Annotated in this window: 77 protein-coding genes and 1 pseudogene (2 of these 78 cut by a window edge); 44 read left to right on the forward strand and 34 right to left on the reverse strand. The window is 68.4% G+C overall.

Annotated features, from left to right (window positions below; translation table 11 throughout):
• The 4 genes from ABIC25_RS18570 to ABIC25_RS18585 all read left to right on the forward strand — a co-directional run.
• Positions 1-8,027 carry the final stretch of a non-ribosomal peptide synthase/polyketide synthase gene (locus tag ABIC25_RS18570; protein WP_354562626.1) on the forward strand. It extends 32,140 nt beyond the left edge of the window, so only the last 8,027 of its 40,167 coding nucleotides appear in the window; its start codon lies beyond the left edge, outside the window; its stop codon occupies positions 8,025-8,027.
• Between the two features lie 75 nt (positions 8,028-8,102).
• Entirely contained in the window at positions 8,103-21,995 is a 13,893-nt protein-coding gene (locus tag ABIC25_RS18575; RefSeq protein ID WP_354562627.1) for a non-ribosomal peptide synthetase, read from the forward strand.
• Between the two features lie 130 nt (positions 21,996-22,125).
• Positions 22,126-22,353 carry an MbtH family protein gene (locus ABIC25_RS18580; protein WP_004020535.1) on the forward strand — a complete coding sequence of 76 codons (228 nt, stop codon included), beginning with the start codon at positions 22,126-22,128 and terminating at the stop codon, positions 22,351-22,353.
• Positions 22,354-22,658: 305 nt separating this feature from the next.
• A complete protein-coding gene (locus ABIC25_RS18585; RefSeq protein ID WP_004020534.1) occupies positions 22,659-22,976 on the forward strand; it encodes a hypothetical protein in 318 nt (105 codons plus the stop codon).
• 108 nt (positions 22,977-23,084) lie between these two features.
• On the opposite strand, the gene ABIC25_RS18590 is transcribed toward ABIC25_RS18585, so the two are convergent.
• Positions 23,085-23,720 (reverse strand): MFS transporter, encoded by a 636-nt coding sequence (locus ABIC25_RS18590; protein WP_354562628.1) that lies wholly within the window; start codon positions 23,718-23,720, stop codon positions 23,085-23,087.
• An 80-nt stretch (positions 23,721-23,800) separates the two neighbouring features.
• On the reverse strand, positions 23,801-24,334 hold the full coding sequence (locus ABIC25_RS18595) for an MTB12 C-terminal domain-containing protein (protein WP_101821601.1): 534 nt from the start codon (positions 24,332-24,334) through the stop codon (positions 23,801-23,803).
• A 120-nt stretch (positions 24,335-24,454) separates the two neighbouring features.
• Here ABIC25_RS18595 and ABIC25_RS18600 point away from each other — a divergent pair, with 120 nt between their 5' ends.
• The gene (locus tag ABIC25_RS18600; protein WP_064569435.1) at positions 24,455-25,585 is read left to right on the forward strand and encodes an LLM class flavin-dependent oxidoreductase; all 1,131 of its coding nucleotides are present in this window, start codon (positions 24,455-24,457) and stop codon (positions 25,583-25,585) included.
• Positions 25,582-26,256 (forward strand): CE1759 family FMN reductase, encoded by a 675-nt coding sequence (locus tag ABIC25_RS18605; protein WP_354562629.1) that lies wholly within the window; start codon positions 25,582-25,584, stop codon positions 26,254-26,256. Before ABIC25_RS18600 ends, ABIC25_RS18605 begins: the two co-directional genes overlap by 4 nt.
• A gap of 20 nt (positions 26,257-26,276) precedes the next feature.
• Here the strand turns inward: ABIC25_RS18605 and ABIC25_RS18610 are convergent, their stop codons facing one another.
• Both ABIC25_RS18610 and ABIC25_RS18615 read right to left on the reverse strand, forming a co-directional pair.
• On the reverse strand, positions 26,277-27,290 hold the full coding sequence (locus tag ABIC25_RS18610; RefSeq protein WP_354562630.1) for a pirin family protein: 1,014 nt from the start codon (positions 27,288-27,290) through the stop codon (positions 26,277-26,279).
• Positions 27,291-27,358: 68 nt separating this feature from the next.
• The gene (locus ABIC25_RS18615) at positions 27,359-28,114 is read right to left on the reverse strand and encodes an acetoacetate decarboxylase family protein (protein WP_101821593.1); all 756 of its coding nucleotides are present in this window, start codon (positions 28,112-28,114) and stop codon (positions 27,359-27,361) included.
• A gap of 326 nt (positions 28,115-28,440) precedes the next feature.
• Here ABIC25_RS18615 and ABIC25_RS18620 point away from each other — a divergent pair, with 326 nt between their 5' ends.
• Together ABIC25_RS18620 and ABIC25_RS18625 are read left to right on the forward strand one after the other, a co-directional pair.
• Entirely contained in the window at positions 28,441-29,157 is a 717-nt protein-coding gene (locus ABIC25_RS18620) for a helix-turn-helix transcriptional regulator (RefSeq protein ID WP_033204103.1), read from the forward strand.
• Between the two features lie 336 nt (positions 29,158-29,493).
• A complete protein-coding gene (locus tag ABIC25_RS18625) occupies positions 29,494-29,859 on the forward strand; it encodes a response regulator transcription factor (RefSeq protein ID WP_101821591.1) in 366 nt (121 codons plus the stop codon).
• 61 nt (positions 29,860-29,920) lie between these two features.
• Here ABIC25_RS18625 and ABIC25_RS18630 read toward each other — a convergent pair whose 3' ends face one another.
• From ABIC25_RS18630 to ABIC25_RS18660, 7 genes are all read right to left on the reverse strand, one after another.
• A complete protein-coding gene (locus ABIC25_RS18630) occupies positions 29,921-30,973 on the reverse strand; it encodes an alpha/beta hydrolase (RefSeq protein WP_435529103.1) in 1,053 nt (350 codons plus the stop codon).
• A gap of 140 nt (positions 30,974-31,113) precedes the next feature.
• Positions 31,114-32,058: an anti-sigma factor gene (locus ABIC25_RS18635; protein WP_354562632.1), complete on the reverse strand. Its 945-nt coding sequence runs from the start codon at positions 32,056-32,058 to the stop codon at positions 31,114-31,116.
• A gap of 7 nt (positions 32,059-32,065) precedes the next feature.
• The gene (sigK, locus tag ABIC25_RS18640; protein ID WP_004020523.1) at positions 32,066-32,674 is read right to left on the reverse strand and encodes an ECF RNA polymerase sigma factor SigK; all 609 of its coding nucleotides are present in this window, start codon (positions 32,672-32,674) and stop codon (positions 32,066-32,068) included.
• Between the two features lie 91 nt (positions 32,675-32,765).
• Complete coding sequence (locus tag ABIC25_RS18645; RefSeq protein WP_004020522.1) at positions 32,766-33,548, reverse strand: ABC transporter permease; 783 nt, start codon at positions 33,546-33,548, stop codon at positions 32,766-32,768.
• Complete coding sequence (locus tag ABIC25_RS18650; RefSeq protein ID WP_064569430.1) at positions 33,538-34,782, reverse strand: ABC transporter ATP-binding protein; 1,245 nt, start codon at positions 34,780-34,782, stop codon at positions 33,538-33,540. The genes ABIC25_RS18645 and ABIC25_RS18650 overlap by 11 nt, the downstream gene beginning before the upstream one ends.
• Positions 34,760-35,017 carry an MbtH family protein gene (locus tag ABIC25_RS18655; protein WP_004020520.1) on the reverse strand — a complete coding sequence of 86 codons (258 nt, stop codon included), beginning with the start codon at positions 35,015-35,017 and terminating at the stop codon, positions 34,760-34,762. The genes ABIC25_RS18650 and ABIC25_RS18655 overlap by 23 nt, the downstream gene beginning before the upstream one ends.
• The gene (locus ABIC25_RS18660; RefSeq protein WP_354562633.1) at positions 35,014-48,915 is read right to left on the reverse strand and encodes a non-ribosomal peptide synthetase; all 13,902 of its coding nucleotides are present in this window, start codon (positions 48,913-48,915) and stop codon (positions 35,014-35,016) included. Before ABIC25_RS18660 ends, ABIC25_RS18655 begins: the two co-directional genes overlap by 4 nt.
• 602 nt (positions 48,916-49,517) lie before the next feature.
• Between ABIC25_RS18660 and rplN the strand changes: the two genes are divergently transcribed.
• From rplN to ABIC25_RS18680, 4 genes are read left to right on the forward strand one after another with little or no spacing between them, the layout of a single operon-like run.
• Positions 49,518-49,886, forward strand: a complete 369-nt coding sequence (gene rplN, locus ABIC25_RS18665) for a 50S ribosomal protein L14 (RefSeq protein ID WP_004019493.1) — start codon at positions 49,518-49,520, stop codon at positions 49,884-49,886.
• Position 49,887: 1 nt separating this feature from the next.
• On the forward strand, positions 49,888-50,205 hold the full coding sequence (gene rplX / locus ABIC25_RS18670) for a 50S ribosomal protein L24 (protein ID WP_004019492.1): 318 nt from the start codon (positions 49,888-49,890) through the stop codon (positions 50,203-50,205).
• A 1-nt stretch (position 50,206) separates the two neighbouring features.
• Positions 50,207-50,788, forward strand: a complete 582-nt coding sequence (gene rplE, locus ABIC25_RS18675) for a 50S ribosomal protein L5 (RefSeq protein WP_055475154.1) — start codon at positions 50,207-50,209, stop codon at positions 50,786-50,788.
• 1 nt (position 50,789) lies between these two features.
• Positions 50,790-50,975 (forward strand): type Z 30S ribosomal protein S14, encoded by a 186-nt coding sequence (locus ABIC25_RS18680; protein WP_004019490.1) that lies wholly within the window; start codon positions 50,790-50,792, stop codon positions 50,973-50,975.
• Between the two features lie 106 nt (positions 50,976-51,081).
• Here ABIC25_RS18680 and ABIC25_RS18685 read toward each other — a convergent pair whose 3' ends face one another.
• From ABIC25_RS18685 to ABIC25_RS18735, 11 genes are all read right to left on the reverse strand, one after another.
• Positions 51,082-51,537 carry an SRPBCC family protein gene (locus ABIC25_RS18685; protein WP_354562635.1) on the reverse strand — a complete coding sequence of 152 codons (456 nt, stop codon included), beginning with the start codon at positions 51,535-51,537 and terminating at the stop codon, positions 51,082-51,084.
• Positions 51,538-51,807: 270 nt separating this feature from the next.
• A complete protein-coding gene (locus tag ABIC25_RS18690; protein ID WP_354562728.1) occupies positions 51,808-52,260 on the reverse strand; it encodes an SRPBCC family protein in 453 nt (150 codons plus the stop codon).
• A gap of 443 nt (positions 52,261-52,703) precedes the next feature.
• Entirely contained in the window at positions 52,704-54,017 is a 1,314-nt protein-coding gene (locus tag ABIC25_RS18700) for an HNH endonuclease (RefSeq protein ID WP_354562636.1), read from the reverse strand.
• A gap of 260 nt (positions 54,018-54,277) precedes the next feature.
• The gene (locus ABIC25_RS24965; protein WP_308219758.1) at positions 54,278-54,388 is read right to left on the reverse strand and encodes a hypothetical protein; all 111 of its coding nucleotides are present in this window, start codon (positions 54,386-54,388) and stop codon (positions 54,278-54,280) included.
• Positions 54,378-54,710: a DUF4262 domain-containing protein gene (locus ABIC25_RS18705; RefSeq protein ID WP_354562637.1), complete on the reverse strand. Its 333-nt coding sequence runs from the start codon at positions 54,708-54,710 to the stop codon at positions 54,378-54,380. The genes ABIC25_RS24965 and ABIC25_RS18705 overlap by 11 nt, the downstream gene beginning before the upstream one ends.
• 182 nt (positions 54,711-54,892) lie before the next feature.
• A complete protein-coding gene (locus tag ABIC25_RS18710) occupies positions 54,893-56,314 on the reverse strand; it encodes an AIM24 family protein (RefSeq protein ID WP_354562638.1) in 1,422 nt (473 codons plus the stop codon).
• Between the two features lie 46 nt (positions 56,315-56,360).
• A complete protein-coding gene (locus ABIC25_RS18715; protein WP_354562639.1) occupies positions 56,361-59,771 on the reverse strand; it encodes a helicase HerA domain-containing protein in 3,411 nt (1,136 codons plus the stop codon).
• 4 nt (positions 59,772-59,775) lie between these two features.
• A complete protein-coding gene (locus tag ABIC25_RS18720) occupies positions 59,776-60,453 on the reverse strand; it encodes a MarR family transcriptional regulator (protein WP_354562641.1) in 678 nt (225 codons plus the stop codon).
• Entirely contained in the window at positions 60,435-61,547 is a 1,113-nt protein-coding gene (locus tag ABIC25_RS18725; RefSeq protein ID WP_354562642.1) for a DUF559 domain-containing protein, read from the reverse strand. Before ABIC25_RS18725 ends, ABIC25_RS18720 begins: the two co-directional genes overlap by 19 nt.
• Before the next feature lie 133 nt (positions 61,548-61,680).
• Positions 61,681-62,505, reverse strand: coding sequence for a mycofactocin-coupled SDR family oxidoreductase (locus ABIC25_RS18730; protein ID WP_239399543.1), 825 nt, complete (start codon positions 62,503-62,505; stop codon positions 61,681-61,683).
• Positions 62,506-62,709: 204 nt separating this feature from the next.
• The gene (locus ABIC25_RS18735; RefSeq protein ID WP_004019483.1) at positions 62,710-63,306 is read right to left on the reverse strand and encodes a TetR/AcrR family transcriptional regulator; all 597 of its coding nucleotides are present in this window, start codon (positions 63,304-63,306) and stop codon (positions 62,710-62,712) included.
• 85 nt (positions 63,307-63,391) lie between these two features.
• Between ABIC25_RS18735 and ABIC25_RS18740 the strand changes: the two genes are divergently transcribed.
• The 12 genes from ABIC25_RS18740 (at position 63,392) to ABIC25_RS18795 (ending at position 81,031) form a co-directional block, all read left to right on the forward strand.
• On the forward strand, positions 63,392-64,582 hold the full coding sequence (locus tag ABIC25_RS18740) for an aromatic ring-hydroxylating oxygenase subunit alpha (protein ID WP_354562644.1): 1,191 nt from the start codon (positions 63,392-63,394) through the stop codon (positions 64,580-64,582).
• Positions 64,583-64,586: 4 nt separating this feature from the next.
• Positions 64,587-65,366, forward strand: a complete 780-nt coding sequence (locus ABIC25_RS18745; protein ID WP_354562645.1) for an enoyl-CoA hydratase/isomerase family protein — start codon at positions 64,587-64,589, stop codon at positions 65,364-65,366.
• 13 nt (positions 65,367-65,379) lie between these two features.
• Entirely contained in the window at positions 65,380-66,036 is a 657-nt protein-coding gene (locus ABIC25_RS18750) for a PaaI family thioesterase (protein ID WP_354562647.1), read from the forward strand.
• A gap of 10 nt (positions 66,037-66,046) precedes the next feature.
• Entirely contained in the window at positions 66,047-67,300 is a 1,254-nt protein-coding gene (locus tag ABIC25_RS18755; RefSeq protein ID WP_354562648.1) for a CaiB/BaiF CoA transferase family protein, read from the forward strand.
• Between the two features lie 201 nt (positions 67,301-67,501).
• Positions 67,502-69,043, forward strand: a complete 1,542-nt coding sequence (locus ABIC25_RS18760) for a class I adenylate-forming enzyme family protein (RefSeq protein ID WP_004019478.1) — start codon at positions 67,502-67,504, stop codon at positions 69,041-69,043.
• Positions 69,044-69,077: 34 nt separating this feature from the next.
• On the forward strand, positions 69,078-70,481 hold the full coding sequence (locus ABIC25_RS18765) for an MFS transporter (protein ID WP_239399533.1): 1,404 nt from the start codon (positions 69,078-69,080) through the stop codon (positions 70,479-70,481).
• A 2-nt stretch (positions 70,482-70,483) separates the two neighbouring features.
• The gene (locus ABIC25_RS18770; RefSeq protein ID WP_354562729.1) at positions 70,484-72,610 is read left to right on the forward strand and encodes a molybdopterin-containing oxidoreductase family protein; all 2,127 of its coding nucleotides are present in this window, start codon (positions 70,484-70,486) and stop codon (positions 72,608-72,610) included.
• Positions 72,607-74,850, forward strand: coding sequence for a molybdopterin-dependent oxidoreductase (locus ABIC25_RS18775; protein WP_239399531.1), 2,244 nt, complete (start codon positions 72,607-72,609; stop codon positions 74,848-74,850). Before ABIC25_RS18770 ends, ABIC25_RS18775 begins: the two co-directional genes overlap by 4 nt.
• Positions 74,850-76,493, forward strand: a complete 1,644-nt coding sequence (locus ABIC25_RS18780) for an FAD-dependent oxidoreductase (protein ID WP_354562650.1) — start codon at positions 74,850-74,852, stop codon at positions 76,491-76,493. The genes ABIC25_RS18775 and ABIC25_RS18780 overlap by 1 nt, the downstream gene beginning before the upstream one ends.
• A complete protein-coding gene (locus ABIC25_RS18785) occupies positions 76,490-78,619 on the forward strand; it encodes a molybdopterin-containing oxidoreductase family protein (protein WP_354562652.1) in 2,130 nt (709 codons plus the stop codon). Before ABIC25_RS18780 ends, ABIC25_RS18785 begins: the two co-directional genes overlap by 4 nt.
• Before the next feature lie 140 nt (positions 78,620-78,759).
• The gene (locus tag ABIC25_RS18790) at positions 78,760-80,283 is read left to right on the forward strand and encodes a class I adenylate-forming enzyme family protein (protein WP_354562653.1); all 1,524 of its coding nucleotides are present in this window, start codon (positions 78,760-78,762) and stop codon (positions 80,281-80,283) included.
• Positions 80,252-81,031, forward strand: a complete 780-nt coding sequence (locus ABIC25_RS18795; protein WP_502916474.1) for an SDR family oxidoreductase — start codon at positions 80,252-80,254, stop codon at positions 81,029-81,031. The genes ABIC25_RS18790 and ABIC25_RS18795 overlap by 32 nt, the downstream gene beginning before the upstream one ends.
• 10 nt (positions 81,032-81,041) lie before the next feature.
• Here ABIC25_RS18795 and ABIC25_RS18800 read toward each other — a convergent pair whose 3' ends face one another.
• On the reverse strand, positions 81,042-81,875 hold the full coding sequence (locus ABIC25_RS18800; RefSeq protein ID WP_354562657.1) for a glucose 1-dehydrogenase: 834 nt from the start codon (positions 81,873-81,875) through the stop codon (positions 81,042-81,044).
• A gap of 126 nt (positions 81,876-82,001) precedes the next feature.
• Here ABIC25_RS18800 and ABIC25_RS18805 point away from each other — a divergent pair, with 126 nt between their 5' ends.
• The 3 genes from ABIC25_RS18805 to ABIC25_RS18815 all read left to right on the forward strand — a co-directional run bounded on the left by ABIC25_RS18805 (position 82,002) and on the right by ABIC25_RS18815 (position 85,751).
• Complete coding sequence (locus tag ABIC25_RS18805; RefSeq protein ID WP_064569420.1) at positions 82,002-82,811, forward strand: enoyl-CoA hydratase-related protein; 810 nt, start codon at positions 82,002-82,004, stop codon at positions 82,809-82,811.
• Between the two features lie 70 nt (positions 82,812-82,881).
• Complete coding sequence (locus ABIC25_RS18810) at positions 82,882-83,922, forward strand: LLM class F420-dependent oxidoreductase (protein ID WP_004019468.1); 1,041 nt, start codon at positions 82,882-82,884, stop codon at positions 83,920-83,922.
• 461 nt (positions 83,923-84,383) lie between these two features.
• Positions 84,384-85,751 carry an MFS transporter gene (locus ABIC25_RS18815; protein WP_354562659.1) on the forward strand — a complete coding sequence of 456 codons (1,368 nt, stop codon included), beginning with the start codon at positions 84,384-84,386 and terminating at the stop codon, positions 85,749-85,751.
• Here ABIC25_RS18815 and ABIC25_RS18820 read toward each other — a convergent pair.
• Complete coding sequence (locus ABIC25_RS18820) at positions 85,717-86,580, reverse strand: alpha/beta fold hydrolase (protein WP_239399517.1); 864 nt, start codon at positions 86,578-86,580, stop codon at positions 85,717-85,719. The genes ABIC25_RS18815 and ABIC25_RS18820 overlap by 35 nt on opposite strands.
• A gap of 83 nt (positions 86,581-86,663) precedes the next feature.
• Between ABIC25_RS18820 and ABIC25_RS18825 the strand changes: the two genes are divergently transcribed.
• The 8 genes from ABIC25_RS18825 to ABIC25_RS18860 all read left to right on the forward strand — a co-directional run bounded on the left by ABIC25_RS18825 (position 86,664) and on the right by ABIC25_RS18860 (position 96,206).
• Complete coding sequence (locus ABIC25_RS18825; RefSeq protein ID WP_354562661.1) at positions 86,664-88,115, forward strand: MFS transporter; 1,452 nt, start codon at positions 86,664-86,666, stop codon at positions 88,113-88,115.
• 107 nt (positions 88,116-88,222) lie between these two features.
• A complete protein-coding gene (locus ABIC25_RS18830; protein WP_239399513.1) occupies positions 88,223-89,719 on the forward strand; it encodes an aldehyde dehydrogenase in 1,497 nt (498 codons plus the stop codon).
• Between the two features lie 321 nt (positions 89,720-90,040).
• Complete coding sequence (locus ABIC25_RS18835) at positions 90,041-90,910, forward strand: SDR family NAD(P)-dependent oxidoreductase (RefSeq protein WP_033204111.1); 870 nt, start codon at positions 90,041-90,043, stop codon at positions 90,908-90,910.
• 2 nt (positions 90,911-90,912) lie between these two features.
• Complete coding sequence (locus ABIC25_RS18840; protein ID WP_004019462.1) at positions 90,913-91,143, forward strand: ferredoxin; 231 nt, start codon at positions 90,913-90,915, stop codon at positions 91,141-91,143.
• Between the two features lie 2 nt (positions 91,144-91,145).
• A complete protein-coding gene (locus ABIC25_RS18845; RefSeq protein ID WP_354562663.1) occupies positions 91,146-92,375 on the forward strand; it encodes a cytochrome P450 in 1,230 nt (409 codons plus the stop codon).
• Between the two features lie 195 nt (positions 92,376-92,570).
• Positions 92,571-93,755, forward strand: a complete 1,185-nt coding sequence (locus ABIC25_RS18850; protein WP_064570004.1) for an aromatic ring-hydroxylating oxygenase subunit alpha — start codon at positions 92,571-92,573, stop codon at positions 93,753-93,755.
• A gap of 128 nt (positions 93,756-93,883) precedes the next feature.
• The gene (locus ABIC25_RS18855) at positions 93,884-95,404 is read left to right on the forward strand and encodes a class I adenylate-forming enzyme family protein (protein ID WP_239399511.1); all 1,521 of its coding nucleotides are present in this window, start codon (positions 93,884-93,886) and stop codon (positions 95,402-95,404) included.
• A gap of 163 nt (positions 95,405-95,567) precedes the next feature.
• A complete protein-coding gene (locus tag ABIC25_RS18860) occupies positions 95,568-96,206 on the forward strand; it encodes a TetR/AcrR family transcriptional regulator (protein ID WP_004019458.1) in 639 nt (212 codons plus the stop codon).
• Between the two features lie 52 nt (positions 96,207-96,258).
• Here ABIC25_RS18860 and ABIC25_RS18865 read toward each other — a convergent pair whose 3' ends face one another.
• On the reverse strand, positions 96,259-97,410 hold the full coding sequence (locus ABIC25_RS18865) for an acyl-CoA dehydrogenase family protein (RefSeq protein WP_004019457.1): 1,152 nt from the start codon (positions 97,408-97,410) through the stop codon (positions 96,259-96,261).
• A gap of 72 nt (positions 97,411-97,482) precedes the next feature.
• A complete protein-coding gene (locus ABIC25_RS18870) occupies positions 97,483-98,274 on the reverse strand; it encodes an SDR family NAD(P)-dependent oxidoreductase (protein WP_239399507.1) in 792 nt (263 codons plus the stop codon).
• 151 nt (positions 98,275-98,425) lie between these two features.
• On the opposite strand from ABIC25_RS18870, the gene ABIC25_RS18875 reads away from it, so the two are divergent.
• The 5 genes from ABIC25_RS18875 (at position 98,426) to ABIC25_RS18895 (ending at position 102,954) form a co-directional block, all read left to right on the forward strand.
• Entirely contained in the window at positions 98,426-99,232 is an 807-nt protein-coding gene (locus ABIC25_RS18875; RefSeq protein WP_354562665.1) for a crotonase/enoyl-CoA hydratase family protein, read from the forward strand.
• Positions 99,229-100,062: an enoyl-CoA hydratase-related protein gene (locus ABIC25_RS18880; RefSeq protein WP_354562667.1), complete on the forward strand. Its 834-nt coding sequence runs from the start codon at positions 99,229-99,231 to the stop codon at positions 100,060-100,062. The genes ABIC25_RS18875 and ABIC25_RS18880 overlap by 4 nt, the downstream gene beginning before the upstream one ends.
• A 64-nt stretch (positions 100,063-100,126) precedes the next feature.
• Positions 100,127-101,194 (forward strand): oxidoreductase family protein, encoded by a 1,068-nt coding sequence (locus ABIC25_RS18885; protein ID WP_354562669.1) that lies wholly within the window; start codon positions 100,127-100,129, stop codon positions 101,192-101,194.
• Between the two features lie 6 nt (positions 101,195-101,200).
• Positions 101,201-101,839 (forward strand): PaaI family thioesterase, encoded by a 639-nt coding sequence (locus ABIC25_RS18890; protein ID WP_354562671.1) that lies wholly within the window; start codon positions 101,201-101,203, stop codon positions 101,837-101,839.
• A 350-nt stretch (positions 101,840-102,189) separates the two neighbouring features.
• The gene (locus ABIC25_RS18895) at positions 102,190-102,954 is read left to right on the forward strand and encodes an SDR family NAD(P)-dependent oxidoreductase (protein WP_354562673.1); all 765 of its coding nucleotides are present in this window, start codon (positions 102,190-102,192) and stop codon (positions 102,952-102,954) included.
• A 37-nt stretch (positions 102,955-102,991) separates the two neighbouring features.
• Here ABIC25_RS18895 and ABIC25_RS18900 read toward each other — a convergent pair whose 3' ends face one another.
• The 3 genes from ABIC25_RS18900 to ABIC25_RS18910 all read right to left on the reverse strand — a co-directional run bounded on the left by ABIC25_RS18900 (position 102,992) and on the right by ABIC25_RS18910 (position 106,099).
• Positions 102,992-103,942, reverse strand: coding sequence for an NADP-dependent oxidoreductase (locus ABIC25_RS18900; protein WP_004019450.1), 951 nt, complete (start codon positions 103,940-103,942; stop codon positions 102,992-102,994).
• Positions 103,943-103,960: 18 nt separating this feature from the next.
• Positions 103,961-105,190, reverse strand: coding sequence for a TetR/AcrR family transcriptional regulator (locus ABIC25_RS18905; protein ID WP_239399495.1), 1,230 nt, complete (start codon positions 105,188-105,190; stop codon positions 103,961-103,963).
• Positions 105,191-105,289: 99 nt separating this feature from the next.
• Positions 105,290-106,099: an SDR family oxidoreductase gene (locus ABIC25_RS18910; RefSeq protein WP_354562675.1), complete on the reverse strand. Its 810-nt coding sequence runs from the start codon at positions 106,097-106,099 to the stop codon at positions 105,290-105,292.
• Positions 106,100-106,260: 161 nt separating this feature from the next.
• On the opposite strand from ABIC25_RS18910, the gene ABIC25_RS18915 reads away from it, so the two are divergent.
• Together ABIC25_RS18915 and ABIC25_RS18920 are read left to right on the forward strand one after the other, a co-directional pair.
• Positions 106,261-107,580 carry an oxygenase MpaB family protein gene (locus tag ABIC25_RS18915; RefSeq protein WP_354562677.1) on the forward strand — a complete coding sequence of 440 codons (1,320 nt, stop codon included), beginning with the start codon at positions 106,261-106,263 and terminating at the stop codon, positions 107,578-107,580.
• 67 nt (positions 107,581-107,647) lie between these two features.
• Positions 107,648-107,842 carry a ferredoxin gene (locus ABIC25_RS18920; RefSeq protein ID WP_004019446.1) on the forward strand — a complete coding sequence of 65 codons (195 nt, stop codon included), beginning with the start codon at positions 107,648-107,650 and terminating at the stop codon, positions 107,840-107,842.
• Positions 107,843-107,869: 27 nt separating this feature from the next.
• Here the strand turns inward: ABIC25_RS18920 and ABIC25_RS18925 are convergent.
• From ABIC25_RS18925 to ABIC25_RS18940, 4 genes and pseudogenes are all read right to left on the reverse strand, one after another.
• A pseudogene (locus ABIC25_RS18925) lies at positions 107,870-108,244 on the reverse strand (molybdopterin dinucleotide binding domain-containing protein); the annotation flags it as partial.
• 304 nt (positions 108,245-108,548) lie between these two features.
• Complete coding sequence (locus ABIC25_RS18930) at positions 108,549-108,878, reverse strand: hypothetical protein (RefSeq protein ID WP_239399489.1); 330 nt, start codon at positions 108,876-108,878, stop codon at positions 108,549-108,551.
• A 28-nt stretch (positions 108,879-108,906) separates the two neighbouring features.
• Positions 108,907-110,751 carry an AMP-dependent synthetase/ligase gene (locus tag ABIC25_RS18935; RefSeq protein ID WP_354562678.1) on the reverse strand — a complete coding sequence of 615 codons (1,845 nt, stop codon included), beginning with the start codon at positions 110,749-110,751 and terminating at the stop codon, positions 108,907-108,909.
• A gap of 47 nt (positions 110,752-110,798) precedes the next feature.
• Positions 110,799-112,823 (reverse strand): flavin-containing monooxygenase, encoded by a 2,025-nt coding sequence (locus ABIC25_RS18940; RefSeq protein ID WP_354562680.1) that lies wholly within the window; start codon positions 112,821-112,823, stop codon positions 110,799-110,801.
• 105 nt (positions 112,824-112,928) lie between these two features.
• On the opposite strand from ABIC25_RS18940, the gene ABIC25_RS18945 reads away from it, so the two are divergent.
• Both ABIC25_RS18945 and ABIC25_RS18950 read left to right on the forward strand, forming a co-directional pair.
• Entirely contained in the window at positions 112,929-114,104 is a 1,176-nt protein-coding gene (locus ABIC25_RS18945) for an acyl-CoA dehydrogenase family protein (RefSeq protein WP_004019438.1), read from the forward strand.
• A gap of 23 nt (positions 114,105-114,127) precedes the next feature.
• Entirely contained in the window at positions 114,128-115,267 is a 1,140-nt protein-coding gene (locus ABIC25_RS18950; protein WP_239399485.1) for an acyl-CoA dehydrogenase family protein, read from the forward strand.
• 74 nt (positions 115,268-115,341) lie between these two features.
• Here ABIC25_RS18950 and ABIC25_RS18955 read toward each other — a convergent pair whose 3' ends face one another.
• A protein-coding gene (locus ABIC25_RS18955; protein WP_064570013.1) for a CaiB/BaiF CoA transferase family protein crosses the window boundary here: on the reverse strand, positions 115,342-115,343 show a 2-nt sliver of it. The gene runs 1,159 nt beyond the window's last position; a 2-nt sliver of its 1,161-nt coding sequence is all that appears in the window; its start codon lies beyond the right edge, outside the window — the gene reads right to left on this strand; only part of the stop codon is in view: it crosses the right edge, with 2 bases visible at positions 115,342-115,343.

The raw sequence follows: 115,343 nt of genomic DNA on the forward strand, positions 1-115,343 counted from the left end.
GCGAATTCGGCGCTCGCGTCGCCGATCTCGCCCGGGAACTCCTCGGGCTGGGGGTGGGACCCGATGTCGCGGTGGCGATCTGCATCGATCGCGGTGTGGAGATGGTCGTCGCGGTCCACGCGGTGACCGCGGCGGGTGGCCGATACGTGCCCATCGACACCGCGGCCCCCGGCGACCGCGTGCGCTACATGGTCGAGACCGCGGGTGCGCGGGTCCTCCTGGTCGGGCCGCAGCCCGTGGCGGCTGACCTGTCCGGTCTCGACGACGGGATCCGGCGTGTCACCGTCGATTCGACCCGCGACATCGATCCGGCGACACCGCCGGTCACCGACGCCGAGCGTGTGCGGCCGATCCGCGGTGACGACGCGCTGTACACGCTCTTCACCTCCGGCTCGACCGGACGGCCCAAGGGTGTGACCGTCTCCCACGCCGCGGTGGCCAACCGGTTGTGGTGGGGACTCGACGAGTACGCCTGGACCGTGGGTGACCGGGTCATCCAGAAGACGCCCTACACCTTCGACGTCTCGGTGCCGGAGCTGTTCGCGCCGTTGCTGACCGGTGCGACGATGGTGATCGCCGAACCGGGCGGTCACGCCGATCCGCTCTACATCGCCGACCTGATCGCGTCCAGCGGTGCCACCTCGGTGCATTTCGTCCCGTCGATGCTGTCGGTGTTCCTCGATGTCGTACCGGCCGAGACGATTTCGCGCCTGGGTACGCTCCGGTGGCTGTTCGCCTCCGGTGAGGCGCTGCCGCCCGCGGTGGTGGCCCGTGCCCACGAGCTGCTGCCACATGTCCAGATCGTGAACCTGTTCGGTCCCACCGAGGCGGCGGTCGAGGTGGCCTACGCCGACGTGACCCGGGCACCGTCGGTCGTGCCGATCGGCGTGCCGGTCTGGAACACGACGACCCATGTGCTCGACGCGCGGCTGAACCCGGTCCCGACGGGGGTCCCGGGCGAGCTCTATCTGGGTGGAAATCAGGTGGCCCGCGGGTATGCCGCGCAACCGGGACTGTCCGCCGAACGCTTCGTGGCCGACCCGTTCGGCCGGCCCGGCTCGAGGCTGTACCGCACCGGTGATCTCGTGCGGTGGAACGCCTACGGGGAGATCGAATACCTCGGCCGTACCGACTTCCAGGTGAAGCTGCGCGGCCAGCGCATCGAACTCGGCGAGATCGAGTCCGTCGTGGCTGCGGCACCCGGCGTCGTGCACGCCGCGGTGTCGGTGGCCGACGCGCCGGGCGGCGGACAGCATCTGGTCGCCTATGTCGCGCCGTCGACCGTGGACCTCGAGGTCCTACGGGACGCGGTGACCCGGGCACTTCCGGAGTACATGCGTCCGACGCTGTGGATGCCGATCGACGAGGTGGTGCTGAACAGCGCGGGCAAGCTCGACCGCCGCGCCCTGCCCGCTCCCGACTTCGCGGGGCTCGACGCCGATTACGTCGCGCCCGCCAACGCGACCGAGGAGACCCTGGCGAGCATCGTGGCGGGTCTGCTCGGACTGGAGCGGGTCTCGGTCACCCAGTCGTTCTTCGCGCTCGGCGGCGATTCGATCATATCGATCCAGCTCGCCTCGGCGGTTCGCGCCGCCGGGTTCACGCTGACACCGCGAGACATCTTCGAGCAACGCACCATCCGGGCGATGGCCCGCGTGGTCGCCGGTGAAGCGCATCGCCTGCCGGCGCTCGACGAACCGACCGGCGGAGCGCATGGCGAACTGCCGCTGCTGCCGGTGATGTCGTGGATGATCGAACATTCGCCGGAGCCCGGCGATTTAGCGGACTTCTCGCAGTACCGGGTACTCCACGCGCCGTCGGGGCTCACCGTGGACGCGTTGTCGGAGTTGCTGTCCGAGCTCATCGCGGTACACCCGATGCTGTCCGCGCGTCTCACCCGCAATGGTGACCGCTGGCAACTCGTCGCCGGATCGGGCGAGAGCCCAGATGGTTCGCACACCGATGGTCAGAGTGCAGCCCCGCACGTGTTCGCGCGGTCATCGGCCTCCTCGGTGGGTACCCCCGGCCACGACCATGACGTACGCGCCGCGCATGCCGAGGCGCTGGCACACCTCGATCCGTCGACCGGTGTGCTCGTCGCGGCGGGCATCGTCGAAGACATCGACGGCGTCGGCCGGGTCGTCCTTGCGATCCACCATCTCGGTGTGGACGCGGTGTCCTGGCCGATCATCGTCGAGGACCTGGTGATCGGATGGGCGCAGCGGGCAGCGGGTCAGCCGATCGCGCTGCGGGCCGAGGCGACGTCCGAGCGGGCGTGGGCCCACGCTGTCGGCGCACAGGCCGACCGGCGGTCTGGGGAGCTGCCGTACTGGCTCGAGCGGCTCCCGGCCCGGCCCACCGATCTCGGGATCGACTTCGACCCGTCGCGGGACCGGTTCGCCACCGAGGTGTCGGTGGTCCACGCATTCGACGCGCAGGTGACCGAGGCCGCGCTGACCTCGGTGCCGGAAGCGTTCCGCGGCAACGCCAACGACGTTCTGCTCGGTACGTTCGCACGTGCGGTGCGGGCGTGGCAGGCCGCGCGCGGCATCGCCGACGTCGCACCCGTCACGGTCCTGGTCGAGGGACACGGCCGTAAGGACGAGATTCTCACCGACGACGGCGAACGCGCCGTCGACCTGTCCCGCACGGTCGGCTGGTTCACCACGATCGCCCCGGTCGCCGTCGACCCGTCCACCGACGTCGCCCATGCGGTGAAGTCGGCCAAGGAGGAACGCCTCGGGCAACCCGACGGCGGACTCGGATTCGGTGTGCTGCGCTACGGCGCCGACACCGAGCTGTCGCAGCGTCCGCTGCCGAGCATCGGGTTCAACTTCTTCGGCGCCGGACGCGCGGGACGCCCCGCGGCCGAACCCGCGCACGACGTCATCCCGTTCACCGGCGCGCCGAGCGCACCGGGGATGCCGCCGTCGGTGTCGGGCGCGATGGTCGCGCTGAACCCGTTGAGCGTCAACGTCGGAACGCAGAGCGACGGCGATGCCCGGCGACTGACGGCCAATTTCACTTTCCCGTCGGCACTGTTCGGGACCGACGACGTCACCTCGCTCGCCGAGTTGTGGGCGAACGAACTCGCCGCGCTCGCGCAGCACGTCGCCGCCGTCGGCGACCCGGGCCGCTCGCCGTCGGACGTGCCGGGCACGCCCGTCACCCAGGCCGAACTCGACGCGCTCGCGGTGCGTTTCCCGGGTGCGGACGTCTGGCCGCTCACGCCGCTGCAGTCCGGTCTGTACTTCCAGTCGCAGATGGCGGCGCGCGACCCGTCGGGCGCCGACGATGTGCCCGCGGCGGGAGCCGCAAGTGTGGACGTCTACGTCACCCAGGCGGTCCTGCACCTCGGGGGCGACGTCGACCGCTCGCGATTGCGTTCGGCCGCAGAGGAACTGGTGGCCCACCACCGGGTGTTGCGCAGCGGATACGTGCGTACGCCCGGAGGTGCACTGGTGACCGTCGTGCCCCCGCGCGTCGACCTGCCGTGGTCCGAGGTGTCCCTGGAAGCAGGTCTCGACGACCTCGGGGCCGCACAGCGGGTGCGTGAGATCGCCGACGCCGAACGGATCACGCCGTTCGATCTGGAGAAACCGCCTCTCATGCGGTTCGTCGGTGTCGAGCACGCCGCCGGTTCCGAGACGACGCTGAGCCTGATCGTGACCAACCACCACATCCTGCTCGACGGCTGGTCCGGACCGCTGGTCCTCGCGGACCTGCTCGCTCTCTACGCCGGGGTCGGCCCGTACACGGCCACCATCGCCGCGGAGACCGACTTCGGTGATCACGTCCGGCGTCTCGCCGCCGGCGACCGGGCCGCGGGTCTCGCCGCGTGGCGGGAGGTGCTGTCGCCGCTCGAGGAACCGACGTTGGTGTCCGGCGCCGAGGAGGCCACGACCACCTCGTTGCCGCGCAACCACGAGGAGTGGATCGACGCCGAGACGACGGCCGCGATCAACCGGCTCGCCCGCGAGCGCGGGGTCACGGTCAGCACGATCCTGCAGTTCGCGTGGGCGGTACTGCTGTCGCGTATGACCGGCAACCGGGTCGTCGCCTTCGGTGAGACCGTGTCGGGCCGCCCGTCGGACCTCGACGGTGTCGAGGGCATGGTCGGCCTGTTCATCAACACGGTCCCGAGCGTCGTCGACGTCGATCCGGCCGCCGCCATCGGTGACGTGCTCGCCGCGATGCAGGCCGACAAGGTCGCTGTCCTCGACCATCAGCACGTCGGCCTCGCCGACCTCACCGCGCTGGCCGGGATGGGTGCTCTCTTCGACACCCTCACCGTGTTCGAGTCGTTCCCGGTGGACTCCGACTCGCTGTCGACCGCGGACACGTCGCTGGCCGGCGGTCTGCAGATCGTCGGCGTGGATGCCGACGACTCGACGCACTATCCGCTCAACCTCGCGTCGTCACCGTCGGGAGACCGCCTGCTGCTGAAGCTCAAGTACCTGCCGTCGGCCTTCGCCGACGACCAGGTGCGGGTCTTCGGTGCGGCGCTGCGCGAGATCCTGCGGGCGGCCGTCGACGATGCCGATCGGCCGACCTCGGCGATCACCCTGCTCGACGCGGAAGCGGCTGCCGAACTCGCCCCGGTGAACGGTCCGGCGGCGCCGGAACCGCGTCTGCTGGGCGAGGTGTTCGCCGCGGTGGCGGCCGAGCACGCGGGGATCGTCGCGGTCACCGACGGCAGCGGGACGTCCCTGACCTACGCCGAGCTCGACGAGCGCTCGAATCGTCTCGCGCGGTGGTTGGCCGGCCGCGGGATCGGCGTCGATTCCGTGGTGGGGCTCGCGGTGGGACGCACCGTCGACCGTCTGGTGGCGCAATGGGCGCTGGCGAAGCTGGGTGCGGCGTACCTGTCCGTCGACCCGACGCTGCCCGCCGACCGGATCGCGCACATGATCACCGATTCCGGTGTGCGACTGGTCATCACGTCCGATCGACGAGGCCCGGGGACGGGCATCGACGTCCCGGGCGACGTCGAGTCGATCGATGTGCACACCCTCTCCGAGGCGGTGCGCGAGGTCGACGGCAGTCCTCTCGCCCCGGGTGAGCTGGCAGGTGCCCCGCGTCTCGACGCTCTCGCCTACGTCATCTACACCTCCGGCTCGACCGGTGTGCCCAAGGGTGTCGCGGTCACCCATCGTGGTGCACACGCCTTTGCGGTCGCCGAGGCGCAGCGGTTCGGTATCCGTCCGGGTTCACGTGTACTCGGTTACGCCTCACCGAGTTTCGACGCCTCGGTGCTCGAGTGGCTGCTCGCCTCGACCTCGGGTTCGACGCTGGTCTACCGGCCGGACGAGGTCGTCGGCGGCGAGGTGCTGACCGGATTCCTCCGCGAGCACGCGCTGACGCACGTGTTCCTGACTCCGAGTGTGCTGGCGACGGTCGAACCCGACGACCTGCCCGCACTGCGGATGCTCGCCTCGGGTGGCGAGGCGGTCTCCACCGCCCTCGTCCGCTCGTGGTCGCACCGGGTCGCGTTCCACAACGCGTACGGTCCGACGGAGGCCTCGGTGGCGGTCACCATCAGCGGTCCGCTCGATCCGGACCGTCCGGTGACCATCGGCGCCCCGGTGCCGGGTACCGGTCTGCTGGTCTTGGACCAGCGCCTGGCGCCGGTGCCCGTCGGGATGGCCGGCGAGCTGTACGCCACCGGCGTCTCGTTGGCACGCGGTTACCTCGGGCGCCCGCAACTGACCGCCGAACGGTTCGTGGCGTCCCCGTTCGGGGCGCCCGGCGATCGCATGTACCGCACGGGCGACCGTGTCCGGTGGGTGCGCTCGGCGTCCGGCGAGCTGGTGCTCGAGTACCTCGGACGTTCGGACGACCAGGTGAAGCTGCGCGGCCTGCGCATCGAACTCGGCGAGATCGAGAACGCGCTGTCCTCGCACCCCGGTGTCCAGACGGCCGTGGTGCTCGGGGTGGGCGGATCGGTCGCGACCGCGCTGGCCGCCTATGTCGTGCCGGCATCGGACGCGCAGGCGGGCGGGGCGGCGGCCCTCGACGTCGGCGATCTACGCGACCATCTCGCGGATCGGTTGCCCACGTACATGATCCCGGCGACGATCACGGTGCTCGACGCCCTGCCGCTCACCCCGACGGGCAAGCTGGACAAGCGGGCCCTGCCCGCCCCGGAGATCGAGGCGGACGACCTCGTGGCCCCGGAGACCGCGGCCGAGGCGCGTGTCGTCGCCGTCTTCGCCGACCTGCTGGGCGTCGACGCGGTGTCGGTGACCGGTGACTTCTTCGCCCTCGGCGGCAACTCGCTGTCGGCGACCCGACTGGCCGCGCGCGTCGGGGACGCGCTGAACGCCGACATCGGCGTCCGGGACGTGTTCGAATCGCCGACCCCGCGTGCTCTGGCCGCCCTCGGGGAACACCGCGGCGGGTTGCGCGCCCCGGTGACCCGGGTGGAGCCCAGGCCGGCGGCGATCCCGCTCTCGTTCGCGCAGCAGCGGATCTGGTTCATCAACCGCCTCGATCCGGCGTCGGCGGCGTACAACCTGCCGATCGGCGTCGAACTCGGCGGCGAGCTCGACGTCGAGGCCCTCGGTGCGGCGATCGGCGACGTCGTCGCCAGGCACGAGATCCTGCGGACCACGTTCCCGGCCGTCGATGGCCGGCCGACGCAGGTCGTCCACGACGCCGAGGGTCCGGCGGCACTGCCCCGGCTCGTCGAATGTGCCTCGGAGGCCGAGCTCCTCGACGCACTGTCCGCCGGTTTCGACGTGACCACCGAGGTGCCCGTCCGAATCCGGTTGTGGCAGCGCGGTGAGGGTTCGTGGGTCCTGCTCGCGGTACTGCATCACATCGTGGGCGACGGTGAGTCCATGCGGCCCCTGATGACCGACGTCGTGACCGCCTACCGCGACCGGGCCGCGGGCCGGACACCGGACCTGCCGCCGCTGCCGGTCCAGTTCGCCGACTACGCGCTGTGGCAGCAACGCGAGCTCGGGGCGGTCGACGACCCGACGTCGGTGGTGGGCCGGCAGCTGACGTACTGGCTGCGGCAGCTCGCCGGGGTGCCCGACGTGCTGGAGCTACCCGCCGACCGGCCTCGCCCGACGGTGGCGTCGATGCGGGGTGCACGGGTGGACTTCGAGATCCCGCACGAGGTCGCGACGCGGATCTCGGCACTGGCGCGCGAGCGCGGGATGACGCCGTTCATGGTGGTGCACGCGGGGCTGGCAGTGCTGCTCGCCCGGGTCACCGCGACCGACGACATCGCCGTGGCCACGCCCATTGCGGGTCGCGGACGTGCCGAGATCGATCAGCTGATCGGAATGTTCGTCAACACCCTGGTCCTGCGGGCCGAGGTCGACCCGGCGATGAGCTTCGCCGAACTGCTCGAGGACACCAGGGTCGTCGACCTCGACGCCTTCACCAACGCCGACGTGCCGTTCGAGACACTGGTCGAACGTCTGAACCCGACCCGGTCGCGGGCGTTCTCCCCGCTGGCACAGGTCATGCTCACGCTGACCAGCGCGGGCAATGGCTCGCCGGTGTTCGAGGCGGAGGGGTTGCGGGTCGCGCCGCTCGAGTCGCCGGTCACGTCCGCGCAGCTCGACCTGACGGTCGCGGTGGTCACACGTCCGGACCGGTCCTGGTCGGCGTCGATGGTGTACGCGACGGACCTGTTCGACGAGGGGACGGTCGAGTTGTTCGCGCAGCGTCTGGTTACGCTCCTCGACGGACTCACCGCCCGACCGGATGCCGCGGTCGGGGAGTGTCCGCTCGTGACGCCCGCGGAACGTGATCGCGTGCTGGCCTGGTCGGCGGGTGCCGCGACGCGGCCGACCGGCGCGACCCTGCCGGGCATCGTCGGATCCCGGCAGCCCGGCGCGGGGGAGCCGGGAGCCGGCGAGAACGGTGTGGCCGGCCGCGGGGTCGGGTACAACGGTCGCGGTGAGTACAACGGCCTCGACGACCCCGACGGGTACAACGGCCTGGGCGGGGACGCGGGTCGCTACGGTGACGATGGTTCCGATGGCAGTGGTCCCGGTGGGGATGACTGAGCACAGCGAACACACGGGGGGAATGGGGAACGCGGGACGAGACGGCAGACGACGAGGCGAGATGGAGGCCCAACGGTGACCGATGTGGTGCATGTGGCGACGAGGTCCGACGTACCGGCCATCGTGTTCGGTTCGCGTCGCGTCAGCTACGCCGAGTTCGGTGCACGGGTCGACTCACTGGCTCGTCATCTGATCTCCATCGGTGTCGGACCCGACGTCGCCGTCGCGGTCGCCATCCCACGGTCGGTCGAGCTCCTCGTCGCCATCCACGGCGTCGTTGCGGCGGGCGGTCATTACGTCCCGCTCGACATCGACGCGCCGTCTGACCGCACCCGGTACATGCTCGACACCGCGGACGTCCGGCTGGTCCTCGTCGCCGCCGACTCGGCCGTCGAGCTGCCTTCGGACGTCACCGCGGTCGTGGTCGACACGACCGCCGAGGTCGACCTCGCCACCGCACCGGTCACCGACGACGAACGGCTCGCGCCGCTGCAACCCGCCGATGCGGCGTACACGTTGTTCACCTCGGGGTCGACGGGTCGGCCGAAGGGTGTGACGGTGTCGCATGCGGCGATCGTGAACCGCCTGGAGTGGATGCGGGACTGGTATTCGATCAAGGACTCGGATGTCTTCGTGCAGAAGACACCGGTGACGTTCGATGTGTCGGTGTGGGAGTTGTTCCTGCCGTTCGCGGTGGGGGCGACGTTGGTGGTGGCCGAGCCGGAGCGGCATGGTGATCCGCGGTATCTGGCGGAGTTGATCACGGCCGAGCGGGTGTCGGTCATCCATTTCGTGCCGTCGATGTTGTCGGTGTTCCTGGATGTCCTGGGCGATCGGGTGGGTGAGTTGTCGTCGTTGCGGTTGACGTTCACCTCGGGTGAGGCGTTGACCGCGCCGGTGGCGCAGGCGTTGGTGGCGGCGTTGCCGGGCAACGAGGTCCACAATCTGTACGGCCCGACCGAGGCGGCGGTGGATGTGACCGCCCATCAGGTGCGGGCGGGGGAGGCGTCGGTGCCGATCGGCGTCCCGGTCCCGAGCACCACCACCTTCGTCCTCGACTCGCGACTGCAGCTCGTGCCCTCGGGGGTGCCCGGTGAGCTGTATCTGGGGGGCGTGCAACTCGCCCGCGGTTACGCCTCGCAGCCCGGCCTGACCGCGGAACGCTTTGTCGCCAGCCCCTTCGCGGCTCCCGCCCGCGGCGAGGCGGCCGACGACACCGAGGGTTTCGGTGATCCCGGTGAACGCCTGTACCGTACCGGCGATCTCGTCCGCTGGAATGCGCGCGGCCAGCTGGAATACCTGGGCCGCACGGACTTCCAGGTGAAGCTCCGCGGCCAGCGACTCGAGCTGGGGGAGGTCGAGTCCGTCCTCATGTCGGCGCCGGGTGTCCTCCACGCGGCGGCCACCGTGGCGAAGGTGTCCGGACAATCGCACCTCGTCGCCTATGTCTCGCCGGCGTCCGTCGACGTCGACGCGGTGAAATCGGTTGTCGCGCAGACATTGCCGGCCTACATGCGGCCCACGGTGTGGATGACGCTCGAGCACTTACCGCTGAACACTGCGGGCAAGGTCGCCCGGCGTAAGCTGCCGGTCCCCGAACTCACCGTCGAGGAGTTCGCCGCACCCGAGTCCGACGCCGAGACCTCGATCGCGGCCATCGTCGCCGATGTGCTGGGCACCGATCGCGTCAGCGTGACGCAGTCGTTCTTCGACCTCGGCGGCAACTCGCTGTCCGCGGCGCGGGTCGCGGCGCGCGTGGCCGACCTGCTCGACGTCGACGTGTCGGTCGGCGACCTGTTCGACGCGCCGTCGGTGCGGGATCTGGCCGGCCTGGTGTCCGGACGCGGCCGGAGCGTCCCGCGGGTCACCGCCATGCCGCGACCCGAGCGGTTGCCGTTGTCGACGGCGCAGAGCCGCATGTGGTTCATCAACCAGTTCGACACCGCCTCGGCGGCCTACAACATCCCGATGGCCCTCCGGCTGACCGGAGCCCTCGACCTCGACGCGCTCGCGGCCGCGGTCGGCGACGTGGTCGCCAACCACGAGATCCTGCGCACCACCTACCCCAGCGACGAGCAGGGACCGTTCCAGCTCGTCACCGATGCCGACACGGCCCGCGCCCGCCTCGACTGGCGGGCGGTGGAGACCGACGAGGAGCTGTTCGTCTCGGCGACAACCGGCTTCGACGTCGCGAGCGAATTCCCGCTGCGCGGCCGGGTCCTGCGTCGCGGGGACGACACGGTCGACGTGGTGCTCACCGTGCATCACATCGCCTTCGACGGTGAGTCGACCCCGGTGTTCGTGCGCGATCTGCTCGGCTCCTACCTGGCCCGGACGAACGCCGCGCCACCGGTCGCCGCGCCTGTGGTCCAGTACGCCGACTTCGCGCTGTGGCAGCGCGAATACCTGGGCGCCGCAGATGATCCCGGCGCACCGATGGGTCGTCAGCTCGCCCACTGGCGCGAGCTCCTCGCAGATCTGCCCGCGGTGACCGACCTGCCGATGGATCGCCCGCGGCCGGCCGTGCTCGACACCGCGGCGGCCGTCGAGTCCGTGACCGTCGACGACGCGCTCGCCACCGCTCTGGAAGACCTGGCGCGCAACCGCGACGTCACGCTGTTCATGGTGCTGCACGCCGCGCTCGCCGTCACCGTCGCGCGGCTCGCCGCCACCCGGGACGTCGTCATCGGCACACCCATCGCCGGACGCCCCGACGCCGCACTCCACGACCTCGTCGGCATGTTCGTCAACACGCTCGTGCTGCGCACCGACGTCGACCCGGCATCGACCGTCGACGACCTCATCGCCACGATCCGCGCCACCGACCTCGATGCCTTCGCGCACGCCGACGTGCAGTTCGACGATCTGATCGAGGAACTCGCGCCGGAGCGGTCCACGGCCTACCCGCCGCTGGTCCAGATCGCCTACACCCTCGTGGCCGCCGGCGGACGGCCGGAGGAGATCGGCCGGGTGGAGTTCTCGGGTCTGAGTGCCGAACCGCTCGGGGCCGCCGCCCCGATCGCCAAGTTCGACCTCACGGTCTCGGTGTCCGAACGGACCGGGTCGTCGCCGATGCGGGCCGATTTCCTCTATGCCACCTCGTTGTTCGACGCCGCGACCATCCGCCGCTTCGCCGAGGTGTGGCTCCAGGTGATCGCCGCGATGGCCACCGATCCGTCGCTGCCCGTCGGGGACGTCGACATCGTCGGCATCGACGCCGCGACTCTGAGCGCGCCGAGCCGCAACTCCGTCGGCGAGGTCACACCCGCTGCCGACGGCGGGGTGACCGAACCGGTGACCCTCACCGAACTCCTCACGCGACGCGACCTCGATCCACACCGTCCGGCCCTGATCCACGACGAGGCCGAGCTCTCCTACGCGGACTTCGAGGACCGCACCGATCGCCTTGCGCGCCAGCTGATCTCGCGCGGGGTCGGCCCCGGCGACGTGGTGGCCGTCGGCCTCGAGCGGTCCATCGGGTCGGTGGTCGCGGTGTTCGGCGTCATCAAGGCAGGCGCCGCGTATGTGCCGATCGATCCCGCCTATCCGAGTGATCGCATCGACTTCATGGTGGCCGACTCCGGTGTCCGGCTCGGCATCACCGACGCCTCGACGCGGGCCCGGCTCGGCGAATCATCTTGTGAGTGGCTCGAACTCGGTTCGCTCGACGACCAGGCCGTCGCCGGCGGGCCGGTCACCGACGCCGAACGTCGCCGACCGGTCCGGCTCGACGACCTGGCCTACCTCGTCTACACCTCCGGCTCCACCGGACGCCCCAAGGCCGTCGGGGTCCCGCATCGCGGCATCGCGAACTTCGTCGCCGCGCTGACCGAGGTCACCGGCACACCGGCACAGGCCCCCGACACCCGTGTCCTGCACGTCGCCTCACCGAGCTTCGACGCCTCGGTGCTGGAGATGATGTGGTCGATCGCGGTCGGGCACACCCTCGTCGTCGCGCCTGCCGCCGAGTACGCCGGCGACGCGCTCGGGCGCATCCTCGAACGCGACCGGGTCACCGACACCCTCATCACCCCCACGGTGCTGGCGACCGTCGACCCGCGGCGGGGCCGCACCGTCCGGAACCTCGTCACCGGCGGCGAGGCGTGCCCGCCCGAGCTGATAGCGCGCTGGGCCACACCGGAATCCGGGCGCCGGATGTACAACTTCTACGGGCCGTCGGAGGCCACCGTCTGGGCGACCACCGGACGATCCGAGCCCGGGGCGCCGGTGACCATCGGTCGCGCGGTCCGCGGCTTCACCGCCCACGTGCTCGACGGCCGTCTGCATCCGGTCCCGCAGGGCGTGGTGGGTGAGCTCTACCTGTCCACCGGCGACTCGCTGGCCCGGGGTTACCTCGGCCGGCCCGGCCTCACCGCATCGTCCTTCGTGGCCGATCCCTTCGCCCGCGAACCGGGCCGGCGCATGTACGCCACCGGTGATCTGGTGCGGATCACCGCGACCGGTGAGATCGAGTTCGCCGGGCGCGCCGACCACCAGGTGAAGATCAACGGCCAGCGCGTCGAACTCGGCGAGATCGAGTCCGTGCTCGGCGATCAGCCGGGCGTCGGCTCGGTCGTCGTGACCGGCGTCGACGACGACCACGGGCGCACCCGGCTCGTCGCCTACCTCGTGGCCGACGACACCACCGGCGACCGGCGCCTCGATGCCGACGCGGTTCTCGCCGGGGCGGCCGACCGCCTTGCCGGACACATGATCCCGCACTCGGCGATGGTGCTCGACGAACTGCCCGTGACGCCGGGTGGCAAGCTCGACCGGCGCGCGCTGCCCACCCCCGAGTTCACCACTCCCGCCGACGGATACGTCGCACCGGCGACGACCGCCGAAGAGACGCTCGTCGCGATCGTCGCGGGGCTGCTGGGTCTCGAGACCGTCTCGGTGACCGAGTCCTTCTTCGCGCTCGGCGGCGATTCGATCATGTCGATCCAGCTCGCCTCCGCCGCAAAGGCGGCCGGGTTGCCCCTGTCACCCCGAGAGATCTTCGAACAGAAGACCATCCGCGCGATGGCGCGGGTCGCCTCGGCGGGCGGGGACCGCGCCCCGATGCTCGCCGAACCCACCGGCGATCCCGCCGGACGGGTCGACCTCCCGCCGATCGTGTCCTGGCTCGTCGATGCCGCGCCGACACCGGCCGACCTCGCCGACTTCAACCAGTCGATGGTGCTGACCGCGCCGGCCGGCCTCACCGTCGCCCACCTCGGCGACGTGCTCGGGGCGCTCGTCGACGCGCATCCGATGCTCGGCGCGCGCCTGGAGCCCGCCGGTGGCGCCCAGACCGGAGACACCCAGACCGGGGACACCCAGACCGGGGACACCCAGACCGGGGACACCTGGACCCTCACTGGCGGAACGCCGTTCGACGCCGACGCCTCGATCGTCGCGCTCTCGACCGACACGGCCGTCGGCGAGCCAGGCTTCGCCGACGCGCTGGTCGACGCGCATGCCCAGGCCGCGGGCCGCCTCGACCCGGCCGCCGGGCGACTGGTCGCGGCGACGATCGTCAGCGGCGCCGCGACCCGGGAGTCCGCGCCCGCGGAGCCCGGTGCACCCGCTCGGATCGTGCTGGTGATCCACCACCTCGGTGTCGACGCGGTGTCGTGGCCGATCCTGATCGAGGACCTCCTCACCGTCCACGCCCAGCTGACCGCCGGACAGCCCGTGGCGGTCCGGGCCGAGGAGACCTCGCAGCGTGCGTGGCAGGGCGCACTCACCGCGCAGGTCGACGCACGTCGGACCGAGGCCGGGTACTGGCTCGACCGCTCGCCGGCCGAACCGACCGACTTCGGCGCGCCGCTCGACCCCGACCGCGACCGGTACGGCACGCTGACCTCGATCGTCCACCGCGTCGAGCCGGCCATCGTGGATCCGCTGACGACGACTGTGCCCGAAGCGTTCTCGGCGTCCGTCGTCGACGTCCTGCTCGGCACCCTCGCGCGGGCGGTGCGTTCCTGGCAGCGCGATCGCGACATCGCCGACGCCGCACCGGTCACCGTGCTCACCGAGGGGCACGGCCGTTACGAGGACGTGCTGCTCGCCGGCCCGGAGCCGCGTCGCGCGGACCTGTCGCGCACGGTCGGCTGGTTCACCTCGATCGCCCCGCTCGCCATCGATCCAGCCGACGACCTCGTCCACGCGATCAAGGCGGCCAAGGAAGAGCGTCTCGGCATGCCCGACTCCGGGATCGGGTTCGGCCTGCTGCGCTATGCCGCAGCTGTCGGCGACCCCACCGACCCGGTCGCACAACTGCGGTCCCGTCCGCTGCCCACGATCGCGTTCAACTATCTCGGCACCCGCGGCGCGACCGGACGCAGCGAGGCGCCGACGGCGCCCGGCGAGGTCGACACCCCGACGTCCGGTGCAGCGGCGCTCGCCGGCGCCGCGTTCCTGCCCGCACCCGACGCGCCGTTCCTGCCCGCTGCCGTGTCCGACGGGGTGGCGGCGATGAGTGTGCTGACGGTCAACGCGAGTACCGGCGCGTCCCCGGACGGCCGCGTGCTGTCGGCCGACCTGCAGTTCCCCGCGGCGATCCTGTCGCCGGAGGATGTCCGCGACATCGCACGGCGGTGGACAGCGGAACTCGCCGACGTGGTCCGCCTCGTCGCCGACGGCGTCGACGTCGGCCGGTCGCCCGCGGACGTCCCGGGTGCCGACGTCACCCAGCACGATCTCGACACGGTGGCGCAGCGGTTCCCCGGCGCCCAGGTCTGGGCACTGTCGCCGCTGCAGCGCGGACTGTACTTCCAGTCGCAGCTCGCCGGTACCGACCAGCTCGACGTGTATGTGACCCAAGCGGTCCTGCATCTCGACGGCGATGTCGACCTGGACCGATTGCGCACCGCCGTGGTCGCTCTGCTCGATCACCACCGCACGCTGAAGTCCGGCTTCGTACGGGTGCCCAGTGGACACGTGGTCACCGTCGTGCCCGAGACGGTGCCGTTGCGCTGGCGCGTGATCGACGTGCCGGCAGCCGGTGACGACGATCTCCGGGCTGCCGTGGACGAGGTGTCGGCGGCCGAGCGCACCGAACCGTTCGACCTCGCCGACCCGCCGCTGCTGCGTGCGGTGGTGGTGCGGCACGCGCAGGGGACGAGTGTGGTCATCACCAACCACCACATCCTGTTCGACGGTTGGTCCGGTCCGCTCGTGCTGGCCGACCTGCTCGCGCTCTACGCGACCGGGTCCCCGTTCACCGGACAGGGGACGGGTGAGCGCACCGACTTCGCCGATTACCTCGCCCGCATCGCCGACACCGACCTCGACGCCGGTCTCGCCGCGTGGGCACGGGTCCTCGGACCGGTCACCGAACCCACCCTGGTCGCCCCCGGCCTCACCGGCACATCCGTCGAGGACGGCGAGAACCGCACCGCGGCAGAACATCTGCCGCGCGAACACCGCTGGGTCCTCGAACCCGACCTCGTCGCGGCGCTCGAGCGCACGGCACGGCAGTCGGGCTCGACCATGGCCACGACGCTCCAGCTCGCGTGGGCGGTCCTGCTGTCCCGTCTCACCGACAACCGGGTGGTCACCTTCGGTGAGACCGTCTCCGGGCGGCCCGCCGGACTCGACGGGGTCGAGTCGATGGTCGGCCTCTTCATCAACACCCTGCCCGCCGTCGTCGACGTCGATCCGGACGCCACGATCGCCGAGGTCCTCGGCCGGCTGCAGTCGGACAAGACCGCCGTCCTCGATCACCAGCACATCGGCCTGCCCGAGATCCTCACCGCTGTCGGTCATCCGCAACTGTTCGACACGCTGACCGTGCACGAGTCCTATCCCGTGGACAACGATTCGCTGGCCGGCGGCGCCGCGAGTGCCGCGGTGGGGCTGTCGATCCGGGACGTCGAGGTCTCCGACGCCACGCACTATCCCCTCAACCTGGCGACCTCGCCGACCGCGTCGGGCATCGCGGTCCGGTTGACCTACCTCCCCGACGCTTTCACCGACGACGAGGTCGCCGTCTTCGCGCGGTCGCTCGTGCGGATCCTGCAGACGATCGCCGACGACGCGCAGACTCCCATCGCCGACATCCCGCCGATGTCGACCGTGGACGAGGCCCGCCTCGACACGTGGTCGGCCGGCCCGGACCTCACGCCAGCCGGCACCCACGTCGCCGATCTGCTCCTCGAGCGGATCGCTGCGTCTCCGGACGCGATCGCGGTGCAGGGTCGGTTCGGGGAGGCGACCTACGCCGAACTGGGCAACCGGGTGAGTGTGCTCGCCCGACGGCTGGTCGGTCTGGGTGTCGGGCCGGAAGTCGCGGTGGGCGTGTGCATCCCGCGGTCGACGGAGATGATCGTCGCGGTCCACGCGATCCTCGCTGCCGGTGGGCAGTTCGTGCCGATGGACCCCGCCGCCCCGGCCGACCGCATCGACTACCTGGCGCGCACCGCCGGGGTCGCGGCCGTACTGATCGGCCCGGGGCAGTCCCCGGCGGGAATCGAGGCGCTCGACCCCGAGGTGACCGTCGTGACCGTCGACGACGACTCGGACGCGGTGGTACCGCTTTTCAGTCCTGCCGAACGCGTGTCGGCGGTCGACGGCGCGAATCCGGCCTACACCATCTTCACGTCCGGTTCGACGGGTCGTCCGAAGGGCGTCACGGTCAGTCACCAGACACTGCGCGCGCATCTCGACTACGACCGCGGCGCCTACGAATTCGGTCCCGACGACGTGTTCCTACAGGTGCTGGAACTGACCTTCGACCCCTCCGTCGGTGAGATCCTGCGTCCGCCGCTGTCGGGTGGCCGCCTCGTGGTCATGGAGCCGGGTGCGCATCGTGATCCCGTCGCGGTACTGCGTCACCTCGCCGACTTCGGCGTCACCTCGGCGACGCTGGTGCCCTCGATGCTCGCCGTGCTCACCGAGGTCGCGGAACCCGAGCAACTGCGGGGGCTCACCCGGTTGCGTCACCTGCACACCGGTGGCGAAGCCCTCCCGCAGAGCGTTGCCGAGACCGTCCGGGACCTCATCCCACACGCCCCCGTCAGCAACCAGTACGGACCGACCGAGGCGACGATCTACGCGACCGTCGCCCGGGTCTCGGGTGACTCGGTCGCCATCGGGCGACCCGTCGCGAACACCACCGCGCTGGTGCTCGACCATCGATTGCGGCCGGTGGCAACGGGATTCACCGGCGAGCTGTACCTCGGTGGTGTCCAACTGGCGCGCGGATACACCTCGCGGCCCGCCCTCACCGCCGAACGGTTCGTGCCGAACCCCTACGGCGCACCCGGATCCCGCCTGTATCGGACCGGTGACCTGGTCCGCTGGCGAGCCGACGGTGAGCTGGAGTATAAGGGCCGCACCGACTTCCAGGTGAAGCTGCGCGGTCAGCGGATCGAGCTCGGCGAGATCGAGTCGGCCCTCATGTCGGCGCCGGGAGTCGTGTACGCCGCGGCGGCGGTCGTCGAGACCCCGGCCGGTCAGCAGCTCGTGGCCTACCTGACCCCGTCGTCGGTGGACCTCGACGCGGTCAAACACGCCGTGGCGCAGTCCCTTCCGGAGTTCATGCGTCCCGGTATGTGGATGCTGCTGGAGGAGATGCCGCTCAGCAGCGCGGGCAAGATCGTGCGGCAGCAGTTGCCCGCGCCGACCGTCGACGCGGCCGCGATCGTGCCGGTCGCGGGCGCACGTGAATCGGCCGCCGCGGCGGTCTTCGCCGAACTGCTGTCGATGTCGCCGGAGAACGTCGGCGCCACCACCAACTTCTTCGACATCGGCGGCAATTCGCTGTCGGCGATGCGGGCGGCAGCCCGTCTCGGTGACGCCCTCGGTGCCGACGTCACGGTTCGTGACGTCTTCGAGGCTCCGACGCCGCGCTTGCTGGCCGAACGCCTCGCCGACCGGACCGGCGGACTCCCGCCGATCGCCGCGGTGACACCGCGGCCCGACCGGATCCCGCTGTCGTACGCCCAGCAGCGGATGTGGTTCATCAACCGATTCGATCCGACATTGGCGGCCTACAACATCCCGGCCGTGATGCGCCTGACCGGTGCACTCGATCCCGAGGCGCTCGGCGCCGCCATCGCCGACGTCGTCGCGCGGCACGAGATCCTCCGCACCACCTACCCCGAGGTCGGCGGTATGCCGGTCCAGGTGATCGCCCCGGTGTCCGACATCGCGACCCGGCTCGACCACGAGTTCGTGCCGGCGGCCGACGGTCGTGATCCGGGAGCGGTCGTCGGGTCCGCGGTCACCGCCGGCTTCGACCTCACTGCCGACTGGCCGGTGCGGACCAGGCTGCTCGAGATCGAGACCTCGTCCGGCACAACGGAATACGTTCTGGCTGTGGTGCTGCACCACGTGGCCTCCGACGGTGAATCCCTCGGCCCGCTCGTCACCGACCTCACCACCGCCTATCTCGCGCGGACGGCCGGGGAGCAGCCGCGATTCGAGCCGTTGCCCGTCCAGTACGCCGACTACGCCATCTGGCAGCGACGTGCCCTCGGCGATGTCGACGACGCGACGTCGGCGATGGGCGCCCAGCTGGACTACTGGACCGCACACCTGGCCGGCATGCCGGATCTGCTCGAGCTGCCGACCGACCGCCCGCGTCCGGCGGTCGCGTCGCAGCGCGGTGCGCGCGTGTCCTTCACGATCCCGGCGGACGTCACCGCGCGGATCGACACCGTCGCCGACGAGTTCGGGGCCACCCCGTTCATGGTGTTGCACGCGGCGCTGGCGGTCCTGCTCGCCGATCTGTCGGGCACCGATGACGTGGCGGTCGGTACGCCGATCGCCGGTCGGGGCGCCGCCGTGCTCGATCCGCTCGTCGGGATGTTCGTGAACACGCTCGTGCTGCGGACCGCGCACGCGGGAGCCGACACCTTCGCCGACGTGCTCGATCGCGTCCGCCGTGTCGACCTCGACGCCTTCGCGCATGCGGACCTGCCGTTCGAGACCCTCGTCGATCGGCTCAATCCGGTTCGCTCCGAGTCGTTCGCGCCGCTCACCCAGGTGTGGTTGACCCTGGACCAGAGCGTGGTGCCCGAGCTCGCCGGACAGTCGCTGTCAGCCGATCTCGGCGACATCGCGGTCACCCCGCTCGACGCGGGGGAGGTGCCGGCCAAGGTGGACCTGCTGTTCTCGGTCGCGAAGGCCGGAGCGGGCGAGACCTGGACGGCGGCACTGCAATACGCCACCGATCTGTTCACCGAATCCACCGCCGCCGGGTTCACGGTGCGGTTCGTCAACCTGCTGGACGCGCTCACCGCGACCCCGGGCGCTCCGGTCGCCGCCGCGCCCATCCTGCTGGCGGGTGAGGCCGAGTCCCTGGTGCCGGTGCGCGGTGGCGAGGCCGCCGAACCCGTGTTGCTCGGCGACCTGTTCACCGAGGCCGGCACGCGCTATCGGCGTCGGACCGCGGTGGTCGACGCCTCCGGGGCGACGCTGTCGTACTCGGCGCTGCATGCCCGGTCCAACCGCCTGGCCCGGTGGCTGATCGGCCGCGGCGTCGGCCCGGAAACGCTGGTGGCACTGGCGATTCCGCGGTCCGTCGATCTCCTGGTCGCGATCTGGGCGGTGGCGAAGACCGGCGGCGGGTACGTCCCGATCGATCCGGACTATCCCGCCGAACGCGTGGCGACGATGGTCGAGGACGCGGGCGCCCGGCTGGGTCTGTCGGTCACCGCCGTCGGAGCGTTGCCGGACGAGGGTTTCGAGTGGCTTCGCCTCGACGACACGTCGGTGGTCGCCGAACTCGACGCCACCTCCGAGGCCGCCGTGGAGCCGGGGGAGCAGGCCGGACCGGTTCGGACCGACAACGTCGCCTATGTCATCTACACCTCGGGCTCGACCGGTCGCCCCAAGGGCGTCGCGGTGTCACATTCGGGTCTACGGAACTTCGCCATCGCGAAGTCGCGGGCGCTCGGGGTCGAGGACGGCGCGGTTGTCCTGGGATTCGCGTCCCCGAGCTTCGACGCCTCGGTGCTCGAATACCTCCTCGCGACGGTCAACGGCGGGACGCTCGCCTACCGGCCGTCGACCGCGGTGGGTGGCACGGAGCTGCAGGAGTTCATGCAGCGACACGAGGTCGCCACGACCTTCCTCACGCCGTCGGTGCTGTCGACGCTCGACCCGACCGCCTTGCCCAGCCTGCAGGCGGTGTCCGTGGGCGGCGAAGCGGTGCCGCAGTCGGTGATGGACGCCTGGGCACCGCACACCCGCATCCACAACGGTTACGGCCCGACCGAGACGACGATCATGATCGCGGTCGGTGAGGCGGCGACGCCCGGCGAGCCGGTCCGCCTCGGCGGTCCGCTGCCCGGCGTCGAGTTCCTGGTGCTCGACGCGCACCTGCGGCCCGTCCCGGTCGGCGTGGCCGGCGAGCTCTACGTCCTCGGACCCGCCCTCTCTCGTGGCTACCTCGACAAGCCGGGCCTGACCGCCGCGCGGTTCGTCGCCAGTCCGTATGCGGGCGCCGGACGCCGGATGTACCGGACCGGTGACGTCGTGCGGTGGCGGGAGTCGCGCTCGGGAGGTCTCACCCTCGAGTACTCCGGTCGGAGCGACGACCAGGTGAAGCTCCGCGGCCTCCGCATCGAGCTGGGGGAGATCGAGGCGGCGCTGCGCTCGGCGCCCGAGGTGCGATCCGCGGTCGTCGTCGGTGTCGGTTCGTCGGGGGCACCGAGTTCGGTGGCCTCGAGTCTCGCCGCATATGTCGTCGGTGGCGGCGTACAGGTGGACGCCCTGCGCGGCCTGCTGTCCGCCCAGCTGCCCGCGCACATGGTGCCCGCGTCGATCACGGTGCTCGACGAGTTCCCGCTGACCCCGGTCGGCAAGCTGGACCGTGCGGCGCTGCCCGCACCCGAGGTGGCGCCCGCCGAGTTCGTCGCCCCGGGCACCCCGGTCGAGCAGGCGATCGCCGATGCCTACGCCGAGGTCCTCGGCGTCGAGCGGGTCGGGGCCACCGACAGCTTCTTCGATCTGGGCGGCAACTCGCTGTCGGCCACGCGCGTGAAGGCCGCACTCCGCGACCGCAACGGCTTCGACATCGAGCTCGCGTGGTTGTTCAACGATCCGACCGTGCGTGGTCTGGCCCGGCGCCTTGCCGACGGCAATGCGGTGAGCAGCGACGTCGTGATCACCCTTCGCGGCGAGGGGGCGCGGGCCCCGCTGTTCTGTGTGCACCCGGCCGGTGGCCTGGCCTGGTTCTACGGCGGACTGGCCCCGTATCTGCGGGACCGGCCGATCTACGGGCTGCAGGACCCGCACGTGGTGACCGGCGAACCGAGCGTCACCGATGCCCGGGAACTCGCCCGGCGCTACGTCGAGGAGATCCGGCGCGTCCAGCCGCACGGCCCGTACCACCTGCTCGGCTGGTCGGTCGGCGGTGTCATCGCACACGCCATGGCCACCCACCTCGTCGGACTCGGTGAGGGCGTCGCCTACCTGGGGATCATGGACTCGCGTCCGGAGGACGAGCCGGTGATCACCGGTCACGACCGCCCGTCGCTCGCCGGCGACGAGCCCGGAGACATCGTCGTGGCCGATGCGCCGGGGTCGACCGTCGCCGAGACCATCGAACCCGATGCGTCGACGGTCGTCGACGTCCTCGGCGGTTGGCGCGACCTCTTCGATCTCGGCGACGACGTGCAGGCGTCCACCTCCGAGGAGGTCACCGCGATCATCCGGCAGCAGATCTTCGGCATGGGACTGCTGGCCGAGGACCAGGTGGAGCGCATCATGGACAGCTTCGATTCCTCGACCCAGGTGGTTCTCGACTACCGCCCGGACGTCTTCGCCGGCGACATGCACGTGTTCACCGCGACCGAGGACAAGGACGACCCGTCGCTGTTGGCCGGTGCCTGGCGTCCGTACGTGACCGGCGCGATCGACAACATGGATGTCGCCACCCATCACCTCGGGATGGCGAACGCCGACGCGCTCTCGGTGATCGGGCCGACGCTCGACGATCAGTTGTCGCGCGTCGACGGCTCGGCCGGACAGTGAGCGGAATGAGGGGATTTGCGTGACATCATCGACCTGACCTCGCCGACGTCCCGGCCGAGAGCCACTACGTTCGACAACAACAAAGCAGGCGGGCGACGACAGTCGCCGCGCCACCGGAGAAAGGACACTCATGACGAACCCATTCGATGACGAGGACGGCCGCTTCTACGTGCTCGTCAACGACGAGAACCAGCACTCGCTGTGGCCGACCTTCGCGGACATCCCCGCCGGATGGACCAAGGTCTTCGGTGAGGACAGCCGCGCGGCGTGCCTGGAGTATGTGGAGCAGAACTGGACTGATCTCCGGCCCAAGAGCCTCATCGAGGCCATGGAAGCGGACAAGAGCAGCGACGCCTGAACCTCGGTTCGGAGGTCGACACTCGCGATCGCCAAAGTCGGACGTGCTCGAATGTCGGGACAGTTGCATGTGGATAACAGGTAAAGAATCAAACCACTGATGCCCTGTTGCAACTACAGTCACAGCCGTAACATCAAAGTGCAGCATAGTTACGGAAAATGTTGTGGAATATCCCACACATGTTGAGCCAGTGTTCTACTACTTGAATGATGTAGGGCACACTGGGTTGAAGGATCGCTCGGTACCAACGTCAGGGGAGGCGGGGACACAGCGATCGACGCTCCACGGGCGGGAAGGCAGTAATCATGGACCAGCTACTTCTGGATGACATCCAGACCCGAGGGGCGATCACGCCCCACCTGACAGCAGTTCGGCTGGGCGATGACGCTCTCACCTACGGTGAACTCGCTGATCGTGTCGACGACTACGGAAACGTGCTCGCCGAATACGGGATGTCGCCGACCTCGGCGTTCTACGCCGCCCTGATGCATTGCATGCCGTCGCTGGTGGACATCGACCCGGTGGACGCCCGGCTGCAGGTGATCGGTGAAATCCAGGCCTGGCTCGGGCGCGAACGCGGCGAGGTGGCCTCGGCCCGGCCGCGGCTCCGCGCGGTCAGCTAGGCCCCGGCACACGCATACACACGACGAGACCCGCCGAAAGGCGGGTCTCGTCGTATCTGTGGTGGTGCGATCGCGGAGGCGACGAGCCTCGAACGGTGCGCCCGTCGGCTACAGTCCGGCGAGAACGAGGACGAGCAGCAGGATCGGGCCGCCGACGACCATACTGCCGGCGCCGGTCATGATGCCGGTGATCGCGCGACCGGTGCCCTTGCGCTCGGCGGGGGCGCGGCGAACCTGTTTGACGCCGATGACACCGGAGACCACGGCGACCAGGCCGAGGATCGCGCCCAGGCCGAGAACGAGGGTCAGCGGAATCGAGATCAAACCGGTGGTCAACGCCAGCGATGCGGCCGGAGCGACAGGGCGACCACCGACGGGCCGGGTGAGATAGGGCGCCGGTGAAGGAGTGACCACCCGGACCGGTGTGGACATCGCGACCAGGGGTGACCGGTCCGCGTGCTGCAGGTCCCAGAAGTCGCCCACCGGCGGGAGTGCAGCGTGCTCGCGTGCGGGCAGTCTGGTCTCCACCCGGGTTGCCGACCGCGGCACCGGTCTCGCCGCGGTGTCGATTCTGGTCGGCGTGGGCGAGTCGGATACCGGGGCACTCGCGTCGATCCGGGTGTCGGCCGGCGTGATCGCGGCGGCGGGTAGCTCGGTGTCGTCGAGATCGTTCACGAGCGGCCACCGCGCGTGGCGCTGGGTCACCGGCGGAGCGAACGGATGGGTGGGTTGATCGGTACGCACGTACACCTCCTCGCCGCTCGGCCCCGGGTCGGAACCGCACCCGTCCGAGTGTAGGCGAGGAGGCGACGTACGCCGCGGGTCTAGTTGCCCTCTTGCTGACCGCTGCCCATGCTGATGAGCTGCTGGATGGCGTCACCGCTGAGCTTCCAGTCGCCGTCGACCTTGACGAAGCCGAGCTGGATGTCGACCGGTGCCGGCGAATGCGGGCTCTTCACGGCAACGGTTGCGGTGGCCTTGTCGCCGTCCTCGGTGACCTCTTTGACCGAGAAGGCATCCGGGGTGTAACCCGCGGCGGATGCGCCCTTGGCGAATGCCATCGCGGCCGGTTTGGTCGCCGGGTTCGTGACGTCGATGACCTTGTCGAGATCCTCGGATGAGGTGGCCGGGTCGATGGCCTGGCGGAGGGTTTCCGTCGCGTCGTCGTTGCTGAGCCCGGTGACCTCGTCGACCGCGTCACTCGCAGCGGTCTCGACCTGGCTGGCGGCGGACTCGACGGCGGTCGACACCGCGCTCGTCGCCTCGTCGACGGTGTCGGTGGACTCCGAACAGCCGGTGGCGACGAACAGTGCGGCCCCGGCGAGGGCGACGGCAGCGACGGACTTCCGGATCTTCATGCGACTCTCCTCGGTTGGGTTGCGTTCTCCGCAGTGAGCCAACACTAACTCACCACCCTCCGGAATTAATCGGACCGCGGTCCGGTTATGGTCTGTGTAACCACGACAAGGAGGCGCGACATGCAGTTCGGACTCTTCAGCGTCAGCGACATCACCGTCGACCCCACCACGGGCACGACGCCGACCGAGCACGAGCGGATCAAGGCGATCGTCGAGATCGCGAAGAAGGCCGAGGACATCGGACTCGATGTGTTCGCGTTGGGCGAGCACCACAACGAGCCCTTCTTCTCGTCGTCGCCGACCACGACCCTGGCCTACATCGCGGCGCAGACGCAGCGTCTGCAACTGAGCACCGCGACCACGCTGATCACCACGAACGACCCGGTGAAGATCGCCGAGGACTTCGCCATGCTGCAGCACCTCGCCGACGGGCGCGTCGACCTGATGCTCGGGCGGGGCAACACCGGTCCGGTGTACCCCTGGTTCGGTCAGGACATCAGGCAGGGCATTCCGCTGGCGATCGAGAACTACCATCTGCTGCACCGGCTGTGGACCGAGCACGTGGTCGACTGGGAGGGACAGTTCCGCACCCCGCTGACGTCGTTCACCTCGACCCCGCGGCCGCTCGACGACGTCGCGCCGTTCGTGTGGCACGGCTCGATCCGCAGCCCCGAGATCGCCGAGCAGGCCGCCTATTACGGCGACGGCTTCTTCGCGAACAACATCTTCTGGCCCAATGAGCACTTCCAGCGCCTGATCGACTTCTATCGCGAACGGTATGAGCACTACGGACACGGCAAGGCCCATCAGGCCATCGTCGGGCTCGGCGGGCAGTTCTTCATCCGGCCGAAGTCGCAGGACGCGGTGCGCGAGTTCCGTCCGTACTTCGACAACGCGCCGGTGTACGGACACGGGCCGTCGCTCGAGGACTTCACCTCGCAGACGCCGCTGACGGTGGGTAGCCCGGCCGAGTTCGTCGACAAGACGCTCACCTTCCGGGAGACCTTCGGCGACTACCAGCGCCAGCTGTTCCTCGTCGATCACGCCGGGCTGCCGCTCAAGACCGTTCTCGAGCAACTCGACCTGCTGGGTGAGGTGCTGCCGGACCTGCGTGCCGGATTCGCCGAAGGGCGGCCCGCGGACGTGCCCGAGGCGCCGACGCACTCCTCGCTGGTCGCTGCGCGCCGCGAATCCCAGGACAGAGTGGCCCAGGAGGGTGCAGCCGAGGAAAGTGTGGAGGTGTCGTCATGACAGCGCTGCGCATCGTCGCGGTGAATGCCGGCCTGTCCGAACCGTCGTCGACGCGACTGCTGATCGACCGGATGGTCGCGGCGGCGGCCGCACGGCTCGGTGAGGGACGCACCGAGGTCGAGATCGTCGACCTCCGTGACCTCGCCGTCGACCTCGGGCAGGCGATGACCGTCGGCTTCGCCTCGGGCGGGGCGCGGGCGGCGCTCGACGCGGTCGAGGGGGCCGATGCCCTGATCGTGGCGACGCCGGTCTTCAACGCGTCCTACAGCGGCCTGTTCAAGATGTTCTTCGATCTCGTCGACATCGAGGCGATGGCGGGCAAGCCGGTGCTGATCGGCGCGACCGGCGGCAGTCCGCGGCATTCGATGGTGCTCGACCACGCTCTGCGACCGCTGTTCGCCTACCTGCGGGCCGTCGTCCTGCCGACCGGTGTCTACGCCGCATCGGCGGACTGGGCGGGCGCCGGCGGGGACACCGCTTCGCTGAACGACCGGATCGACCGTGCCGCAGCCGAACTCGCGTCGCTCCTCACACCGCGGGGCGGTCCGGGGTCGGCGGATGCCGCCGGCGGCCGCGAGCCGTCGAACGCGCCCGCCGTCACCGACGGCCGGCAGCAGGCGTCCGAGGCCGCGGGGATCGCGAACTTCGCGAGGTTGCTCGGCACGGCGTGATCGCCTGCAGCCCTCCGTTGTCAGGGAGTGGCGCGACCGGGGGTGTTGCTGCGGGCGCGCAGCCGGGAGTGCGGCAGTGGCGGCGCGGGAAGGTGCTGGGTCGATCCGGCGTACCCGGTGACCTGCCCGAACCGTTCGCTGTGCGCCTCCCACTGCTCCCGGTAGGAGACGATCTCCTCGTGCGTGCGACCGATGAAGTTCCACCACATCACGATGTCCTCGGACAGCGGTGCGCCACCGAGGAAGACGACGCGGGCATCGGCGTCGGCGACGTTGGTCAGCGTGATCCGCCGCCCTCCCAGCCCCACGTAACCCAGCTCGGTGCGGGACAACGGTGCGGCGTCCGCCTCGGTCACCTCGACGGTCCCGGTGTCGACGAGGATGCCGTGCTCGTGTGCGGGATCGACATCGATGGCGACCGATGCGCCCGGTGCGAAGTCGAGCTGGGCGCCGGTCAGCGGGGTGAACGTGTGCACCGGCGAGCGGGTGCCGAACAGTTCGCCCAGGAAGACCCTGGCGGTGACCCCGCCGAGATCGAGCGGATCGGGCCGGTGATGCGCGAAGTCGCGTGGGGTGTCGGCCTTGTCGGCCGGCAGGGCAACCCACAGCTGCACCCCGTGCAGGGTGGTGGTGTCGGGTGTCGAGACCTCCGTGTGCGCGATGCCGTGCCCGGCGGTCATCAGGTTGATCTCGCCGGGGCGGACCATCGCGTGATTGCCCATCGTGTCCCGGTGCTCGACCTCCCCGGTGAACAGCCAGCTGACCGTCGCCAGCCCGGTGTGCGGGTGCGGCGGGACGTCCATCCCGCCACTGCTCGCGACATCGTCGGGGCCGTAATGGTCGATGAAACACCAGGCCCCGATCAGCGATCGGGACCGCTGCGGCAGAGTTCGGTGCACGGTCATCGCGCGCGGGCCGCCGAGGGGCACGTCGCGGGCGGTGAGGACGTCCATGCGGAGGTGGCCCGAACCCGAGGCGACGCCCGCGTCGGCGTGGCATTCGACCTCGACGGGGTCCGTTTCCAGATTGCTCATGACCACATTGTCCGCGACCGCGGCCCCGGCGTCTGCCGACCCGTGTGCAGCGACGCGGCCCGCCCCGATCAGACGACGGTCGGGTCCTCGAAACGCATCGTGATCCGGTCCACCGAGCTGGACATGAGAGCGTGCCGGCCCAATCGCAGGGACCGCAGTTCGTCGGCGATCGGGTGCGCGCCGAGTGTCAGACTCGCGCCACCGATCCGGGTGCGGGTCCCGCTGGTCGAGGTGAGTCGCCAGGGCGTCATCCGGGTGGTCCCGTCGAGTTGTGAGTAGGCGTGCAACACGGTGTCGGCGGTGGAGTCGGGGACCTTGATCCCCGGCTTCACGCTCAGGTCGGCGACGAGCGCTCCGTCGGCGACGAGCCGGCCGTGCTTCGTTGCCGAGGAGTGGTCCACGTCGAACTCGGCGAGCGTCTTGGGAAACCCCCAGATGCCGCGGCCTGCGGCCAGGGTGAAGTCGCCGTCGACGGGGAGTCGGTGCACGAGCGCACGCGCGTCGCCGCGCAGCAGGGAGCGCAGTGCCCGGACGGGGGAGGCCGGCGGGACCGACGGGTCCTCGACGAGGAAACACACCCCGAACTCGTTGTACGGCCCGAGGTCGCCGTCGACGTAGTCGACGAACACGAGCATGCACATCGTGCGACCCGGCCGGATGCGCAGTGGGCGGAGGGTGCCGGGCCGCGGCGACTCGGCGTCGATGGCCCGCGCGACGGCTGTCGAGTCGGCGGTGAAGCCGGCGACGAAACACCGCGCGTGCCGGATCTCGACCGGCATCGTCACCGGTGTGCCGAGGACGTCGTGGGTCGAAGGTGCGCTCACCTGTTCTCCTTCTGCGAGACGACGTGCGATCGACGGCCGGGCGGACGTCCGATCGCGTTTCTAGAACATGTTCTAGTCTTGCATGTACCGGGGGGCAATGGGCCCGCGAACCGTCGATGTCCCCAGGAATGTGGACACAACTGCATGCAGATTGGGACAGATCGCCGCTGGTGAGGTCGATGACGGGGGGTCATGTCCGAGTCGTCGGATAACGTTCGCTGAGTACACGGTCACAAAACGCTGTGTAATTGCTGAGAGTCGCCGACCGTCCGCAGCCACCGCGGTCGACGCTGATCGCGCGGACAGGTTCCGAGGGGGTGAACGCGATGACGGGAGAGTACTCGGCGGGCGGCGCATCTCTCGTCCGAGTCGGGATGGTCGACGACCATCGTTCGCCGATCTGGGGGATCGAGCGCGTACTCGACCCGATCGCCGACATCTCCCTGGTCTGCGCAGCCTCCACGGTGGACGCGGTGCTCGGCGGGATGCCGCTCGACGTCGTCCTGCTGGACCTGCGTCTCGACGACGGCACGACGCCTCGCGAGAACGTCAACGCGTTGTCCGCGGCCGGGGTCGCCACCGTCGTCTACACGTCCGGCGAGCATCCGGCGCTGCTACGGTCGGCCGCCCGGGCCGGAGCGCTCGGCGTTGTCCTCAAGTCGGCCGATGAATCGGTCATCATCGAAGCGATCCGGGCTGCGGCGCGGGGGAGGGCGGTCCTCACCACGGAGTGGGCCGCGGCCATCGACGGCGACCCCGAGCTCGCCGCGGTCGACCTGTCGCCCCAGCTGCAGAAAGTGCTGGCTCTGTACGCATCCGGGGAGACCTCGGCGCGGGTCGGCGCCGCCCTGGGTGTGTCCGCCGAGACGGTCAACGAGTACCTCAAACGAATCCGGCAGAAGTATGCGGATGCGGGGAGGCCCACGCGCACCAAGGTGGACCTGTTCAAGCGTGCCGTCGAAGACGGCTGGTTGCCGGTGCCACAACGGTATCGGCGGACGACGCGGGTGGCGTCCGAGGATTCACGCGGACGCCGACGATGAGTGGGTGCGGACCATGAGTGGGTGCGGACCACCGGCGATCGGGGTCCGTGGCGCAGAGACGGTGGCGCCCAGAGACGGTGGCGCCCAGAGACGGTGACGCGCAGAGACGGTGGCGCGTAGTGACGGTGGCGCGGTGAATACGACGCCGACCGGAGTGCAGAGGAGGGGAACGATGGGGAACCGGGTGCGGGAACAGTTCGAGCGACGCCGGGGTCCCCAGTTCTGGGTCTACCGACCAGTAGTCGGCCGACCTACCGTTGGGGCAACGATGAGAACGCGTGGAGCGTGCGGCGTCGGGGACGTGAGCGATGCGCCGATCGAAAAGGGGATGGATCAATGACGGCGACCACAGAATTCTTCACGACCGGGGTGTCGTCGGCGCCACGCCGTGCTGATGCTTCGGACATGCTGGCGCACAAGCCTGTTGCGCGACTCGCCGACTATCGGGGAAGCGGGGAGGTGGCCGCCGCGATTCCGCGCCCGAGCCTGTCCGACCGGGAGATCGAGGTCTTGCTGGCGTGGCTGGCCGCCGACTCCAAGGAGGATGCCGCGGCGCGCCTGTTCATCTCGGCGTCGACGGTCAGCACCCACCTTGCACGAATCCGTGCCAAATACACTGCGGTCGGCCGGGGAGCCCCCACCAAGACGCATCTCTTCGCGCGGGCTCTCCAGGACGGATACACCGGCCTCGACTCGTGGTGAGTTCTCGGCCGGGCGGGTCGCGTGCGGCGCGGACCGTTCGGTCGGGACGGGATCGGCGTGGTCAGCGCAGGTCGCGTTCGATACGTGGCCAGGTCTGGTACAGGTCGTCCTGCCAGTAGCCCCACGAGTGGGTGCCGGTCGGCCGGAAGTTGACGTGGACCGGGACGTTCAGGGACCGCATGCGCTGGACCATCTGCCGGGTGCAGATGTCGATCGCGACCTCGATCCCACCGCCCAGGATCGCCTGGTTGGCGAGCGTGAACCCGTCGCCCTCGATACTCGGGTCGGTCAGCTGCTCGTGGACTCCCGGCGCGCCGGTACCGGTGGTCATGTAGACCTTGCTGCCGCGGAGCTTCGCCGCATTGAGATAGGGGTCGTTGGCCCGCCAGCCGGGCCCGTCGAGGGGCCCCCACATGTTGGTCATGTCTGCCTGACCGCGGTCCTCGACCACGAGACGGATGTATTGCTGACCGGCGGGGTCGCTGGTCCGGGCGCATCCGCTGAACGCTGCGACGGATCGGTACAGCCCCGGGGCGGCAATGGCCAGATTGAGTACGGACGTCCCGGCCATGGAGATCCCGGCGATCGCGTTGACCCCTGTGGTGTCGAACGTGCCGTCGATGAGGGGCGGGAGCTCCTCGGTGAGGAACGTCTGCCATTTGTTGCGGCCGAGGGTGGGGTCGTCGCGTTGCCAGTCGGTGTAATACGAGTAGGCCCCACCGATGGGGGTGACGACGTAGGCGTGCTTGTCGGCGAAGTAGCGCTTGTAGGTGGTCCGCGCGTCCCAGGTCGCGGAGTCCTCGCCACCACCGGCACCGTTGAGGAGGTAGAGCGTCGGGGCCGGCCGGGCACGATCCCGCGGGGTGAGCACCGTGACCGGGACCGTGCGGTTCATGGCTGCGGAGTGGACGAGCAACGTCACCTGTTGTGGGTCGTCGGTGTAGGAGTCGATGACGCGGGAGCCATCCGGGGACGACGGCGGTGCAGCGGAAGCCGGTGCTCCGGTGGTGACCGCGAGACCCGCCATCACCGCGCCCACGGTCAGCAGAGCTGCGAGCAGTCTCCGACCGCCGAACAGTACGTGCCGCTGGATTCGACGACCGCTTTCGTTCACATCGCACCCACTCGTTCTCGACACGCACTCGTTCGTTGACGCATTGACCGGCTCTCCTCGGGTGGATCGTCCGCCCAGAGGAAAACGATACGAGAAGAGCGCGCCGCGCCTGTCACCTGAAGGATCGAATCTCGCCGGGTCTAGAGGGCGACCTGGGCGAGGATCGGCGTCGTCGGCTGTGGCGAGCCGCCGGCCGGCTCGATGGTCACCGCGAGCACGCTCGACCCGCTCACGTCGTTCACCACCACCGGGGCGGTGTCGTCCCCGGGGATCAGCCCGGCCGGTACGGGCCGGTCGGCGCCGCCCACCAGCCACAGTTGGTAGGTGCTGTCGGCGGGGATCGGCGTCCGCAGGTCTCGTAGGAGCGCCACGGCCTGATCGGCCGACTCGGAGGTCACCACCGCGATGGTGCCGCGATCGTCGGCGAGGGGTTCGACGCTCACCGAGGCGTCGGCAGCCGTGAGCACCCCGAGCACCTCTCGCTGCGAGTCGCTGAGGGCCGTCGAGGAGGTGGACGTCTCGGGCGCGGTGGTGCGACCGATGAGCACGCCTGCGCCGAGGGCCACCGCCACGGTCACCGCCGCCGCGGCCAGGATCGCGGTGGCACGCGCCGGGCGCGGTGCGGTGCCGCCGGACCGGTGCTGTCCGGGAGCGGAATCGCGGGGTCGCAGTTCGACCGGCGGCGGTGGCGCGAGGTCGGTCTCTCCGCTGTGATCGGGTCCGGCCGGGGCTGGGGGCTCGGGGTCTGCCGCGGCTCCGATCGGGGTCTGCGGGCCCGGATCGGCGCCCGCGGGCACATAGGCGTCCGGGGTCAGCGCGGCGCCCTCGAAGACATGGTGCAGTACCCGGTCCCGGAGTTCGGGCGGTGCGTCGAGCGCGTAGGTCGTGGCGAAGCCCGCCATCGCCGCCTGGATGTCGGTGATCTGCGCGTCGTAGACCGCGCGTTCCTGCGGCGGCAGGACGGCGAGTTCTCGCTCGACGCGGGTGGTCTCGTCGGGCGTCAGGGCGCCGACGGCGAAGAGTTCGACGTGGTCGTCGAGCCAGGCGGCCTCGCGGTCCCCGGATGGCGTATCGGGTGTGGTCATTGTGGGATCAGGCGTCCTCGTGCGTCCTCAGGCAGGTTCTCAACCGACGCAGGCCATCTCGAATCCGAGACTTGATGGTGGGCAGGGGGGTATCGGTGTGCCGGGCGACCTCCGGGTAGGTCAGGCCCCCGAAATAGGACATCTCGATGCAGCTCCGTTGCAGTTCCGTGAGCGTACCGAGACATGTTCGTAGCGTACGCGCCTCGTCGGTCTGCACAACGACCTCGAGCGGTATGTTTCGCGGGGTCTCCACCGACACCGCCCCGTACTGCGACATCCGCTGTTGCTGCAGTTCCTCCGAGCGCACGCGGTCCACGGCCCGCCGATGGGCGATGGTCATCATCCAGGTGATGACCGAACCACGTCCGGGTTGGTACTCGCCGGCCTTCTGCCAGTACTGCAGATATGCCTCCTGGACGATCTCCTCGGCGTACTGACGGTCCCGCACGACCCGGAACGCGAGTCCGTAGATCCGTGAACTCGTGCGGTCGTACAGAGCGGAGAACGCGGTCCGGTCGCCCGTCGCCGCGGCGGCCAGCAACTCCCGCAGCACCTGTGCTTCGCCCCCGCGTCCGTGGTGCGCGTCGGCGGCCGCGCTGCCATCGTCCGGTGTCACTGTTCCACGGTAACGAACACGTGGGGATTTCTCGGGTGATCGTTGATCCCGGGTAGACCGATCGCGAATTCATGGATCACGGACCTACCGGTCACCGGTTGGCGGCACGGCGGTACAGGATGAGCGAGGCAGGTATGCACACCGCCAGTATGACCAGGGCCGAACCGACCGAGTACGCGACCGCGTGGTCGGCGACCCATCCGGTGGCCTCGGGGAAGGTGGGCGGCGCCTCGTTGCCGAAGAGCTGCCGGGATGCCGTCGCCACTGCGGTGACCGGGTTCCATTCGGCGATCGCACGCAACGGTCCGGGCAGGCTCTGGGCCGAGATGAACGCGCTCGACAAGAAGGTGACCGGGAACATCCACAGGAAGCCGATGCTCTGCGCAGCTTCGACATTCGGCGCGGCGAGGCCGGTCACGGCCCCGACCCAGGCCATGGCGAGTGCGAACAGGCCGATGATGCCGAAGGCGAGGGCGGCGTCGCCGGCGCTGCCCTGGACCCGCCAGCCGATCGCGAGACCGCAGGCGACCATCACCGCAAGACCGACGATCCCCAGCAGCATGTCCGAGGTGACGCGTCCGCTGATGACGCCCAACCGGGACATCGGCAGGGACCGGAGCCGGTCGACGATACCGTCGGAGGTGTCGTTCGCCAGGCCGACGGTGGTGAACGCCGCGTTGAACACCACGGTCTGGGTGAAGATGCCCGCCATCAGGAACTCGCGGTAGGAACCCCCGCCGAACGTCGCGCCGAAGACGTAGGCGAACAGGAACACGAACATCAGCGGCTGGATGGTGGCGCTGATGAGCAGGGTCGGAATTCGCTTGACGGTGAGCAGATTTCGTTCGACCAGGACTGCGGTGTCAGTGAGCATGGAGTCGATCCGATCGGGTCGTCGGGGCGTGGGAGAGGTCGGGATCGGCGTCGGACACCTTCGGGATGACGGCGGTCTCGGCATCGGCATGGGACCCCGCCGGTGTACCGACACCGGCGTCGCTGTCGCCGTCGGTCCCGTGCGTGTCGCGCTCCGTGAGCGTCAGGAACACGTCGTCGAGCGTCGGGGTCGCGACCGTGGCGTCCACGACGTCGATGCCGACGGCGTCGAGGGCGCGGACGGCCTCGACGGCACTGCGCGTTCCGTTGTCGACGGGAATCGACCATCGGGTGCCCGTCGACCCCGGGTGGGCGGTGGCCTCGCTCTCGAGTCGTTCGGGCATGCCGAGACCGATCTCGGCCAGCGTCGTGGCGACGAGCTCGTCCTGCGGTTCCGACGATCCCGAGCGCATGTCGACCTCGACGGTGAGGATCGAACCGCCGGTGGCCGCCTTGAGATCGGCGGCACTGCCCTGGGCACGGATGGTCCCGTGGTCGATGACGGTGATCTCGTCGGCCAGTGCGTCCGCCTCCTCGAGGTACTGCGTCGTCAGCAACACCGTCGCGCCGCCCGCGACCTGTTCGGTGATGACCTCCCACATCTGGCGCCGCCCACGGGGATCCAACCCGGTGGTCGGCTCGTCGAGGATCACCAGCGACGGCCGGTTGATGAGGGCGCCGGCGAGGTCGAGCCGTCGGCGCATGCCGCCGGAGTAGGTGCGCATCGGCCGGTCGGCGGCGTCTTGGAGGGCGAGGTCGGCGATCAGCTCACGGGCACGTGTGGAGGCCTCGCCGCGCGACAGCCCGTACAGCTGCCCGACCATCCGCAGGTTCTCGAAGCCGGTCAGGTTCCCGTCGACGGCCGCGTACTGGCCGGAGACACCGATGATCTTGCGGGCCGCGCCGGGGTCGGCGATGGCGTCGACACCGTCGACCAGGACGCTGCCCTCGTCGGGCCTCATCAGGGTCGCGACCGCGCGGACGGTGGTGGTCTTGCCCGCACCGTTGGGCCCGAGCAGCGCGTGCACGGTGCCCGCGGGCACGGTCAGGTCCAGACCGTTGAGGGCGTGCACGCGACGGCCGCGGCCGAACAGGCCGGTGCGGAACGTCTTTCGCAGACCGCGCAGTTCGAGCGCGTTCCGCGCCGGTGCGGCGGCGCCGGGGGTGGTACCCGGCGTCGGGGTTGTCGTGGTCGCCTCTGCCGATGTCGTGTCAGCCATACTGTGCCGCCCCATGTGTGACCTCCCTTTCACTGTCCTGCGAACGTTCCATGGCGCGGATCAGACTGGCCGGCCGCATGTCTCGCCAGTTCTCCTCGACGTATTCGAGGCACTCGTCGTGACCCGACGGGCCGAACACCACGCGCCAGCCGTCCGGGACGGGAGCGAAGTCCGGCCACAGGGAATGCTGGTTCTCGTGGTTGACGAGGACGCGGAAGGTCCCCTCGGTGTCGTCGAACGGGTTCGTCATGATTCCTCCTCCTGTGCTGCGATTCCCGGTGTGCCCGGGCTTGTTTCGATTGCGGTCAGCCACTCGGAGACGTTCTCCGGCAGCAACATGCGTGCGTGGGTGCTGGTGGCCTCGACCTCGACGACGTGACCGGTGACCTTGTCGTGCCAGCCGGCGACGGCCGGTGGGCCGTCGTGGGCGTCCACGGTCGCGGTGACGAAGGTGAGGTCGCCGTCGAAGACCCGGGGTTGCCAGTTCCGCGCCAGCGGTGACGCGTAGCGGAACACCTCGTGCACCGTCGTGAGCGTGTCCTCGGACAGCCCGCCGAGTGCTCCGCCGGCCGCGGAGATGACCCGGAACGCATCCGCCACCGTGGGCTCGGCGGCGTCGCCGGTGCCCTTCTCGGCGATCTCGTCGGGGACGTCGAGTCCGAACTCGCGCATCAGTTCCGCGATCGACGCCTCGGTGTCGAGATCGGGGCGTTCGGCGACGACGTAGCTGTCGAGCAGGACGAGACGCTCCACGGTCTCACCGGCATCCTGCAACTGCACGGCCATCTCGTGGGCGATGAGCCCGCCCAGCGACCAGCCGAGCAGGTGGTACGGCCCCGCGGGCGAGACCGACCGCAGACGCGCGACGTACACCTCGGCGAGGTCGGCGATCGTCTGTGGGCACGGATCGCCGGCGAGCGCCGGGTGCTGCAGCCCGTACACCGCGCGGTCCGCGGGCAGGTGAGGCAGCAGGGAGGTGAAGCTCCAGGACAGACCGATTGCCGGGTGCACCACGAACAGCGGTGCGGGAGTGTCGCTTCCGGCACGGTCCGGGACGCGGCGCAGCGGCAGGAGTGTGCCGAGGCCGGATGCCGACGGCTCGTCGGTCCGGTTCGGATCCGCCCCGCCGTCGAGCAGGTCGGCGAGTTCCGCGGGACTCGGGGCCCCGAACAGCGTCTGCGCCGCGACGTGCTGCCCGGTGAGCTCGGTCAGCCTGCTCGTCACCGCGGTGGCCATCAGCGAGTTGCCGCCCAGGTCGAAGAACCCGTCGTCGGCACCGACGGCGTCGACGTCGATCTCGAGGACTTCGGCGAAGACGCGGGCGACGGTCGCCTCGGTCCCGGGAGCCGGAGCTCGGCCCGACGCGGACGCCGACGGCGTCGGCAGGGCTGCCCGGTCGAGTTTGCCGGTCGGGGTCAGCGGGATGGCGTCGAGAACGGACACGGACGCGGGCACCATGTGCCGGGGCAGGCGGCGCCCCACCCGACGTCGCAGATCGGCGGGCTCCGGATCGGATCCGCGCGTCGCGGTGACGTAGCTCCGCAGGATCGCCTGCGTCCCGGTGCCGTCGACCAGCGTGACGGCGAAGTCGACGTCGGGTTCGGCGGCCAGCGCGTCGTCGATCTCACCCAGTTCGATGCGGAACCCGCGGACCTGGACCTGGGTGTCGCTGCGGCCGACGTAGACGAGTTCGCCGTCGCCGGTCCAGCGGACCAGGTCACCCGTGCGGTACATCCGCTGACCGGCGAACCGCGGCCCGGTGACCATGGGAGCCGGGACGAACCGTACGGCGGTGAGGCCGGGTCGGCGGTGATAGCCGCGCGTGAGCTGCACGCCGGTCAGGTACAGATCGCCGGTGACGCCGGGCGGCACCGGGTGGAGCCGATCGTCGAGGACGAGCGCGCCGACGCCGTTGTTCGGCGTGCCGATCGTCAGCGGCGTGTTCGGGGTGAGCGAACGGCTGCCGGTCGTGATGATCGTGGTCTCGGTGGGGCCGTAGACGTTGATCATCGTGCGACCGGGCGACCAGCGCCGCACGAGATCGGTTCCGTAGGCCTCGCCGCCGACCGCGAGAGCGCGCAGTGACGGCACGGCGGCGGGATCCATGCTGGCGACCGCGGCGGGGGTGATGAACGCATGCGTCGCCTGTCGCGTGTTGATCACGTCGCTGAGTGCGGTACCGCCGTAGACGTGCGGTTCGACGATGGTCAGCGCCGACGAACCGGCCAGTGCGAGCAGCATCTCCAGCACCGAGGCGTCGAAACTCGGTGAGGCGAAGTGCAACACGCGGGAGGTGGGCCCGGGGGTCATCCGTTCGGCGAGTTCGTCGTGCACGGCGCGCAACCCGCTGTGCGGGACCAGGACGCCCTTGGGCTTACCGGTCGACCCCGACGTGTAGATGATGTACGCCAACTGATCCGGGCGAATCGTCGCCTCCCGCTCGGCGTCGGTGATCGGTGCCGGCGACGAGTGCTTCATGCGGGTCCGGGTCGACGCGGCGTCGAGCACCAGGGTCGGTACGTCGTTGCCGGCCGAGCTCTCCCGGATGCGTTCCCATGCCGACGAGGTCGTCACGACCAGTTGCGCGCCACTGTCGTCCAGCATGTGCGCGATGCGGTCCGCCGGATACTCCGGGTCGATCGGAACGTACGCGGCACCGGCCTTCACGATCGCCCAGATCGCCACCAGGGAATCGAGGGAGCGACTGATCGCCATCGCGACCACCGGTTCCCGGGACGACCGGACGTCGGGACCTGCGGTCCCCGGCTCGTCGTCCGGACGGGCGTGGGCCCCGACCCCGCGGCCGAGCAGCACCCGCGCCAGCCGGTTCGAACGAGCGTCGAGCTCGGCATAGGTGAGTGTCTCGGGGGCGTCGCCGTCCCCGGCGGACCCGCCGATGGCGGCGAGTCCGTTCGGGTTGCGGCGCACGGCGTCGGCGATCAGGACATCCAGCGTGGTCGGCGCCTTGCCGCGCGGACCCAGCGCAGGGGTGCGCTCGGCGACCTCGAGCGGATCCGTGATGCGGATGTCGCCGATCGCGCGTCCGGGATCGCCGAGCATCCCGCGCAGGACCCGCATCAAGCGGGTCCCCAGCAGGTGGGCGTCGTCGTGGCCGTACCGCGCGGCGTCGTAGGTGATCTGGACGGCGGCGTCGGTGTCGGCATCGGTCGCACCCAGGCCGGTGACGGTGAACTGGAGGTCGAACTTGGCTGCGAGCGAGTCGAATTCGGCGACCTCGGCGAGCAGGTCGTCGTCCATCGGGACGGCGGTCCCGGCGAGGGAGTCCGCACCTCCGACCGGAGTCGGTGCGCCGCCGGCGAAGTCGTGCACCGACAGCGCCACCTGGAAGAGCGGGTGTCGGCCGTGCGCCCGTTCGGGGTTGAGCGCGGTCACCACGTCGTCGAACGGCACGCCCCGGTGATCGAGGGCGTCGACGTCGGCATCGCGGGTCCGGCGGACGAGCGCGGCGACGGTGTCCGCGCTCCGCAGCCGGCTGCGCAGCGGCACCATGTTGACGAACATGCCGACCACGCCGCTGTAGTCGCGGTCGACTCCGGCCACCCCGGTGCGGTTGTCCACGGGACTGCCGATGACGAGGTCGTCGCCGACACCGAGACGGTGCAGCAGGATCGCGAGCGCGGTGTGCAGCACCGAGAACGGTGTCGTCGACTGCTCGCGGGCGAAGGCGGTCAGGCCCGCCCGGGTGTGCGCCGGGAGAGGCAGGCTCACCGACCGTGCGCCGGATTCGCCCTGTCCGCCCGATCGACGCTGTCCACCGGCCACCGGTTCGACCGTGCTCTCGGCGGGCGCACCCGTGAGATGTCCGGTCCAGAACTCCAGCTCCTCGGCGGCCGTGATCGCCGCTGCACTCTCGACGGCGTGATCGCGGTAGTCGAGTTCGGCGGCGGCCCAGGTCCCGATCCGGCCGGAGCGCCGTTCGCGGTAGGCCTGCGCGAGGTCGCCGACGAGGATCGGCAACGACGCGCCGTCGGCGGCGATGTGGTGTACGACGAGCATCAGTACGTGGTCGGCGCCGTGCCGGGTGCCGGCGTCGTCACCGGTACCGGGGTCGACGAGAAGCGCTGCGCGCAACGGCGCCTCGGTGGTCGGATCGATCGGCGTGGACGCGAGACGTGCGATCTCGCTCATGAGCGCGTCCGGGTTCGCGGGCACGATCGGCGTCAGCGCGCCGACGACCGCCTCGGGGTCGTCGAGCACGCGGCCGGACGGGGCGCCGTCGACGGCCTCGAAGACCGTCCGCAGGCTCGTGTGCCGCCCGACCACGTCGGCCAGGGCCCCGCGCAGCGCGTCGACATCGACCTCGCCGGACAGTCGCAGGACGAAGGGCATGAGGTACTCGGTCGACGCCGGGTCGGCCGCGGCCAATGACCACAACCGGCGCTGGACCGGCGCGAGCGGGAATGCGTCCCGGCGCTCCGGGCGGTCCGCCGAGGCGTCGGCCGCAGCGGCGGATTCCCAGTCCTCGGGCAGGCTGATGAGGTCGGCGAGGGCCTCGGCGGTCGGGTTGTCGAACACGTCCCGGACGCGCAGCCGACCATCGATCGACGCGCGGTTGATCCGGCTGACCAGCGTGGTCGCCTGCAGGGAGGTGCCGCCGAGCAGGAAGAAGTCGTCGGTGGCCCCCACCTCGTCCCGGGCGAGACCGAGCACGTCGGCGACGATCTCGACCAGCGCGGTCTCGGCGTCGGTGCGCGGGACGCGACCGGTGGACGAGATGCTGCTCGCCGAGGGCTCCGGCAGCGCCCGCCGGTCGAGCTTGCCGTTGCCGGTCAACGGGATCTCGTCCAGCACGACGATCGCGGACGGGACCATGTGGCGGGGGAGTCGACGGCGCACGGACTCGAGAACCGTTGCCGTGTCCAAGGTCTGGTGTTCCGGCGTCTCGGCGTCCGGGCTACCGCCGGACCGGGTGACGTAGCCGACCAGGGTGGCCGATGCGCTCTCACCGCGCACGACGGTGGTGGCGAAGTCGACCCCGTCGACGGCCGCCAGCGCGGCGCTCACCTCGTCGAGCTCGATGCGGAAGCCGCGGACCTTCACCTGGTTGTCGCTGCGTCCGTGGTAGATCAGCGCGCCGTCGGCGCCGCGGTGGACGATGTCGCCGGTGCGGTACATGACGGCCCCGCGACCGGTGGGTGAGGCCACGAATCGTCCGGCGGTCAGACTCCGCCGGCCGAGATAGCCGCGTGCCACTCCCGGCCCGGCGAGATAGAGCTCGCCGGGGACGTGGTCGGGCAGCGGGCGCAACCGGTGGTCGAGCACGAGCGCGGTGCACTCGTGGACCGGCGTGCCGATGGTGATCGGCTCATCCGGGTGCAGCGGGGCCGACATCGCGGCGACGATCGTCGTCTCGGTGGGTCCGTAGGAGTTGATGTAACGACGGCCGGTTCCCCAGCGCGCCACCAGCTCCGGCGTGCTCGCCTCGCCACCCACACCCAGCGTCCGGAGGTGCGGCAGGGGATGCGGCGCGGCGGCCGCGAGAGCCGACGGGGTGATGAACGCGTGGGTCACCTCGCGGTCGTCGAGGAATTCGACGAGTTCGTCGCCGCCGTAGATCGTCGTCGGGGCGACCACCATCGTCGCACCGGATTCGACCGCGAGCAGGAACTCCAGCATGGACGCGTCGAACGAGGGGGAGGCGAACAGCAGGGTGCGGTCACCGGGGCCGACCTCGTACCGTTCCCGCTGGGTCGCGGCGAACGCGGCCAGACCACGGTGGGTCACGCTGACGCCCTTGGGCTTTCCGGTGGATCCCGAGGTGTAGACGATGTACGCGATCGAATCGAGGTGGCGGGCCGGGGACGCGAACGCCGTCCGCTCGCCTGCGCACAGGTCCTGCGGGGTGAGCCACCAGATGTCGCGCGGCACATCGCGACGATGGTCGGTGCCGCTGATGCCGAGGATGGCGCCGGAGTCGGCGATCATGTGGGCGATCCGCTCGGCCGGATACCGCATGTCGACCGGCAGGGCGGCAGCGCCGGACTTGGCCACGGCCCAGGTGGCGATGACCGACTCCAGGCTGCGATCGACGGCGATCGCGATCACGTCCTCCGGACCGACCCCGAGATCTCGCAGGGATCGCGCCCAGCGGGCGGACACCCGGTCGAGTTCGGCGTAGGTGAGCGTACGGTCGCCGTCTTCGATCGCGACCTGCTCGGCGTGATCGATGACGGTGTCGGCGATGATGTCGGCGAGGTGTCTCGGCTCGACCGCGTCACCCCGGTCGGCGTCCGCATCGGCGACGTTCGCGTTGCCGGTGATGCCGGGGTGGCCGAGGGCGAGGTCGTCGAGCGGGGTGGACGGGTCCGCGACGACCGTACGCGCGAGGTCGACGAACATGCGGGCCAGTTCGGTGACACGCTCGGCGCTGTGGACGTCGGTCGCGTAGGTGAATCGTGCGCGCCCGTTGCGGATTCGCAGCTCGAGGTCGAACCGCACGCCGTCGGTCTCGATCTCCTCGGCGACGATCTCGAGGCCGGGCAGGTCCACCCGGGTGTGATCGGGTTCGAGGGTGTCGGAGACCCCCGCGTCGAAGGCGAGGGCGATCTGGAACACCGGATGACGATCTGTTCGAGGCGGATTGAGCATCGAGACGATCTGCTCGAAGGGCATGTCCGCGGCCGACAGCGCCTCGAGATCCCGGTTGCGCACCGACTCGAGGAGTGCAGCGAACCCCTTGCTCCCGTCGACCGGGGTCCGGAGGACGACCGAGTTCACGAACATGCCGACGATCTCGGCGAGGCGGGGGTCGGTGCGTCCGGCGACCGGGGTGCCGATGACGATGTCCGACGGCGTACCGGCGACGTGGACCTGCGGGTCGGCCGTCAACCGGTGCAGCAGCGCGGCGAACACCGCATGCACGCACATGAACTCGGTTGCCCGGCCGTCACCCAGCGCACTCAACCGGCTGCGCAGGTCGGCGTCGAACTCGATGTCGACGACGCCGGCGGTCCGGCTGGTTCCGGCCGGCGCATCGGGGAGGAGAATCGGTCCGACGTCGAGGCCGTCGAGATCCTGGCGCCAGCGGTCGGCCAGGTCGGTCCGGGACTCGAGGTGGTCGGCCTGCCAGCGGAGGTAGTCGCGATAGTCCAGGGCTGCCGGGATGGCGGTGAGCGTGGGCCCGTTCTCGGCGGCGGTGTGCAGTTCGGCGTACGCGTGGGTGATGTCGCGGTGCAACGGCACCATCGACCAGCCGTCGGCGGCGATGTGGTGGATGACGAGAGTCAGCTTGTGATGGGTGACGTCGCCGTCGATCCGGTGCAGAGCGACGCGCAGCGGCACGTCGACGGTGAGGTCGAACGGACGACGGGCCAGTGCCTGTGCCCGCTCCGCCCAGTCGGCCGCGGTCGTCTCGTCGACGGTCAGGTCGGTGTGGACCTCGTCGGCGGGACGAACGTCGAGGACGGGCCGTCCGTCGTGCTCGGGGTAGACCGTGCGGAGCATCTCGTGGCGCTCGACGGCGTACCGGAGTGCGCCGGCGAGGGCGGCCACGTCGAGGTCGCCGCGCAGGTCCAGCGCGAAGGCGATGGCGTAATCGGCAGTCGGCGAGCCGGTCTCGGCCTCCGGGTGGCTTCCGTCGGCATCCTGGAGGCCGGCCAGCTGGTTGAGGAACCAGAGCTGCTGCTGAGCGGGTCCGGGCTGGGCCGGGCTGTCCGGATCGTGCCGCAGATCGGGCAGTGTCCGCGCCTCGACGAGCGAGGCGTGGCCGTCGTCGGTGCCGGCGAGACGGGCGATGCCGGCGACGGTCGAATGATCGAAGACCTCGCGGACGGGGATGCGCTGCCCGGTGAGATTCTCCAGCGCGCCGACGATCTGGGTCGCCAGCAGTGAGTTGCCGCCGAGATCGAAGAAGTCGTGATCGCGCCCGATGGTGCCGGGCTCCAGCTCCAGACGCTCGGCGATGAGATCGGCGACGGCCTGCTCGATGGGGGTGCGGGGTGCGATGAACGCGACGTCGGCGCCCACCGAGGCCGGTTCGGGCGCGGGCAGGGCGCGGAGATCGACCTTGCCGATGGGAGTCGTGGGGATCTCGTCGAGTTCGATGATCGTGGACGGGATCATGTGCCGGGGCAGGCGTTGCGCCAACCGGTCGCGCACAGCCGCGGCCTGACCGTGGCCACCGTCGGTGACCGTCACGTACGACACGAGATGGGCGCGATCGCCCTCGCCGTGCGTGGTGGTGACCGCGGCGCGGACCGCGTCGTCGGCGACGAGGGCGGCGTCGATCTCGCCGAGCTCGATGCGATGGCCGCGGATCTTGGTCTGATGGTCGGCGCGCCCGCGGAACTCGAGTTCGTGGTCGGCGGTCCAGCGCACGAGGTCGCCGGTACGGTACATCCGCTCGCCGGGATCGCCGTACGGGTTGGCGATGAAACGCTTCGACGTCAGCGGCCGGACACCGTGATACCCGCGGGCGAGATGCTCGCCGGCGATGTACAACTCGCCGACCGCGCCGGGGGCGACCGGGCGCAGGCGCTCGTCCAGCACCACCGCGGAGATGCCGCGGATGGGGCGACCGATCGTCAGCGTCGTGTAATCGGGACTGATCGCCGCCGACACCGCGGCCACGACGGTGGTCTCGGTGGGACCGTATGCGTTGAACAGCTTCGGTCCGGACGACCAGGTGCGCACCACCTCGGAGTTCGGGTGTTCGCCACCGATGACGAGTGCCTCGAGGTCGGGCACGTCGTCCGGGGACATGGTCGTCAGCACCGACGGGGTGAGGAACGCGTGCGTGATCCGCGCGTCCCGCATGAGCTCGGCGAGTTCGGCGCCGCCGACGATGCCCGGCGGGACGATGTGCATCGTCGACCCGGCGGAGATCGCCATCAGGATCTCGAGCACCGACGCGTCGAAGCTCGGCGACGCCATGTGCATGGTCCGGCTGCCGGGGGTGATCCCGTACTGCGTGACCTGCTGCGCACCGAAGTCGGCGAGTCCACGATGACTGACCACCACGCCCTTCGGCGTGCCGGTGGTGCCGGATGTGTAGATCAGGTAGGCGGGCTGGTCGACGTCGAGGACGCCTCGGCGGTCCGAATCCGTCACGGCCGCCGAGGATCCGGCGTCGATGCGGGTGCGGGTGTCCGGGTCGTCGAGCACGACGGTGGTGACCTCACCCCCGGCGCGGGGATCGGATGCGCGATCGGTGACGAGCAGCCGCGCTCCCGAGTCGGTCAGCATGTGTTCGATGCGGCCCGCCGGGTAGGCGGGGTCGATCGGGACCCAGGCGGCTCCGGTGCGGGCGATCGCCCACATCGTCGTCATCCATTCGACACCGCGCGGAAGAGCCACGGCCACATGACGTTCGGGGCCGGCGCCGCCGTCGATGAGCAACCGCGCCAACCGGTTCGACCCCGTGTCGAGTTCGCGGTAGGTCAACGATCGCGTGCCGTCGGTGACCGCGATACGGTGCGTCGAGGACTCCGCGGCCGCCGACAGCAGCCGGGTCAGGTGCTCGACCGGGCGGCGGCCGTCGCCGACGGCCGGCACGAGGTCGAGACGCTCGTGCAGGTCGAGAACGGGGAGATCGCCGACGGGTGCGTTCGGGTCGGCGGTCGCCGCCTCCAGCATCCGGATCAGTCGCGAGCCGAGCCCGGTCACCGTGCCCCGGTCGAAGAGTGCGGTGGCGTAGCCGATCTCGAGGGTCAGCCCGGTCGGTTCGCCGCTCGCCCCGCGCACCTCGGTGAAGGTGAACTGCAGGTCGAAGGTGGTGCGGCCGGTGTCCACGCGGGACGCGGTCGCCGCGAGTCCGGCGAAGTCGAGGCGGATCGCGGAGCGGTCCTCCAGGGCCAGCGACACCTGGAAGAACGGGTGGACGTTGCCCGACCGGACCGGGTTCAGCTCCGTCACGAGCCGGTCGAACGGCATGTCGGCGTTGTCGAACGCGTTCAGGTCGGTGTCCCGGACGCGGGCCACCAGATCGCCGAACGGCATGTCCTTGTCGACGTCGGTGCGCAACGCGAGCGTGTTGACGAACATGCCGACGAGGTCGTCGAGATCGGCATCGCCGCGGCCGGACACCGGTGTGCCCACGAGGACGTCCGAGGACTGCGCGAGGGAACGCAGCAGGAGCGCCACCGACGCATGGAGCACCATGAACACCGTGGCGTCGGCGTCGGTGGCGATGGTCCGGATCGCGGTATAGGTGTCGGCGTCGATCGTCGAGGTCACCGAGGAGCCGGATCGGCCGGTGACCTCGGAGTCCCGGCCCCGCGGCCGGTCCAGGGGCAGTTCGGTCTCACCCGGCGCGCCGGCGAGGGTGTCCCGCCAGAAGTCGAGTTCGGCTGCGGCGTGGGGACTCTCGTCGAGCCAGGCATGCCGGACGGCGCTGGTCTGCGAGTAGCTGACCGGCAGCTCCGCCCAGGTGGGTTCGGTCCCGTCGCGTCGGGCTTTGTAGGCGGTGGCCAGGTCGCCGGCGAGTGGGGCAAGCGACCAGCCGTCGGCCGCGATGTGGTGGACGACCATCGTCAGCCGGTGATCGTCGTCGTCGGTCCGGACCAGGCGTGCACGAACGGGGATCTCGGTGGCCAGGTCGAAGGGCCGCGAGGCGAAGTCGCGGTCAGGGCACTGCGCGACGTCGGCGGCGGCGAGAACCGGGAGGTCGACGTCGACCTCGCCCGGGTCGGTGGCGGAGATGCAGGCCACGCCGTCGATCTCGGCGACGACGCTGCGCAGCGGCTCGTGTCGTCGGACCACGTCGACGAGTGCCGCGCGGAGGGCGTCGGTGTCGAGTGCCCCGACGAACCGGACGGTGAACGGCATGTTGTAGGTCGCCGAGGACGCCGGGTCCAGACGGGTCGCCAGCCACAGGCGGTGCTGGGCGGGGGACAGCGGCACGGCCCCGGACGCGGTCCGGCCCGCGGTCTCGTCGACGCCCGCGGTACCCGCGGCGGCCAGGGTGTCGGTGTCGACGCCGAGGTCGTCGATGGTCGCGACGATGCCGGCGAGGTCGTCGGCATCGAACACGGTGCGGATCCCGATCCGGTGGCCGGTGGCCCGGGAGAGCCGCGACGCCATCCGAGTCGCGGACAGCGACGTCCCGCCGATCTCGAAGAAGTTGTCGCTCAGGGAGACCGAGGCCGTCTCGGCGTCCGCGGAACTGCCCGACGAGCGGTCGGCCGCGTCCTCGTCCTGCAGGTCCAGCACGTCGGCGACGGTGGTCACGACGAGACGCTCGAGCGGGGTGCGGGCGGCGACGAACTCGCGGTGGGTCCGCAGATCCGGCCGGGGGAGGGCGCGCCGGTCGAGCTTGCCGTTGGCGGTGGTGGGCAACGAGCCGAGGACCATGATCGCGGTGGGGATCATGTGATCGGAAAGCGCGGTGCGGAGTTCGGCGCGCAGGTCACGGTCGGCGAGCCCGGTTCCCGTGACGTAGCCGACGATCGTGGCCTCACCGGCGATGAGATCGTCGCGGATCACCACACCGGCCGCGGTGACGTGGTCGAGGCCGCTGAGCGTCGATTCGATCTCACCGAGCTCGACGCGCTGGCCGCGGATCTTGACCTGGGAGTCGGTGCGGCCGAGGTACTCCAGCTCGCCGGTGGCGTTCAGGCGGACGAGATCGCCGGTGCGATAAAGACGTTCACCCGGCGCCGCGGGCGAGGCGACGAACCGCGACGAGGTCAGGTCCGCGCGGGAGCGGTACCCGCGGGCCAGCTGGACACCGCCGAGATAGAGCTCGCCGATCGCGCCGGGCGGTTGCGGCCGCAGGCGGTGATCGAGCACGTGGACGCTGGTGTTCCACACCGGGGAGCCGATGGGGATGACCGGGAGATCGGCGCGGCAGTCGTCGTGATGGGTGACGTCGACCGCGGCCTCGGTGGGACCGTAGAGGTTGTGGATCGGTGCGGCGGTCAGCGTCGCCGAGGCGCCGACCGTCGAGGGCGTCAGTGCCTCACCGCTGGTGAAGATCCGGCGCAGACTCGTCAGCGCCGACGCGTCGTCGGTGTCGAGCGCCGCGGTGAAGGCGGCCAGCATCGACGGGACGAAATGCACGGTGGTGACCCGATGTTCGGCGATAACATCGCGCAGGTACCACGGATCACGGTGCCCGTCGGCGGTCGGCACTACGAGCGCGGCGCCGGTCGTGAACGGCCAGAAGAACTCCCACACCGACACGTCGAAGGTGGCCGGGGTCTTCTGCAGCACGCGGTCGTCGGTGGCGAGGTCATACCGGGACTGCATCCACGCAAGGCGGTTGACGATGGCGCGGTGGGTGATGACCACGCCCTTCGGCTTTCCGGTGGACCCGGACGTGAACAGCACGTAGGCGGCCGTGTCGGGGCCCGGGGGCGTCGGCGCGGCCGCGTCGGGATCGTCGTCGGCGCGCAGTTCGGCGAGCACCGATTCGGTGATGACGAGGTCGGGCGAGGCCACCTCGAGGATGTGACCGAGCCGGTCGGCCGGCTCGGCCGGGTCGATCGGCAGGAACGCCGCGCCGGCCCGGACGACGCCGTGCAACGACACGACCTGGTCTGTGCTGCGGGGCAGCTGAACGCCGACGACGCTCTCGGGGCCGATCCCGCGACGCGCGAGTGCGGAGGCGATCTGCGTTGCCGCGCGGGCGAACTCGCGATGGGTGAGCGAGCGGTCGTCCTGCGCGTCGGTGATCGCGGTCTCGTCGGGGTGGGCCCGGGCCGCGTCGTCGAGCAGGTCGACGAGGGTGGTGTCGCCGTGGTCGACCCGCTCCCCGGTCATGCGCTCGGGGAGTTCGGTGCGTTCGGCGTCGGTGAGAACATGCAGGTCCGACACCCTGGTCTCGACCGGCGCTCCGACGAAGGCGGTGACGAAGTCGACCAGGCGCCGGTGATGGGTGGTGATCTCGTCGGCCGGGTAGATGTTGGGGTTCGCCTCGAGGTCGAGGGTCATCCCACCGTCGAGACTGTCGTAGACGTTCACCGACAGGTCCTCGATCGGACCCGTGGACAGCACGTGCAATTCGCCCTTCAGCGGACCGAAGTCGATGTGCTGGAAGAACAGCATGACGTTGACCAGCGGGCCGAAGAATCCTCGTCGGGCACCGGCCGCACCGAGGATCTGCGAGGTGATGTCCTCGTGCCGGAACTTCTGATGGCGGACGGCGACCTTGATCTCCGAGTTCGCCGACGTCAACAGATCGGCCAGGGTGGCCGTGTCGTCGTCGAGCGCGATGCGCAGGGGGATGACGTTCGACGTCAGGCCCGCCGAGGTGCGGAGGACATCGCGATCGCGGGCGGCGACCGGCAGGCTCAGCATCGCCTCGTCGCGGTCGGTGTAGCGCGCGACGTAGGCGGCGACGGCGGCAGTGATGACCGAGGCGGGCCGGACCCGGTGCGTGCGGCCGAGTTCGCGGATGCGCGCGACGAGCGTGTCGTCGAGCACCGCCGAGCGGACGTCCGACAGCGGCGCCGCCGAGGCCGAAAGGCTGGTGAGAGTGGTCATCTCGGGCATATCGGCCAGGTGTGCCGCCCAGTGCTCGCGGTCCTCGACGAACTTCGCCGACGCGCGGTATTCGCGGTCGAACTCGGCGATGTCGACCATCGACGCGGTGTCCGCGATCGGGGGCGGGGTCCCGTTCACGATCGCGGTGTAGTGCGAGGCGACGCGCAGCATCATGTACATCGCCGCGTAGCCGTCGAAGCCGATGTGGTGACCGTGGCAGTACCAGATCGAGTGTCCGGGACCGATTTTCAGCAGATGGGTCTCCAGGATGCGGTCTTCGAACACGTCCGAGCTCGCGCTTCGCCTGCGGTCGATCCAGGCCAGCGCGGCCGCGCGCGGGTCGTCGGCATCGGAGAAGTCCTGCCGCCCGAGTATCACTCCCTGCGACCGGTCGAGCACCATCATCGGCTCGCCGTCGTCGGTCGGGATCAGGCGGAGCAGGGGGGCCTCGGTCTCGCGCTCGGTCAGGGTGACCGCCCGCTGCATGATGTCCGGATCGACGTCGACGAGGGGGTCGTCACCGTTCTCGGCCTGTGGACCCGAGGTGTCGCCGCGGAACTCGACGTACGCGTCGATGGTCATCGGCACGTCCGGCTCGAGCTGCTGTGCGTAGAAGATGCCGCGCTGTGCGGCGGTCATCGGGATCGTCAGGCCGGTGTCGATGTCGGTAGCAACGGTGTTCCGGACCGCGTCGTCTGTGGTCACGCGTGCCTCCCCTGTGAGTGCGCCCGCACGGCAGCGTCGAACCCGGATCGAGCGTGGGGATTCGAACTCCGGTCCACGAACTCGGGGCGGGTGGCCCGGAGTCGAGGACTTGCCGTCAGGCCCGCGGTTGTCGGACTGAGCTGCGGAGCCGGGAGGCATGGTGATCGTTCGGCTCACGATCGGCAGCCGAGATTTCCCCCGGTGCTGACACGCCCCCCGTGTTTCGCTCCCTCCCGACGCGCTCTCGTGGCTCGCCGGGCGGGCTTGTAATCTGGTCGATCTCGTCTCATGGGTGCTTCGCGTGGAGGTACACCCCAGATGGGTCGATGCGAAAAAAAACTTTCCCGGCCCGGTGTCATCCGAAACCCGCGGCCGATGACGGCGGCACCGATTTGGCCCGGACCTGGGCATTCCCCTACACTTGTGGGGTTGCCTGCGGCACTGTTGTGTCGCGAATCGGCTCACGAACCCACTGGGGCGGACCGCTCAGGTGTCACAGCCTGGCCAAAACCCCAGGCAGGCGTGTGTTCGGTGGCAACGGACCGTGTGCGTCGGGTCGGAAATCCGCCGTACATAAGAAGCCAGGTCAAGGAGACTAACGAGTGATTCAGCAGGAATCCCGCCTGCGAGTCGCCGACAACACCGGTGCCAAGGAGATCTTGTGCATCCGCGTGCTCGGCGGTTCCTCGCGGCGCTACGCCGGCATTGGCGACGTCATCGTCGCCACTGTCAAGGACGCCATCCCGGGCGGCAACGTCAAGAAGGGTGAGGTCGTCAAGGCCGTCATCGTGCGCACCACCAAGGAGCGCCGTCGTGCGGACGGAAGCTACATCCGCTTCGACGAGAACGCCGCCGTCATCCTCAAGGGTGAGAGCGACCCCCGCGGTACCCGCATCTTCGGCCCGGTCGGCCGCGAGCTGCGCGAGAAGAAGTTCATGAAGATCGTGTCGCTGGCACCGGAGGTGATCTGACATGAAGGTCCACAAGGGTGACACCGTGATCGTCATCTCGGGCAAGGACAAGGGCGCCAAGGGCAAGGTCATCCAGGCCTTCCCGAAGACGCAGCGAGTTCTCGTCGAGGGCGTCAACCGAATCAAGAAGCACACCGCCGCGTCGGCCAACGAGCGCGGTGCCTCCTCCGGCGGCATCGTGACCCAGGAAGCCTCGATCCACGTCTCGAACGTGATGGTCGTGGATTCCGACGGCAACCCGACCCGCGTCGGCTACCGCGTCGACGAGGAATCGGGCAAGAAGGTCCGGATCTCGCGCAAGAGCGGGAAGGACATCTGACATGACCTCTACTGAACCCAAGATCCAGCCGCGCCTGAAGACTCGCTACCGCGAGGAGATCAAGGACACGCTGAACAAAGAGTTCGAATACCCCAACGTGATGCTGATCCCGGGCGTCGTGAAGGTCGTCGTGAACATGGGCGTCGGCGACGCCGCCCGTGACGCGAAGCTGATCAACGGCGCCGTCGAGGATCTGGCCAAGATCACCGGCCAGAAGCCGGAGATCCGTCGCGCTCGCAAGTCCATCGCACAGTTCAAGCTGCGCGAGGGCATGCCGATCGGTGCGCGCGTCACCCTCCGTGGCGACCGCATGTGGGAGTTCCTGGACCGCCTCGTGTCCATCGCCCTCCCGCGTATCCGCGACTTCCGCGGCCTGTCGGACCGTCAGTTCGACGGCAACGGCAACTACACGTTCGGCCTGAACGAGCAGTCGATGTTCCACGAGATCAACATCGACAACATCGACCGGCCCCGCGGTATGGACATCACCGTCGTGACGTCGGCCACCACGGACGACGAAGGCCGGGCGCTGCTGCGTGCCCTGGGCTTCCCGTTCAAGGACAACAACGTTAAGGACAACTGACATGGCAAAGAAGGCTCTGGTCAACAAGGCCAACAAGAAGCCCAAGTTCGCCGTGCGGGCCTACACCCGGTGCAACAAGTGCGGTCGCCCGCACTCGGTGTTCCGCAAGTTCGGCCTGTGCCGAATCTGCCTGCGCGACATGGCACACGCCGGCGAGCTGCCGGGTGTGCAGAAGTCCAGCTGGTGACTTTCACCCCTCGGATTTCGTAGCAGATCGCGCTCACAGCGCGCATCTGCACCACCGATTCGCCGACGGCCTCATCTTGCTTCCGCGAGATGGGGCCGTTGTCGTGTCACTGCTGAGCGAGCCACTCCTCGATGAGGTCGGGGACGCTCTCGATCGACGCGGTGAGCGAACGCTGATAGATGCGGTTGACGATGGGGTCGGCCATCTTGCCGAACACTCCGCCGAAGCCGGTGGAGGACGTGATTCGACACGTCACCCGGACGCCGTCGGAGGTCTCCTCCAGCGAGATGTGCGTGGTGAACGGGAACGGCGCTTCGACGGTCTGGAACTCCGTCTCCTTACAGGTGTCGACACGGGTGAACTCTCCCCGCCAGTCCACCGTCCGACCGAGGACGGCCGTCTTGCCCTTCCACTGCGTACCGACGGCTAGTGGCCCATCGGACAGCGGGGTGACCTCCACGGTTCCCGGTAGGTATGCGGTGGTGTGTTCGGGAGTGGACATGTACTCCCAGACGGTTTCGAGTGGTTGCTTGACGGTGACGGATGCGCTGGATTCGGGCATGATGAAATCCCTTGTGTGCGAACGATTGTAGGACGGCAGGGCCGGGGCCCACGCCGCACACCGTCTCGGGGCGGGTGGTGATCACGGTCCGGACGAGATGCATCCGCTGGTCAGAGTACTCCCCGTCGACCGCGAAGGCTACGTCCGATTTGTCACCGATTCGTATGTCTAACAAAGACTTTCGTCTACGTCGTTCTCGAGGTTATGTCCGTCGGAGATCGTCGCTCGTGGGCTGATGCCCGACACCGCACTCCTCGGGCCGCCTCGTCGTCAGTGGGTGGCGGCCCATTCGTCGACGAGGCGCGGCAGCTTCTTCGCGTTCGCGGAGAGCGACCGCTGATACGCGCGGATCGCCAGCGCGTCGGCGAGCTTCCCGACCGCCCCGCCGGCCCCGGCGTTGCGGATGCGGTAGGTGAGTTCGACCCCGCGGCGAACTTCCGCGAAGGTCGCGGAGATGGCGAACTCGAGCGGCGATTCGGTCGAGGTGAACTCGGTGGCCGTGTGTGTGTCGACCCTGGTGAACTCGCCGGTCCAGTCGACCGCCCTGCCCAGGCCCTTCATCTGGCCCCGCCAGACGGTGCCCACCGAGACCGGCCCGTCGGTGACCCGCTCGACGCGGACGACGCCGGGAGTCAGCGCTGCGACGTGGTCGGGGATCAGGCAGTACTCCCACACGGTGTCGACGGGCTGCTGGACGAGGACGGTCGCTGATGCTTCAGGCATGGCGTCGACGATACCCGTCGCCCGGACTTCGGAGCGAAAGATGGCTTCTGGCATCGGTTTTCGCCACCAGATCCTGATCGGCCCGCGCCCGAGGATTCCGCCCAGCACGCCACCGGCGCGGGCCGCGTCTCCTCCACCGGTCACGCCGACGAACCGGCCGGGCGGGCTTACGGACGGTTGCACGACGACGAACCCGCGCCCGGAGAACTCGAGGGTGAAACGCACTGTGCTGTGTCTCATGGCCTTGCGCACGTCACCCGCACCACAGGTCGGGCGTCAACACTATGAAATTCTCAAAGGGACATGCGCGGCCCCGACGGATCGGTGCGAAAAGGTGCTGCGCGGGGCGTCGTCCCTCGCCGGGATTCGCCTTCAGAAGTCTTAGGCGCTCGAGCTCTCCGGCCGTTGGCCGATGCGAGTCGGTCATCGACCACCGAGGTGGATCAGGCTGCGGCCCGATCATCGAGAGTCATGGTGCGGCGGTTGTATGCCGGCAACGGCGTTCGGATCGGATCGATCGATGCGGGTGGGACCAGCCACGGGTGACGGTCGCGCCCCATGATGATCTCCCACTGGCCGGCATGGATGTGGGCGTGGCAGGACGGGCAGAGCAAGCACCCGTTGTCGATGTCAGTGGAACCGCCGTGGCTCCAGAACTGGATGTGGTGGACGTGGGTGCGGCCCGCCGGCGCGCCGCATTTGATGCAGCACCGGTCGCGGATGATGATCGCTCTACGCAGATGCGCCGGGAACAGCCGTCTGGAAGTGCCCATCTGCAGGGGGACGGTGTCGCCGTCGACTACCACATCGGTGACAGAGGAGTCGCACGCCAGCAAGGATGCGGTGGTGGGGCTGATCGAACCCAGCCACAACAGGCTGGCCTTGTCCGGAGCAGCCGCCGGCAGGAGCACGCTGACGTGCGTCTTCGGTGGGGTTGCAAGGGTGGTGTCGGCCAGCGCCGCGGCATCGAGGATGAGTTCCAGAGCATCTGCGTTGCGGGCCCCGGTGGTCCGAGAGTCATCGGAACCGTCGGGTTCAGACCTTGGAGTGTTCAGAGATTCGATTGCCGCGGTGAGCTTTTCGCCGATCACCGTGTCGAGATCGCCGCGCACGCTGACCCGGCCTTCCCCGGTCGGGATGACGGTGAACTCGTTGATGGTGCGGTCCTCGCCGGCAGGCAGGCCGCCGGTCCCGACCGCGTACTCGTTGCCCAGTTCGCGTGCCTTCTGGGCGATTTCGGCAGGGGTGGCGCCGGACATCGCCTGCGCGATGAGGGTCTGCTCGACCTCTGCTCGTTCCTCGACGCAGACACCCTCGGGTGCTCGACGCGCGACATGTGCTATGCCGGTCACGACGGCATCAGCGTGCTCGCCAGAGATCGCGCCGTCGGCGGTGTGACTCGGTAACCGACAGAGCCACGCGTGTGCGTTGCCGATCCGCAACCAGCGGTGCGCGATTGCGGGTGCTGCACCCATCGTGATCAGTAGGGTGGACGTCCTGCCGGTCGACTGTCGGGCCACACCGAGACGGTCCAGGGTGGCAGCTCCGACGGCGGCGTGATGGTCCAGGATGGAGCGCAGTTCGATCAGCAGAGACATCGCGGTGCTCGCTTGACGGCCGGTCGGCTCCGCGCCGCCAGGGGGCAGATCCCACAGCGCCTCGCGAATCGCAGCCAACACGGCGAGATAACCCTCACCGCCGGAGTGTTCGACACTCTCGGTCTCTGGGCACAGCATGGTGGCGAGTGTTGTTGTCATGACGGACCTTCCACATCACAGGACGGAACTGGAGGCAGGGCTTCTCGTCATCGTTGGTTCGACACCGGCGTAACGCCGATATGCGTCTTTCATCTGCGGGGCCTATAGGAATCACTGTATGCGGGAGCACTGACAAGAACCGAACGGCTGATGGCCCCCTCAATTCAGTCCGCGCGCCTGCTCAGCGTAGACGTCGGTTTCGGGCCGCATTGCGCCGCTGCGCCCGGTTCATTCCGGGGTGCGGGTGGATTACGCGCGGACTATCGACTCTGGTCGATCGCGGGTCGTGTACGCCCTTCACGAACTGGTGTTCCGGTGCAAGGGGTGTAACCCTCTTCCCACGGGTAGCTGCCCGGATCGTCAGGCCACACCGCCTGCAAGACCGGAGCGTCCGGATAGAGGACGATTGGTGACGGTCAGGTCGGATCTGTCCATCACTTCGATCACGGTGACCGGGACATCAAGTGATTCCAGTTGCACGGGAATCGAATTCGATACGATCGAGTGCCAGTCATAGGTGTGAAACACGCTGCCCAACTCGTTGAGAACCAATGCACTCGTTCGGGCATCTAGCCCGTATACCGCCAACTCTGGGAGGTCGTGCAGGCGCAGGCCGGTGGTGTACGCGAAGGAGCAGTCCGGTGCTTCGCATTTGTGAGAGTGGAACGTGCACTCGTCACTGACTGCCGTCACCCGCCCAACCGCAGCGCCGGACGCGTTCGTGCGTCTCGCGTACCAGCGGGTCGGGGTGCCGGCGGGGCAGACCCCGCAGATCGGAGAAGGGGTGGGCCATGCTCGCTCCTGGTGTTCGACGGTGGACCGTAGTAGAGCAGGCGGCACCGGCAAACTCGGGAGACGTGCCGAGTTCCGCTTCGTCAGCGGCCGAGGATGCCGCCCAGCATGCCGCCGGCGCCGGAGCCGGCCGCGCTCCCGCCGCCGGTGCCGCCGACGAACCCGCCGGGCGGGAGTTCCGACGGCTGGACGACGACGAAACCCCGACCGGAGAACTCGAGGGTGAACCGCTCGCCGGTGCTGCGTCCCATGAGGGTGCCGAGGTTGAACGAGTCGTTCGACTTCACCGAGGTGCGCAGGCTCGACGACCACGCGACCGCGGCCTGGGGGTCGGCGTAGGTCGCGGCGTCGACGTTGAGGACGACCGGCGTGCCGTCGGTGGTGATGGCGATCCGCCCGCGGCCGGTGAAGACGCAGTTGAACATGCCGGCGTTGCTCATCGCGCCGGCACCCTGCACGCGGGCGATGTCGTAGGAGAGTGACGAGTCGAAGGCGAGTACGTTGGCGCCGTTGATGGTGAGGCCGTCGGACCCGTCGAGATCGATGAGGTGCACGTCCGACGCAGCATCGGCGAGGAACAGGTCGCCCTGCCCGGTGACCTTCATCAGCGGGACGCCCTCGCCGGTCATCGCCTGACGCATCATCCGGCCGAGCCCTCCGGAGCCGAGCGCCTCGAATTTCAGATTGCCCTGGTACGCGACCATCGAGCCGCTGCGGGCCATCACCTCGCCGGCGAGCCCCACGCGGCACATCTTGCTGCCCTGCTTCTGGATGCCCTGCCCGGTGACCTCGGCGTGGGACGGCGCGAACAGATCGCTGTGCATGGGAACTCCCTGTGGTTGGGCGGTGACCGGAGGCCTCGGTGGGGGTGTATTCGATTGCGACGCTTGAGCTCCGGGCGACGACGCTGATGGTGCTGCCGGCGGTGGTGTGGCCGCCGGTGGCCAGGGCTGCGGATCGGTCACCCGCGGAGGGTGTCCGGGTGGTGACGGCGGTGCGGGCTCCTCGTCGACCTCGATGCCGAAGGCGGTCGCCAGGCCCGCGAGACCCGCGTCGTATCCCTGTCCGACGGCACGGACCTTCCACATGTCGTTGCGCCGGTAGATCTCCAGGCACACGACGGCGGCTTCGCTGGTGAGGCCCGCGGGGCTGAAGGTGAGCTCGGCGCCGCCGCCGGTCACCGTGGCGGTGAGCGCACCCGCGGTGGCGAAGCTCGCGGGTCCGGTCCCGTCGAGACTCGCCGCGACCACCACCGTCACGATGTCGCGGGGTAGGGCGGCGGTGTCGATGGAGATGATGTCGGCGGATCCGTCGGAGCGGTAGCCGACGCCGGGGCCGGCGGGCTGGTTGTAGAAGATGAGATCGGCATCGGTGCGGACACGGCCCGCGTCGGTGAGCAGGATCGCCGAGGTGTTGACCGGCGATGCCGAGCGCACCGAAACGGTCACGGCCGGCGACGGCAGAGGCCGGTTCTCTCCGGCGGTCAGCGTGAGCACGGTGTCCATTGTGCCAATCGTCGCGGCCGACCGTCGGCGGAGTCGGGTATCCCCGTCACCGTCCGCGCGGTGCCGTCGAGCGGGCGAGTTCGACCACCTCGTCCTCGGTCGGTGGACTCGACGGGTGATATGTCAGGCACAGCGGGGTCGCCGCGTTCGTGAACCGCCCGCCCTCGCTCGCGATGTAGAACGTTCCCGCCGGTAGCTTGCCGATGTCGGGCACCCTGCTGCCCTTGTTGGCGGCGAGTTCCTTGGCGCGGTCGATCTGTGTCGGATGATTGAGAAGCCCGAAGATCTGGGTCGAGGAGTTGGCCGAGATCTTGTTGTCGATGCCGGTCGGCGACTGGGTCGCGAAGATCAGGCCGAGCCCGTACTTGCGAGCCTGCGACGCCAGTGCACTGGTGCTCTTCGACGCCGCGGTCATCCGGACCGACGGGGCGAAGTTCTGCGCCTCGTCCATGACGAGCAACCCGCCGAGCGGTCGATCGGCAGCCGGGTTCTTCTTGATCCAGGCGAAGAGCGCCATCTGGAGCTGGTTGACGAAACTCGCTCGCCGGTCGTCGGTACCGAGGCCGGCGAGGTTGATGACCGACACCCGGGCCCGAAAGCCGGGACCCGGGGTGAGAAGGAACCCGGGGTCGGCGGGGGCGGCGTCGCCGCCGAACACGGGATCGATGGCCATCGAGGCCTTGAGGTTCTCGGCGAGTTCGGCCCCGAGCCGGGCCGCGTCGGCGAGGGTGCTCGCGTCGTGGGGCAGTTCGGTCAGCAGTCCGACGTACGCCTGTAGGCTGCCGCCGCCGCGGCGTCCGAAAGCCTCCATGGACTGCTGCAGAACCGCCTGCTGACGGTATGCCTTCGCGCTGGTGCCGGTCGCCCGGGCGTGCGGGATCAGCGCGCCGACCGCGGAGTCGACCGCGGCGCGGAACTCGTCGGGATTGCCCGCCACCGAGGTGAAATCGGGTAGCGGTTGGAAACTGAGTGGCCGGCCCGACGCGCGCCCCGGGGTGAAGACCGCGACCTCGGTGTCCTGGAGATAGCGTTTGGCGCGTTCCCGGTCCTCCGGTGTCCACGGACGCGGATCGTTGTCCGGCCACGGTGTCCCGAGGCGGGCGAGGTCATTGTTCACATCGAGGATGATCGACGAAACCCCCTGCAGGGCTGCCTCTTCGACGATCCGGCGGATCAGCACAGTCTTGCCCGAACCGGATCCGGCGAACAGCGCCACGTGCTTGCGCAGGGCGAGCAGTGAGACCGTCACCTCCTCGCCGGTGGCGACACCTCGCCCGAGTGTGATCGACTGGTCGACGACGGATGCGGTTGTCGGCGATTGTGATTCGCCTGCGTTCGGACCCGGCGACTCCGACCGCGACGGTAGGTCGAGGGGTTGGCGGTCGGAGGACTGCGGGTCGGTGGACCGGGGGTTCCCGGCCTCTGGTTCGCGGGGTGTCGGCGGGGTCGAGGTGTGGCCCGCGGTGCCCGGCTCGCGTCGTCCGGACGTCGTGTCCGTGTGTGACGCCGGTGCCACCGGTGGGTCCACACGGGCCGCAGGCGCCTCGAGTGCGGGGCCCAGGATGTCGGCGATGAATCCGATCTCGGCGGCCGGGTTGCGGGCGGAAATCCACTCGCGGAGATGCGATGGCCGTTCGGCGCGCAGCGTGGCCAACGCACTGAGCCGTTTGATGTCGTGTTCGGTCCAGGCCACGACCCGGCCCCCACGATCGTGGAGTTCGGTGACCATCTGCTGGGTCTTGGGGCCGGTGGGCCAGGGGTCCCGCCGGAGGATCACCAGGGTGCGTTCGATGTCGCCGAGCGTGAACCCGGAAGTCGTGGTCGCGCTCGACAGTCGGGTCTGGACGGCCCGCGCGTTCGATGCGGCGATCGCGCGGAAGCTCCAGGACTGTTCGATGTCCCGGTTGGGGTCGACGAGTTGCCGGATGCGCCCGTGCAGCGGGCTTTTCGGGCCCGGCCGAGCGTCGAGCTGCCAGCGGTCGGCGTCGCGCGTGAGGGCCTGGATCCAGGTCGACAGTCCCGCGTGCAGGAGTGACGGGACGATCCTGTCCTCGGTGTCGGGTACCAACGCGGGTAGGGGGTCGGCGCGCGAGATCAGGTCCGCGTAACGCTGATCGATCTTCGTGAACGACGCATCGTCCGACGAGACGGATGTCGACGACGGTGTTCGAGAGGGAGTGTGGTCGGTCGCGGGAGTTGCTGTGTCGCGACCGGATTCGTCGATTCCCGGAATCGTGGTCTGGCCCGCCCCCGAGATGGAGGTGGTGGTGGTCGTCGCGGGACTCGTCGGCGCGGCTCCGGTGAGGTCGGTGATCTCGGCGAAGGTGTCGCTGCGGAGCAGTGCGGCGATCTGGCGGTCCACGGTCACCATCAGTTCGCGCGGTGTGTAGTCGGTTGCCGTCCTCAGCGCGGTATCGGACACCGGCCACGTGGGGTGCGGCGGTGTGAATCCCACCCCGGCGAAACCCGGGGCGAACCGCCGGGCGAGGAGCAACCGGCCGAAATCGGCGCTGGCCGGCCGCTGCAGCGTGGGTGGTAACCGGAAGCGGTCGACCGCCGATCGCATGACGTGGCCGGACAGGTAGTCCCACGCCGCGGAGATCGAGGAGACCACACAGGTCGTTCGGCTCATGGTCTCGCGCACCGACATGAGACCGTGCGCCAACTTCTCCACTTGGGATTCCTCGCCGGGCTCGGCGGTCTTCCCGGCCTCGATCAGGGTGTCGATCTGGTCGATGGCGAGCACCGCGGCATCATCGAAGGCGATGATGCGCGAGATGTTCTCCACGATCTCCTGGTAACCGAGTCGGGCGTTGCGGATCCCCCACGCGGCGAGTTCGTCGGCGTCGTCGATGTCGAGATGCAGGAACGCCTCGCCGAGGTCCTTGGCCGCGAAGTCGTCGGACTCGAGCAGTACGAGTGCACGCAGGATGTGCTGCGAACGGCGCCGGTGCCGGGAGTGGCGTGTGTAGACGCCGTGGATGAAGTCGTCGAGTGCCGCGGGTTGCAGCGGTGCGCCACCGGTCACCGCGGCCCGCGTGTCCTCCGACACCTCGGCGTCGATCGCGAGGCGGTCGAGGAGCTGATTCAGTTGCGAACGGTGTCGTGGAGCCGGTCGTCCGAGATCATCGATGATCGCGACGAGTACCGAACGCCAGAAGTCGGTGGCGTCGAGCAACTTGACGAGAAAGAAGTAGCCGCCCTCCTCCTGGACGCGATGTCGGACCCGACCGAGCAGGTGCGTCTTACCCGATCCGGCCGGTCCGCGCACGGTGACCCCGATCGGGCTTCCCGACGGTGAGCGCCGGGCGTCGTCGAAGGATCGGACGATGTCGACGATGGTGTCCTCGTGCAGGCCGCCGACGTGAAAGGGGTCGGCGGTGCCCCACACGTCGTCCGGGGTGTCGGCCCAGTTGAGTCGGATGGACTCGAGTGCCTGACGGGCGTCGGCGTCCATCGGATCAGATCTCCTCGATCGCGAACAGATGACAGGGCTGGGTGCCCACCGTGACCGCGGCGGCGCGGTCTTCCGGGGTCAGCAGCGCCTGGTCCTCCTGGGGGATGAGGCTGACGCCGGATTCGCGCTGGAACTCCACCATGGTGGCGTCGAAGACCTCGGCGTTCATCCCGGGCACGTCGGTGCGGAGATCGGCGACGAGGACGAAGTCGCCCGCAGCGGCGGCCCGGGCTCGGTAGGCCGCCGCGATCTGCGCACGGGGATCGCGCGACGCGGGGTCGGGCGCAGGCGTCGCCGGGGCTGGGGTGTCGGACTCCGTGTGATCCGGGCGCCGTGGGCGGCCGAACACCTCGTGCAGACGGAGGTCTTCGTCGTCGAGGTACCGGGCGAGTCCGGCGAGGACGGCGTACATGGCCTTCGACGGCGCGGTCGATCTCTTGGGTGGCTCGGAGGTCAGTTCGGATGCACACCAGGCCCAGCCGCGGTCGGTCAGCGTGTGGAACCAGGCGCGACGGGCGCCGATCCGTGAGTCGACGAGGCCGAGTGCGTTGAGATGGTCCCGGGCCGGCTTGTCGAGCGCGGGACCGAGCTCCTTCAGCTCGGGGTTGGAGAGCTCGCGTGACTCGGCCAGCAGGACGAACAGCGCCGCACTCTGGGTCGGCGTCAGCTGGGCGTGGTCCACGGATGCTCCTCGCGGTTCATAGGGGGTCGGGCGGGCGTCGGTCGCGAGGGTGCCCGCGACGGGGAGCGTTCGGCGATCGCGGCGGCCAATTCTGCGACGACAAGCGCGGGGTCATCGAGAACGTGGTCGTTCGTGTAACGCAGAACGAGGTACCCGGCACGCTGAAGCATGTTGTCGCGACGTCGATCTCGCGCGTACTTTACCGGTCCGCGATGATCGGCGCCGTCGACCTCCACGACGACCCGTTCACTCGACCACAGGAGGTCGACGATGACCGCGGGCGTCAGCGGATCGAGGTCACGCGGGCTCCGGTTCCACTGGCGCTCGCGCGCCCACGGCGCGTTCACAAGGGCTCGCTCGAGGGCCTGCTCGGCGGTGCTGTGCGGTGCCGGTCCACCCGCAGGTCGGGAGACGACAAGAACGGGACCCGGGGCCGGTGACGGGTCGACCGGCACCTCCGCGAGGCCGGTCTGGTCGGGGCCCCGCCCGTCGGCGACCCCGATTCGCACCACCGGCACCCGCGCGACGGCCGGTAGCGCATCGGCGGTGAGCCACACGGTGAGATCCGCGTGGTCCGCCAGCCAGTCGTATGCGGCGGCCGCGGCGTGCTGGGCGCGCTCGGGCAGTGCCGTGTGGGCGCGTACTGCCAGAACGACGGCGTCCCGACCGTACGACCGTCTGAGGAGGAATGTCAGCGCTCCCGCCCGGGCATCGTCGGCGGGGCTCGAAACCGGTCGACGCGCACCGGCAGCTGCACGGGCCAGATGGGCGACAGCGGGCGAGGGAAAGCCGGCGTCGCGGCACAGCGCACGCGCCCGTGATTCGGCGTCGTCGGCATCGACCAGCGAGCCGGACTCGCCGCCCGGGAGCCAGGTGGGGAAGAGTGCGACGACGATGTCTTCGAGGGCGTCGAGGACCTCACCGACGACCTCCCGAGCAGTGCGATCCGTCGGCCCGCGGTGGTCCAGGAACACGGGCAGCTCGGCCGAGACCGAGTCGACGAGGTCGGCCAGGGCGAGGCCGTCCACGTCGTCGACCCGTAGCACGTGTCCGGGACGCACGGCCGCGTCGAGCGTGGACGGACGGATGTTCATCGTTGCCGACCATATCGCCCGAATCCGACAGGTGCCCGGTTCGGTCGTCACTCGCCGGCGCGACACCCTCCGTGCCACGACGATGACCACCCTCGGGCTGTGCCCGAGAGTGGTCGGTGTCAGGTGGCGGGTGTCAGCGAACGTTGTAGCCGGCGTCCACCGGCAGGGTCACCCCGGTGATGTAGCGGGCCTCGTCGGAGGCAAGGAACACGATCGCGTTGCTGATGTCGACCGACTCGATCAGCTCGACCGGCATCGGGTTCTTGTAGGACTCGTCGTTCGCCACCTCGGGGTGGGAGTTGACGAACTCGCCGTATTCGACGTTGGCGACCATCGGGGTGTTGACCCCCGTCGGGTGGATCGTGTTGACGCGGATGAGGTTCTTGGCGAGCTGTTTGGAGTACAGGCGCATCAGACCGACGACGCCGTGTTTGGCTGCCGAGTAACCCGCCTGGCCCGCGAACGTGTTGAGTCCGATGCTCGTCAGCCCGGCGGCGGAACTCGTGATCACGATGGATCCGCCCTCGTTCTGCTCGATCAACCGCGGGACGGTGAGATCGAGGACGTTCCACACGCCGGTCAGCATGACGTCCACGGCGTCATGCCAGGCCTGGGTCTGTTCGCCCGGGCCGATCACAGGCATGATCCCCGCGTTGGCGATCACGGTGTCCAGGCGGCCGAAGCGTTCGATGCCCGCGTCGAGCACCGAGCGGATGTCGTCCCGATCGCGCACGTCGCCCACCGCGGTCACGATCTGTCCGCCCGCTTCCTTGACCAGTCGCTCGGTCTCGGCGAGATCCTCGCGCGTGGCCATCGGGTAGAACACGGTCGGGATCTGGTCACAGATGTCCAGTCCGATGATCGAGGCGCCCTCCTCGGCGAGGCGAACGGCGTGGGAACGTCCCTGCCCGCGTGCCACGCCGCTGATGAACGCAACTTTGCCACTGAGTCTCTGCACGATGGTCGTCTTTCTCTGGTCGGACCGAGAGCAACCGGATCACGAAGACGGAGCGGTTGTGGCGCAATGGTTTCCGAGCACGCGACGTACTCGTCGGCGCGCCTTGGCGTCTCGGGGCGGAGGAATCATCCCGCTGCGCCGAAACTAACATAGTTAGATTGAATGCGGAACGGATCGGATGGGCCACTTCGCCGCGCCGTCAGTTCAGTCGGCGACGATCGCGGGAATCAAGAAGGCGCGCAACTTCGTCCGGACCCGATCGAGGTAGTGATCGGTGGAGTCGAACTGACTGATGTACATGATCTCGAGCTCGGAGATCCACTCGCACAGCAGCTCGATGTCGACCTCGGGGCGGAGGTTGCCCGCCGACTGCTCGGCGAGAAGGACCGGCTCCCACAGTTCTCGGGTCAGTTCGATCGCTCGTCCCGACACGCTGAGCAACTGCATCGACAGCGCCATGGATTCGGGGGCGACCAGTCGGTTGACCATCGGATCGGAATGGCCCTTGCGGATGTCCCGGCAGATCCCCTCGACGATGCGCTCGGAGACGGTCGGCCACTTGTTGATGTGTGCCCGGGCCTTGTCCATGTTGGTGTGGGCGCGGCGCACCACCAGTTCGGTGATGAGTGCTTCGCGATCACGGAAGTAGCGGTAGACGGTCGCACGCGACAGTGAGGCCGCGCGTGCGACGTCCTCCATCGTGGTCTTGGCCATGCCGAAACGCGCGAAGCACTCCTCGGCTGCCCGGAGGATTGCTTCCTGGACGTCAGTGCGCTTGTCGGAGTCGGTGCTTGCGGCCACGACACGACGGTAGCAAGGGCGCCCTAATCGAAAGAAGATAGATAAGACACTAGACAGTGATTGTCTCGTGTGTCAGTCTCGATACATGGAGCGCGACGAGAAGATCAGGCTGACCCGGCGACTGATCGACCACGTGGACAACGACAGCACCGATTACGCGGACGATCTGCTGAGAGTTCCGTTCTCGGTGTTCAACGACGCCGAACTGGCGGCGAAGGAACGCGACGTGGTGCGGAGATTCCCGCACATCGTCGCCCACGTCGACGAGTTGCCGAAGACGGGCTCGTTCGTCACCACGGAGTTGATCGGTACGCCGTTGCTGGTCATCCGGCAGAGTGACGGGTCGGTGAAGGCCTTCTCGAACGTGTGCCGACACCGCGGGTCGCGCGTGGAGTTCGGTGAGTCCGGGTGCAAGCGCGTCTTCGCCTGCCCGTACCACAACTGGTCCTACGGCAAAGACGGTGCGCTGCGGGGTATGCCGCATGCCGAGGGTTTCGACGGAATGGACCGCGCCGACTACGGACTCGTGGAGTTTCCGTGTGAGGTCCGGCATGGACTCGTCTGGGTGGTGCCGACGGTCGGCGCCGATCTCGACATCCGATCGGTGCTCGGGGACAAGCACGACGACGAGGTCACCGACACCGGAATGGCGGAGTCGTTCCAGGTGCGCAAGGAGACCTGGCGGCTGGACATGAACTGGAAGATCGCGGTCGACGGCGTCCAGGACTCCTATCACCTGTGCCAGTTGCACACGAAGACGGTGTGCAACTACCTCGAGGGCAACATCACCGCTCTCGACGTGGTGGACCGGTCGTGGCGACTCGTGGTGGCGCGCAAGGCCATCACCGAGGTCAGGGACGCCGACCCGGACAGTTTCGACGTCCGTGACTACTCGTTGGCGAATTACACGGTGTATCCGGGCACCATGCTCGTCACCGAGCCCAAGCACTTCGAGATCTGGACCATCGTCCCGGACAAGGACGACCCGAACGTCAGTCACTGCACCATCAGGCTGCTGTCGCCGACGAAGCCGCAGACCCCTCGTGAAGAGCGGATCCTGGACAAGAACTGGGAACTGCTGATGGAGACCTTGCACGACGAGGACTGGTTCGTCACCAAGACGATCACCGACAATGCGGCGTTCGGTCAGGTCGACGAACTCATCTACGGACGAAACGAATTGCCGGGACAGCTGTTTCACAAGATGGTGGCCGGTGATGTCGAGGCGCTGGAGCGCGAACGTGGATCCCTTCCCGCCACGGCTGCCGCGCACTGAATCCGTGTCCGAACTGGAGGTGGATGAGCCGGCACCGGGTGTGCGCCGCCTGACCATCAACCGTCCGGGGGTTCGCAACGCGATCTCGCTCTCGGTCCAGCGCGAACTCGACCGAGCGCTCACCCGGATCGCGGCCGACGACGCGATCCGGTCGGTCATCATCGCCGGCGCGGGTCCGGTTGCCTTCTCCGCGGGATACGACATCACCGAGTTGGCGAGGTGGACGCCGAGCGAAGCGGCAGACGCCGCGGCCGAGCGAGAGGAACTCGTGTGGCGGTTCTGGTCGTTCCCGAAGCCGGTGGTCGCCGCCGTGGACGGAACGGCACACGGCGCGGGAACCATCCTCGCGGTGTGTGCGGACATCCGCGTCGGAGACCCGCGCACCCGGTTCGCCGTGACGGCCGCGCGGTACGGCGGCGCCAACCTCACCTGGTTGCTCGACTCCGTCGTCGGCCCCGGACACGCCCGAGACCTGTTGATGACGTCGCGGGCCGTCGACGGGGCGGAGGCGTACCGGATCGGACTCCTGAGCCGGTTCGTCGAGGAGGGCGGCGTGTCGTCGGCTGCTGTCGACACGGCGGCCGGCCTGGCCGAACTCCCGCCGGAGGGCATTCGGGAGATCAAGTCGCTGCTCCAGCACGGCCCGGGACTGGATCTGCGGACGCGCTACGACCGCGAGATCGCTGCTGCGCGAACGCACTCGCACCCGGACCAGATCGCCGGACTGGTCGCCGGTCTCGCCGACCGCGACGCCCGGCTTCGGCGGACGGCGGCCGAGCAATGAGCGGAGACACGGCATGACCGACGCCATCTCCGAAGCAATGTCGGACGCCGATCCGTGGCGACCGGATTGGTCGGATCCGTTCCGGCCGACGACGAGCGGGGACGACGAGTACGAGTCGATGGTGCAGGCGCTTCGGGAGGTTCAGGAGGCGGTGACCCGTAGTCGCCCCACGCCGACAGCGGCCGCCGAAGCCACTGCGGCACTCCGCGCGGTCGCACGTCTCATGTGGCCACACGAGGTGGACGAGGACGAGCAGATCGCGGGTAAGCGTTGGTCGACCCCGGGAAAAGGGCACGCACTGGCGCCGGCACTGCACATCGACCATGTCACCGAGACCACCGCTGTCGCACGGGTCACCATCGGCAGATTCCATTCCGGACGATATGCGATGAACGGCGGCGTCACCCCACTGATCTTCGACGAACTGCTGGCACGCTTGGCCAACAGCGCGGGCCGGCCGTGGGGCCGGACGGCGTACCTCCACGTCGACTACCGATCACCTGCACCGCTGCACACGGAACTGACGCTCACCGCCGAGCTGGTGGAGCAGTGCGGGCGCAAACGCACCATGCGCGGCGCGATGTTTGCGGGTGAGACTCTGCTGGCCGAGGTGCACGGGCTGTGGGTCGAACTCAAACCTGAACAGACACTAGATATTTCACAATCATGAGAGGCTGACGATGAGTGGGTATTCCCTTCTCGATGGGATTCGGGTACTCGAGGTGGCCCAGCTGGCGCCTTCGTCGGTGGGTGGCCATCTCGCCGACCTGGGTGCCGAGGTGATCAAGGTCGAGGCCGGTCCGCTCGGCGATCCGGTGCGCGTCGGCGGCGCCCGGGCGGTCGGGTCCCCGGACGGGCCCGCCTTCATGCATCTGCGCTGGAACCGCGGCAAGAAGTCCGTGGCGCTCGACTTGCGCAGCCCTGAGGGGAGACAGGCCTTCCTGGACCTCGCGCGTGAGTGCGACGCGGTCGTCGAGGGGATGCGCGGCGGCTATCTCGACTGGCTGGGGGTCGGCTACGACTCTCTGCGAGAGGTGAATCCGGCGATCGTGCTGTGCACGGTCTCCGGGATGGGCGGCGACGGCCCCTACCGGACACTCGGCACCGGGGGTCCCGTCTTCGACGCGTACGCCGGGCTGCGGGAGGTGCGCACCCCGACCGAACCGCCGGTGTCCGGCATGGCCGGTTCGACGGCGCCGCCCATCGCGATGTACGCCCTCGGTGCCTACGGTGCGATGGGCCTGCTCGCCGCGTTGCTGAAGGCTCGCGCCGCCGGCGTCGGCTGCCACGTGGAGGTGGCCGGCATCGATGTGGCGGCTGCGTGGATGCCGGACCTTGCCGATGCCGAGCTGAACAAGGACCGGTCGATCGCGCGGCCGACCTGGCTGCCCGATGGGCGACTGCCCGACTGGCCGCGGCTCGAGGCATACCGCACCAGGGACGGCGAGGCCGTCCTGTTCGGGTCCCATGTCGAGAAGTTCTGGCACAACTTCCTGCGCGCCGTCGGCCGTGACGATCTGATCGACGTCGACCTGTCCTCCACCGACGACGGCGCTCCCGCGCGTGCCGACCTGATCTGGCGTGCGCTCACCGAGATCTTCGCGCAGCGGACGCGGGCCGAGTGGGTGGAGTTGTTCCTCGAGCACGAGATCGCCGGCGGACCGGTCAACAGTGTCGGGGACATGTTGGTGGACCCGCACTTCCGCGCCAGGAAGAACACCTACCGGGTGGATCACGACGGGGTCGGCGACCTGGAATTCGTCGTCAGTCCGGTGCGTGTCGCGGGGGAGGAGTTCGCTCCGCCACTTCCGCCGGACGTCGGCGCCGACACCCCTGAGGTGTTGCGGACGGTGGCCGGATACGACGACGCCCAGATCGCCGTCGCGGCGGATCCGCGCGTCCCCGCGGCCGGTGTACGGGTGCACTCCGGCTGACTCGTGTCGCCTTTGACACCCGTACGAAATCCGTTGTGCGGGTGTCATTGTCGTGTCCGTAACACCGAGCCGTGATGCCTGCGCCGATCGGCGCACCGCATTGCGCGAAGCATCTAAAGCTGTTAGTTTAATCTCACTTTGAGTGAGGGGGATCACACCCCCTGCGCCGGTCGGGGGATCGACGTCGACGAAGGAGTATGAATGAATCTCTCGGACCTGACCCGCTTCTGGGGACGAACGCGGCCCGAGCAGGAAGCGATCGTGTTCGGGGACACCCGGCAGACCTGGGCTGAGGTCGACGCGATCACCGACGCACTCGCCCGGGGTCTCGCCGCCCGCGGCGTCGGCAAGGGCGACCGGGTGTCGGTCATGATGCTCAACCGGCCCGAGCTCGCCCACCTGATCCTCGCGACCCTCAAGCTCGGGGCCGTGTGTGCACCGCTGAACTTCCGTCTCACGGGTCGAGAACTCGCGCCGATGGTCATCGACGCGGCGCCCCGGGTGATCGTCGTCGAGGACGCGTTCGCTCCCCTGCTCGATGTCGCCCGCGGGCAACTCGACTTCGAGACGTATTCGATCGAGGGCGGCGCCTTCCCGGCATACGACACGCTCCTGGATGCCGGCCCGGCACCCGTCGTCGCCATCGACCCCGACGATGCGGCGTTCATCTGCTACACCTCCGGGACCACCGGAGTGCAGAAGGGCGCGCTCATCACCCATCGCAACGCGATGACGCCGGGTATCTCGCAGACGATCACCTTCGGTTTCTCCGCCCGCGACCGGGTGCTCTGCTCGGCGCCGCTGGTGTACACCGGCTCGGTGCTGTCCATCTTCATGCAGCTGGTGGTCGTTCCCGGGGCGACGATGGTCCTGCTCCGGGAATACGATCCCGAGATCGCTCTGGACGTCCTCGAACGGGAGCAGATCACCGCGACCACCACCGTGCCGGTCATCTGGGAGCGGATGACGACGTTGCCGGACTTCGGTTCTCGGTCGCTCGCGACATTCACCTTCGCCGGGACGGGCGGTGCGCCGGTCAGCCTCGATCTCCTCGATTTCTATCGCACGCACGGAATCCCGCTGACGCAGTGCTACGGATTGACCGAGGCGTCTGGGATGGTGTCCACGCTGGAGTACCGAGACGCGGTCACGCGGCCCGGTTTCGCCGGCCTGCCGCTGGTCGGAACCTCCGTGCGCATCGGCGAACCCCACGACGAGGCCGCGGTGGGTGAGGTGGGGGAGATCCTCGTGCGCGGTGAGCATGTGCTGCGCGAGTACTGGAACAAACCCGAGGCGACCGCGGCGACCCTGACCGACGGCTGGTTGCGCACCGGGGACCTCGGGATCAAGGACGACGCAGGCTTTCTCCGGATCGTCGACCGCAGCAAGGACATGTTGATCTCGGGCGGCCTGAACGTGTATCCCGCCGAGATCGAGAACGCCCTGCACGGCATCGAGGGCCTGGTGGACTTGGCCGTGATCGGTGTCAAGGACGACAGGTGGGGCGAGGTCCCGATGGTGGTGTTCCACTCCGAGCGACCGGCATCCGAGATCGTGGCCGACATCGCCGATGTGGCCGGCGAGGCCCTGGCGAAGTTCAAGCGGCCGAAACATGCGGTCGCACTGGATGAACCGCTGCCGCGGACCTTCTCCGGAAAGCTCGCGAAACCGTCGCTGCGAGCACGTTTCCCGGAGCCTCCCGCCGATGCCCTCGCCGTCGAGGGCTCCGCGACTCCCGCCTGACCAGGCAACCCCTTCTCCCGAGAGGACACCCGTGATGGGTTCTCCGCGTGATGTCAACATCTCCCACCTCATCGACACCGCCCCGGTGTCCGGTCTGCAGAAGCGGGCCTTCGCGATGTGCCTCGTCCTGGCAGTGCTCGACGGGATGGATGCCCAGCTGATCGGGTTCGCGATCCCCGCGCTCTCCGACGACTGGGAGTTGTCCAAGGCGTCGTTCGGACTGCTGCTCGCACTGAGCAGCGGCGCGATGGTCCTGGGCAGCCTGGTGTTCGGTCCCGTGGCCGACCGGTGGGGCCGGCGGCGGGTGATCATCGTCTGCACGGTGATCTTCTCCGTGTTCACCCTGGCCTCGGCCCTCGCCACCTCGATGGGCGTCCTGATCGTCCTGCGCATCCTCGCCGGGATCGGGCTCGGGGGCGTCACGCCGAACCTCATCGCCTTGACGAGCGAGTACAGCCCGGCCCGCGTTCGCGCCACGATGGTGACGATCGTCGTCGCCGGGATGTCCCTGGGGGGCTTCGTCGGCGGTCTCGCTGCCGCTCAGCTGATCCCCGCCTTCGGATGGCAATCGATCTTCGTCGCGGGCGGGATCCTCCCGCTGGTCGCCGTCCTCGGTGCCTGGGCCTGGCTACCGGAGTCCGGCAAGTTCCTGGCGGCGCGGGGCGACCACGGTGAGGTCGCCCGCATCGTCTCCGCGATCGACCCGCGGACGGACCTGACCGGTCCGGTGCGCTTCACCCAGGACACCCAGGTCGTCACCAGCTCACCGGTTCGCGAACTGTTCACCGCTGGTAGAGGTCTCGACACCGTGCTCCTGTGGGTGGTGTTCGTCGTCAACTTCCTCGTCATCTACTTCCTGTTCGGCTGGATGCCATCGCTGTTCAGCGAGGCGGGCCAGAGTTCGAGTACGGCGATCACCGCCGCCGCGTTGTTCAACCTGGGCGGTATGGCGGGTGCGCTGTCCGCCGGGTGGATCACCGACCGGGTGGCAGCGGCCTGGCGGTCGGGCGGCACACGCGCCGCGTATGTCGTGGTCATGGCGGGTTACACGCTGGGGGCGGTGTTCATCGGCGTCGTCGCGATGGTGCTCGGGAACGCCGCGCTGCTGCTGATCGCCATCTGCGTCGTCGGGTTCGGGATCTCGGGCAGTTCGGCCGGGATCATCGCGATCGCGGCGTCGATCTATCCGGTGGCCGCGCGCTCGACGGGCATCGGCTGGGCCATGGGGGTCGGCCGGGTGGGATCGATCATCGGACCGACGGTCGGTGCGGCACTCATCGCCGCCGGGTTGGACGCTCGCACGATCTTCCTGGCCATGGCGATGCCGACCGTGCTCGCGGTGGTCACCCTCGGAGTGTTGAACGCACGGGAGGGTCGGCGTCTGCGGCGCGCGCAGGACGGAGCCCGACCCGCCCCGACAGCGGCGGACGTCCATTGACCGTGCGATCCGACACGGTGCGCCGAACGTCGTACTGCCGGCTGTGCGCGTCGTCGTGCGGCGTGCTGCTCGACATCGAGGACGGACGCATCCGGGACGTGCTGGGCGATGCACAGCATCCGATCTCCGGTGGGTACACCTGTCCGAAAGGCCGCCGCGGGGCAGACCTCACCCATGGGTCCGGCCGACTGACCACGTCGATGCGGCGCACCGCCGACGGAAGGCACGAGCCGATCGCGGTACCCCTCGCGGTCGCCGACATCGCCGCGCGCCTCCGGCGGATCGTCGACGAGCACGGGCCCGACGCGGTCGCGCTGTTCTGTGGGACGCAACAGAACTTCGCCGCCCTCACCCCGCCGTCGGCGCGCGCATGGTTCCGCGGGACCGGCTCGCACAAGCTCTTCTCCACCATGACCATCGACCAGTCCGCCAAATGGGTTGTGGCCGAGCGGATGGGCACCTATCTCGGTGGGCGTCAGCGGTTCGCCGACGCCGATGTGTGGCTGCTGATCGGCACCAACCCCGTCGTGTCCGGCAACGGGGGTGACGGGGACGGCGCGGTCGTGCAGAACCCGGCGACCACCCTGCGGCGAGCACGTGAGCGCGGACTCACCCTCATCGTCGTGGATCCGCGACGCACGGAGACCGCCGCCCTCGCCGACATCCACCTCGCGCCCCGACCCGGCACGGACGCGGTGATGCTCGCCGGACTCCTCCACGTGATCCTGGCCGAGGGCCTCCACGATCCGGCCTTCTGCGGCCGTCACGCCGCAGGTCTGCCCGCCCTCCGAGCGGCGGTCGGTGGAGTCACTCCCGCTGTCGTGGAGCGGATCTGCGATGTCCCGGCGCAGGACGTGCGCGCCGCCGCACGTGCTTTCGGACGGGGAAGCCGGGGGATGGCCACCAGCGGGACCGGACTGTGTATGGGTCCGCACTCGAACGTCGCCGAGCATCTCGTCGCCACCCTGAACGTGGTGTGCGGACGGTACCTCCGCGAAGGAGAACGCGCAGATGATCGTGCCGTGCTGACCCGGCATCTGCCCGCTCGAGAGGAGGTTGCCGCACCGGCCAGGGCGTACGAACGAGGTTTTCGCAGCAGGGTCGGCGGTGTGCGTGCGATCCGCGGCGAGTTGCCTTCCGGCATCCTCGCCGACGAGATCCTCGAACCGGGCCCGGATCGTGTTCGCGCACTGGTCGTCTCGGGCGGGAACCCCGCGGCAGCCCTACCGGACCGTGCGAAGACGTTGCGCGCGTTGCGTTCCCTCGACCTGCTCGTGTGCATCGATCCCTTCATGTCGGACACCGCCCGCCTCGCGCACCACGTCATCGCCCCCACCACGATGTACGAACGCGCCGATCACACCGCGGTCATGGAGCCCTTCTTCCCGCGTCGCTTCGCACAATTCACGTCCCCGGTCGTCACACCGCCGGCCGGGGTCGTCGACGACTGGCGGTTCTTCTTCGACCTCGCGGCCGCCTCCGGGCAGCCCTTCAAGTTCGCCGGACGGATACTGGATCCCTCGTCCCCGCCCACGTCCACAGAGCTGTTGGCGATGATGACCGAGCGGGGGCGTCTGCCGTTCGACGAGCTGGTCTCGGCCGAGCACGGTCGGCTCGTCGGGGACAGCGGCACCGTCGTCGCGCCGCCGACCCCGGAGGCGGCCGGTCGGCGCCTCGAGTTGATGCCCGACGATGTCCGCGCCGAGCTCGAGGACGCGCTGCAGCCGTCGCCGGTCGCGGGCGACTTCCCGTTCCGGCTGGTGGTGCGGCGAATCCGGGAAGCCGTCAACTCCACCGGAATCCGGGTTCCCGGACTCGTCCCGGGCGGAGGGAATCCGGCACGTGTGCATCCCGACGACCTCGAACGGCTGGGGGTGGCCGACGGCGCACAGGTCGTCCTGCGGTCGGCTTCCGGTTCCCTGCGCGCCACCGCGCGCGCCGATCAGACCCTCGCGCGGGGTGCCGTCTCGATGACCCACTGCTTCGGCGGGGACGACGGTGACGCTGCCGGGGTCAATGTCAACAACCTGACCGGGACGCTCGATGGGGTGCAGACGATCAACGCCATGCCGACGCTGTCCGCCGTTCCCGTCGCGATCGTCCCGGCCACCGAGGAGGAGGGTTCATGACCGGCGGAGCACACTCGACGGTGACCGTCGGGCGACGGATCTGCCCGTTGTGCGAGTCGACCTGTGGGCTCGTCGTCGAACTCGCCGGTCGGAGTGTGACGGGGGTGGCGCCCAACCCCGACGATGCGCTCAGTGCCGGACACAGCTGCGCGAAAGGGCTCGGGCTGGGCCGTATCGAGAACGACCCGGACCGCATCCGCACCCCGCTCCTGCGGACGCCGTCCGGGGACTTCCGAGCAGTGGGCTGGGAGGAGGCGTTCGCCGAGATCGGCCGCAGGCTGCCGGAATTCGTCGCCGACGACCCGGGCAGCTGTGCGATCTACCACGGCAACCCCGCGGCCCATCACCTCGACGCCACCTTCTACCTCGGCGAACTGATCGCCGCCGTCGGGACCCGCAATGTCTACTCGCCGGCCAGCGTCGACACCTGGCCGAAGAATCTCGCCCACATGCTGCTCTACGGAACCGGCCTCGGACTGAGTCTGCCCGACCTCGACCGTACCGACCACCTGTTGATCCTGGGCTCGAATCCCATGGTGTCCAACGGGAGTACGGTCACCGCGCCGGGCATGCACGAGAGATTGCGCGCGTTGCGGGAGCGGGGTGGCACCCTCGTGGTCGTCGACCCGGTACGTACCCGGACGGCCGAGATGGCCGACATACACGTCCCGATTCTCCCGGGCACCGATGCACTCTTCCTGCTGGCGGTCCTGGCGGTGATCGCCGAGGAGGGGTTGGCCAGACCGGAGCGGATTCCCGAGGTCGTCGACGGCGTGGACGAGGCACTGACCATGGCCCGGGAGTTCTCACCCGAATCGGTGGCGGACGCCTGCGGAATCGATGCCGAGACCATCCGGGCGGTGGCCCGGGGGTTCGCGACGGCCCCGTCCGCCGTGGCGCATTCCCGGATCGGCACCTGCATGCAGGAGTTCGGCACACTGGCGAACTGGCTCGTGGAACTCCTGACGATCGTCACCGGCAACCTGGATCGTGCGGGCGGCGCGATGTTCTCGCTTCCTGCCGCGGGCGGACCGAACACGTGGCCGGTGACCCGTCCACCGAAGCTCATGTTCGATCGGTGGCGATCGCGTGTCCGTGGCCTCCCAGAAGCGTTGGGCGAGTTGCCCGCGGTGTGTTTCGCCGAGGAGATCCTCACCCCGGGGCCGGGGCGGACACGGGCGCTGGTCACCATCGCGGGGAACCCCGCGCGTTCGCTGCCGAACAGCGGTGCGGTCGAGGCCGCCCTCGCATCGCTGGAGTTCATGGTGTCGGTGGACTGCTACCTCAACGAGACCACCCGGCACGCCGACGTCATCCTGCCACCGCCGCCGCTGATGACCCGCGGACACCACGATGTGACGTTGTCGCACTTCCAGATCCGCAACGTCGCCCGCTACACCCCGCCGCTGCTCGCCCTCGGTGACGACGAACTCGCCGAATGGCAGATCATGCTCCGGCTGGCCGCCATCGCCCAGGGGACCCCGAACCGGACCGTGGCGGAGACGGACGACGCCGTCGCGGCGGTGGCGGTTCGCCGGGCGGCGAAACTGTCCGGACGCGACCCCGGCGTCGTCGAGTCGGCGGTCGCCGGACGGACGGGGCCCCAGCGTCTTCTCGACCTGCGCCTGCGTAGCGGGCCGTACGGTGACCGGTTCGACGACGATGGGGGAGGGCTGAGTCTGGCTCTCCTGGAATCGAATCCGGACGGGATCGACTTCGGTCCGCTGCAGCCGCGGCTGCCCGGTGTGCTGCGCACCCCGAATGGTCGGATCGACCTGATGCCCGAGTTGATCACCGCCGACCTGCCGCGCCTGCGGGCGGCGTCGATGGCCTCCCGGGGACTGGTGCTCATCAACCGCCGGCAGCGGCGCGGGATGAACTCGTGGTTGCACAATGCGCTCCCGCAGAACGACGACGGACAGTGCGCGTTGCTGACGAGCCCGCGCGACGCCGTCGAGCTCGGGGTCGTCGATGGAGACCTCGTCGCGGTGACCTCGTCGACGAGCACCGTGGTGGCGGAGATCCGCGTCGACGACGCGATGCGCCCGGGCGTGGTGAGCATGCCACATGGCTGGGGTCACCACGGTCCGGGCCTGCGGACCTCGCGCGCGGTGGCTGCCCCCGGCGCGAACTACAACGCATTGGTGACCGAGACCGGGCATCTCGACGTCCCCACCTCGTCGCCGGTCTTCAACGGCATACCGGTGACGGTCACCCTGATGAGCGAGGAGAAGCGCTGATGCCCTATGTGGTCACGCAGAACTGCTGCAACGACGCGACATGTGTCGCCGTCTGCCCGGTCGATTGTATCCACCCGACGCCCGCCGAACGCGAGTACACGCGGACCGAGATGCTCTACATCGACCCGGGGACGTGCATCGACTGCGGCGCCTGTGCCGACGTCTGTCCGGTCGATGCGATCGTGCCCGGCGACTCCACGGGGCCCGATGTGGATCGCTATCTCGAACTCAACGCCGACTACTTCCGGCGGAATCCACGAGACGCCCCCGCAGGTGCGCACGTGCAACCGGTCCCGGTGGCGATCGCGACCGCCGGGGTGACGGATCCGCCGCGGGTGCGGGTCGCGATCGTGGGGTCGGGTCCGTCGGCGTTCTACGCCGCCGAGGAACTGCTGGCGCGCCGGGACATCGACGCTGAGGTCACGATGTTCGAGCGGCTTCCGGTGGCCGGCGGGCTGGTCCGGTTCGGGGTCGCGCCCGATCACTGGCACACGAAAACCGTGGATCGCGTCTTCGGGCGCACCGCGAGGCGCGACGGGTTCACCTTGCATCTGGGTGTCGAGGTCGGCCGCGACGTGACACTCGACGAGGTGGCGGCCCATCACCACGCGGTCATCCACGCCTCGGGCGCCTCGGGGGACCGGCGGCTGGGGATCGCCGGCGAGGACCTCCCGGGCAGCCACTCCGCCCGCGAGTTCGTCGCCTGGTACAACGGGCATCCCGACCACGTCGATCGATCCTTCGACCTGTCGGGTGAGCGTGCCGTCGTCGTCGGCAACGGCAACGTCGCGCTGGACGTCGCACGGATACTGGTGTCCGATGTGGAGGCACTGCGGCGCACCGACATCGCCGGACACGCGCTGACCGCTCTGGCCGGCAGTGAGATCAGGGAAGTGGTGGTCCTCGGTCGGCGCGGGCCCGAGTACGCAGCCTGCACCACCCCGGAATTGATGGCACTCGGTTCGTTGCCCGGGGTCGACGTGATCGTCGACCCGCCGGTGTCGGCGGGTTCGGAGGCATCGGCGAAACTGCGCCTCCTGGAGGAGTATTCGCGACGAGTACCGGTGCCCGGGAACAAGCGGATCGTGCTGCGGTTCCAGGCGACGCCGCTGGAGGTCATCGGATCCGACCGCGTGCGCGGTCTGGCCACGAGCCACACCGCGTCCGGGGAGCGCACCGAGATCGACTGCGGCCTGGTGCTGCGCGCGGTCGGCTACCGCGGGCTCCCCATCGACGGCCTCCCCTTCGATCCGGTGTCGTCGACGGTCGTGAACGTCGGGGGTCGTGTGGTTGATCCGGCGACCGGTTCGCCGGCGCCGGGGCAGTATGTGGCGGGCTGGATCAAGCGCGGCGCGACCGGGGTGATCGGAACCAACCGGTGGTGTGCGGTCGAGACCGTGGGTTCCTTGCTCGATGATCTCCGCGGTGGACTGCTGCCCGGACCCGTCGGCAGCGGTGACGATCTGACCGCACTCGTGCGCGAGCGATGTCCGGAGGTGATGGACGGGGCCGACTGGCGGGCCATCGACAGGTGGGAACGCCAGGAGGGACGCGCGGCCGGGAGGCCACGGGTGAAAGTCGTCGATGCCGAGGCGGCGGTGAACATCGCCCGGACAGCCAGTCTGCCCGGTGTTCCGGGATGAGCGCGCCGGCCCGGCAGGTCCACACCTTCTGCCGCATCTGCGAGCCCGGGTGCGGGCTGCTGGCCACGGTCGACGCCGATCGCATCGTGGGATTGCAACCGGACCCGGATCATCCTGTACACCGCGGCTTCTCCTGCCACAAGGGACCGCACTACCTGGATGTCCATTCCGATCCGGATCGGGTCGATCACCCACTGCGACGAGTCGGGACCGGCGACCGCCGGGACGGCGACTTCGAGCGTGTGTCCTGGGACGAGGCGGTTCGCGACATCGCCGACCGGCTCGGCGCCATCCGAGACAGATACGGCCGCAATGCATTGGCGGTGTACCAGGGCAACCCATCGGCGTTCAACGGTCTCTACTATGCGAACGCGGCGCGGATCGCGCGGGGGTTCGACACGCGGATGAGGTTCAGCGCCGGGACCCAGGACACATCGGCCAAGTACGCGGCGAGCGAGGCCGTCTACGGCGCGTCGATGGCACACCCGATTCCGGACCTGCTGCACACCCACTACTTCCTGTGTCTCGGGAGCAATCCGCAGGTCTCCCACATGACGTTGATCCACATCTCGGATCCGATGGCCAAACTGCGCGCGATCGCCAAGCGCGGCGGGACAGTGCTGTTCGTCAATCCGCGCCGCATCGAGTCGTCGACGCCGGAGACCGGCGACGTGCTGCTGATCACCCCGGACACCGACTTCTACTTTCTCGCCGGGCTCCTGCACGAGATCGTGTTCCGGATCGGATTCGACCGTGGCGCAGTCGAACAGCATGCGCGGGGGATCGACGATCTGCTCGACTTCGTCTCGCGCTACCCGGTGGAGCGGGTCGCCGGGGTCACGGGGATCCCCGCCGAGACCATCGCCCGGGTCGCCGACGAGTTCTGCGCCGCACCGAGTGCGAGCATCTACATGGCCACCGGCGTCAACCAGGGGAGGCTGGGCACGCTCGCCTACTGGATGCTCACCATGGTCAGTCTGTTCTCCGGGAACCTCGGACGCCGCGGCGGCAACATCTACTCGCGAGGCGTCGCCGACGTCGTCCAGAACTCCCGGCGCCGGCGCGCGGACCCGTTCTTCTCCGGTCCGCTCGGGGAGATCCGCACCGTCGGAGGGGATCTCCCCGCCGCCATGCTGCCGGACTTCATCGAGCGCTCCGACGACCCGATCCGTGCCCTGATCGTGGTGTCGGGCAACCCACTTCTGTCGGTCGGCGGTGGAGACCGGTTGCGGCGTGCCCTGGAATCGCTGGAGTTGATCGTCACCGTGGACCTGTATCGCACCGTGACGGGCGAGATCGGGGACTACATCCTGCCTGCGACGGACTGGCTCGAGCGCGAAGACGTCAACTTCCTGAACACGATGGGGGTGGCGATGGAGCCCTACGTCCAATACACCCCCGCTGTCGTCGCGCCGGTGGGGCAACGGCGTGACGACTGGTGGATTCTCTCGCGCATCCAGCAGGAGATGGGTGTACCGAGCCTTCTCGACGACCCGGAGGCCGGCCCTCTCGCGGCGGTCGACGCCGTGCTGCGGGAAGCGGACCTGTCGGTCGAGACGCTCAAGGACAAACCATGTCAGACCGAGGTGCTTCCGGAAGCGGTGCCCAGCGATGTCTTCGACATCGCGGTGCAGCACGACGACGGCCTGATCGACTGCTGTCCCGATCTGTTCCGTCGGTCTTTCGACGATGCCGAACGGATCCTCGGGAGTCTCGTGGCGGAGCCGGACGACCAGCTCAAGCTGATCACCCGGCGTAACCACTTCATGGTGAACAGCTGGCTGCACAATCTCCCGGTTCTGAAACAGGGTGTCCATCAGGACAATCCGCTGTGGATGAACCCCGTCGACATGCGCCGACGTGATCTCGTGGACGGCGACGACGTCACCGTGCACAATCTCCATGGCGCTCTGCCGGCCGTGGTCGTCGGGGACGACACCCTGCGCGAGGGCGTGGTGGCGATGACCCATGGCTGGGGCCAGGACCGGGCGCGCGGTCTCGACGTGGCCCGACGCCATCCGGGGGTGAACGTCAACCAACTCGCGCCGTCCGGGGCGAAGGGGTACGACCCCCTCAGCAACCAATCGCATCTCACCGGGATCAACGTCGAGGTGATCCGCCGCTGATCGCGGTGCGGGGTTGCCAACATAACCGAATGCTTTTAGATTAGTCGGTGTGATCCGGGACACCTTCGATCGGTGCGGCCCGGGCCGCCCCGCGCGCCTGACCGAGTCGGCGACGTCCACACCCAAACAGGAGGCTGTACATGAGCGGAACCGTCGTCGACGCACTCGGATACTGGGCCCGCACGGTGCCGGACCAGGCCGCGATCGACTTCGCCGGCGATGTGGTCACCTACCGCGAACTCGACACCTGGGCAGACGGGGTCGCCCACGACCTGCGGTCTCGCGGCGTCGGAGTAGGCGACCGGGTGAGCTATGTCGGCGTGAACTCGCTGGAGTGGTGTGTCGCCGCCCTGGGCGCCATGAAGGTGGGTGCGATCTCGGCGCCGTTCAACCAACGCATGCTCGCCGGGGAACTGACGGTCCTCGTCGACGACTGCGACCCCGCGGTCGTGTTCTGCGACGCGGACCTGCGCTCTCGTGTGGAGGAGGTGCGCAGCACCCGCGACACGTTCGTCATCGCGGAGTTCGAGGCCGATGTGCGACCGCTGCGCGGCGTCGCGCACCCGGCGTATCGCAGCCCGGTGGTCGAGTTGTCGGACCCCACGGCGATCGTGTTCACCAGCGGGACAACGGGTAAGCCGAAGGGGGTCGTGTTCACGCACGCGACGATCGCCGGGGAGATGCACGAATGGTCACTGATGGAACCGATCCAGCAGAACGGCCTGCGCCCCTTGCTCGTCCTCCCGCTGTTCACGGCCGCGGGCATCATCTGGGGGATCTCACGCACCGTCTTGCACGGCGGGACGTTGCTCCTGCAACCCGGATTCGATCCGGAGTCCGCGCTGCGGGTCCTGATCGGGAGCCGGGCAACGACTCTCACCGGCCCACCGATCCTCTTCGAGCAGATCTCCCGGGTGGCGGGCTTCGCCGATGCCGATCTGGCCCACCTGACCACCGCGCACGTGGGCGGCGCGCGTGTGCCGTCCGCGCTGGTGGGTGTCTGGCTGGACCGCGGTGTCCAATTGCGGCAGATCTACGGGCAGACGGAGATCGGTGGATCGGCCTCGGCGATGCCCCGTGCGGAGGCGGCCGAGCATCCCGACAAATGCGGATTCGGCGGCATCTTCACCAAGATCCGTGTCGTCGACGCCGACGGGAACGACTGCGCCCCGAACTCCGTCGGGCAGATCCTGTTGCGGGGTCCGGGCATGATGCCGGGGTATTGGCGTAATGAGGACGCGACCCGCGCGGCACTGATCGACGGTTGGCTGCACACCGGCGACCTCGGCACACTCGACGAGAACGGCTATCTGACTTTCGTGGATCGTCTGAAGGACATGATCATCTCCGGCGGTCTGAACATCTCCCCGGTGGAGATCGAACAGGTGATCAACCGGATCCCCGGAGTCGAGGAGGTGGCGGTGATCAGCGTTCCCGACGACAAGTTCGGCGAGACACCCGCGGCGGTGGTCAAAAAGGTCGAGGGCCTCACCGAGGTCGACATCGTCGAATTCTGCAACCGCAACCTCGCGGACTACAAGGTGCCACGGTACGTGGTCTTCGTCGACGAGGGTCTCCCGCGAATGCCCAGCGGAAAGATCTCCAAGCGGCTGCTCCGGGATACGTACTCCGATGTCCCGCAGACCTATCCGAAGGTCAGGTGAGGTCGTGGATCGCGCGGAACGGGTCGCGGTCGTCACCGGGGGCGGGCGGGGCATCGGCGCCGCGATCTCGCGACGACTGGCTGCGGAAGGGCATGCGGTTGCGGTCAACTACGCCTCCGGCGCGGCGGCGGCCCTAGAGGTGGCGGGTGAGATCGTCGCGGCCGGCGGACGCGCGGTCGCCATCCGTGCCGACGTCTCGGATGCCGCTCAGGCGGAGAAGCTGATCGCCGAGGCGGCACGGGTGCTCGGCCCGCCGACCGTGCTCATCAACAACGCGGGGATGAATCTCGCAGCGTCGGCGCGCAAGCAGTCTCCACACGAGTGGGACCGGGTCATCGGCGTCAATCTCAGCGGCGCCTTCTACTGTGCGCACGCGGCTCTGCCTGCCATGTACGACGCCGGGTGGGGTCGGGTCGTCTTCCTGAGCAGTCCGTCCGGCGGGCGGCGACCGTCGCCGGGGATGAGCGCCTACTCGGCCGCCAAGGCCGGCCTCGTGGGGATGACCCGTTCGCTGGCGCAGGAGGTCGCCCGCCGCGGCATCACCGTGAATGCCGTCATGCCGGGGTTCGTCGAGACCGACATCATCGCCTCGGGCGGCGAGAACGCGGCGGCGAACCTGGCCGCGCACTGGCCACGTGTACCCGCCGAGTCCATCGCTGCGACAATCTCCTTCCTGGTCGGAGAGGACGGCCGGCACGTCTCGGGCGAGGAGGTCGGAGTCTGGCTCGGCGGGCCCGTGGGGGTCTGACCGCAGTCGGCTACCGCCGGTGCTGCGCGGCCGCGGCGTCGGCTTCCGCGCGGTAGTTTCGCGGCCACGCCTTGCCCAGGGTGAGGCCGCCGTCGACGATCATGTTCTGTCCGGTGATGAAGGAGGCGTCGTCGGAGACGAGATAGCCGATGGCACCGGCGATGTCGTCTCCCTCACCCGCCCGGGGGACGGGTTGGAACGATGCGAGCCCCCGGCGTACGGTCTCGATGCTGGCGTCCAGGTCGTCACCGTCCAATCCCGCACCGCTACCGACGATCCGGGTGGCGACGCCACCCGGGGTCACCGCGTTGACGCGGATACCGAACTCGGCCAGTTCGCGCGCCGCGCTGCGGGTCAGCGCGAGAACCGCGGCCTTCGCGGCGCCGTACGGGTGGGGGCCGAACCCCGTACGCAACCCGGCCACCGACGAGACGTTCACGATGGTGCCGAATCCTTGGTCGCGCATGACACGCGAGGCATGTTTGGTGCCGAAGAACGCGCTGCGTGCGAGCACGGCGAACGCCGAATCCCAGTCCTCGGCGGACGTGTCGGCGATGTAGGTCCAGTTTCCGACCCGGCCGGCGTTGTTGATCATCGCGTCCAGACGGCCGAAGCGGGTGGTGGCCTCCTGAACCGCTGCAGCGACATCGTCTTCGTCGGTCACGTCGGCGTGGATGTGGACCGCGCGGTCGCCGAGAGCGGCCGCAACGGTCACGGCGCGCTCGTCATCGATGTCGGCCACCACCACTCGCGCGCCTCTGGCTGCCAGCAGGCCGCAGGTGGCTGCGCCGATCCCGCTGGCGCCGCCGGTCACCACGGCGACCTTTCCGTCGAGTCCGTTCATGGCGTTGGCCCTTTCCGCGAGTGCTCCGTGGTCTTCGATCTTGAGGAATTAATCTAAAGACATTAGCCTGAATTCGAGACGCGCACCACGGAATCGGGCGCGCCGCGAACGCGAGGAGAATGCCGCATGCCGGATGCGATCGTGACCGAGAGGCCCCGCCCGGGCGTTCTGCTGATTCGGCTCGACCGGCCGGACGCGTTGAACGCGATGAATGCTCGGTTGGTCGAGTCCTTGCACGAGGTGCTTGCGGAGGTGCGCCACGACTCCGAGACGCGCGCGATCGTGCTCACCGGAAACGGCCGGGCCTTTTGCGCCGGGATCGATCTGCGCGGTTATGGCGAACCACCCGGCGCGCGAGAAGGCGAGGGACGGGCGCAGGCCGGCATGCGGGTGCAACAACACATCGCCTCACTGATGGAGGCGTTCCGTGGGGCTCGGCCACCGGTGATCGCTGCTGTCAACGGGGCCGCCGCCGGCGGAGGGATGGCCCTGGCGCTGATGGCCGACGTCCGGATCATGTCCGACACGGCATCCATGCATGCCTCGTTCATCAACCGCGGGCAGTCGAGTTGCGACATCGGGGTGAGCTGGTTGCTGCCCAGGATGATCGGGTTCGCCCGGGCCGCCGAGATCATGCTCACCGGGCGACCGGTGGACGCCGCCGAATGCGAGCGTGTGGGCATCGTCTCGAGATCGGTTCCGTCCGAACAGATCGTGGACGAAGCCATCGGCATCGCGGAGAACGTCGCGCGGAACAGTCCATTCGGGGTGTGGATGACCAAGGAAGTGATGTGGTCGAATCTCGAGGTCCCGAGTCTCCGCGCGGCGATGGACCTGGAGAACCGGACGCAGATCCTGGCGGCGATGACCAGAGACCATCGCGAGGCGGTCCTGTCATTTCTCGAGAAGCGGCCTGCGGTCTACCGGAATCACTGAGCAGTCATCCCTGCCGGAATCACTGGGCGTCAACGGTATCGGCGAGAAGTAGCAGAGAGGCAGTGGTGGCATGAAGGTCGGTGTGATGGCCGGGTACTGGGGAGCGGGACCGCCGCGGCGGATCGAGCAGACGCTCGCCGAGGCCGAGGCGCTCGGCGTGGACAGCTTCTGGACCGCGGAATCGTATGGGTCCGACGCCTTGACGCCACTTGCGTGGTGGGGCTCGCGGACGTCGACCATCGCGCTCGGCACCTCGGTGTGCCAGATGGCCGCACGCACTCCCACCGCGCTGGCGATGGCCGCGCAGACGATCGATCATCTCAGCGGGGGTCGCCTCATCCTCGGCATCGGGGCGTCGGGCCCCCAGGTCGTCGAAGGTTGGTACGGCACCCCCTATCCACGCCCGCTGGAGCGCACTCGTGAGTACGTGTCGATCATGCGTGCGGTGTGGGCGCGGGATGAACCGGTCACGTTCGACGGCAGGCACTTTCAACTGCCGTTGGACGGGGGCACCGGGTTGGGGAAACCGTTGAAGTCGATCGTGCACCCGCTTCGCGCCGACATCCCGGTGTACATGGGTGCCGAGGGACCGAAGAACGTGGCCCTCGCTGCGGAGATCGCCGACGGCTGGACACCGCTGTGGTTCTCGCCGAAGACCGACGGGTTCTACCGTGCCGCGCTGGCGGACGGGTTCGCCCGCGAGACCGCGCGCCGGACGGCCGACGACTTCGAGATCGCCAACGTGTGCTGGCTCGCGGAGGACGACGATGTCGAACGGGCGGCCGCGCGGTTGAAGCCCGTGGTCGCGCTCTATGCCGGCGGGATGGGCGCCAAAGGGGCGAACTTCCACAACGACGTCTTCGTTCGCATGGGATGGGGAGAGGTGTGTGCCGAGATCCAATCGCTCTATCTGGCCGGCCGCTCCGATCTCGCCGCCCAGGCGGTGCCCACCGCCATGGTCGAGGACGTCGCACTGGTGGGGCCGGTCGACAAGATCTGCGAGGACATCGTGACCAGGTGGAAACCGACGTGTCTGACGACGTTGATCCTGGGCGGTTGGCCGCGGCGCGAAGAATCGAGGAACCGGATTCTCGAGGCCGTCCGGGCCTGAGGCCGGTCCAGTCGCTGCCCCTGATCCGGTTGCATCACAATGCAACTGCTTCGTGAGGTGCGATGACGAAAAACCACGAACCAGCTGCTGCCTCATCCGAAAGAAGCGACACCCCCTTCTGCTCCCTAATCCGAAAGAAGCGCCCCCGCTGGTCCCTGAGGTGCGAGGAGCGATGGCGACGAGCCACGAAGGGCCTGGTGAGACGAGTTGCGAGCCCCTTCGTGACGCATTCTCCGCAAGCTCCGGGCGCTCCTCAGGGAGCACGGGGGGTCGCTCCTCGCCTCAGGACCGCTGGGGTCGATTCTTTCGGATCGGGGACCAATGGGGGTCGCTGCTTTCGGATCGGGGAGCGACGGCCGCGATTTTCCCGGTCTGGCACAAAACAAATGCCTTTAGGTTAATGTTCGCAGGGTCACTGTCCTTTTCGGGTGCAATGCCCGGTACCGAAGGCGAAGGATCTCATGAGTCAGACCACATCATCGGCGAGCCGGGACAACTCCCCGGCGGCGCCACCCACCACGCCCGAGATGTCGAAGAAGGCCGGCCGGGCTGCGTTCGTCGGGACACTCTTGGAGTACTACGATTTCAGCCTCTACGCGTCCGCGGCCTCCGTGGTGTTCGCGAGTGTGTTCTTCTCCGGGTCGAGTCCGCTCCTCGGCACCTTGCAGGCGGTGGGGACGTTCGCCATCGGTTTCGTCGTGCGCCCCGTCGGTGGTGTCATCCTGGGCAGCCTCGGAGATCGATACGGCCGCAAGCGCATCCTGGTCCTCACACTCGTCCTGATGGGCGCGGCGACCATGCTGGTCGGTGTGCTGCCCAGTCACGGCCAGATCGGCTGGCTCGCTCCGTTGATGCTGGTGATGCTGCGGGTCGTCCAAGGTATCGGGGCCAGCGCCGAGTACGGCGGCGCGACCCTTGTCGCCGTCGAATTCGCGCCGCACCGCAAGCGCGGCCTGCTCGGGTCGCTGCCCGGTATGGGCGCGGCGCTCGGCGGTGTCCTGGGAACGAGTGCGCTCCTGCTCTGCTCGACGGTCATGTCCGAGGACGTGTTCATGAGCTGGGGTTGGCGTATTCCGTTCCTGTGCAGCGGTTTCATCCTCGCGTACGGGTTGTGGTTGCGCCGATCGCTGCCCGAGACGCCGGAGTTCCATCGGATCGAGGACACCGGCGGCCCGGCGCGGACCCCGGTCCGTGACGTCATCAACCAGCAGCCGATGGCGTTGCTCGTGGTGATGGTGATGGCCATCGGGATGACCGGTATCGGCTACTTCTACCTCGTGTTCATGGGCACCTTCGGTGCCAATCAGCTCGGGCTGGGCAGTAGCGACATCCTGATCGGTCTGATCGCCGCCCAGGTGGCGAACGCGCTGTTGATCCCGGTGTTCGGCGGACTGTCCGATCGCGTGGGACGGCGGGTCATCATCATGGGCGGGTTCGTCTACAGCGCGGTGTTCGCCTGGCCCGCATTCTGGTTGCTCTCCGAATACGGGTCCTCGGCGATGTTCTGGCTCGTTCTCGCCCTGGGCAACGGGCTGGGCGTGGGCATGGTCTTCGGGCCGATGGGTGCCTATGTGACCGAGTTGTTCCGGTCCCGGCATGTGTTCAGCGGACTGGGGCTCGGCCGGGAAGCCGGAAACGCGCTCGGCGCCGCGATCGTGCCGCTCGTCGCGGTGCCGCTCGCCTTCGACGACACGACCGTGTGGCTCAGTGTGTTGCTCTGCGCCATAGCCCTTCTCGGCCTGGCGGCGGCCTGGTTGTCGCGGGTGGGTCCGGAGGTGGGCGCCGACGCGGCCCTCACATCCGGAGATCCTGGTCGAGGAACTCGATGAGTCCCTCGCTGAGGACGTCGTTGTCGTCGCCGCTGACCATGTGTCCGGCGCCGCCGACATCGATCTGACGGGCGGTCGGGATCAACCGGAGGAGGTCGCGTGCGTTCTCCGGGCTGACCACGTCGGACTGCGCACCCCGGATCAGCAGCGTGGGTACGGTGATCGCCCGCGCTGCTGTCCGCGCCTGCTCCTCGCGAACGCCGGCCTGCTCGGGGCTGTTGGACCGGTCCGCCATCATCCGCGGGTCCCAGTGCCAGTACCACCGCCCGTCGCGTCGTCGCAGATTCTTGCGCAGCCCGTCCGGTCGCGGGGGCCGGCGGCGGTGCGGGTTGTAGGCCGCCACCGCCGCGGCGGCGTCGTCGAGCGAGTCGAAGCCCGCCAGGCCGTCCCGCATGAAGGTCGAGATCTTCTCCAGTCCCGCCGGTTCGGCGCTGGGTGTGATGTCGACCAGGACGAGGCCGCGGGCGAGCGTCGGGTCGGCTCCCTGCGCGATCAGCGAGGCCATCCCCCCGAGGGAGGCGCCGATGAGGACCGGGCGGGTCTCCATGGCCGCGACCACCGCTGCCAGGTCCCGGGCGTGCGCGGCGATCGAGTAGTCACCGTCCGCCGCCCAGTCGCTGTCCCCGTGGCCCCGGGCGTCGATCGTCATCGCGGTCCAGCCGTGTTCGGCGAGCCGTTGTCCGGTGCGCTGCCACGAATGCCGCGTCTGGCCGCCACCGTGCATGAGGAGCGCGGTCCCCGCCGCAGGCAGCTCGCGTGGATCCCAGCGATCAGCCGCCAGGGTGACACCGTCCCCCCGCAGGCGGATGGCGCTTGTGGTGTCGGACATGGACGTTCCCTCCGTCGATGATGCACGCATCAAACTAACGGTATAAGTTTTATTGACAAACGACAACGGAAGGGGCTCCAGGGGTGAACCGTCCCGAAGGCACCGCGGCGTCGAACCGCTGGGCGGTCGCGGCCCTCTGCTTCGCCGTGACGACGATGTCCGTCCTGCAAGCCGCGGTCGTTCCGGTGATCCCGACGATGTCGACGCAACTGGGGGTCGGACCCGCCGAGATCGGATGGGTCCTGACCGCCAACCTGCTCTCGGCGGCGATCTGTACGCCGGTGCTCAGCAAGCTCGCGGACCGCCGCGGGGGACGACGCGTCCTGATCGCCATCCTCGTCGTGGTCGTCCTCGGTTCCGTCCTGTGCGTAGTGGCCGCGAACCTGCCGCTGCTCGTGATCGGGCGTGTACTGCAGGGCTCCGCGTTCGCCATCTTCCCGATCGGCGTCGCGGTGCTCCGCGAGACCTCCGACCACCGCAGGCTCGCGCACGCCATCGGGCTGATGTCGGGGATGATGGCGGGCGGCGCGGGGCTGGGGATGGTGGCCGCCGGCGTGCTGGTCGCGGGCGACGGACCCTACCAGCGGGTCTTCTGGATGTTGCTGACGCTGAGCGTCCTCTCGCTCGGCTGGGTGTCCGTTGCGGTCCCCGCGACGCCGGGCGCGGCAGTGCCGGGCCCGGGGGCCGACGTGGCCGGTGTGCTCCTGCTCGCGATCGGCCTCTGTGCGGTGTTGCTGGCACTCGCCGAAGGCCCGCGCCGATCGGCCGGGCTCGCCGTCGGAGTGGGTCTCGGAGGCGTGGCGTGCCTCGGGCTCTGGTGTCTCCACGAGCGCCGGGCGGGTGCGCCCCTGGTGCCGCCCAGGGCGCTGGCCGGACGGCGGGTGACTCCCGCGCACATCGCCGCGGCGCTCGTGGGAGCGGCGATGTACTTTCAGTTCCTCGGTATCGCGCAGTTCGTCCAGGCAGAACCGGATGTCGCCGGTTACGGTTTCGGGGCGAGTGTGCTGGCGGCGAGTATGGTGTTCCTGCTCCCCGGCGCCGGCGCCGGGTTCGTCGCCGCCGCGGTGAGTGGGCGACTCATCCACCGGTTTCGCGGAGACCGGGTCCTCGCGGCGATGTGCGTGATCGGTGTGATCGCGTTCGTGCTCCTCGTCCTCGCCCGCGACCGGCCGTGGCAGCTGATCGTCGCGGCCGTCGTGGTCAATGTCTTCGTCAGTGGCTCCTACGCGGCACTGCCGTCCTTGTTGACCGACGCGGTACCGGCGGCGGACACGGCGGTTGCCAACGGTGTGAACGCGATCGCGCGGATCGTCGGCAGCTCGATCGCGAGTGCGACGGTGGCCTCCCTCTTCGCGACCCTCACGGTCACGGGCGGAGCCCACCCGTCGGAGACGGCGTACGGCCTGGTCTTCGCACTCGGTGGCGCCGCCGCCGGAGCCGCAGGCGTCGTCGGTCTGATGTGTCGGCCAGGACGGCAGGGTGCCGAGACCGCGGCCACCGCTGCGATACATCGGACAGAAGATGTCAGCTGTTGACCTAATGGTGTTCGGTTATTAAGCTGTGCTGTGATCCGCTTCACAGGCGGCGCAGTGGTGTGGTCCGCGCTGGTCCGCCGCGATTTTCTCGAGGAGAACTGCTTTTCATGACAATCACAGAACAAGCCACCGATCCACTCGCCACCGTGGCCGATCGCGACCAGGTGTTCATCGGCGGCCGGTGGGTCGACTCGTCGGGTGACGAGTGGATCGAGGTCGTCGACTCGTACTTCGAGCGCACCGCCGCACGCGCACGGGCCGCGACCGCCGACGACATGGCACGCGCGGTCGAGGCGGCGCGGACCTCGTTCGATGAGGGGACGTGGGTGCGCACGCCGATCGCCGAGCGGGCCGCGGTCATCGACACCATCGCCGACCGGCTGGAGGCGCGGGTTGCCGAGCTGACGACGCTGGGCATCGTCGAGGTCGGCGTTCCGGTTCCGGTGAGCGCGATGACGCAGCAGATGACGGTGGGGTTGTTCCGCGCGGTCGCCGAGGAGGCCCGCAAGGTGAACCTGCGCGAGGATCGGACGCGCGCCGACGGCGGGATCTCGCGCATCCTCAAGGAGCCGAGCGGAGTGGTCGCCGCGATCATCCCGTGGAACGGTCCCATCGGCACGATTGCGTTCAAGGTGATCCCGGCACTGGCGGCGGGTTGTTCAGTCGTGCTCAAGACCTCGCCGGAAGCTCCGCTGTCCCCGTCGGTGTTCGCCGACGTGGTCGGTGAACTCGTCGACGAGGGCGTGATCCCCGAGGGCGTACTCAGCGTCCTCGTCGCCGACCGCGAGGTCTCCGAATTGCTCGTCACCGACCCGCGGGTCGATCACATCACCTTCACCGGGAGCACCGCGACCGGTCGCCGGATCATGAACCTCGCCGGCGACCGGGTCGCGAAGGTCTCCCTGGAACTCGGTGGTAAGTCGGCGGCCATCATCCTCGACGACGCCGACCTGAACACGGTCATGCAGAACCTGCCGATGGCCGGGTGTCTGCAGTCCGGCCAGGCCTGCATCGCCCTGACCCGCGTCCTGGTCTCGGCTGCGCGACACGACGAGGTCGTCGAGGCCTACAAAGCGGCACTCGGCATGATCCCCATCGGAAACCCCTGGGAAGAAACGAATTTCCTCGGCCCGTTGACCTCGGCGCGTCAGCGCGACCGCGTGGAGGGTTACATCGAGGCGGCGCGCAAGGAGGGCGCCGAGATCGTCCATGGGGGTGGCCGCGTCGGCGACCAGGGCTTCTTCGTGCAACCGACCCTTGTCGACAACGTACGCAACGACATGACCATCGCGCAGGAAGAAGTCTTCGGTCCGGTGATCTCGATCATCACCTATGAAGACGAGGACGACGCCGTGGCCATCGCCAACGACTCCGAGTACGGCCTCTCGGGTGCGGTGTTCACTTCCGACGTCGAGCATGGATTCGAAGTGGCGCAACGTATCCGGACCGGGACGGTGAACGTGAACGCGTCCGTCATCGACTTCACGCTGCCGTTCGGCGGCTACAAGCAGTCCGGCGTCGGACGTGAAGGGGGCCCTGAAGGGCTCGACGAATTCTTCGAGCTCAAGACGGTCCATCTCCCGGCGCCGCAACCGGGGGCCTAGAGCAAACCCCTCCCGCATGCCGAGACGGCGTGGCGCCTGCCACGCCGTTTCGGCATGCCTGCTATCTGTCATGTCTTCGCGAGACTTGCTCGGTTTCCGTAAAGCTCTGTCGCAAAGTAACTCTCGAATCTCCGAGCTGCTGACAAATATCGCTTGACGTCTCATGTCTTTCGGCTTACGGTGGGGACCGAGGGTGGCGGGCGTCACATCAGCGAGATGTTCTTCTCGGGCACCTCATCCCCGGATCCGGCGGCAGCGCGTTGTCCGCAAATGCCTTTCGAAGATGCCGGTCCGTTCAACGAGAGCAAGGAATCGAAACTCATGAAGCTTGAAGGCAAGGTAGCGCTGATCACCGGCGCGGGTTCCGGACTCGGTAGGCAGTCGTCGCAGCTCTTCGCCGGCGAGGGTGCGAAGATCGCGGTGGTCGACATCGACGCCGATCGTGCCGAGCAGACCGTGAAACTGGTCGAGCAGCAGGGTGGCGACGCCATCGCCATCACGGCCGACGTCGCGGACAAGTCCGCGATCACCGCCGCGGTCGATCAGACCGTCGAGCACTACGGCAAGCTCGACATCGCCTGGGCGAACGCCGGAGTCGTCTCCCGCGGCGGTGTTCCCAGCGTCGCCGGCGGCGAGCAAGTCGACTTCGAAGACCTGACCGAGGAGGACTGGAACAACGTCCTCGGCGTGAACCTGAGCGGCGTGATCTTCACCGCGCAGGCTGCGGTTCCCGCGCTCAAGCGCAACGGTGGCGGTACCATCATCGCCACCTCGTCGGCGGCCTCGTTCGTCGCCTACCATCAGATCGCGCTGTACTCGGCGACCAAGGCCGGGGTCAACGGTCTGGTCCGTGGCCTCAGTCTCGATCTGGGTCCCTACGGGATTCGCGTCAATGGCATCGCGCCGGTTCATGGCATGTCGCCGAACTTCCTGATGCCTGCCGGCTCTCCGGTCGTCGGGCAGTCGTACGAAGAGGTTGCCGGCCCGTGGGATCCGTACGTGTCGCCGATCCCGCTGAAGCGCAATCGTCCCCCGTCACTTGTCGACAACGCGAAGATCGCCCTGTTCCTCGCGTCGGATGACTCGGCCTACATGTCCGGTCAGGTGATCGGCTCGGGCGACGGCGGAACGCTCTCGCGCGTGGGCATGTGGTTCCCGGAGGACCTCGACCAGAAGAACCCGAACGCCTAGTCATGTCCCCCCAGCCCAGCACCCTCACCGTGGATCGCGTGGCGTGCGCCGGGCATGGCCTCTGCTACGGGGTCGCCCCCGATCTGATCGATGCCGACGATCAGGGCGACCCCGTGGTGCCCGACCGCCCTCTCGAGCAGGACGAAGCAGCCCTGGCCAGAGATGCCGTCGCCATGTGTCCAGAACGCGCACTGGCGCTGCAGACCATCGAACCCACCACACCCAAGGACTAGTGATGACAACTACGGAACGGTCCCGCGAGGATGTCACCGTCGACTTCGACGTGTACGACCAGTCCATCGCAGCCCCGATCGATCGATTCCAAGAACGTGCGGCAGAACTCGCCGCGAAGGGTCCTGTCGTGTACTCGCCTCTGTACGGCGGGCACTGGATCGTCACGCGCTACAACGAGATCCATGAGGTCTTGCGTGACGCGGAGACCTTCTCCAGCTACCCCAACAACCTCGTGACCAACGAGGCCTTCGGGAAGTTCATCCCGATCGAGCTCGATCCCCCGGAGCACACGGGTTATCGCAAAGCGTTGCAGCCCCTGTTCGGTCCGGCGCGGATGAAGAAGCTGACGGAGGAGATCCGGGGCGTGGTCAACGACCTGCTCGACGGTTTCGCCGCGAAAGGCGAGGCCGAGTACATCTCCGCGTTCGCCCACGAGCTACCGGCCCGGATCTTCCTGGCGCTCATGGATTGGCCCATCGAGGACGCGCCGCTGTTCACCGAGGCGACCGACGTCGTCCTGTTCGGCAAGCCCGGCGGCACCGAGGAGGAATCCCTCGAGGCGCGCGGCATCGCCGGCATGCAGATGCTCGGCTACTTCCAGAAGATGGTCGACGAGCGGCGCGCCAACCCGGGTGACGACGTCACCTCGCAGCTCATCCACACCGAGGTGGAGATGCAGGACGGGCTGCGTCTGCTCACCGACGAAGAGCTCAATCGCATGTTCTTCCTCCTGCTCATCGCGGGACTGCACACGGTGCAGGGCTCGCTCGCCTGGGCGATCGTCCACCTGGTGAACAATCCGGATCAGCGTCAGGGCATCATCGACGACCCGGACATGATCCCGACCGCTGTCGAGGAGATCCTGCGCATCGAGGCCGCCGTCGTTCCCGGACGCCGCGCGACCCGCGACGTCGAACTGGGCGGGGTGACGATTGCCGAGGGTGAACAGCTCATCCTGATGCTGTGCTCGGCCAATCGTGACGGGGACGAGTTCGACGATCCGGAAGCGCTGGACCTGACCCGCAAGCCGAACCGTCACCTGGCCTTCGGCGGAGGCGCGCACCGCTGTCTGGGTTCGCACCTGGCGCGGATCGAGCTGACGATCGCTCTCGAAGAACTGCATCGGCGCATCCCGGACTACGAACTCGTCGAGTCCGATCCGCCGGTGTTCCATGCCAGCCAGGTCCGCGGGTGCGTGCGGATGCCGATCCGGTTCACGCCCGAGTCCTGACCGGCCGGTGGTGTGCCGGCCACCGAATCGGCCGGTGCGGCGGGTTGCCTCTCACCTACCCGCCGCACCGGCTCACCATCGGATCGCCTCCGCTGATTGCCGGTTAAAACTTATTGCTGTAGGTTTAAGGAGTGTCGCCCCGGCCCGGGCGAGCACTGTCCCACTCGCAACAACCGCTCCATCACGGAGGGAATCATGACCACTTCGCTTCCCCGTCAGGATCGAATCCGTCGCGCGCTCGAGCATCTGCGCAACGAGACGACCGACGAGTTCGACGACATCGTGCAGTTCGAACCCGACGAGTTCACCGACCCGGTGCTCGCCAAGGACGAGCGCGACCACATCTTCGGCCGCGTGCCGTCGATCGTCGCGCACGGAAGTGAGATCTCGCGGCCGAACGACTTCGTCACGGTGCAGATGCCGCGCAACAACATCATCGTCGTGCGGCAGAAGGACGGCAGCGTCCGGTCTTTCGTGAACCTGTGCCGTCACCGCGGGGCGATGTTGGAGCAGAGCGAGAAGGGGCGCTGCCGCATCTTCTCGTGTGGCTACCACCGGTGGTCATACGATCCGGACGGTTCGCTCCGGACGATCACCCGCGACTCGACCTTCGGCGAGGTGGACCGTAAAGAGCACGGCCTCATCGAGATCCCCACCGAAGAGCGCCACGGATTCATCTGGGTCGTGGACAACGCGCATGCGGAGATCGACGTGGCGTCGTGGCTGGGTCCCGACATCGATCCGATGCTCGCCGAGTACGAGATGGACAAGCTCGTGTGCTTTCGGGCCGGCGGATTCGACGAACCCACCAACTGGAAGATCATGCAGGACGCGTTCCTGGACGGCTACCACATCCAGTACGCACACCCGAACACCGCCGGGAAGATCATCCACACCAACGTGATGGCCTTCGAGGACTTCGGCCGACACTGCCGGTTCATCGCCCCGCGCAAGTCGATCGACCGTTTCCTCGAAGAAGATCCCGGCGACATCCCACTCGACAAGTTCGTGACCGAGACGCACTTCCTGCTGCCCAACAGCACGTTGCTGCGTCAGCCGGACCATTTCCAGCTGCTGACCTTCCGGCCGCATCCCACCGACCCCACGAAGTCGCGGATGGAGCAGCGTCTCCTGGTGCCCAAGGTCGAGGACAGCGGCATGACGCCGGAGAAGTGGGACCGGATCTGGAACAAGAACTGGGAGATCCTGCTGGCCGTGTTGCACCAGGAGGATTTCCCCCTGCTGCGCGACTCGCAGCGCGGTATGGGCAGCGCCGATGCCGGTGACATGCTGCTCGGCCGCAACGAGATCGCGAATCAGGTCTTCCGCCGGGAGACCAAGAAGCTCGTCGCGCAAGGGCGTGCCGAACTGAACGCCTGACGAGGGGGTCGGGATCGGCGAAAGCCGGCCCCGGCCGCCACTGTCCGATTTATCCTATATGTGTTGGGCGGGTTCGGGATCCGCCGTGCCGCATCGAAGTCAGTTGCCACAGAGAAGAAAGTACGAACATGACCGCAACCATCGGCAAAGCACTCGACTGGTGGGCCCGGACCAAGGGCGACACCACCGCCGTGGTGTTCTCCGGTTCGCAGATCTCATACCGCGCGTTGCGTGACTGGAGCAGCCGTATCGCCCGGCTTCTCGTCGAGACCAGGGGTGTCGCGCCCGGGAACCGGGTCGGGCTCCTCGGCCCCAACTCACTCGAGTGGCCTGCGGCCGCTCTCGGGGTGCTCAAGGCCGGTGGTGTGCTGGTGCCGTTGAACAGTCGCTATCGTCCCGCGGAACTGCGCAAGATCGCCGACGAAGCGGGAATCGACGTCGTCATCGTCGCTCCCGGCTTCGAGCAACTCGCCGAGGACACCGCAGCGGTGGGGCGGCCGTTCGCAATCGTCTCGTACACGGAGCTCGTGGACCTGCGGGATGGTGGAATCGACGACTACCGCGTGGATCTCGAACCCGATGAGCCGACGACGATCCTGTTCACCAGCGGGTCGACGGGTCTGTCCAAGGGGGTCGTCCTGACCAACCGGACGCTGATGTCGATCGTCTTGGAGAACACCCTCACCGAGGAGGGCTTCCGGCCCGGGACGACCACACTGCTCGTGCTGCCGCTCGCCTTCACTCCCGGCCTGGTGTACGGGCTGCTCATCACCACGGTTCTGGGCGGGACCTTGGTGGTGGAACCCGAGCTCAATCCCTCGAATGCCGTCACGCTTCTCGAAAAGCACTCGGTCCAGGCCATTTTCGGTGTCCCACTCATCTTCGAGGCCATTTCTCGGGCGCCGGAGTTCGCCGAGGCCGACCTGTCGTCTGTGAAGACCGCCATCGTCGGTGGGGCGGCCGTGCCGGCGCAGCTCCTCAAGCGGTGGGGGGACAAGGGTGTCCTGCTGCGCCAGATCTACGGCATGACCGAAGCCGGGGGCGTGGCCACTGCGACCATCCGCGAGGAGGCCTTGGAGTTCCCGGACCGCTGTGGCACCGGATCCATCTTCACCGAGGTCAAGGTCTTCAATTCCGATGACGAGCCTGCCGCGCCCGGAGAAGAGGGCGAGCTCGTGGTCCGCGGGCCGGGCGTGACCCCGGGCTATTGGAACGATGCCGAGACCACCGCGCAGGCCATCCGTGGCGGATGGTTGCACAGCGGCGATCTGGGCGTCGCCGACGAGGAGGGCCGGGTCAAGTTCGTGGACCGGCTCAAGGATCTGATCATCTCCGGCGGAATCAACATCTCGCCGGTGGAGCTGGAGATCGCGATCGGTGCCATCGACGGGGTCGAGGAGGTCGCGGTGATCGCCGCGCACGACGACAGGTTCGGTGAGACGCCGGCCGCGATCGTGACCGTGTCGCAGGACATGGACGCGACGACCATCGTCGAGCACTGCAAGCAGGTGCTGGCCGATTTCAAGGTTCCGCGCTACGTCGTCATCCGCCAGGACCCGCTGCCTCGGCTGCCCAGTGGCAAGATCGCCAAGACCGTCATCCGCGACGAGTACAAGGACGTCGACACCAGGTTCGATCGCATCCGCTGACCAGGCTCCAGCAGACGAGGCCATCGCCCTCCCGGGCGTGGCCTCGTCTGCTGTCTGTTCATCGCGGATCGCAGTCCGTAGGATTCGCGTCCGTCCTGCTTTTGCAGATGGCTGGACACAGAACGAGATCTGTATCTTGTATCATTGCCCTCAGGAGGTGGACATGGCGCGCAGGAAGACGGGCAACGTCCTCAGCGAGGATGTGGACGAGGCCCGCAAGCAGATCATGGTCGCCGCGGAGCGCGTGTTCCAACGGTACGGCGTCGCGAAGACGACGATGGACGACATCGGTAAGGAAGCGGGGGTCTCGCGTCCGACGGTCTACCGGTACTTCAAGGACCGCGACGCCCTCATGTCGGCCTTGATCGAGCGGCGATCCCGCCTGCTGTTCGACAAGGCCCGGAAGTACCTTCTCGAGCACGAGACGTTCGCCGATCAGCTCGTGGAGGGGTTGATCTTTCTGGTCGAGCGAGGTCGCCGTGATCCGCTGATCCGGATCCTGGTGAGTCCGGAGCACATGCAGCTGGCCGAATCACTGGTCGGCAGTTCGGGTCTCGCGGCGCGGTTGACCGCGGAGATGTGGGACCCGATCATCGAACGCGCGATGGACCGAGGCGAGATCCGGCGGGATCTCGACAAGGAGAAGATCGCCGAGTGGATCGCACTGGTCCAGTTCATCCTGGTCGGCCGGCTGGATTTCGATCGACCCGACGATCCGCAACACCGGGAGATGTTGCACAACTTCGTGCTTCCGGCGTTCATGCCGACCGTCGTGCCCGCGGCGGCTCAACAACAACGCTGAACGCGTGGGCTTGTCGCCGGACACGGATGGTGACCGGTCCGGCGACAAGCGCCTAGTCGCGGATCAGATCGCGGTGGATGATCTCCTTCATGATCTCGTTGGTGCCGCCGTAGATCCGCTGGATACGCGCGTCGATGAAGGCCTTGGCCACCGGGTACTCCATCATGTAGCCGTACCCGCCGTGGAGCTGCACACCCGCATCGATGACCTTGTCCTGCAGATCGGTGGCCCACAGTTTGGCCTTCGCGGCATCGACCGCGGTCAGCGTCCCCTTGTTGTACTCACGGACGCATCGGTCGATGTACGCCCGGGAGACCTCGATCGCGGTACGCAGTTCGGCGAGAGTGAACCCGAGTCCCTGGAACTCGCCGACGGGTTTGCCGAATGCCTTGCGCTCCTTGACATAGGTGAGGGTCCAGTCGAAGACCGCCTCCGCCGACACCTGCGCGGCGATGCCGATCCCGAGCCGCTCCAGGGGCAGGCTCTGCATCAGGTAGGCGAAACCGGCGCCTTCCTCGCCGAGGAGGCTGGTGGCGGGCACCCGCACCTCGTCGAAGGACAACTCGGCGGTGTCCTGTGCATGGAGCCCGACCTTGTCCAGCTTGCGGCCACGCGTGAATCCCGGGGTCCCGTCCTCGACGACGAAGAGACTGAAGCCGCGCGATCCGGCATCCGCGTCGGTCTTGGCGAAGACGATCACGAGATCGGCGAGGATGCCGCTGGTGATGAAGGTCTTCGAGCCGTTGATCACCCAGTCGGTGCCCTCGCGCCGCGCGGTGGTGGTGATCGCGCGGAGATCGCTGCCGGCCGCCGGTTCGGTCATCGCGATCGCGCCGATGGTGTCGCCGGTGACGAAACCCGGCACCCAGCGCTTCTTCTGTTCGTCGTCGGCGTGACGGAGTAGGTAGTTCAGCACGATGTCGTCGTTGGTGGAGAAGCCGGACTGCAGTGCGGAGGCGCCGACCCTCGCGATCTCGGTCTGGATGGCGACGCGGAAGCAGTAGTCGGTCTCACCGGGGCCGCCGTACTCCAGCGGCACCGACAGGCCGAGGATTCCCTGTGCGCCTGCCGCGCGCCAGGTCTCGCGGTCGATGAGGCGATCAGCGTCCCACTTCTCCATCTTGGGGACGACGTGTTTGTTGACGAAGGCCCGGACCGAGTCCCGGAACAACTCGTGGTCGGCGTCGAAGAGATCTGTCTGCATTGGGTTCTCCTGTGGTGCGGGGGCTGATAGGGGGGAGTGCCCGGCGTTGCCGGGGTGGTGATGTGGGGGGCGTCAGTGTCCGGACGTCCCGCCGTCGACGGCGAGGGTCGACCCGGTGATGTAGGACGCCGCCGGGCTGGCGAGAAACAGCACGGCGGCGTCGATCTCACGTTGCGTGCCCATGCGTCCGAGCGAACAGCCCTGCAGGAAATCGGTGCGGGCCTCGTCGGACATCTCCGCGATCATGTCGGTCTCGACGAAGCCCGGTGCGATCGCATTCACCCGAATTCCCTTGCGCCCCGACCACTGGTGGGACAGGTCGCGTGTCAGGCCGAGGACGCCGGCCTTGCTCGAGGCATAAGCGGCTTGCGGCAGCGCAGATTTGACGAGTCCGAGCATGCTCCCCACGTTGACGATGCTGGAACCGGGTCGCATCACCCGTGCACAGGACCGTGCCATCCAGTAGCTCCCGAGGAGGTTGACGTCGAGAACCGCGCGAAAGTCCTCCGGAAGCTCCCGGGTGGCTGGGGCCGTGTGGGTGAGCCCGGCATTGTTGATCAGGATGTCGACACGACCGAACTCGTCGATCGCAGCGCCGACGACCGCGTCACACTGTTCGGGATCGGTGACGTCCGACGGGATCTCGAGTGCGCGTCGACCGAGCGCGCGTACGGTGTCCGCGGTTCGTCGCAGCGGATCCGGGCGTCGGCCGGACAGTACGATGTCTGCACCCGACTCGGCCAGCGCACGTGCGAACCCCGCTCCGAGTCCCGATCCCGCCCCCGTCACGATCGCGACCCGACCGTCCACTCGGAACAGGTCCAGAAGGCCGGTGGTGGCCCCGTCGGCTGCGCGTGCGCCCACGTCTTCTCCTCTCGTCCGCTGCGGAACCCGAGAACGGGGACACCGCGATTGTCAGATTTTATCTAATCACATAAGATTTAGTGCGGAAGCCGGCGGTAGGCCCGGGATGTATCCATCTCGACCCGTCCGGATCACGACCACAGGAGAACCCATGACTTCCGACAGCGACTCGGCGACAGAGTCCGTCGTCCGCTACGAGGTGCGCGATCACATCGCGATCATCACGCTCAACCGTCCCGACGCTCTGAACGCCGTGAACTCCGCTCTGTCGACGGCCGCGGGCGCGGCGCTCGAGGAGGCGGCGCAGGACCCGTCGGTCCGTGTCATCGTGATCACCGGGGCCGGTCGCGCCTTCTGTGCCGGTGCCGATCTGAAGGAGATCGCGGCGGGGCGCCGGATCGATGACCCGGCCCATCGGGAATGGGACTTCGCCGGGATCGTGCGGCACTACGTTCCCAAGCCGGTCATCGCGGCTGTGAACGGCTTCGCGCTGGGCGGTGGGACCGAGATCATGCTGTCCGCCGATCTCGCGGTGATCGACGAGGATGCGTCGGTGGGTCTACCCGAGGTCAGGCGGGGACTCATCGCCGGCGCCGGGGGGCTTCTGCGTATTCATCGGCAGGTCCCGCAGAAGGTGGCCGCCGAGATCGCGCTGACCGGTCGACCCGTGTCGGCCGCCCGCGCATACGAGCTGGGTCTGGTGAACACGGTGGCGCCGGCGGGAACCGCCCTCGCCGTCGCGCTGGAGCTCGCTGCCGAGATCGCCGCCAACGCGCCGCTCGCGGTGTCCGAGAGCAAGCGGGTCATGCATGAGACGGCGAAAGCGCAGCGCGGATGGGACGACGCCTCGTGGAAGATCAACGCCTCGGCGATCCGCACCGTGTTCACCAGTGACGATGCGAAGGAAGGGCCGCGGGCTTTCGCCGAGAAGCGTGCACCGGAATGGGCGGGTCGATGAGCGCGGGAGCTGTTGTGTCACAGGAGGTCGTACTCGAGCGGGTCGGCGCTGTCGCGATCGTGCGGTTGAACCGTCCGGAGCGACTCAATGCGTTCACCGAGGACATCCGGGTGGGCATCATCGAGGCGTTCGATGCCTGCGACGCCGACGACGACGTCCGTGCGGTCGTGTTGACCGGTACCGGTCGGGCCTTCTGCGCGGGGGCCGACCTCGAGAGCGGGGGAGACACCTTCCTCCCGGACGACCCGGGGGCCGATGGCTCGGCACCGCCGGACGCGGGCGGTCAGGTGGCTCTCCGTATCTACCGGTCGAAGAAACCCGTCATCGCCGCGATCAACGGGCCCGCCGCGGGCGTGGGCGTGACCATGACACTTCCCGCAGACGTCCGGATCGCCTCGGACACCGCGAAGTTCGGGTTCGTCTTCACCCGGCGCGGATTGGTCCCCGAAGCGTGTTCGACCTGGTTTCTCCCGCGGGTGGTGGGCATCTCGACGGCCGCGGAGTGGACGCTGGGCGGGCGGATGGTCCCGGTGACCGAGGCGCTCGATCGCGGCCTGGTGCGCGAAGTGGTTCCGGCGGAACAGGTCCTGGAACGGGCGCTGAGTGTCGCGAACGAGATGGTCGCGGGGACGGCGCCGGTCTCGGTGGCCCTCACCCGATCGCTGCTCTGGGGAGCGCTCGGCGCATCGGGCCCCGAAGAGGCCCACCGCGCCGAATCGGAGGTCCTCTACCGGCGCGGCCTCTCGGCGGATGTGCAGGAAGGCGTGCAGGCCTTTCTCGACAAGCGTGCACCGGAGTTCCCGGATCGGGTGTCCGTATCGTCGCAGTGACCAGCGGAGATTACCTGGCAATCTGTGATTGACACCACATCCATACACTATGTATGGTTCCTGCATGACTCAGGCAGAACCCCGTACGACCACACTTCCGTTCTCGGTCGGTGAGTTGACCCCGGAGTGGGTCGGCGCCGCATTGACGACCAAGGAAGGACAGGTCGTCGTCGAAGCGGTCGACACCACTCGAATCATCTGGGGATCGGCGACCAAAGTATTCGCCACGTTGACCTATTCAGTGAATGACCGGGACATCCCTGCCCAGCTGTGCATCAAGGGAGGTTTCGACGAACGGAGTCGTGCGTTCGGCTTGGGGCCGGCCTACGAGCTCGAGGGCCACTTCTACCGTGATCTGGCACCGGGGTTCGCTGCGGAGGTGCCGGCGAGTTACTACTCGGCCACCGAGCGCGATCAAGGCGTCATCATCATGGAGGACCTGACGGCACGAGGCGCCGAGTTCGGCCAGGCGACCGATCTGTGGTCGGTCGATGACATCGCGACGACGCTGGAAGTCCAGGCGAAGTGGCACGCGGCGCTGTGGGGGAGTGGCAGGGGCGAGCGCACCTGGCTCCCGGTGGGTGCCAAGGCCGCTCGTGATGCGTTCACGGTGATGCTGAGTCCCGAGGTGTTCCATCCGCTGATCGAGCGTTCCGAGGTTCCGGATCTGTCGGCTGGGCTTCGGGACGATGCCCGGGTGCGCGCGGGTTTCGCGAAGCTGTGGGAACACGACGACGCCGCCACCCACACGATCAATCACGGTGATGCGCACTTCGCTCAGTTGTATCGCGTACCGGGAAGTGCGCCGGCCTTCCTCGACTGGCAGACGGCATGCCTCGCGCCGTGGGCTCATGACGTGTCGTACTTCCTCGGGTCGGCGCTGACCATCGAAGACCGACGGAGTCGAGAGCGAGAGTTGCTGCGACACTACATCGACGCGCTCGCCGGTCATGGCGGTCCGCATCTCGACGACGAAGACGCCTGGTACGAATACCGGCTGCACACCCTGCACGGGTTCGCGTGGATGTGTGTTCCGACCGTGATGCAGCCGTCGGAGGTGGTCGAGGCGATGGCCCACCGCTACGGCGCCGCCCTCGAAGACCACGACCCGATCGGTATGCTCCTGGCATGAGCGCGGATGCCGTTGGACGGCCAGGTGATTGAACCCGGGTATGGCGAGGAGGCCGGGGACTGGGAGCCGCTGACGACATCGGATCCCGCCACTGCGGAGGCCTTCGATCGCTTGATCGACAGCGTTCGTCGGTTGCAGAATTCGGTGGCAGCTGCCCGGCCGACGGAGGCGGTCTCGTTGGCGATGGCCGCCGAACTGCGCTCCGTCGCGTGTCGGCTCGATGACTTCGCCGTCGACGAGGCGCATCAGCTGGCGGGTACGCAGATGGACTCTCCCGGCAGATCGCAGGCCTTGGTGCCGGTTCTGAGCTACCGGAAGCAGACGACCGATCGCGTCGAGGGCACGCTTCGCCTCGGTCGCTTCCATCTCGGTCGAAACGGCGCGGCGCACGGCGGGGTGATTCCGCTCGTCTTCGACGAGATCTTCGGCCGGCTCGCCGGAGCCGAACGCCCGCGGTGTCGCACCGCGAACCTGCACGTCGACTACCGCCACATCACGCCGGTCGACACGGAGCTCGAGTTCACCGCATGCGTCGACCGGGCGGAGGGCCGCAAGATCTACGTCACCGGGAGTCTCCGCGCTGACGGAACCGTGGTCGCCGAGGCCACCGGGTTGTTCGTCGTACTGCGCCCTGGGCAACCCTGATCTGTCGGTTGTCCGGGATGCTGGCATGTCGACCGGGGCCCCGCCCCTGTCAGTGTTGCGGATCCGCCCGCCAGACCACACGGCGATAAGACGAAGTTCGACTTCCTGGGGTTCTGCCCGCGGCCGTGGACGGCGTTCAGGGTTCTGACCCCAAGCGCTCGATCCACCGAGGCGGTCTGACGCGAACAGGTGTCACCGGGTGTTTGCCGGAGGTCGAATGACGCTGCCGCTCAGGCGAATTCGAAGACCCAGCGGTCGACACGGGGCGGTGGCCTTCTTCAGCCCAGAACCTGTACATGTCGTTCGGACAGTGTGTACGGTCGAGATGGTCGGACTAGGAGAAGGTGGATATGTCAACGTTCGAGAACAAATCGGTGGTCGTGACCGGAGCCGGCGGCGGGATCGGGGCTGCCGTTGCCCGCCGCTTCGCCGCACAAGGCGCGCATGTGGTGGTGGCCGACCTCGATGGCGGAGCCGCCGATCGGGTGGCGGCGGATATCGGTGGGTCGGCGATCGGGGTCGCGGTCGACGTCACCGACCAGGACCAGGTCGAATCGGCCGTGGGTAGGGCCGTCGACGAGTTCGGCGGCCTGGACGTGCTGGTGAACAACGCCGGGATCGCGATCCTGGCTCCGGTGACCGAATTGTCCGCGGACGACTTCGATCGCATGATCGCGGTCAACCTGAAGGGCGTCTTCCACGGAATCAAGGCGGCTGTACCGCATTTGACCGCCCGGGGCGGTGGCGCCATCGTCAACACCGCATCGTCGGCAGGCACCAACGGGATGCCGATGATCGGCGGTTACGCCGCCACAAAGGCGGCTGTCATCAATCTCACCCGGACCGCGGCAGTGGAACTGCGACCCGCGAACATCCGGGTCAACTGTGTAGCACCGGCATTCGTCGAGACAGCGCTGTCGGACAACCTGATGGAGGCGTTCCAGGCCGCGTCGGGTGGCGTCGATGCGCACGAGTTCTTCACCCAGCACCAGGGTCGACTGGGCCGGCCCGATGATGTGGCCCGTGCGGTGACCCACCTGGCCGAGGACGCGGGCGACTGGGTCACCGGTCACACCTACGTCCTCGACGGAGGATTCACCTCGTCCCCGATGTAGCACAGGGAGCGGTCATCGGCGCGGAGGCGTCCGCTCGTCAGAAGAGGATGAGCGGACGCCCCCGTACTCCGCCCGCCTCGATCATCCGGTGCGCGTCGGCGGCCTGCTCCGGCGCGAATCTACCTGTGGCGATCAGGAAGTCGAACAACCCCTCATCGGCAAGGGTGGCCAGCTCGGTGAGACCGTCGGTGTCCAGCAGGCGTTCGCGCACCCATACCTCGCGGACGAGGATTCCGCGCTCCGGTGGGACGCCGTCGAATGTCCGCACGCAGGCGAGTACTCCACCGTCGACGATGCAGGGGTACAGCGAGGAACCGATCAGTGCGGTGTCGAGAACGGCATCGACGCCGCCACCCGCGGCCGAACGGATACGTTCCTCGACACCCGGTCCACGCGCCACGACCTCCGCGGCACCGTGTTTCCGGATCGTGTCCCACTCGTCGGGTCGACCATCGGCGATGACGTGGATCCCCCTGCGCCGGGCGAGGGTCATCACGAACGCGGCGAGAAACCCCGATCCACCGGTGATCGCCAGCGTGGCACCAGGTCTCAGGTCCAGGACGCTCAGGGCTTCCAGAGCGGTCAACCCGTTCATGGGCAGCATCGCTGCCTGCTCGATCGACAGTGTGGACGGTTTGGGTACGACCGCAGCAGTGGGCACGACGATGAGCTCGGCGTGCGCGCCTCCTTCGGGTCGGCGAGGCATCACGATCGACATGACCTCGTCGCCCACCGCGAAGCGGTCCGATGCCGAGCCGGGGCCCACCGACTCGATCACACCTGCCGCGTCCATGCCCGCGATGTAGGGCGGGTCGAAATCCCGGTAGGCGGCGGCCACGAGCCCACTGCGCGTGGCGATGTCGGTCGGGTTGACCGCGGTGGCCGCAACCGCGATCCGCACCTCGCCCTCGCCGGCTGGACGTACCTCGACGTTGCGGACCTCCAACACGTCCGGCGTACCGAAACGGGGAATGACAACTGCGCGCATGATGAGCCTTTCTGGCTTTCAGGGACTTCCGTATATGGCGGTGGTCAACAACTCCGTGAGGAAGTGGGTGACCTCGTGCAAGTCGGTCAGATTGTCGTCTCCGGCCAGCGCGCCGGCGATCGATCTCTCGATTGTCCACAGGACCACGGCGGAGAGTTCTCCCGGCGGCGGACCGGGGATGGCGATCCCCGAGCGCCGATCGGCGGTGATGACGCGCCCGAGGTAGTCCGCCATCTGAGCGATGCCGGCCCGGTAGACTTCGCGGAGCTCGGGCCGTCGGGGCCATTCGAGTAGGGCGCTCCTCATCACCGAGGTGGTCCGCGCGTCGATCCGGAGCCACTCCCGCAACACTGTGCCGACGGCGGCCCGGTCGGCCCGGTCGATGGTGTCGAGCGACTGGAGTCGGTGGACGGTCGACGCTGCGACCTCACGGTAGAGCTCGGCGAACACCGCGTTCTTGTTGTCGAAGTAGAAGTAGAACGTCGACCGAGACACACCGGCGCGCCGAACGATTCGGGCGACGCTCACCTTGTCCAGTGGGAGATCGAGTAGTAGGTCGCGGAGCGAGTCCAGGATGGCCGTCGACGTCGTATCGGATCTCGGATCGACCCCGGAGTGCTCGATCTGTGTGTGTGCGCCGCCGGGCCCGTCGCCGTGCGGACGGGCTTGTGTCGCTGATGACAGTGTTCCGGCGGACGGTGCCGGTACCGAATTCGGTACCGGCCGCAGGACGGACCGTGTGAGCCAGTCCACCGCGCCGACCGCGGACGCCAGGGCGGGGAGATGCGGATCGAGTTCCCGTGTGCAGACATACATCACGCGTTCGATGCCGCATACGAGTACGGTCGCGATCATCTCCGGGCGCGCGCCGTCCGGAGCACGACCGGAGTCGCGCTCGTGACGGATCTGTTCGGCGACTCCTGCGACGAATCGGTCGAATGTCGGACGCCACACGGCCTCGATGTCGGGGTTCGAGTGCATGTGCTCGACGACCGCGCCGATCACTCCGCCGTGTGACGACCACATCTCGAGGGTTGGTGTGATGCTCGCCTGCATTCCGTACGACCTGTCGCGCCCCGGTGTCGTATCCCAGAGTTGCGGCCCCCCGTAGGACTCGGCCAGCACCACATCGGCGAGGGCGACCAGGACGTCGAACTTCCCGGCGAAGTGATGATAGAAGGCGGATCGGGAATGCCGCGTGCCCGAGATGATGTCGGCGATGGTGACTTCTTCGAACGACTTGTGCACCAACAGCTCCTCCGTTGCAGCGAAGAAGGCGGCAACGGTGGCGTCGGAGGGCCGCGGCTCTCGACGACGGTGCGCCGACCCGCGAGCGACCCGCACCGCTCAGCCCAGCTTCGCCGAACCGCCACAGCCGACTATGCCCCCGTCGAGGGGGATCACGTTCCCGGTCATGTACTTTCCGGCAGCACTGGCGAGGAAGATGCTCAGCGCGGCAATGTCGTCAGGTTCTCCGAGACGCCCCAGTGGGATCCCGCCGACGACCCGCTCGAGTGCGTCGGGATTCTCTGTCACGAACCGCATCATCCGGCTCTCGAACGGACCCGGCGCGATGGCGTTCACGGTGATCGATTCAGATGCGAGCTTCTTCGCGAGATGCCTTGTCAAATGGTGGAGTCCGGCCTTGCTCGCCCCATAGCTGAAACTGTCCATCTCCGGCACGTTGATGCCGTCGGTCGAACCGATGTTGATGACCGAGGCGCGTCCGGCCTCACGTGCGGCAGCACGCAGTCCGGGTAGCAAGGCGACGGTGAGGTGGAAAACGCCTTCGAGGTTGGTGTGCATCACCTTGTCCCACCCGGCATCCGGGAATTCTTCAAGGGGGGCACCCCACGTCACACCGGCATTGTTCACCACCACGTCGAGTCGCTCGCCGCGTGCGAGGACCTCGGCAGCCAGGGTTCGTGCCGACTCCGGGGTCGAGACATCGCCGACGATTCCGGTGACGCGCCCGGAGGTCGACAACCGCTCCACCGCGGCGTCGACTCCGGCCTGTTTGCGTGACGACAGGACGACGTCGGCACCGGCTGCGGCGAAACCTTCGGCGATCATCACTCCGATCCCGCTGGTCCCACCGGTGATCAAGATCCGGGCACCGGCGACGTCGAACAACTGGTAGGGCGAATTCTGCGTCATGGAACTCCTCATCGATTCTGTACAACCGACCATACAGTATGTTCGGACACGTTGACTGTGTTGTGGAGCACAAATACCGTCGCTGGCAGCCGACCATCACAACCGACGCGGCAGCCCGGAGGAGTCGGCAGCCCGATTCACCGACGACAAGGAGAAGACTCGTGACCGCTCAACTGATTCCGCAGACGAGGGAAGGTTCGCTCGACGTTCCCGAGGGGTTGCCTCGTGGTATCGATCTCGGCCGGATCAACAATCGGCGCGAAGCAATCATGAGGTACGGACGCGACTACGTGGAGCGCATGACCGACCACGCTCTCCTCGGCGACGATCATGCCTACCGAGCGTTCCTGGACTTCAAGGACAAGTCGAAGAACGCGTCCTGGAAGATGTTCGAGCAGGCCCTCGGTCACGGGATCGATTCGCTCGACGATCCCTCCGACGGACTCGTCGGACTGTTCGAACAGCTCGACCACATTCCGGACTGGGTGGACTTCGACCAGCTGTACCGGGGTGCCGTCGCATACTGGCGAGTGGGCTCGGTTGCCGGCATGGTGCTGACGTATTCGTCCATCGGAGCGGGCTTCTCGATGTACAGCTCGACACGGCCGGTGTTGTTCAGTGGTCGCCTCAAGGACGAGTCGGCCGTGGGCGGGCGGCTCACCGAGAGCTTCCGATACGTCGTTGCGGCGCACACCCCCGGCGGCATGCGCCGCGATCAGGACGGCTTCCGTCTCACTGCGAAGGTCCGCATGATCCATGCCGCGGTGCGACACACGCTCAGTCATTCCCCGCATTGGGACTGGCCGAGCTGGGGTCTGCCCATCAGCAACCTCGATTCGATGAACACCCAAGCGGGACAGTTCGGTACGCAGTTCGTCGACGGCGTCCGTGCGTCGGGGATCAGCATCAGCGACCGCGAGGAAGAGGACATCTTCGCGCTCTGCCGGTACGTGGGCTGGGTGATCGGCGTTCCGGAAGAGGTGCTCCACACGAACCCCGACGACGCCCGGATGAAGGTCAACTTCCACAAGCTCATCGAATTGCCGGCCGACGACCTCTGTCGCGATGTGGTCAAGACGATCATCGAGTACAGCACCGAGAAGCCGCCGGGTGATGTCGAACTGCTTCCGGGACCGGTTGCCGCCTTCATGACCACCGAGCGGCGACGCCATCTCGCGTGGGCACTGATCCGAAACTGGCAGCCGGACTACGTGAGCGAGATGCTCGACGTCGAACGCACCCCGTGGCGTTTCGCGCTGCCGACCATTCGGCCACTGGTCAGCGCCTTTGATCGCGTGGCACGTAAACTGCCGCACGACGACGAGGCCAAGGCTTTCAAGACGTTGCGGCAGTTCAATTCCGCGATCGCAACGCCGGAGGGTGGCAAGTCCGAAGAGGTCGCGAACCCGGACACGCTGACCAAGGACATCGCCGCGAACAAGGGCAAGGTGCCGAAGGCGTCTGCGCGCGTGGCGAGTTAGTGGCACGGGATGCGCGGGCCGTGCCGCCCGCGCACCCCGGCCGCACGGAATGACCGGAGGACGGATCATGAAGATCACCATCGATCGAACGGCCTGTTACGGGCTGGGGGCGTGCGAATCTGCGGCTCCCGAGGTCTTCGAAGTCGGCGACGACGGAAAAGCGCACCTGGTTGCCGATCCGACGGACCTTGCGCGGTACCGGGTTGCGATAGCGGAAGCAGTGGACGAATGCCCGATGCGTGCTCTGCTTATGGAACTCTGACCCGCAGTCGGTCGGAACCCGCCCGGTCTACGACCTGGCGGGCTCCAGGCGAATGGTGACCGCCTTGGACACCGGCGCATTGGATTTGTCGGCGACATGGTCGAGGGGGATGAGGGGGTTGGTCTCGGGGTAGTAGGCGGCGACGTTTCCGACCGGGTTCGGGTAGGCGATCAGTCGGAAGTTCGGTGCCCGGCGCTGGTGGGTCGTTCCATCGGCACGGGGCCATTCGGAGACGAGGTCGACGATGTCGCCGTCGGTGTAACCGAGAGCAACGATATCGTTTTCGTTGATCAGTAGTACGCGGCGGCCGTTCGTGATGCCGCGGTAGCGATCGTCGAGTCCGTAGATGATGGTGTTGTACTGGTCGTGACTGCGCATGGTCTGCAGGATCAGCCTTGCTTCCTCGGCGACCGCTTTGGCCCCGTTCTGGCGGAACTCGGCATGCTTGCGGCGCCCGGGAGTCTCCGGCCATGCGCAGCCGGGACAATCGAATCCGTTGCGCTGGTTGAGTTTCACCAGGGTACGGGCTGTGCGCGCAAGCCCCATCTGCTCGATGCCGCGCCGCAGGGAGACCAGGACGGCCTCCACTCCTGCGGCCTGCGACTTCGGAGGGGTGACGAGCAACGTTTTCTCGTCGATGTCGGATTCAACGCGATCGGTGCTCATGACGAACGAGGACGTGACGCGAACGGCGGTGGTGAACCGGTCACCGTGCCGCCCTGACGGGGGATCCCGGCCGGACCCGCGGTGCACCGGACACGGTGAATCGGGCTCGCAGATAGACACCGTCGAACCACCCATGGCACTCTGCGAACGCCAGCAACTCACGGACTTCGTCGCGCCATCGTCGGTCGTCGTTCAACGATTGCAACCACAATGTGTTGATGTAGGCAGCATCGCCGTCGACATAGCCGATGCCCCGCTGTCGCAGACGTTCGGAGGTCTCGATCTCGTTCACCGCGCTGCGGACTTCGAGGTCTCGCAGATCCGATCGTTCACGGACGCGGACCGTGTGCGCTTCCACGCGGATTTCCATGGGTTGCTCCGGAGTTGATCCGCTGTGATCAGCGGGCTGGTGACGAGTAGATGTCCTCGATGACCTCTGCGTACTTGGTGGCCACCCCGCGCCGCTTGAGCTTCATCGTCGGGGTGAGCTCTTCGGAATCCGGGAGCCATTCGTCGGCCAGGAGTCGATACCGTTTGATCTGCTCGACCCGGGACAGCTGGGAATTGGCGCGTTCTACCGCCTCAGCGATCTCGGCCTGTAGCGAAGTCTCCTGGATCAGCGACGACGGGGTGCTCTCGGCGAGTCCGTGCTCGGCGGCGAAGGTGCGTGCGGCATCGGGATCGAGCACGATCAGCGCGACGTTGTAGGGACGACGGTCGCCGACGACACACGCCTGGCCGATCAGCGGTGACGAGCTCTTCAGCTTGCCTTCGATGTTGACCGGCGACATGTTCTTGCCGGCGGCATTGATGATGAGCTCCTTCTTGCGGTCGACGATGGTCACCCATCCCTCGTCGTCGATCTGCGCGATGTCGCCGGTGTGCAGCCAGCCGAACTCATCGATCGCCTCGGCTGTCTTCTCGGGGGCCTTGCGGTAGCCGCGCATGACGTGCGGGCCGCGCAGCAGTAGTTCGCCGTCATCGGCGAGCTTGAGCTCGGTGCCGGGTTGTGCGAGACCGACCTTGCCCACGCGGATGTCGGTGGGAATGTTGGTGAAACCGAGCGCCCCGGTCTCCGACATCCCGAAGCCTTCCTGCAGCGGCGTGCCGATTGCGAGGAAGAATTCATGCACGGCGGGGGCGATGGGCGCGGCGCCCGTCATGAGCAGGGCGACCCGATCGAGGCCCAATTGGGCCCGTAGGCCGGCGAAGATGTTCTCTTCGGCGGTCGCGACCTTCGCCGTGAGATCGGCCGGTACTTCTTCTCGACGCTGCTCGGTCTGCACCTTCGTGGTGGCCGCGTCTAGCGCTGCGAGCGTGGGGACCCGTTGCTCGTCCGGCAGTGCCGAGAACCGGGCGAGCAGAGCGGCGCGAAGTTTCTCCCAGATTCGCGGAACGCCCAGGAACCAGGTCGGGTGTGCGTGTGCCACCGCGCCGAAGACCGTGGTTGCGTCGCGGACCGTCGTGATGGGCCACCCCGTGACAGTTGCGAGATAGTGCGAGAAGACCCGGTCGGCGGCATGCGCCGTCGGCAGGTAGCTGATCGCGGCGCCGTCGACGTCGAACGGGAAACGAAGATTGCAGGTGTACATCACGAACATGAGGTTCGCGTGGGTCAACTCGACGCCCTTGGGGTCGCCGGTGGTACCCGAGGTGTAGATCAGCGTCGCGAGGTCCGAGGCCTCCACCGAACGCCAGCTCTTGTCGAAGTCGAAGTCCGCCGGGCGTCGCCCACGTAGTTCGGTGAGGGTGCTGATCGTCGCCGGCCCGTTGCCGTATGTTCGCGAATCATCGAGGGGTCCGTTCACCACGATGTGCTTGAGTGCCGGAGCCGCGGTGCGGTTCAGGACATCGAGGAAGGCCGGTTCGGCGACGACGACAGCGTTGCCCGCGTTCTCGAACAGGAAGCTGATCTGCTCCGGCGCCGAGGTGAGGTAGATGGAGAACGGGGTGGCGCCGAGGTGCAGCACCGCCATGTCGACGATGTGGAACTCGGGACTGTTCGCCAGCATGATCGCGACGGTGTCCCCGCGCTCGACGCCGAGATCGGCCAGTCCGGCCGCGACCTCCTCGACCGCGTCGCGGTAGTCGCCCCATGTGTAGGAGCGGTCTTCGCCGAAAGCGATCAGGGCTTTCGAGTCGAGTCGGTCGGCGGCGGTCGCCTGGAACGCTCCGACGAGTGTGGATGCCGAAATGCCGGGTGCGGCAACGGGTGCGGACGGTGCCTGGGAAGCCTGTGTCATCGTTTCTGCCTCGATTGCGGTGCGGAGGGACGGGAGGTCGAGAGGTCTCAGTGAGTGAGCTGTTCGGCGCCGGCGGGTGTCGAATCCTCCGCTGCCGTCTCGGGCGCTCGGGTGGTGATGAAGTCGTCGGGATCGGGTTGATGGACCCGGCGCCAGTAGTCGACGTATCGCCACGGACTGTTGGTGACGACCCGGCCTCGGTCGTTGCGGTAGTACGTGGTGGTACCGCCGAAATGCCAGACAGTGTCCTCCAACGCTTCGTCGAGCTCGCGGTTGTAGGCCTCGAACGCCTCGGGACGGACCTCGACCGTGTCGAGGTCGTCGTCGATCATGGTGGCCAGCAACGCCGTTACATGCTGGATCTGCATCTCGGTACCGGCGATGACCGTTCCGCCATGGCCGGTGTTGGTGTTGGGGCCGTACAGGCAGAAGAAGTTGGGGAATCCGGGCACGGTGATACCCAGATGCGCTCGGCCGTCGTCCTCACCCCACACCTCGCGGAGCGTCTTGCCGTCGCGACCGCGGACCTCGATCGAACCGAGGACGTCCACCGAACGGAATCCCGTGGCCAGGACGAGGACGTCGGCGTCGAAATCTGTTCCAGCCGTGGTACTGACACCGGACGGGGTGATCTTCGCGACACCGTCGGTGATCAGATCGACGTTCTCGCGACGCAGCGTGCGGAACCAGCCCGCGTCGATCAGCAGGCGCTTTCCGTACGGCGGATAGTCGGGCAGGCTCTTGGCGAGAAGCTCTGGGTGGTCGGCCAGTTCGCTCTCGATGTACGCGGTGAGCATGGCCCGGAGCCGGTCATTGCCCTTGTTGATGGCGCGACCGAGGTGGGGGTAGTCGCGATCGACCTGAAGGAGGCGCCAGACCTTGTCACCCATCCGCCAGAACAACCGCGCGCGGTACCAGGCGAGATAGAACGGTATGTGCTCGTTGAGCCAATGTGCTGAGTCGTCGACCTCCGCACCCTTCAGCGGATGGGGCATGGCCCACTGCGGCGTTCGCTGGAAGACGCGTACCTCGTCGGCGATCTCGGCGGCGGCCGGGACGAACTGCATCGCGCTGGCGCCGGTGCCGATCACGGCGACGCGCTTGCCGCGGAGGTCGAGGGTGGGATCCCACTGCGCCGTATGGAGTGTCGGCCCGTCGAAGTCGGCCAGTCCCGGTAGGTCGGGAATGCTCGGCTGGTTCAGTAGTCCGACGGCGCTGATGACGACGCTCGCGTCCAGGCTCTCGACCTGCCCGCTGTGTACCGATCGTAGGGTGAGCTGCCAGCTCGAGCGCTGCGCGTCGAATTCCGCGAGGTCGACCGCGGTGGCGAAGCGGGTCTTCGCGAGGACGCCGTGCCGCTCGGCCAGGGTCCGCCAGTACTCGGCGAGTTCATGCTGCGGTGCGAAGTAGCTCGACCAGTCCGGTTTCGGGTCGAACGACAGGGCGTACAGGTAGCTCGGGGTGTCGACACCGCAACCCGGATAGACGTTCTCGTGCCACGTACCGCCCACGTCGTCGTTCTTGTCGATCAGGACGTAGTCGATGCCGGCCTGTTCCAGCCGGATCGCCATCGCCAGTCCGGAGATCCCCGCACCGATGATCGCGACCCGGAAGCCATTTGTCGGAGCGGACCACGGTACCGAATGGCGACGGTACAGGCCCATCTCCTCGCCCAGGAGCTGCCCGTAGTCGTCGGGAAGCGGCTCGGCCAGCATCACCGAGAGGATCCGTGACAGTCGCTCGGGGGCCGGTGCGTCCGCCACGTCGAGGTCGCCGTCGCGCCACGCGCGGAGCGTGGCCCCGGCCTCCCGCCGAATTCGTTCGGCGAGTTCGGGTTCGAATCCTCCGGTGTCGTGGTCGCCGAGATCGGGAGGAGCGGTGGGCAGGTACGGCTCCTCGATCCAGCGGTCATCGCCGGTCAGTAGAGCCAACGAGCCCAGCAGGATCGGGAGGTTGGCGTGTTCGAGTGCGAGCGCGAGTTGCTCGTCGGTGAAGTCGGCGTCGGGCCGAAATGCACCGTCGGGAGCGCCGCTCCACTCGGGGGCGAGACGGGGGGAACTGGACTCTGGCATACACGAGACCATACAATGTGTTCAGACGTGGCGTCAATCACATTCGAGCCGACGGCTGCGTGCACGGCCTCCTCTTTCACATCGATCGACAGACAGGACAGACAGATGACAGTCACCGCGAATCGTCCACGTGCACAGGCGCGTGGCGTGTACGAACCCGAGCACGAGGCCTTCCGGGAGAGCTTTCGCCGTTTCCTCGACACCGACGTCGTGCCGGGGTATGAGACTTGGGAACGGGAGGGGCGGATACCCCGCGAACTCTTCCGGAAGGCCGGCTCGCACGGATTCCTCGGGATGTCGGTCGACGAGGAGTTCGGCGGCGGTGGCACCGCTGATTTCCGGTTCAATGCGGTCATCGCCGAAGAGGTCGCCGACGCGGGGGTGATGTCGTTCGGGGTCAACCTCCACAACGACATCTGTGTCCCGTATTTCGAGCGTTATGCCGACGACGAGCAGAAGCGGCGCTGGCTGCCGGGCTTGGCGTCGGGTGAGCTCATCGCGGCCATCGCGATGACCGAGCCGGGGACGGGCTCCGATCTCGCGGGCATCACCACGACGGCAAGAGAAGAGGGCGAACACTTTGTGCTGAACGGCTCGAAGACGTTCATATCCAATGGGATCAATGCCGATCTGGTGATCGTCGCCGCGCGGACGGAGAGCGACGGTGACCGTCACGGAGGCCTGTCGCTGCTGGTCGTCGAACGGGACACCCCGGGCTTCACGCGGGGGCGCAATCTGGAGAAGATCGGCATGCACGCGCAGGACACTGCCGAGTTGTTCTTCGAGGACGCGCACGTCCCGAAGGAGAATCTGCTGGGCGAGCGAGGTGGGGGTTTCCGTGCACTCGTCACCAACCTCCCGCAAGAGCGGCTGACGATCGCGGTGGCGAGCACGGCGGCAGCGGCCCGCGCGGTCGAGTTGGCGCGGGACTACGTCACCACCAGAACCGCGTTCGGAAAACCGTTGTCGGCGAACCAGAATACCCGATTCACCCTGGCAGACGCGCACGTGCAGACCGAGGTGGTCCGCGCCTTCGTCGACGACTGTCTGCGGCAGCACACCAGTGGCGAACTGACGGCCGACCGGGCCGCGATGGCCAAGTTGGCCGCCAGTGAGGTCCAGGGCCGCGTCGTGGACCAGTGCCTGCAGATGTTCGGTGGCTACGGCTTCATGGCCGAATACCCGATCGCCAGGGCCTATGTCGATGCCCGCGTCCAGCGAATCTACGGCGGTGCCAACGAGATCATGAAGGAGATCATCGGCAAGTCCCTCTTCCGCTGAGGGGTTGCCGAGAACACAACACCATGAAGAGAACACTTTTCGACTCCGAGCACGACCAGTTCCGAGACACCGTCCGGTCCTTTCTGATGAAAGAGGCAGTTCCACATACCGCTGAGTGGGAGGAGGCCGGCGAGGTCGGTCGAGACTTCTGGACCGCGGCCGCCGCTCAGGGGCTGGTGGGCTTCGCGGCTCCGGAACAGTACGGCGGCGGGGGACTTCGTGACTTCCGCTTCAACGCGGTGATCAATGAGGAAGTCGTCCGCACCGGAACGGTCGGCGACGGCTTCTCGCTGACGAACGACATCGTGCTCCCGTACTTTCTGGACATCGCGACGCCGGAACAGCAGGGCCGCTGGCTGCCCGGCATCGTCAGCGGAGAGACCGCGATCGCCATCGCCATGTCCGAGCCGGGTACCGGTTCGGACCTGCGCGCGATCAAGTCCACTGCGACCCGGGTCGACGGTGGCTGGTGTCTCAACGGTTCCAAGACCTTCATCACTCGCGGTATCCAGGCCGACCTGATCATCGTCGCGGCCCGGATCCCCGAGGACGACGGCGGCGGGTTCGGTCTGTTCGTCGTGTCCGCCGGCCACGACGGATTTCAGCGCGGTCGCAAGTTGCAGAAGATCGGGCGCAAGGCACAGGACACCGCGGAGTTGTTCTTCGAAGACGTCCTCGTCGCCGAATCCGACGTGCTCGGCGAACCGGGTAAGGGGCTTCGGTACATGATGGGCAACCTTGCCCAGGAACGGTTGTCGATGGCGGTCGTGGCGGTCGCCCAGGCCGAGTACGCGGTCGAGACCGCCATCGCCTACGGCAAGGAGCGCAAGGCCTTCGGTCAACCCATTGGGAGCTTCCAGGCGAACCGCTTCACCCTGGCCGAGTTGTCCACGCAGGTGGGAATCGCCCGGGTGTTCGTGGACCGGTGCATCGAGGCGCAGAACGCGGGGGAACTCACCGCAGCCGAGGCGGCCGGCGCGAAGTTCTGGACCACCGAGCTGGAGTTCAATGCACTGGACACCTGCCTCCAGATGCACGGCGGGTACGGCTATATGGAGGAGTACGACGTCGCGCGGAGATGGCGGGACGCGCGGGTGCAGCGGATCTATGGCGGCACCAACGAGATCATGCGCGAGATCGTGGGCCGCTCACTCGGTCTGTGAACCGGGGGTCTTGCTGAGGTGATGGTGAATCGGTGGTTGCCCGGGAAGAACTCTCGACCGGGCAACCACCGAGGTC

Source organism: Gordonia sp. PvP123, assembly GCF_040547295.1.
GTDB classification, from domain to species: Bacteria; Actinomycetota; Actinomycetes; order Mycobacteriales; family Mycobacteriaceae; genus Gordonia; species Gordonia terrae.

What these genes read in the sequence shown, in the direction of transcription:
- rplX (WP_004019492.1), top strand. Translation starts at nt 49,888, where the DNA reads ATGAAGGTCCACAAGGGTGACACCGTGATCGTCATCTCGGGCAAGGAC.
- ABIC25_RS18580 (WP_004020535.1), top strand. Translation starts at nt 22,126, where the DNA reads ATGACGAACCCATTCGATGACGAGGACGGCCGCTTCTACGTGCTCGTC.
- ABIC25_RS18725 (WP_354562642.1), bottom strand. Translation starts at nt 61,547, where the DNA reads ATGAACATCCGTCCGTCCACGCTCGACGCGGCCGTGCGTCCCGGACAC.
- ABIC25_RS18845 (WP_354562663.1), top strand. Translation starts at nt 91,146, where the DNA reads ATGACAACTACGGAACGGTCCCGCGAGGATGTCACCGTCGACTTCGAC.
- ABIC25_RS18935 (WP_354562678.1), bottom strand. Translation starts at nt 110,751, where the DNA reads ATGACACAGGCTTCCCAGGCACCGTCCGCACCCGTTGCCGCACCCGGC.
- ABIC25_RS18860 (WP_004019458.1), top strand. Translation starts at nt 95,568, where the DNA reads ATGGCGCGCAGGAAGACGGGCAACGTCCTCAGCGAGGATGTGGACGAG.
- ABIC25_RS18605 (WP_354562629.1), top strand. Translation starts at nt 25,582, where the DNA reads ATGACAGCGCTGCGCATCGTCGCGGTGAATGCCGGCCTGTCCGAACCG.
- ABIC25_RS18950 (WP_239399485.1), top strand. Translation starts at nt 114,128, where the DNA reads ATGAAGAGAACACTTTTCGACTCCGAGCACGACCAGTTCCGAGACACC.
- ABIC25_RS18940 (WP_354562680.1), bottom strand. Translation starts at nt 112,823, where the DNA reads ATGCCAGAGTCCAGTTCCCCCCGTCTCGCCCCCGAGTGGAGCGGCGCT.
- ABIC25_RS18585 (WP_004020534.1), top strand. Translation starts at nt 22,659, where the DNA reads ATGGACCAGCTACTTCTGGATGACATCCAGACCCGAGGGGCGATCACG.
- ABIC25_RS18620 (WP_033204103.1), top strand. Translation starts at nt 28,441, where the DNA reads ATGACGGGAGAGTACTCGGCGGGCGGCGCATCTCTCGTCCGAGTCGGG.
- ABIC25_RS18855 (WP_239399511.1), top strand. Translation starts at nt 93,884, where the DNA reads ATGACCGCAACCATCGGCAAAGCACTCGACTGGTGGGCCCGGACCAAG.
- ABIC25_RS18910 (WP_354562675.1), bottom strand. Translation starts at nt 106,099, where the DNA reads ATGACGCAGAATTCGCCCTACCAGTTGTTCGACGTCGCCGGTGCCCGG.
- ABIC25_RS18680 (WP_004019490.1), top strand. Translation starts at nt 50,790, where the DNA reads ATGGCAAAGAAGGCTCTGGTCAACAAGGCCAACAAGAAGCCCAAGTTC.
- ABIC25_RS18875 (WP_354562665.1), top strand. Translation starts at nt 98,426, where the DNA reads ATGACTTCCGACAGCGACTCGGCGACAGAGTCCGTCGTCCGCTACGAG.
- ABIC25_RS18755 (WP_354562648.1), top strand. Translation starts at nt 66,047, where the DNA reads ATGAGTGGGTATTCCCTTCTCGATGGGATTCGGGTACTCGAGGTGGCC.
- ABIC25_RS18740 (WP_354562644.1), top strand. Translation starts at nt 63,392, where the DNA reads ATGGAGCGCGACGAGAAGATCAGGCTGACCCGGCGACTGATCGACCAC.
- ABIC25_RS18790 (WP_354562653.1), top strand. Translation starts at nt 78,760, where the DNA reads ATGAGCGGAACCGTCGTCGACGCACTCGGATACTGGGCCCGCACGGTG.
- ABIC25_RS18800 (WP_354562657.1), bottom strand. Translation starts at nt 81,875, where the DNA reads ATGAACGGACTCGACGGAAAGGTCGCCGTGGTGACCGGCGGCGCCAGC.
- ABIC25_RS18710 (WP_354562638.1), bottom strand. Translation starts at nt 56,314, where the DNA reads ATGGACACCGTGCTCACGCTGACCGCCGGAGAGAACCGGCCTCTGCCG.
- ABIC25_RS18635 (WP_354562632.1), bottom strand. Translation starts at nt 32,058, where the DNA reads ATGACCACACCCGATACGCCATCCGGGGACCGCGAGGCCGCCTGGCTC.
- ABIC25_RS18835 (WP_033204111.1), top strand. Translation starts at nt 90,041, where the DNA reads ATGAAGCTTGAAGGCAAGGTAGCGCTGATCACCGGCGCGGGTTCCGGA.
- ABIC25_RS18655 (WP_004020520.1), bottom strand. Translation starts at nt 35,017, where the DNA reads ATGACGAACCCGTTCGACGACACCGAGGGGACCTTCCGCGTCCTCGTC.
- ABIC25_RS18700 (WP_354562636.1), bottom strand. Translation starts at nt 54,017, where the DNA reads ATGACAACAACACTCGCCACCATGCTGTGCCCAGAGACCGAGAGTGTC.
- ABIC25_RS18595 (WP_101821601.1), bottom strand. Translation starts at nt 24,334, where the DNA reads ATGAAGATCCGGAAGTCCGTCGCTGCCGTCGCCCTCGCCGGGGCCGCA.
- ABIC25_RS18920 (WP_004019446.1), top strand. Translation starts at nt 107,648, where the DNA reads ATGAAGATCACCATCGATCGAACGGCCTGTTACGGGCTGGGGGCGTGC.
- ABIC25_RS18765 (WP_239399533.1), top strand. Translation starts at nt 69,078, where the DNA reads ATGGGTTCTCCGCGTGATGTCAACATCTCCCACCTCATCGACACCGCC.
- ABIC25_RS18895 (WP_354562673.1), top strand. Translation starts at nt 102,190, where the DNA reads ATGTCAACGTTCGAGAACAAATCGGTGGTCGTGACCGGAGCCGGCGGC.
- ABIC25_RS18690 (WP_354562728.1), bottom strand. Translation starts at nt 52,260, where the DNA reads ATGCCTGAAGCATCAGCGACCGTCCTCGTCCAGCAGCCCGTCGACACC.
- ABIC25_RS18795 (WP_502916474.1), top strand. Translation starts at nt 80,252, where the DNA reads ATGTCCCGCAGACCTATCCGAAGGTCAGGTGAGGTCGTGGATCGCGCG.
- ABIC25_RS18775 (WP_239399531.1), top strand. Translation starts at nt 72,607, where the DNA reads ATGACCGGCGGAGCACACTCGACGGTGACCGTCGGGCGACGGATCTGC.
- ABIC25_RS18890 (WP_354562671.1), top strand. Translation starts at nt 101,201, where the DNA reads ATGCCGTTGGACGGCCAGGTGATTGAACCCGGGTATGGCGAGGAGGCC.
- ABIC25_RS18780 (WP_354562650.1), top strand. Translation starts at nt 74,850, where the DNA reads ATGCCCTATGTGGTCACGCAGAACTGCTGCAACGACGCGACATGTGTC.
- ABIC25_RS18760 (WP_004019478.1), top strand. Translation starts at nt 67,502, where the DNA reads ATGAATCTCTCGGACCTGACCCGCTTCTGGGGACGAACGCGGCCCGAG.
- ABIC25_RS18805 (WP_064569420.1), top strand. Translation starts at nt 82,002, where the DNA reads ATGCCGGATGCGATCGTGACCGAGAGGCCCCGCCCGGGCGTTCTGCTG.
- ABIC25_RS18885 (WP_354562669.1), top strand. Translation starts at nt 100,127, where the DNA reads ATGACTCAGGCAGAACCCCGTACGACCACACTTCCGTTCTCGGTCGGT.
- ABIC25_RS18840 (WP_004019462.1), top strand. Translation starts at nt 90,913, where the DNA reads ATGTCCCCCCAGCCCAGCACCCTCACCGTGGATCGCGTGGCGTGCGCC.
- rplE (WP_055475154.1), top strand. Translation starts at nt 50,207, where the DNA reads ATGACCTCTACTGAACCCAAGATCCAGCCGCGCCTGAAGACTCGCTAC.
- ABIC25_RS18880 (WP_354562667.1), top strand. Translation starts at nt 99,229, where the DNA reads ATGAGCGCGGGAGCTGTTGTGTCACAGGAGGTCGTACTCGAGCGGGTC.
- ABIC25_RS18685 (WP_354562635.1), bottom strand. Translation starts at nt 51,537, where the DNA reads ATGCCCGAATCCAGCGCATCCGTCACCGTCAAGCAACCACTCGAAACC.
- ABIC25_RS18750 (WP_354562647.1), top strand. Translation starts at nt 65,380, where the DNA reads ATGACCGACGCCATCTCCGAAGCAATGTCGGACGCCGATCCGTGGCGA.
- ABIC25_RS18945 (WP_004019438.1), top strand. Translation starts at nt 112,929, where the DNA reads ATGACAGTCACCGCGAATCGTCCACGTGCACAGGCGCGTGGCGTGTAC.
- ABIC25_RS18930 (WP_239399489.1), bottom strand. Translation starts at nt 108,878, where the DNA reads ATGGAAATCCGCGTGGAAGCGCACACGGTCCGCGTCCGTGAACGATCG.
- ABIC25_RS18600 (WP_064569435.1), top strand. Translation starts at nt 24,455, where the DNA reads ATGCAGTTCGGACTCTTCAGCGTCAGCGACATCACCGTCGACCCCACC.
- ABIC25_RS18865 (WP_004019457.1), bottom strand. Translation starts at nt 97,410, where the DNA reads ATGCAGACAGATCTCTTCGACGCCGACCACGAGTTGTTCCGGGACTCG.
- ABIC25_RS18815 (WP_354562659.1), top strand. Translation starts at nt 84,384, where the DNA reads ATGAGTCAGACCACATCATCGGCGAGCCGGGACAACTCCCCGGCGGCG.
- ABIC25_RS18785 (WP_354562652.1), top strand. Translation starts at nt 76,490, where the DNA reads ATGAGCGCGCCGGCCCGGCAGGTCCACACCTTCTGCCGCATCTGCGAG.
- ABIC25_RS18820 (WP_239399517.1), bottom strand. Translation starts at nt 86,580, where the DNA reads ATGTCCGACACCACAAGCGCCATCCGCCTGCGGGGGGACGGTGTCACC.
- ABIC25_RS18850 (WP_064570004.1), top strand. Translation starts at nt 92,571, where the DNA reads ATGACCACTTCGCTTCCCCGTCAGGATCGAATCCGTCGCGCGCTCGAG.
- ABIC25_RS18625 (WP_101821591.1), top strand. Translation starts at nt 29,494, where the DNA reads ATGACGGCGACCACAGAATTCTTCACGACCGGGGTGTCGTCGGCGCCA.
- ABIC25_RS18645 (WP_004020522.1), bottom strand. Translation starts at nt 33,548, where the DNA reads ATGCTCACTGACACCGCAGTCCTGGTCGAACGAAATCTGCTCACCGTC.
- ABIC25_RS18650 (WP_064569430.1), bottom strand. Translation starts at nt 34,782, where the DNA reads ATGGGGCGGCACAGTATGGCTGACACGACATCGGCAGAGGCGACCACG.
- ABIC25_RS18900 (WP_004019450.1), bottom strand. Translation starts at nt 103,942, where the DNA reads ATGCGCGCAGTTGTCATTCCCCGTTTCGGTACGCCGGACGTGTTGGAG.
- ABIC25_RS18810 (WP_004019468.1), top strand. Translation starts at nt 82,882, where the DNA reads ATGAAGGTCGGTGTGATGGCCGGGTACTGGGGAGCGGGACCGCCGCGG.
- ABIC25_RS18830 (WP_239399513.1), top strand. Translation starts at nt 88,223, where the DNA reads ATGACAATCACAGAACAAGCCACCGATCCACTCGCCACCGTGGCCGAT.
- ABIC25_RS18610 (WP_354562630.1), bottom strand. Translation starts at nt 27,290, where the DNA reads ATGAGCAATCTGGAAACGGACCCCGTCGAGGTCGAATGCCACGCCGAC.
- ABIC25_RS18715 (WP_354562639.1), bottom strand. Translation starts at nt 59,771, where the DNA reads ATGGACGCCGACGCCCGTCAGGCACTCGAGTCCATCCGACTCAACTGG.